This is a genomic window from Streptomyces sp. ISL-100 (assembly GCF_018614615.1).
Lineage (GTDB): Bacteria > Actinomycetota > Actinomycetes > Streptomycetales > Streptomycetaceae > Streptomyces.
The window spans coordinates 1-112,609 of sequence record NZ_JAGGOK010000049.1; the positions used below are offsets into that span (position 1 = coordinate 1).

The following is a 112,609-nucleotide window of genomic DNA, read 5'->3' on the forward strand; positions in this document are numbered from 1 at the left end:
TCTTCACGAGCCTTCTAGGCGACGACGTTCCGTACGTACCGCGAAGGGCCCGATGTGCGCCGGGCCCTTCGCCGTACGGGGAGGTGAGCGGGGCCGAGTCAGCCGCGTGCGGCCGCGAGTTCCTTCGCGGCCTCGCTCAGGTCCTTGGCGGTGTCGATGGCCCGCCAGTACGCCCCGTGCGGCAGCGGGAAGCCCGCCAGGCGGCGCTCTCGCGCCAGTCGGGGGAACGTGGTGCGTTCGTGGTCGCCGAGGTCCGGGAGAAGCCCTGTGAAGGCCGCTGAGAAGACGTACACGCCCGCGTTGATGAGGTAGGGCGACGGCGGTGACTCGATGAAGTCCGTGATGTGGCCGAAGGCGTCCGTCTCGACGGCGCCCCACGGGATCCGGGGGCGGGCGAGGGCGAGAGTCGCGGTGGCGTCGCGCTCGGCGTGGAAGGCGGCCATCTCGCGCAGCGAGAAGTGCGTCCAGATGTCGCCGTTGGTCGCGTACCAGGGGAGCCCGGGGTCGGGGAGATGCGCGGCGGCGTACTTGAGGCCGCCGCCGCGGCCCAGCGGCTCGCTCTCCACCACGGTCGTGACACGCAGCGGGAGGTCGGCGGAGTCCAGCCACTGCTGGAGTACGCCGGCGAGATGGCCGCAGGAGATGACCGCGTCGGTCACGCCCTCGGCGGCCAGCCATTCAAGCTGATGGCCGATGATCGGGGTCCCGGTGCCCGGGATCTCGACCATCGGCTTGGGGCGGTCGTCGGTGTACGGGCGCAGTCGCGAGCCCTGGCCGCCTGCCAGGACCACGGCCTGCGTCGGAGTTGTCATACGGGTCATACGGGGCACGATATGCGGCAGCTCGGTTGCCCGGCCGCTGCTCAGCCCGTCTGCTGTGCCACGCCGGAGGCGAAGGAGGTGTCGCACACGGGGCGCGAGAACGACTGCGCGCGGGTCGGACCGTACTGCTTCACGGCGGCGCGGCCGAGCGAGCGGGCGATCGACATGCAGTGCTGGGCGAGCGAAGGACGGCGCTCGACCTCGCGCTGGAGGTGGGTGAGCGCGACGCCCGGGTCCTTCTCCTGGAGTTCGAGGAGGAGCTTGTCGCGCAGAATGTCCTGCGGAGCGCGGGACTTGGCGCGTACGTTCACCTTCTCGGAAGACGCGGTCAGAACCTGTGACTCGGGGCCGCTGGTGGACCACGGGACGTTGGCGACCGCGAGAGTCCCGGAGAGCACCAGGACGACGGGCAGTACGAGAGCGAGACTTCGGCCGATTCGGCGGGCTGTGTGGGTCACGCGAGTGAGCGTAGCGGGCAGTAAAGATTTGGCGACATTTAGTCACTCTGGTGGGTGATGGTTCGATGTCATTTTTCGAATTGGCGTTGACGAACAGAGTTCGAAATGACCGGTCTGCCGGGGTATTTGTCGACACCCGGGCGCGCGTGAAGGGCGCCGCACCACCTGGGTGCGGCGCCCTTCACGCGACGTACGCGTAGGTCGGCCGAGGTCGGCCGAGGTCAGTCGCTGAGGCGCTCGCCGGTCGACGAGGAGAAGACGTGCGTCTCGCCGGCGCGCGGCACGACGTGCAGCTCGGTGCCCTTGTCCGGTACGGCGCGGCCGTTGACGCGGACGACGAGGTCCTTGTGCTCGCCGCCGACCTGCGCGCTGCCGTACACGTAACCGTCGGCGCCGAGTTCCTCGACGACGTTGACGGTGACGGCGAGGCCGGCCGGGGCGTCGTCGGCGGTCTTGGTGAGCGAGGCCGCGGCGGCGCTGTTCTGCTCGACGATGTCGAAGTGCTCGGGGCGGACGCCGACCGTGACGGTCGTGTCGCCCCTGTCCGCGGCGGCGGAGAGCGCCTCGCGGGAGACCGGGACGACGCTGTTGCCGAACTTCACGCCGCCGTCGGTGATCGGGACCTCGACGAGGTTCATCGCGGGCGAGCCGATGAAGCCGGCGACGAAGAGGTTCGCGGGGCGGTCGTACATGTTGCGCGGCGAGTCGACCTGCTGGAGCAGACCGTCCTTCAGTACGGCGACCCGGTCGCCCATCGTCATGGCCTCGACCTGGTCGTGCGTGACGTACACGGTGGTGATGCCGAGGCGGCGCTGGAGCGAGGCGATCTGCGTACGGGTCGAGACGCGGAGCTTGGCGTCGAGGTTCGACAGCGGTTCGTCCATGAGGAAGACCTGCGGCTCACGCACGATGGCGCGGCCCATCGCGACGCGCTGGCGCTGACCGCCGGAGAGGGCCTTGGGCTTGCGGTCCAGGTACTCCGTGAGGTCGAGGATCTTCGCGGCCTCTTCGACCTTCTTGCGGATCTCGCTCTTGTTCACGCCGGCGATCTTGAGCGCGAAGCCCATGTTGTCGGCGACGGACATGTGCGGGTACAGCGCGTAGTTCTGGAACACCATGGCGATGTCCCGGTCCTTCGGCGGCAGGTGGGTGACGTCACGCTCACCGATGCGGATGGCGCCGCCGTTGACGTCCTCGAGACCCGCGAGCATGCGCAGGGAGGTCGACTTGCCGCAGCCGGAGGGACCGACGAGGACGAGGAACTCGCCGTCCTCGACGTGGAGCTCCAGCTGGTCGACGGCGGGCTTGGTGGACCCAGGGTAGATCCGGGTGGCCTTGTCGAACGAGACAGTTGCCATGGTGATGTTCTCCTTCACCGGCAGGAACGTGCCGGACGATCCGAGTAAGGGAGTGAATTGGTCTGGTCCACGCGAGTGAACCTGCCGTGACGCTACCTGGCGATGCCCGTCCTGTCAGTAGCCGGGAGGCGACGAAAATATTGGCAGGGGTGCCGGGTGATCCGGTTAGACTGCTCTGACGCGCCTCCTTAGCTCAGTCCGGCCAGAGCAACGCACTTGTAATGCGTAGGTCGTCGGTTCGAATCCGACAGGGGGCTCTGTGAAACCCCAGGTCACATAGTCGGTGACCTGGGGTTTTCTGTCGCTCGGGGCATGGCGTGCCAGATGGCGGGGGTGTCATGGGAGGGCCTGCGTGAGCGATGCGTGAGCGGAGCGGCCCCACGGTCTACCCGGTGGGCTTCCGGTCTCCGCCCTTCTTCTTTCCCTTGGCCCGGTCTTTCGGCTTGCCCTTCGCCTTCTTGGCGGCCTTCGCGGCCTTGCGGGCGGCTCGCTCGGCCTCGGTGCGGCGCTGGAGCGGGACCAGCTTGGCGGTGGCCTCGGCCGCGCTCTTGCCGACGTGGGGGAGAACGCTTAATGGTAGATGTCCCGCGTGATCCGGGTGTCGCTGTGGCCGAGGGTGTCGGAGACGATTTTGACGTCGATGCCGGCGGCGAGCATGAGGGTGGCCGCGCCGTGGCGGAGGTCGTGCAGGCGGATCGGCGGAAGTCCGGAGGCGGAGACGAGCCGCTCGAAGAGGTCGGTGACCTTGCCCGGGTGGAGCCACGAGCCGTCCTCCTGGGTGAAGACCAGACCGGTCTCGACCCATGCCGGTCCCCATTTCTCGCGGTCCGCGTCCTGCCGCTGACGGTGCTGCTTGAGTACCCCCACCGTGTCGTCGTCGAGTGCGACGACGCGGAAGCCGCTGTCGGTCTTCGGTTCGGACGTCTCGACGCCCCAGCCGTCCTGTATGAGCTGGGCGGAGACGGTCAGCGAGTGGGTGTCGAGGTTCGTCTCCGACCACGGCTGCCCGCATGCCTCGCCCCGGCGCAGGCCGCGGAAGGCGATCAGGTGCCACATGGCGTACAGCCGGTCCGTGGCCACGGAGTCGAGGAAGGCGCCCGTCTGCTCCGGCGTCCAGACCATGACGGGGGAGGGCTTCTCGCCGGTCTGACGCCACTTGGTGACTCGCTCATCGGTCCAGACGAGGGCCTTCGGCTTGCGTACGGAGTCGATCTCGACGTGGGCGGCCGGGTTGAAGGTGATGATCTGCTGACCGATCGCGTCGTTCAGCGATGCCCGGAGGGTGGCCTTGACGTGCTGACGGGTGGCCGGGCCGGTGACCCGCCGGAAGGCCGGCATCGCGTCGATCGCGTCCTTCAGGGCCTTGCGGCGGGCGCGGTTCTCCGCCCCCTTCCACGGGATGGACGTGAGTTCGTCGACGGCTGCCCGGCGCTGGGCGTTCTGCTCCAGGATCTCGGCGTTGGCGTCCGCGATGGCCGTGAACATCTCGCTGAGGTGGCTGACGAGCAGCCGGTCGAGCCGCCGGCCGCCGATGTGCGGTTTGAGGTGCACGCGGACGTCGGTCTCGTAGCGGTTCAGGCCGGACTTGCGGATCCGCTTTCCGGCCAGCCAACGGTCGAGCCATTCGGCGACGGTCAGGCTTCCGATGAGGTCCTGGCCGGAGTTGAGCCGCCGCCGGGTCTCCTCGACCTCCGGCAGAGGCGCCTTCTCGCTGCTGACTTCCGCGAGCATGGCGGCGATCAGCTCCGTGCCCTCGCGGTCGTCGGCCTCGGCGAGGCCCAGGAGAGCGCGTACGTGGTCGAGGTCGGCCTGGGCTGCCTTGAGGCTGCTGTATCCGCCGCGGGCGAAGGAGCGCCGGCTGCCGTCCTCGCGGGAGGGCAGTTCCTGGCGTATGGAGTACGTGCAGTGGTTCCTGCTGTTGCGCTTGGGGCAGGAGGTGCCGAGTTCCTTGCCGGTCTTCGGGTCGCGGCAGGAGCAGCGGCGGTAGGTGGAGCCCTTCAAATGTCCTACTCCTCGGTGGTGTCGGGGAAGTCCTCCGGCGCGTCGACGTCGGAGAGTTCGGGTGCGAGGTGCGGGGGTGTGCCGCCGTCTTCGCGGATGTCGGCGCGTGCGGTACGCAGTCCGTGCTTGGCGCGCGCGGCTTGTCTGGCGTAGTCCTCCTGGGCGAGCAGGGCCTCCGCACGGGTGGCGGGGTTGTTCGCGGTCCTGGCCTTCCATCGCTCGTACTCCTCGCCTCTGAGGGCGGTGAGCGCGGCGTGGTGGTGGTGGGCGTGCGCCCGGAAGTTGCGCAGCATCACGGACTCGGTGTCCAGGGCGTCGGGGATTTCGCCGGTGAACCACTGCATGGCGTCCCAGGTGGGCCGGGGGGCCTCAAGTGGTTGTTGCTGGACGTGGCCGACATACCCGACCGGGTAGATGAGGCAGACCGGGTGGGTGTCGAGGGCCATGGCCAGGACCATGACGTCGACGAGGGGCAGGGTGGAGCGGCGTCCGGACTCCATGTTCGCGATGACGTTGCGGGGGATCGGGTGGCCGAGGTCCGCACACCGGTCGGCCAGGTCCTGGGCGCTCATGCGCAGTTCCTTCCTCCGTCTCCGTACTTCGCCGGCCACGGTCGCCGTGACCTGGTCCTCCCACAGGGGGACGTCGTCCCCGTCTTCTCCATGGTGAACATTGCGTTGTGTCATGGAGACACATTAACTCGATCATCCTGGATGTACTGGCCTGGAGACGGACGCGATCGCCGTGTTCGCCGAGGGCTCGTCATGGACGGAGCACGGATGCGGAGGAAGCGGGGCCTTGAGCGGGAGCACGGCATGAGCCGGGAGGAGTTGCTCGCCTTGCCGGTGGCCGTTGACCTGGAGACAGGTAATCGAGCGCTGGGACTGGGGCGGAGCAAGGGGTACGAACTGGCCAAGCGGGGCCAGTACCCGTGCAGGGTGCTCCGATTGGGCAACGCCTACCGGGTGGTGACCGCCGACCTGCTCGACCTGTTGGGCCTGGCCGCATGACGAGGCGAACGCGGCGTCGGCCGTTCTGCGCTGAGCTGACACAGAAAAGCTGGACTGTGCCCGGACGTGGACGTACTGTCCGTGGTCCCTCGCGATCACTCGATGCCCGCGAGAAGCGAACGGGCCCCCGGCGGTGCAACGCCGGAGGCCCCAGCAACCCCGAACGGCCCGTGAAGAACCAACCCGGCGGCCAGGGCGTGCAAGCCCACGGCCGTCAGACGAGGAGCTGCCCCGTGGAACACGCGGGAGCCGAACCCTATTCCGAAGCCGCCAAGTCCGCGTGGCCCCCGGTCGCCGTACCCGGACGGCCCGCCCACTTTCAGGACGACGAATCCCAAGAGCGCCCCGGCCGCAGCGCCCAGTGCGCCGTCACGGCACAGGCCGTTGTCTCAGAGCCGACGCCCGATCCGGAGCCGACACCAGGCTCGGCGCTGCTGGAGGAACTGCGCTCCCAGATAGCGAAGTTCGTGATCCTGCCCTCCGCCGAGGCGCTGGACGCGGTGACGCTCTGGGTGGCCGCGACGCACCTGCAACCCGCCTGGCAGCACGCGCCGCGGCTCGCGGTGGTGGGCCCGGCCAAGCGGTGCGGGAAGTCGAGGCTGCTCGACGTGCTGACCGAGACGGTCCACGAGCCGATGATCACCATCAACACCACGCCGGCCGCGGTCTTCCGCTCGATCACGGAGGAACCGCCCACGCTCCTGGTGGACGAGGCGGACACCATCTTCGGTACGCCGAAGATGGCGGAGAAGAACGAGGAGATGCGCGGCCTGCTCAACGCCGGTCACCAGCGCAACCGGTACGTCACACGGGTCGTCGGCAACGACCACACCCCGCACCGGTTCGCGACGTTCGCGATGGCGGCGCTGGCCGGAATCGGCGATCTGCCGGACACGATCATGGACAGGGCCGTGGTGGTCCGCATGCGGCGCCGGGCCGAGGGCGAGTACGTGAAACCGTTCCGCTCACGCCGTGACATCCCCATCCTGCACGAGTTGCGGGACCGGATAGCGCAGTGGGCCAAGCCGCACCTGGAGGTCGCGGCACAGCGGGAGCCGGACATGCCCGTGGAAGACCGGGCCGCCGACACCTGGGAGCCGCTGGTCGTCATCGCGGACCTCGCCGCAGGCCCCTGGCCCCGCCTCGCCCGTACGGCGTGCGGGCGGATGGTCGCCACCGAGGTCGAGGTGGAGGAAGACCACCCCGGCGGAGCGCGGATCCTGGCCGACATCCGCAGGGCCTTCGCCGCTCAGCGCGAACCCGACAGCCTCACCACGGAGGACATCCTCCGCCTGCTCCGCCAGGACCCCGAAGGCCCCTGGGCGGAATGGGGACGCGACGGCCTCACCTCTCGCCACCTGGGAGACCTGCTGCGCGAGTTCGGCGTCAAGCCCGGCAACGTCCGCCTCGCCGATGGAACCCAGCGCAAGGGATACACGCGCAACAAGTTCCTCGACGCGTGGCGGCGCTACTGCCCCACTGTCCACCCTGTAGACCCCGGCGGCGGCGCCCCCGAGGCGGTCTGAGCCCCACACCTCCATATGCCGTCCCTGCCGTCCCTGCCGTGATCCCGCAGGTCAGGCGGCCTGCGCTCAAGACGGCAGACGCCGCCAAGACGGATGAGTGACTCGGTACGGCGTGCTCGTCCCCCAAGGCGACCGGAGCCGTCTTGTGCCGTCCCAGGCGTCCCTGCCGTACCGCCGCAGGTCACAGCCGCACCGGCCGGGACGGCACCCCGAAGTAGAGCCGTCCCGGCCGGCGGCCATGGGCACGAAGCACCCCGCCCGCCCGCCCGCCGGCCGGGACGGCCCGGTGAAACGGCTGCCGTACCGGCCCTGACCTGGGCTTGCAACGGCCAAGACGGCCAAGACGGACCACCAGACCACGAACCACAGGAGCACCCGCTTGTCCCGCCCGGTCCTTCCCTCCCTCTCCTCCCACCGCACGTCCAACCCGCCACCCCACCGCCCGCAGCCCGCCAAGTACGCCCCCGAGCGGTACGCGCTCGGCGCCGCCGGGGCCGTCATCGTGGCCCTGACCGCCGCCGGGTTCTGGCTCTCCTACGCCCACCTCGCCGAGGTCGCCGGACAGCACGGTCTGGGCAGCTCGCCCATCCGGCAGTGGGCGTGGCCCGCGACCTTGGACGCGTTCATCGTCGCCGGCGAACTGCTCATGCTCAGGGCAGGGCTGCGCGCGGTCACCGACGGTTGGGCCGTCGCCCTGACGGCCACCGGATCGGTCGGCTCCATCGCGCTCAACGTGGCCGGAGTCGGTGGCACGGGCCGACCGGGCCCCGTGCCCGTACTCGACTACGTCGTCGCCGCAGTGCCCCCGACCGCCGCCCTGCTGGCCTTCGCCGTACTCATGCGGCAGATCCACCAGCTCGTAGACCGGACCACCACCGCGACCAAAGCAGAGCTCGCCCCGCTGCTCGAAGCGTCCGCCGGTCCTTCCGACCAGTACCCCGCCCCCCTCACCGAACTTCCGGCGGGCACTTCCGCTCAGCGGGCGGAAGAGCAGCCGCAGCCGAGCGGCAAGCCACGCAGTGGCCGACCGGCCGGCGCGACGGTCGATGAACTCGTGGAGATCGGAAGGACCGCCGCGGCCCAGAAAGGGAGGCTGACCCGTGAATGCGTCCAGCGAGCCGTACGGGCCAAGGGACTTACGGTCGGCGGCAAACGGCTCACCGAGGTGATGAACATCCTCCGGGCCGAATCCACCACCACGAACGGCACCGGGCCGAAGGACGACTGACCGCCCGGCCGGTGGGCGCAACCCGCGCGCTCACCGGCTCCCCGGCCCCTCACCGTCCGACTGTGTATCCACACCTGTGGACGGGCCGACGGCCACCCACGCCGCCGACCCGCCCGCACCACTACGGAGATTGAGCTGTGACGTACGACCCGCACCATCCCGAGAGCGACCCGGCCGAACCGCAGCCATCGACGAAGCCGACGAAACCGACCACGCCACTGGAACGTCTGCGCCGGGCGTTCGGACGGGCGGCTCCTGGCGGAGCCAGTAGTACCCCGAGTCCGACTCATGGTCGGTCTTCGGGGATCTCCGCCCCGGGGGTGGCGGAGACGGCCCAGCGCCAGGGGGCGCCGGACCGGGAGGTCGGGGCCGAGGAAGGCCCCGACCCGGACACGCTTCACGCCGCCCAGCAAGCGATCCTCCGCCCGACGCGTACTGACGTCCCCGCCGTCGGCGAACTCCCTGTGCAGAGCGTCCAGCCAACGATCCGCCGGTTCACCGGCGACGCGCGCCTTAAGCGCGTCGGCCCCTTGCGCTTCACCGCCGACGAGCGCACCAGCCTGCACGAGGCCGCAGCCGAGCACGGCTACAAAGGCGAATCCGGTTTCGCCGCCGATGTCGTCCTCGCCTTCATCGACGGCCGCTTCACCGCGAACCTCCCCCTGTCCGAGGACCGCCGCCGCACCCACATGTTCCGAGCGCAGGTCCTGCGCGCCCTCAATCGCACTGGCGTCAACGTCAACCAGATCGCCCGCGCCCTCAACAGCGACTACACCCCGCCCGACATCCGCCAGCGCCTCGACGAACTCCACCGCCTGCTCACCCTGATCGCTGAGGCTCTGCGTCAGCCCACCGACCCGAGGGAGGACTTGCCCGCGTGATCGCCGCCATCAAACCGGCCGGGTCCAACACCCGCGGTCTGCTCGCCTACCTTTACGGTCCCGGCCGGCACGACGAACACTTCGACCCGCACCTCGTCGCCGGCTTCGCCATGCTCGGCATGCCCGACCCCGGCCGTGACGAAAACGCCACCCTGACCGAACTCGGCCACTACCTGGACGAGCCCGTACGCCTACGCAATAACGAGTTCGGCAAGCCTGTCACCGAGTACGTCTGGCACTGCCCCGTCCGCGCAGCACCCGAAGACCGCTACCTCTCCGACACCGAGTGGGGCGAGATCGCCCAGCGCATCGTTCAGGCCGCTGGCATTGCCTCCGCACGCGATGATCTGGCCTGCCGGTGGATCGCCGTACGTCATGCCGACGACCACATCCACATCGTCGCGACCACCGTCCGCGAAGACGGCCGCCGCCCCAAGCTCCACGACAGCGGCATCCGCGTCGGCGACGAATGCCGGACGATCGAAAGGGACTACGGGCTGCGCCGCCTGAGGAAGGGCGACCGCACCGGCACCCGGCGCCCCACCCAGGCCGAGATGCACAAAGCCGATCGCCTCGGCTGGGAGCAGACCAGCCGAGAGTGGCTCCAGGACCGCATCCGCGCCGCCATCCCGCACGCCACCAGCGTCGAGGAACTCCTCGCCTACCTCGAAGCCGGCGACATCCTGGTCAAGCCCCGTCGCGGCCCCTCTGGAGACCTCCTCGGCTACGCCGTAGGCCGCCCCGATGACCTGAACAAGGACGGCGAGCAGATCTACCACCCCGGCGGGAAGATCGCCCCCGACCTGTCGCTGCCCAAGCTGAAGGTCCGCCTGGAGACCAGCGCACCGGAGGAACACCCCACCGCCCGGCGTAACCGATCTACCACCGCCTGGCATCAGGCCACCGACGCCCTCGACACCCTGCACACGGAAACCACCAACACGGACGCCGACGAAGACGCGCGGGCGCAGGCGCAGATCAGCGCCTTGGGCGAACTTATCGAAGCCACCGCCCAGAAAGCCCCCGCCGATATCCGAGCGCAACTGCAGGCGGCCAGCCGGGCATTCGCCCGTGCCCAGCGCTCTCAAATCCGAGCCGAAGACCGCGTCGCCCACGCTCTGCGGTCCGCCGCCCGCGACATCGTCAACACCGCCACTGGCCCTGACGGCAGCGCCCTAGTCGCCTTGACCGCCGCACTCGTCTGGGCCGTTGTCCTCGCCGGACAGTGGCACGATGCCAAGGGCCACGCTCACCAGGCCGACGCCGCCCGCGAAGCCGTCCAGCATCTTCAATCAGCAGCCGACACTGCGCTCGCCGCGACGCTCACCGAGCTGGCAGGGCGCCCCTTCAAGGAGGAGTTCCGTCGAACGCTGGCCAACGACGTGCACGCTGCGGTGCCCGAACACGCCGATCGGATTCTGGCTGACCCTGGCTGGCCTGCACTTGCCACTGTCCTGGCCGACGCTGAAGCTGGCGGCCACAAACCCCACCAGCTCCTCAAGGAAGCCGCCGCCCGCCGTGAGCTCGGCACCGCCCACAGGCCCGCCCGTGTCCTGATCACCCGCATCCAGCACACCAGCCGCAATCCCGCACCCAACCGCCGCGCCGAAGCAGCCCGCCTACGGAGCACCACCGCGTCAGCCTTCGGCGTGCCGTCCCCCGGCACCCAGCCGCGCACGGCAATCGCTCCCAAGAGCCAGCCGAGCCGACCTCGCCGCTGACCGTTGAGGAGAGCCAGATTCGTGGAGACCGGTCAGCAACAGGGGCCCACCCCCAGCCACACTCATCGCCACCCCATCTGGAGCCAGCCAACGCCGCTGATGCGCGTGGGTATCAAAAGCTGGGCCGGTCACCACGCCTGGTGACCGGCCCAGCCGCCGGAGAGCGCCAACGCCCCGAGAGCACTGCGAAGCGGCGTCACAGACTCGCTGCCTCCGACGGCCTCATCCACGACTGAACATGCCGCCCCGCGCGCGATGCCTTCCGACACGGCGTCCGCCAGACTGCTCAGGCGTGGAAGCCGTGCTGACCGGGGCCGGACGAGCCGGTTCATCGTGAAGGAGAAGGGATTGCCAGACCTGCTCCTGCAAGACGCGGATGCACGGGCCGCAGGCGAACATGGCTGCCTGGGCGCCAGCCACACTCACGGGGCCGATCCATAGAACACGGGTCCAACGCTGGCCGCAGTAGAGCCAGCAGAATCCGTCCGTCCACGTATTGCCGTCGTCCGTGTCTGCCGCAGCGGGCAGACCGCCGCGCGCGAACTCGGCGATGCCGGGTATGACCCGAGGTGTCACGGCCAGTTCTATAAACACAGCTCGGTCCTCAAGATCACTCGCTCGGGACAGCTGCCCTGGCCGCAGCCTGCTTGTCGGCGTCGGCGAAGAGGAGGGTGGGTTCGGCCAGGATGTCCCTGCCGGACTCGCTCTTGTAGATCTCATCGACGCTGCCGAAGCGTGCTTCGGAGTAGTCGAGGTCGAGCAGGGCGGCTGCCTGGCGGACCGATGCCTCGTCGGGGCCCTCGATCTCGACGAAGGTGGGGAGGTCCGGCCAGGTGTCGAAGTCGAAGTCGAAGGCGACTTCGCCGAGGCGCCATTCCTCGCGGTAGTTCTCCTGGTACCGGACCTCGCGCATGCCGAGGCTGCGCAGGATCTCGGCCATGGCGTGCAGGTCCGTGACCTCGGTCTCGATCTCGGTGGTGCCGTTGATCGTGGTGGCGTCGGTGACCTGCTTGAGCGTGAGCGTCGATCGGGTGCCCTCGTCCCGAAGCCGCACCCAGGCCCCTCCTTCGAGTGCGTCGTTCTCGAAGATCTTGCGGGTCAGGAGGGTGCGGGGGAACGCTTGGGTGGCGCCCAAGGCGGTCAGCTGGGTCTGGAGGCCGGCGACGTCGATGGCGAGAAACTTGGCCTCGTACTCGTGCTTCACGGGTTCTTCCTTCGTACTAGGAGGGGGTGCGGGCCGCGAGAAGCAGGCCCATCCGGTGGGTGTGGTCCTGGAGCTGGCCGATGTGCGCTCGCTCGGCGAACTCGTTCGTGCGCAGGGTCAGCAGGACATTCCAGTCGCCGATGAAGTGGCGCCTGAGCTTCTCGGGGGACGTGTAGTGATCGATCAGGTGCTGGCGCTGGGTGACAGGCATCATGAACTCCGCCCCGTACAGGCCGCTCTGGCCGACAGAGGACTGCATGCGGGTGACGAAATCAGCGAGCGGGCGATGATGGTTGGCACTGTAATGCCAGGAGCAGCTCGTCCAGATGGCATCGCAGGGCGTGCCCGAAGGCTCCCATTGGAGGTAGTCCTCCTCCACGATCTGCACGCGGTCGTGGAGCGATTCGAGCTTGAGGCGGTCGACGAGGCCCATGGCGTGGGCCCGGTTGTCACCCGGGAGGATGACCTCGCCTCCGTGCAGGGCGAGGGGGTCGTGCTCTACGGCGATCACCTGGTAGCCGGCGGCGGCCAGAGGCAGGACGAACTTTCCGTCGCTCGCCCCCACAACCATGACCGTGGCGTCAGGAGCGGCACGCTCCTTCAGCGCGGCGAGGAACTGGGGGAAGAACGTGAGGGTGTGCTCCCACAGGCTCTGCGTCTGCACGGTAGTGGGCTCCTTGCGTGTCGATGGACAAGATCGTCTGGAGGACCTCGTCGGGGTCCAGATGCGTGGTGTCCACGTGGTGCATCGGGAACTGGGCATAGACGCCGGTAATGCGGTCTGCCACCGCTTCCGCCAGAACGTCCCAGCGGGAGGCCGGCTTGATGCGCTCAGCGAGTCGACGCCCGCGCTCGTCCTTGCCGCACGTCAGTTGGTACGTCACGGGTTGGGGCAGGCTTGGCGGGAGGCTGATGCCGAGGCTGGAGCCGAGTGCCTGGTGGTTGGCCAGGCAGCGGGCGAAGTAGCTCTCCACGACCACTGGGGTGCCCTCGGTCAGGAGGCGCTGGATCTCATCGGTCACGGTGAACAGCGCGGATAGGTAGAAGCACATCCGGGCCTCGGTGTTTCCGCGCCGGTCCACCTCACGGCGCAGAGGCTGGTAGAAGAGCGGCACGGTCGGGACCAGGACGGCCCGGCGGGCCGCTGCCAGCATCGGGGCGATGGTCGACTTTCCGGTGCCGCGGAGCCCTTCGAGGCTCTCGAACAGCGGACTGTCAGACACGGCCGTACACCACGTCCGGCACCGCGAGCGTGAGCTCGTCGGTGGGCGACGGCCGGTGGTCGATGTGGCTGGCGAGCTTGTCGTACCAGAAGGCGTGCGAGTCCTTACCGACAGCCTTGCAGGACATGGTGAGCGCGCCGCGGGGGTCGGCCTCGATCCGCTCGATCTCCACGGGGCGTCCGGCAGGAATGCAGGCAACCGGGGCACCATGCTCGGACAGGTCCTCGTCGACGATCACCTCGATCTCCAGCTCGGCCGCATCCAGCCGGCCTCGAAGCCGGGTGTAGGCCGCAGGGTCGGTGATCAGGAGCTCGGGGTGATCGGCCGCGTTGCCGACCGGTCGGAGGCAGTGCAGTTTCAGCTGCTCCACCCCGTAGCCCTGAAGTGTGCGAGCGAGTGGCAGCACCTCCTCGATGTTGCGTGAGGTGACTGTCATGGTCGCCCCGGCGCGGACACCAAGTCGCTGGGCGATTTCGAGGGCGCTCAACGCACTGCGGTAGCTGCCGAACTTGCGGATGTGGTCATTGGTCGAACCGATGCCCTCCAGCGATACCCGGAGCAAGTCCAGGTCGGGGGCGATCTCGGTCAGCCGGCGCTCGATCCGGTAGCCGTTGGTGCAGATCTCGACCCGCATCCGCAGATCCCGCTTGGCGTACTGGACGACCTGGGTGAGGTCTCTGTAGACGAACGGTTCGCCGCCCAGCAGGGTGACAGCCTCAGTGCCGTACTCGTCGCGCATGAGCGTGAGGAGGTTGATCGCCTCGTCTGCGGTGAAGGCGTCGGCGTGCTGGAGTCGCTTGCCGTGGAAGCAGTGCAGACATTCGAAGTTGCAGCGGTACAGCAGCTGCAGGTACAGCATCCGGATCCTGCGGATCCCGGTGACTTCCCTGATCATGCGGGTCTCCCTCGGGCGTTTGCCTGGTGGGAGACTTGATATTGGCGGGATAGGTACGGACCCCGTCACCGCGTATCGGGACGCTCCGAGGACGTCCTGGGACGTTTTCAGGAAGCCGCGAATGCCTCCAGGATCCCGAGCACACGAGTAGTGTCCATCAGGTCGGGCAGCACCCTCTGAGCACCGGCAGCGGCCAGGTCTTCAGCGCTGTGGACGCCGGAGGCGACCGCGATGATCTCTGAGCCCGTGGCGATCGCGGCCTCAACGTCCCTGGGCGTATCGCCCACGAGTACGACGGGCACGTCGTTGCGCGCGCCTCGGAGTCGCTGGGCACGCTCACGGGCGACAGCGACCAAATCCGGCCGCTGAAGAGCGTCAGCCCCGTAGGCACCAACTTGCAGATCGAGCAGGGAGTCAAGGCCGAACGCCGATACCTTCACCCGAGCGTTGGCCGCAATATTGCCCGTGAGCACCGAGGACACCCAGGCATTGCGTACGGAGGCGTTCTTCAAAATTTCCCGCACGCCGGGCAAGGCCGTGCCGCGTCGGCTGAGCTCGGAAAGGCGTGCTTCCCCTGCGGCGGTGAGAGCCTCCTCGACAGTGGCCCAGTCCGGCTCGGCCACACCGTTTCGGTGGAACATGTCGCGCATGATCAGACGGTCCGTACGGCCTTCCGTCCGCGCCGGCCCCATGGGCCCTCTCCCCGACAGTGCCGTGAAGGCAGCGGCGTAAATCTCCTTGCTGACCCCGGCATTCTCGATAAGCGTGTGGTCGATGTCCCACAGGACGATGAGCTCCATACGCCCAGCGTAAGCACCGTGGCCGTGCCGTCGACCTCCCGCAGAACGTCCCGTAACGTCCTTGCCGCTCCCGGCCCCTTCAGCTTGTATGGCGCCTGTGAACGAGCGACTGCACTCCGTACTCGCCCAGCGCGGCATCCCGCCCGAATCCCTCGCCGAAGTCTGCGAGGTGGACCCCAAAACGGTTAGCCGATGGCTCGGCGGACGTGTTCCCCACGCCCGCCATCGCTTCCGCGTCGCACGGCACTTGCGGGTGGAGGAGCTGTTCCTCTGGCCGGCACCGGTACGCGGTGCCCAGCAGCAAGCCGCCGGGTCAGAGCAGGAGCTCGTCACGACCTATCAGAACCGGGCGAGCGTCCCACGGGACACGTGGCTGTCGCTGCTCGAAGGCGCGCAGGAGGAGATCGGCGTCCTAGTCTTCTCCGGCACCTTCTTCGCCCAGTCGAACCCCCACGTCGCCAAGATGCTTGCCGAGCGAGCATCGGACGGGGTGCGAGTGCGGCTCTGCTTCGGCGACTCGAACGGCCAGGCAGCAGCCATTCGAGGCCGAGAAGAAGGCATCGGCGACACCCTCGGCGCCAAGATCCGCGCCTCCCTCACCTACTACCGGCCTTTACTGTCCGAGGCAGGCTGCGAAGTGAGACTGCACGACACCACGCTCTACACGTCGATGTTCCGCTACGACAACAACCTCTTGGTGAACCCGCACGTCTGGGGCCAGCCGGCCAGCGCCAACCCCCTCCTGCATCTCAGGAGAGCTGGCACCACAGGTTGGTTCGACAACTACGCTCAGAGTTTCGAAGCTGTCTGGGCCACCGCACGGCCCTGGACACCAGACCAGGAGGGGCCCTCGTCACATGGGCAGGACTGAGTACTACAACGACCCCAAGGCCCCCAAGGCGAACACGCTCATTCCCGCCAACAACCTGCTCGTCGTCGACGACAACGGCGCCATACTGCTCCAACGCCGCCGGGACACCGGCCAGTGGGCCCTTCCGGGCGGCGCGCAGGACATCGGCGAGACGGCGGCCCAGTGCGCCGTGCGTGAATGCCTGGAAGAGACCGGCATCATCGCCGAGGTCACCGGATTCCTGGGGGTCTACACCAACCCCAACCACATCGTGGCCTACACCGACGGCGAGATCCGCCAGCAGTACGAGAACACCTACATCGGCAGGCCCGTAGGCGGTGAACCCACCATCAACGACGAAGCCGACGGCGTCCGCTACGTCCAGCCGAACGACCTGGACCAGTACGACATCCATCCCAGCATGCGCCAACAGATCGGCGACTACCTCGCCGGCACGTACCCCTACCTGGGCTGAGAGGCCAGGGCCGACTCCACCCGCTTCACAGCGGCCAGGATCTCCGGCGACGCTCGACGGATGAAGCGTCCCACCAGACTGTCGGCCCCGTACCGGCTGGTGATCTCGGCCAACCGAGCGTCCACCGAAGTGATCGCTCCACTGGGGGTGGTCGTCATGTCGCAGTACACAAGGGCGTCCACTAGGCGCTGGTCGTCGAGGAGCGGAAACTCCGCTTCCAAGGTCTCGCGCAATCCCCGCTCTTCGGCTTCCAGTAGCGCAAACGAGTGGTTGGCCACCAGCCGGACCAGCAGTTCGTCCGCAGCATGGGTGTCACGAAGGAAGCGAGCCCCGTCCAACGGATGAAAGCCAGTGACGGCCAGGCGCGGGGCGTAACCCACGTCGTGCAAAACGGCCGCAGAGAGCAGGAGTTCCGCCTTCCCTCCCATCGTCCCGGCCAGTCTCTCTGCGCACTGCGCGACACCTTGCGAGTGCGCCCAACGACGAGGAAGCGGCTCAGCCAATTCTTCCTCGGCGACTGCGCATGCCCACGTAGCCATCGATTCATTCATAGTCGGTACGTGCCCGGGCGCAGCGTTGCTCAGTCTCAAGCCAACAGGACCGCTTGGGAGCCCGGGCGGATGTCGTCGTGGAGGGCTTCGGCGGCTGCTGCAACTGGGCAGGTCTGGTCCATACAGGGCCTGGCTGTCACTCTTCATTTCCGCCAACTAACAGCCTGCCCCTTCTGGCAGAGTAGCGGGATGCTGCCGCCACAAGGGGCCGCTGACATCACTCTGTCGGCACCCGATGCCTTCGACGTGCCCGTGTTCGTACGACGGAGCTCGCCACTGGATCCAGCGCCGCGTCCTAAGGCTGTGGCCCTGTCCCAGGCGGGCCAAGTCTGGCCGGGGCCAGGGAATATGCCGCCCGACGGCGACTATCTTGTGCCGACTACGTGGCGGGATGTCCTAGATGCCGCCACCACAGTGGGCCGTGACATCGCGCCGTGGATCACTGCCGTGCCTCGGCTTGCTCGCCGCGAGATCGGTGCTCGGCGGTACCCACTCTCGGCGTACTTGATCCGTAGCACGGCTGCAACGCACCACCAGCACGCCGCGGGCAACGCGGTCGTGCCGAGCGTCGTGTATACGCACGGGACTGAGAGCTCGACTCGCTCTGCTTTCGGCTATCACGTCGGAATGACAATGGCGGAGTGGGCCTGCAGGGGGTTGATGGGCCTCGGCCCGACAACCCACGCAGAGAGCGCCATACCTCCGGGTGCGCTGCCGGGCTGGAAGCAGCGGAAGAGCCTGCCGGACCTCTTCGGTACCCACTCCTCAACTTCCGCTTTGTGGCTCGTGGAGGCGAAGGGTGGTCGCACTCTCGGCGTGACCAGCCGCCGGAAGGGGGCGAAGCAGTTGAACGTGGGATCGCTCGTGCCGGGGCCACACCAGAAGGTGCTCTGTGGTACAAGCCTCCAACGCCGGCTATTCATGATGATCGACATCGAGAACGGCCCTTCCACCGCAGATTCCGGCAGCCACTCCGAACAGGACGACGATGCGCTAGAGCACGACGACGACGCGCTCATTGAACTCGCGCGGGCGCGCATGCTGATGTACCTCGCTCTGATATCTCTCCCGCCGGGCAGTCTGAAGCTCACCGCCGTGGATGGAGGCGGGCGGCACCATGATCGTTCGCAGCGCCGAGCAGGTGGCCTTGTCCGCCTCCTGGAGAGTGACCATGCGACATCCGACCTGAGGCGCCATCTCGGACGCGAAGCGACGGGCTCCGACATCACTCGGCGAGATGGTATCGACTTGCTGACCGGAAGGCTGCCAGGCACCGATCTGATGATCGGCATGTCTCGACGCCTTTTCGGCACCTGCCGAGCACTAGCAGCTCTGGATAGAAGCATGGCCAGTGAGATAGAAGAGTCGTGGGCCATGAGCCACCCTGCGTCTGCGGTACGACGGCTACCTGATGCACACACGGACTTTGTTGTGGTGGAGCCCAGTGATGTGAGCGAGCGGCAGTACGAGAGATTCGTGGCCAGGCGAGACGAGCGTATGCGCGTATACCGAGAGCGCAGACGAGACGACTTCCGCCGGGCCGGGCGGCGTGGCTTCGAAGCGGGGAAGGAGAGTTCTTGGGAAGAATTTACCCAGGTTACGCCTCGGCTCACGGTACCGGCGGAGGACGGATTCCTTGAGGCCGCAACGGCAGATACATATCTCGCCGTGGAACAGGAGGCGCTGGACCTGGACATCGGGATGCCCTGACGGAACGCTTCTCCGCGGTAGACGTGCCTTAGTTGAGCTCCTGCGCGGTACCGACTGGTGGCTGGCTGCCGTCTCCCATGGTCAGGATGCCGGTGGCCGTCGCCGTCGCGGAGTTGCGCGCCCCAGCTATGTGTCGTGATGGCCGCGAGGGGAACAGCGCTCGAAGCGGTATCCGCCTGCCGCACCGCCCGCGCTCCGGTGTGACGGCCCACTGTCAGTCCCCCTCATTAGCCTAGTGCCCGAAGCCCCTGGGATAGGAGGGCAGTATGGCCCGGAAACCCAAGATCAATCAGCGCGCGGTTGAGAGGCACATCAAGGAGATCGCCAAAGGCTACGAGCGCGCAGCCAGGCGGAATCCGATCCGCGTGCCTATCCAGACGGGCGCGACTGCCGAAGGAGTGTCCTTGGCTGACCGCGACAGTATCGAGAGCAGCCCGATTTTGGCCCGGCTCCTTATGTGGCTTGACGCCCAGGCGCGGCAGCATCCGTCGCAGTACGTCGACGTCACCCTGTTCGTTGAGGAGTACCAGCTGGAGGACGAGAATCCGACTGTCCTCGCTCTCCAGTTGGAGCGGCGTGGTCTGGTAGACATCGCCCGCAACCTCGCGGGCACCCCCGATGTCCACCTCACTGACGAAGGCCGCCTTGCCGTACACCAGTTGCGGAACCTGCAGAAGGACCGTGCCGCCAGGCTCCGTTACACCATGGACGCTTTCCTGCGATGGCTGTTCGATACTGCTGGCGACCAAGCGCCCGTCGATCCTGCTTTGTTCCTGGTGACACCAGGTTCGTCCTTTGCCGGAGCGGCAGTTTCCCCGACCGATCTGCATCAGGCGCTCGCCTACTTGGCTGAGCACAGCTTTATGGAACGTATCGGCACCGACCCTGCCGCGGTCACCATCACGCCCGAAGGCGTCGACTGCATTCTGGCTGGAGAGAGTGTCCAAGATCGGACCAGGTCCGCACGCTCCAGCACTAAGTACAGCGACACCCTGGCCAGCGTGCGAAACGTCATCAGTGGTCAGCAGCAGAATGCCGCCGATGCCACGCAGGACCGGTTCACCGCCTCCCGTGAGGTGCCGCCCCCTGCTGCGCAGAGAAACCTTGAGCCAGTGCGCAGCCAGGCGACTGGCGATCCCAAGGCGTACCGTCGCGACCCGTATCGCCTGCCCGGCAGCAATCAGGCAGACGTATTCAGGGCCACGCACAAGGCGACCGGCACCACCGTGGCGCTTAAGCAGCTGCACGTGAAGAGTGTCGTGGGTATGAGGGCCGCCCGCATGAAGCGGGAGATCGAAGCAGGGAACGCTCTGGCCGGGCACCTGCATGCCATGCCCATCTTGGATCATGCCGCCAACTACACCTGGTTCGTCATGCCCTGGGCTGACAGCACAGCCGAGGAGCACAGGGAGGCCCTCAGAGATTCCCAGCAGCTGCGGGTTCTCGTCGATGCCCTCGCCTCGGTGCTGGCCAAGGCGCACAGGCTCGGCTGGATCCATCGTGACATCAAACCGCCGAACATCCTCCTGCTGGAGGGCCAATGGGTTGTTGCTGACTGGGGTGCCGTCCGGCGACCACCTGGCCAGACGACCAAGGTCGGTCGCACCGCGACTGGCATCGGCTCTGCAGGTTTCTCCGCACCCGAGTTGTTCACAAACCCGGACCAGCGCCCTCAACCCTCCGGCGACATCTACAGCATCGGCAGGGTGATCGCCTGGGCGTTGACCGGTGACATGCCACTGCCTAACAAACAGCTACTTCCCGCACCCGGCCCCTGGCGCAACATTGTCAGAGCTGCTACCCAGGAGGACCCTTCCCGCCGGCCCCAGGCCATCAGCGACCTGATAGGTCTGATCGAGCGCGAGTTCGCCGAGATTCCCGTTGAGCCCCTGGAGCGAGCCACCAGGCTGCTTGAGCAAGCCAACATGGGAGACACCGATGCTGCTGACGCATTCCTGGCGCTGCTGACCGACCACGCGGACGACTACGAGCTCTATATCGGGTTGCTCACCAAATTCACCGCACGCAAAGCTGGAACAGCACTTGCCCACAACCTTCCCCAAGCACACAGCGTGCTCAACGCCCTGACCGAGCACGTAGATGGGGACGGCACGCGGTGGGTCCAGTTCGCGGAAGCTTCCGTCGTGACGATCTGGCTCCACGACATCGCCGCTCATGCGGCCGCCAAGCGGGAATGGGACCTTCTCGAGGAGGCCATGCAGGCCATGTGCACTTGGGACGGCAGCTGGGACCAATGGAACGCACGAGACAAGATCAGTCCGTGGCTCGGATCTCTCCGGGGAGATGCCGCAGCCACCGCCGCGGCAGTCTTGCGCGGCCATCTCGACTCCGCAGCCCACTTCAGCCACCTCGCTGAAGACCGCACGTGCGACCCCCGCATCCGTCAGGCAGTGCGCCAGGAGGGCGACGGGGAAACGAACAACGCCTGAGCTCAGTGGATCTCTGGTATGGAGGCGAAGCCGGTACCGAGGCTGGCTGGGCGGTTGTGAGTGGGTCCACGCTCCCCGTGCCGGATGATGCCTGTTCGCAGCACCGTGCGACCCGTAAACCGCCTGTCGCTGTCAGCGGCGGCCGGTACCTTTGCAGTGAGTGTTGTGGTCTGCGTCTGAGTCGCGGACCGATCGAGGTGCATGGGAGTGGTCGCGGGTGACGAGTGGGCGCCTGACCCTGTCGTGGGTCGGCAGGGATGAGGCCCTGCGGAACACGGCGGACGGCGGATACGAGTGGGTTTCACGGCAAGACCCGCGGGTTACAGAAGTCCGGCTACTGCAGGAAACCGGCAAGGCTGGCGATGTCGCCGGCACGGCAGCGGACAACCTTCTCATCCACGGCGACAGCTATGACGCCCTGCATGCCCTGGTTCGTAACGTAGAGTACGGAGATCACTACCGCGGCAGGGTGAAGCTCGTCTACATCGATCCGCCGTTCAACACGGGTCAGGCTTTCCAGCACTACGACGACGCGCTCGAGCACTCTGTCTGGCTCACGATGATGCGTGACCGACTTCTGCTTATCCGCGACCTACTGGCCCCTGGCGGATCGGTCTGGGTGCATCTGGACGATGCCGAGATGGCGTACTGCCGCGTTCTCATGGACGAGGTTTTCGGGCGTGGCAACTTCGTCGGGACTGTCGTCTGGCAGAAGATCCACGCTCGCAACAACTCAGCCCAGCACCTGTCCTCGGTGCATGACTACGTTCTCGTCTACGCCCGCTCCAAGAGCGATCTTGTGCTCAACAAGATCGATCGCACCGAGCTGAGCGACCAGGAGTTCTGGAACCCGGACAACGACCCTCGTGGCCCCTGGCGCAGGTCGGACCTCACGGCCTCCCACGCATACGAGGACGGCCGCTATGAGGTGGTCGGTCCACACGGCGAAGTGTTTTCCCCGCGAGGCAACCGTTGGTGGTCGTGCTCAAGGGAGACATTTGACGCACTGCGTGAGGACAACCGGCTTTGGTGGGGGAAAACGGGGCGCACCTTCCCATTCCGAAAGCGATTCCAGTCGGAACTGGGTGGTCTCGTGCCTACCACCTTCTGGACGCACGACGAGGTTGGTGACAACCGCCAGGCGAAGGCCGAGGTGACCAAGCTCTTCGACCGGTCGCGGATCTTCTCGACCCCGAAGCCTGAGGCTCTCTTGAAGCGCGTGCTCCAGATCGCCACTGACCCGGGCGACGTTGTAGTCGACGTGTTCGCCGGTTCGGGCACTACCGCTGCCGTAGCGCACAAGATGGGACGCCGCTGGGTGACTGCCGAGATCCTCGAAGAGACGGCTGAGACCTTCACCCGTCCCCGATTGGAGAAGGTCGTCGCCGGCGACGACCCGGGAGGCGTCACCAAGACCGTTGGATGGGAAGGCGGAGGCGGCTTCAGGAGCCTCAAGGCGGCACCGTCCGCGTACGAGATCGTCGATGGTCGCGTCTTCCTCGCAGATTGGGCCAAGGGCGAAGATTTCGCCGCTGTCGTCGCGGCCCAGCTGGGCTTCATGTACGACTGCACCGACGATGGGCCGTTCTGCGGCACGAAGGGACGTGCTCGGCTGGCCGTTGTCGACGGCGTCGTGGACGAGGTCGTGGCCCGAGGCGTTATTGGGCATTTGGACGAGGGAGAACGAGCAGTGATCGTCGGCAGGGGCGTCACGCCCGAAGCTGAGAGTCTCGTAGCGGAGCTGAGCCGGGGGTCCAAGGTGCTTAAGGCGCCTCGCGACCTGGTGCGTCGCGGGAAGGCTGTGCGGTGACCTGGATCGACTATGACGCCTCGCTCGTGGACGACATCGCGGCGAGGTTGGACCTACGGGCACCCAACGCGTCGGCCGTCCGTGCGGTTGCCGAGGCGATCGCGGACGGGGACGGCCGCGAAGTGGTGTGCGATCTGGCGACGGGCGTCGGCAAGACGTACATCCTTGCCGGCCTGGTGGACTACCTGGCCGCGCAGGGAGTCCGGAACATCCTGGTCGTCACGCCAGGGACGACGATCCAGGACAAGACGGTCGCCAACTTCACTCCTGGGCATGCAAAGTTTGTGAACGGCAGCGATGCCGAGCCGTTGGTGATCACCTCGGAGAACTTCTCCCGAGGGCAGGTGGGCGACGCCCTGCACGACGGCACGGTCACGAAACTGTTCGTCTTCAATGTGCAGCAGTTGATCCGACCCAGCGACAAGACGTCCAGGCGAGTCCGGGCCCGAGACGAGTTCATCGGCACGGGCCTCTACCAGCACCTTCAGCAGGTAGAGGACCTCGTAGTCATCGCAGACGAGCACCACGTCTACAGCTCAAAGGCCAAGTCGTTCAACCAGGCCATCGAGGACCTGGGCGCGCGGGCAGTCGTCGGGCTCACTGCAACACCCGCACCAGGTGTCAAGCCAATCTTCCAGTACTCCCTTGCCGAGGCTATTGCCGACGGCTTTGTGAAGATCCCTGTGATCGTCTACCGCCCGGATGGCCGGAAGGACGAGAGCACGGTCCTTGCCGACGCTTGCCACCTGCTGCGGATAAAGGACGCCGCGTGGACTGCATGGGCAGAAGCGCAAGGCAGGACGCCCGTGCGCCCTGTGCTGTTCGTGGTATGCCGTGACATCCCTGACGCCGAGCGCGTCGCGAACAGGCTGACAGCCGACGACATGTTTCCCGGCGAGGGGCAGGTGCTCACCATCACCTCGCAGTCGAGCGATACCGCACTGCGGGCCCTGGCTGCGGTGGAAGAGGCCGTCTCGCCGGTCCGTGTCGTGGTCTCGGTGAACAAGCTGAAGGAAGGCTGGGACGTCAAGAACATTGGGGTCATCGTCGGCCTGCGTGCTCTCGCGTCGGAGACCCTGACGGAGCAGGTCCTCGGCCGAGGGCTGCGGTTGCCCTACGGGCGGCGGGTTGGTACTCCCATGGTGGACACGGTGGACCTCGTTGCCCACGAGTCCTACCGGCAACTGCTGGCCAACAAGGACGCGCTGCTGCAACAGGTTCTGCCCGCTGACGGCGGTGACCTGGACAAGGACCGTCCGCAGCCAGCCCCTGTTGCGAATCAGCCGAGCAGCGGCGATGAGCAGCAGATCCTGACCTTTACCTCCCGTCCACGTGTCATCGGTGACGACTTGGTGGACGGCTCTCCGTTGCTGCATGTGGAGTCGTTTGACGCTGTCATTGCCCAAGGCAAGCGTGACACGAAAGCCGTCGCAACGCTTCGCGCCAAGGTCCCTGGTGCGCCGACGATCCGCTTCCCCAGGCGTGAGCGGGAGATTCTTCCTGTTCGTTTCTCCTTCAGCTACATCGACAACGCGGCCGCGCGGTCTGAGGGCGCCGCGTACAAGCACGAGTTCAAGGTCCCGTTGGTGCGGCAGGCGGTCGACGCCCAGCGTGGCCTGGACAGCAAGGTGGGCACGTTCGTGACGGCGGCCGAATCGGTTGACGCCACCCAGAAGTTCATCTTGATCTCCGAGCTCCGCAATGATCTCTTTGGGCGGATCTGGAACAGCGGTTACGTGGAGGAGACGCTTGCCGAATCCCGAGCGGCTGAACGCGTTGTCCGTGAGTTCTTGGCGGGAGCCGGCGTAACTGCGGAAGACCAGGAGCACGAGTGGGGTGAACTGCGTGCCGCCCAGGCAGCCGCTGCCCTCGGCAAGTTGGTCAAGACCGCCTACGACACCCGTAAACTCCAGCCCGCTTACGCCTTTCGGCCGGTCGACGTCCCGACTGTGCCCCCGCCGCCCATGCCCTCGAGTGTCGTCAGCAAGTGGGCGGATTTCCGTAAGGACCTTTGGTACGAGGGCTGGGAGCACTCAGTCGAACCGGTCGCCTCCTTCGACGCCGGCAGCACCGAGTACGCCATGGCGCACCTGTTTGACGCGAGTCCCAGCGTCAAGTGGTGGCTGCGCAACTACGACCCGGGCCCCATTTGGATCGAGCGGGACAACGGGAAGAAGTACTATCCGGACTTCATCGTGCTCGACGCCGAGGGAACATACTGGGTCGTAGAGGGCAAGGCCAACGACCGAGCGAATGATCCCGAGGTGCTGGAGAAGCAGCGAGCTGCTGAGGATTGGGCACGCTTCGTCCGGGACTATGGCGAGTTCGGCACGTGGAGGTACATCTTCGCGACCGAGAAGATCATCAAGGATGCCAGGGGGTCGTGGGAGTCATTGATCGCCCTTGCCAAGCCGGAATGATCAACCTTGTTGCGTGAGCGCTGCGTGAGCGGACTGGGTGGCACCGGGGTGGACGAGGCATCACGCTGATCAAGGTCGCAAGCCTCTGATCAGCGGAAACGGGATCCGGTAGCACCTTCCGGCATTATCCGTCATGATCTTGCAGGCCCTTGTAATGCGTAGGTCGTCGGTTCGAATCCGACAGGGGGCCCCAGCAGGGAAAACGCCCCGGACTTCGACAGTCCGGGGCGTTTTTCGTCTGCAAAGGGGTGGTGCTAGTGGCGGCCGGCGATGCGGTTGGCGGCCTTCGCTATGGGGTCCGTGTCGGCCGTGCGGCCGGACGCTTCGCGGCGGTCCGCGGTGCGGTAGGCGGCGTACATGGCCTGGACTCCGAGCCAGCGGAAGGGCTCCGGCTCCCACTTGCGGACCTTGTGGTTGACCCAGGGCAGCGTGGTGAGGTCGGTGGGACCCGACTGGCCGGAGTCCTGCTGGATCAGGTCGCGCAGGGTGCGGGCGGCGAGGTTCGTTGTGGCTACGCCGCTGCCTACGTAGCCGCCGGCCCAGCCGATGCCGGTCGAGCGGTCGAGGGCGACGGTCGAGCACCAGTCGCGGGGGACGCCGAGCACGCCCGACCAGGCGTGGGCGATGGGGATGCCGGCCGTGGTGGGGAAGAAGCGGGTCAGGATCTCGCGCAGGGCCTCGATGGTGGCGGGCTGGGTGCGGCCGTCATTGTCAGTGCGTGAGGCGTAGCGGTACGGGACGCCCCGGCCGCCGAGGGCGATGCGGTCGTCGGCGGTGCGCTGGGCGTACATGTAGGCGTGGGCCATGTCGCCGAGGGTCTCGCGGCCGTCCCAGCCGATCGTTTCCCAGGTGGACTGGGGGATGGGGTCCGTGACGATCATCGAGGAGTTCATCGGGAGCCAGGCGCGGCGCTGCCCCTTGAGGCCGGCCGTGAAGCCCTCGGTGCAGCGCAGGATGTACGGGGCGCGGACCGTGCCGTAAGGGGTTACGGCGTGCTTGGGCTTGATCTCCGTGACCGGTGTCGATTCGTGGATGGTCACGCCGAGGGATTCAACGGCGGCTGCCAGGCCCTTGAGGAGCTTGACCGGGTGCAGGCGGGCGCCGTGCGGGGTCCAGGTCGAGCCGACGGCTCCGGTCACCCGGATGCGCTCGGCCGTCCCGCGGGCGCCGTGGAGGACGCGTTCCTTCTCGCCGAAGGCGATCTCGGCGGCGTGGAAGTGCTTGAGGCGGGCGAGCTGGGCGGGGGTGTACGCCACTTCGAGTACGCCGCCGTGGTGGATGTCGGCGTCGATGTTCTCGGCGGCTGCGGTGTTGATGACCTCGGTGACCGTGTCGTTCATGGCCTGCTGGAGGCGGACGGCGGCGTCGTGGCCGTGGAGCTTGGCGTAGCGGTCGCGGCCCGCGATGCCGTTGTAGAGCCAGCCGCCGTTGCGGCCGGAGGCGCCGTAACCGCAGAACTTGGCTTCCAGGACAGTGATGTTGAGGAACGGAACGGCCTTCTTGAGGTAGTACGCCGTCCAGAGTCCGGTGTAGCCGCCGCCGACGATGCAGACGTCGGCCGTCGCGTCGCCGGGCAGGGGCTCGCGGGGGTCGGGTATGCCTTCGTTCGCGTACCAGTAGGAGATGCCGCCGTTGACGGTGCTCATGATCCTTTTGCCCCTGCGTTCGTTTGTTTCGCTGCTGCTCAGTGGTGGTGGTGGCGCGGACGCTAGCGGGAAGGGGTGGGGTGCGGCAACGGGCGGTCTTAGGATCCGGGGCGTGATCGTGATTCCGGAAGCTCTGGCCATGACGCAGGTGGAGTTCAACGGGGAGGCGGGGCGGGAGTGGATCGCCGCGCTGCCGGGGGAGGCGGCGGCGTATCTGGAGCGGTGGGGGCTGCGGCTCGCCGGGCCTTCGATGCACGGCGTCGCCTCGCTCGTGCTGCCGGTGGAGCGGGCCGACGGGACGCCGGCGGCTCTGAAGCTGCAGCTGCTGGATGAGGAGAGTGCGGGGGAGGCCGCGGCGCTGCGGGCGTGGGACGGGGACTGCGTTGTGCGGCTGCTGGAGCACGACGAGGCGAGTGGCGCCATGCTGCTGGAGCGGCTGGACGCCGGCAGGCATCTGTCGGTGCTGCCGGACACCATGGCCGCGGTGCGGGTGCTCGCCGAGCTGCTGGTGCGGCTGAACGCGGTGGCCGCGCCCGAGGGTGTACGCCGCCTCGGGGACATCGCGGGGGCGATGCTCGACGACGTACCGGAGGCTGTGAAGGCGCTCGCGGATCCGGCGGAACGGCGGCTTCTTGAGCGGTGCGCCGGGGCGGTGCGGGAGGTCGTGGGGGAGCCGGGCGAGCAGCTGCTGCACTGGGACCTGCATTACGACAACGTGCTTGCGCCGCTGGTGGGGTCGGGGCGCAGTGAGCCCTGGGTGGTGATCGACCCGAAGCCGCTGGTGGGGGATCCGGGGTTCGAGCTGCTGCCGGCGCTGGTGAACCGTTTCGACGAGGGGCAGGTGCTGAAGCGCTTCGACCTGATGACGGAGGTGCTGGGGCTGGAGCGGGGGCGGGCGCGGGCTTGGACGCTCGGGCGCGTACTGCAGAACTGTCTTTGGGAGTTGGAGGACGAGGAGGAGGGTGAGGGGGAGTTGATGGGGGAGCAGGTGGCTGTCGCGCGGGCATTGCTTACGCTGCGGGGATGATTCGAAACGCAACACCGGCTGATGTGCCGGTCATTCACGAGATGGTCCGCGAGCTCGCGGAGTACGAGAAGGCGCTGCATGAGGCGCGTGCGAGTGAGGAGCAGCTGCGCGAGGCCCTTTTTGGGGAGCGGCCGGCTGCGTACGCGCATGTCGCGGAGACGGCGGAGGGGGAGGTTGTCGGCTTCGCGCTGTGGTTCTTGAATTTCTCCACCTGGCGTGGGGTGCACGGGATTTACCTGGAGGACTTGTACGTGCGGCCCTCGCAGCGTGGGGGCGGGTACGGGAAGGCGCTGCTGGCGTCGCTGGCGCGGATTTGTGTGGAGCGGGGGTACGAGCGGCTTGAGTGGTCTGTTCTGGACTGGAACGAGCCGTCGATCAACTTTTACCGGGGGTTGGGGGCGGAGCCGCAGGACGAGTGGACGGTTTACCGGTTGACGGATGGGGCGTTGGCGGAGCTGGGGGCGTAGGCCGCGCCGGGGGCGCTGTCCCGGGCCACGGTCCTCAAGCGCCGGAGGGGCTGGAATTCGCCGCTCGGCCCGTCAAGCCGCCGCATCCAGGAGGACCGTCGCCGCCGCGCGGGCTTGGCGGGCCGGGGCCACAGAGCCCGTGATGCCTGCTGTCGCCATAGCGCCGTTGGCCAGGACGGCCAGCTGGGCGGCGAGTTCGGGTGCCCGCTCGGGAGGTACGCCCGCCGCCGCCACGTGCTGGGCGAAGTGGTCCTGGAGTGAGCGCTTGTTGGCGCGGGCTACGTCGGCGACGCCCTGCGAGACGCCGCCCATCTCGCCGAAGGCGTTGATGAACGCGCAGCCCCTGAACGTGCTCTGCCCGAACCAGTCTTCGAGGTAGTCGAAGACCGCGAGGACGCGCTCGCGCGGTGTCTCGCGCGTGGCGGTGGCCCGCTCGATCCCGCTGCGTACATCGGCGTCCCGGCGGCGCAGTACCGCTTCCAGCAGGTCGTCCTTGGACGGGAAGACCTGGTAGAGGCGCTTGAGCGACACGCCGGACGCGGAGCGGATGGCGTCCATGCCGACGGCCTGTACGCCGCGTTCGTTGAAGAGGGTCTCGGCCGCGTCCAGCAGGCGGGCCTCGGCGGTTTCCGCGTCCATTCCTCGATCATCCCTTGCGTGGAGAACCATCGTTCTCGTACTGTACACAGCATCGGGAGAACGATCGTTCTCCTCGCTGTCGCGTCTGCTGCCCGGGAGTAGCTGTGTCTGTGTTCGGTACGCGCCACCACACCATCGACATCGACGGCCTCGAGGTCTTCTACCGTGAGGCGGGCGACCCGTCCCGCCCCACGCTCGTCCTGCTGCACGGCTTTCCGTCCAGCTCGCACATGTACCGGGGCCTGATCGCCGAACTCGCCGACGAATTCCACCTGATCGCCCCCGACCACATCGGCTTCGGACGCTCCGCCGCCCCGGCCGTCGATGAATTCACGTACAGCTTCGAGAAGTTGACCGAGGTCACGCTGGCGCTGCTCGACAAGCTGGGGGTGGATCGCTTCGCGCTGTACATCCACGACTACGGCGCGCCGATCGGGCTGCGCATCGCGAGCCGCCAGCCTGAGCGCGTGACCGCGATCGTCACGCAGAGCGGCAACGCCTACCTGGAGGGCTTCACACCCTTCTGGGACGTGCTGTTCGCCCACGCCAAGGACCGCGACGCGCACGAGCCCGCGGTGCGCGAGCTGCTCACCGCCGAGGCGACCAGGTGGCAGTACGAACACGGGGTGCCGGCGGACCGGCTCGACCGGATCGGTCCCGAGACGTGGACGCTGGACCAGGCCGGGCTCGACCGGCCGGGGAACAAGGAGATCCAGCTCCAGCTCTTCTGGGACTACCAGTTCAACCTCGGCGGCTACCCGGCCTTCCAGGAGTACTTCCGTACGCACCGGCCGCCGACGCTCGTCGCGTGGGGGCGTGGCGACGAGATCTTCGGCCCGGCGGGCGCGGAGGCGTTCGCCAGGGACCTGCCCGACGCGCGGATCCATCTGCTCGACGCCGGGCATTTCGCGCTGGAGACGCACGGCGAGGAAATTGCCGCTCTGGTAAGGGATTTCCTGCGGGGCGTGCGCTGACGCGGGTGGCGGCGGCCCGACCCCTGTGCGGGCCGCCGCCCGCTGGGGGTGCGCTACGGGACGAGGACGACCTTGCCCATCGTGCCGCGCGTCTCCAGGGCGCGGTGGGCCGCCGCCGCCTCCGCGAGAGGGAAGCGCTGAACCGCCGGGACCAGGCGCCCGGCCACCGCCTCCGCCAGGGCCCGGTTCTCCAGGGTGCGTACGGGGTTGTCGCCGCCGGCCTTGCCCAGCATCGCCGGGCCGAGTACGCCCTCGGAGGTGATGCCGCGCTCAGCGAGCTCCTCGTCGGTGAAGGTGAGCGGGGAACCGTCGTGCAGACCGTCCGACGACCAGCCGAAGACGACGTGCTTTCCGCCCTTGCCGAGGAGATCCACGGCGGCGCGGCCGGTGTCCCCGCCGACCGAGTCGAAGACGACGGTGGCTCGGCGGTCACGGTCGTCCAGGTACGCCCGTACCCGCTCCGGCCAGTCCGGCTGCTTGTAGTCGACGGCGAGGTCGGCGCCGTTCTCCTGCACGCGGGCGACCTTGGCGGGGCCGCCGGCCAGGCCGATGACGGTGCCGCCGGCGTTCTTGACGTACTGGACGAGGAGCGTGCCGATGCCGCCGGCTGCCGCCGGGACGATGGCTACGGTGTCGGCCGATACGTCGGTGAACTGGAGGATGCCCATGGTGGTGCGGCCGGTGCCGATCATGGCGACGGCCTGGGCCTCGTCGAGGTTCTCCGGGATCTCCTGGAGACGCTCGGCGTCGGTGACGGCCAGCTCGGCGTATCCGCCGGGGTTCATGCCGAGGTGGACCACTACGCGCTTGCCGAGCCACGACGGATCGGTGCCCTCGCCGAGCGCCTCGACCGTACCGGCGACCTCGCGGCCGGGGATGGTGGGCAGCTCGACGGGGGCGGGGAACGGGCCGGGCATGCCCTCGCGGAGGGCGGTGTCGAGCAGGTGCACGCCGGCCGCCGCGACGGCGATGCGGACCTGGCCGGGGCCGGGGGTGGGGTCAGCGGTTTCCTCGTACGTGAGGTTCTCGGCGGGGCCGTAGGCGTGAAGGCGGACTGCGTGCATGGCGGGCTCCTCGGGCTTGTTGATCTGCGACTGGGCCCAGGCTCTTGCCTCAAGCGCGGTTGAGGTCAAGCCCTTCGCGCCCTTCGCGGCCGGTGATCTTTCTGGCCCGCAGCGCGAGCGTGGCCGCCTCCAGGCCGCTGTTGAAGGCCACTTCCGCCAGCAGTCCCGGCGCCGCCACCTGGTCGCCCGCGAGGTACACGCCGTTGCCCCGGTTGATGGCGGGTCGGTCCCGCCAGGTGGTGCCGGGCCGGTCGAGAGCGCCCGTACGGCCTGCGGCAACGGCCTCGCGCCGCCAGGTGACGCGCTCGCGCCAGCCGGGAAAGCCGAGGTCGAGCAGGCGCTCCGCACGCGCGATGCCGTCCGCCTTGGACTCGCCGGGCCCGATCGGGAACTGGCTCTGGACGAGCTGTTCGCCGGCCGGGGCGAGGGTGGGGTCCTGGGCGGCGAACCGTTCGATCCAGCCGGGCGCCTCCAGGTCGGAGATGACGAACGGGTCGCCCCTGCGCGTCCTGACGGCCAGATCGAACAGCACCGTACGCCCGCTGTCCCAGGTCAGGGTGGCGTCGTCGCCGAGGAGCCTGCGGGCGGCTTCCAGAGACGTCGCGACGATCACCGGGCCGCCGTTCTCGGGCAGGGCGGTGACACGTTCCGTCGTCTCGATCCGTACGCCGAGATTCCAGGCCTTCGCGGCCATCCGGTCGACGACCGAGGCCCAGCCGCCGCGCGGGTAGTGCGCCTCGGGCGGAAGCTTGACGACGCGCCGCAGCCGCTCCTGGACGAAGGGCGCGGAGAGGGAGCCGGGGTCGTGGTGGAAGAGGGCGACCGCCATGTAGGTGGCTGCCGCGCGCGCCCCGGCCTCGCCCACCTCGCCGGTGGCCCAAGTGAGGAAGTCGGCGTTCACGGGGGCCTTCGCGGTGGAGCGCAGGCCCAGCTTCACCAGCGCGAGCGGCGGGGTCCTGCGCAGGGCACCGCCCCGGTGAAAGCGGAAGCGGGCGCCTTCGAGCGGGGGCACGGCCATGACCGGGCCGAGGAGGTCGCGCTGCTTGAGCCAGGCCCAGAGCGGCCCGCCGTTGTAGAGGGCGTGCGGGCCCTCGTTGGTCTTGTACGGGCCCTCGGCGGTGCGGGCGCGTCCGCCGAGGGTGTGGTGGGCCTCGTACAGGGTCACCTTGGCGCCTGATTCGGCCGCTGTGATGGCCGCGGTGAGGCCGGCGACGCCGCCGCCGATGACGGTGATGTGGGGGCGCATCTTGCTGGTCTCCTTGCCGTCGTTGGTCGCTCTCACTGGTGGAGACGGATGGCGGGGGCGTGGATGTGACACAGTGCCGGGGGGATTGTCAGTGGGGTGGTCCAGCATGGGTGGATGGCACGGAACACGAACATCCCGAGTACCCCGGGCTCGAAGAAGTCCCAGGCCGTTCTCCCTGTGCGGCGCCCCGAGGTGCGGCTGCCGCCGCTCGCTCCGTTCGGGCCCGGTGAGCTGGAGTCGGAGGGGGACTACGACGGGCTCGAATTCCGGGACCTCGACCTGGCGGGCCAGGAGGGGCGCGGGGCCCGCTTCATGGACTGCGCTCTGTACGGCGTCGCGCTCGACGAGACCAGGCTGAGCCGGGCGCGCATCATCGACTCGGTGCTGGACGGGGTACGGGGCGTGGGCACGGACCTGGCCGAGGCGTCACTGCGCGACGTGGTGGTGATCGACGCCCGGCTCGGCGGGCTCCAGCTGCACGCGTCGTCCCTGGAGCGGGTGCTGGTGCGGGGAGGGAAGATCGACTACCTGAATCTGCGCAGGGCGCGCCTGAAGGACGTCGTCTTCGAGGGGTGCGTGCTGGTCGAGCCGGACTTCGGCGGGGCGCGCCTGGAACGGGTGGAGTTCCGCGACTGCGTTCTGCGGCGGGCTGACTTCAGCTCGGCTTCGATGGCCGACGTAGATCTGCGTACGGTCGCGGAGCTGGACATCGCGCGGGGCCTGGACCGGTTGGCGGGATCGGTGATCAGCCCGGCGCAACTCCTGGACCTGGCACCGGCGTTCGCGGCGCAGATGGGGGTGCGGGTGGAGCATCCCGGGGCGTAGGGACGAGTAGTACGGCCTAGGAGGGCAGGCGGGGGAAGCGGGCCTGGAGGTCCCAGATCGCCGGGTTGTCGGCGAGGCCGTCGTGCATGTCGGTGAGGTCCGCGATCAGGTCGTGCAGGAAGTCGCGGGCCTCGCGGCGCAGCAGCCGGTGGCTGAAGGTGATCGGCGGCTCCTCGACCGGCATCCAGTCGGCCGCGATGTCGACCCAGCCGAAGCGGCGCTCGAAGAGCATCCGGTCCGTCGACTCGGTGAAGTCCAGCTCGGCGAACTGCGGCTTGGCGGAGCGGCTGCCGCGCGGGTCCTGGTCGAGCTGCTCGACGATGTCGCACAGGGCCCACGCGAAGTCGAGCACGGGAACCCATCCCCAGGCTGTGGACACTTCCCGGTCGGCCTTGGTGTCGGCGAGATAGACGTCCCCGCAGAAGAGGTCGTGCCGCAGGTCGTGGACGCCGGCGCGCCGGTAGTCGGTCTGCGGGGGGTCCGGGAAGCGGCGGGAGAGGGAGTAGCCGATGTCGAGCACGTAGTCGATGGTGTCATGCCCGGTGGCGCTTCCAGTACGACCAGGTGACGGCGGCGAACAGCGGGGGAATGGCGAAGAGCGGGGCGTAACAGAGGCCGGTCACGGCATTCGCGGTGGCGGACATGTAGGTGCGGCTTTCGACGGCGAAGTACAGCACCACCTGGCTGAGGGCGAAGAGGTTGGCGACGATCGCGCAGCCCCAGGCCACGCCGGCGACGGTCCTGGGGCGGGACAGACGCCACCGGTCGGTGACCAGCAGGAGGGGGAGCAGGGCCGCGAGCTCGCCGACGACGACGAGGGTGACGAGGTACGCGACACCGCCGAAGCCGGGCAGGCCGAACTTCTCGCGCAGGATCTCGTCGCTGTATCCGACGTAGACGCCACACGCCATCGCCAGCCGCCACAGCCCGGAGGGAACCGCACACAGAGCGATGGCGTGAGCTGCCCGCCGGGCCCATCGGGGAGCGGGTGCCGGGGAAAGGGCGGATCCGGTGGCCGGGGCGCGGTGCGTGGGTGCTGTCTTCATGATGGACAGACTTCCGCGGTCCAGGCGCCGCCGCTTCGTCCCGGACGGCGGACCGCCTCCGCCGGACGGCGGAGGCGCCTTCGCTCCTGGGAGGAGCCACGTGTGGCGGCGGGCCTCGGTCCGCGCCTCACCTTCACGGCAGCAGGCGCTGTTCCTTTGCCACCGCTACCGCGCCGGACCGTGTGTCCACGCCCAGCTTGGCGTAGATCCGGCCCAGGTGGGTCTTCACCGTCGCCTCGCTGATGAACAGCGCGCGGGCGATCTCGCGGTTGCCCAGGCCGTGTGCCAGCTGGCCGAGGATGTCCGTTTCGCGTTCCGTCAGGGTCGGCCGGGCCGCCCCGCGCATGCGGTCCATGACGCGGCTGGCGACCGGTGGGGAGAGTGTCGTGCGGCCTTGGGCGGCCGAGCGGATCGCGGTGAAGAGTTCCTCCGGGCGTTCGGCCTTGAGCAGGTAGCCCGTCGCGCCCGCCTCGATCGCCCGCGTGATGTCCGCGTCCGTGTCGTACGTGGTGAGGACGAGGACGTGGACGCCGGTCGGGGCGATGCGGCGGGTGGCCTCCACGCCGTCGATGCCCGTCCCCAGCTGGAGGTCCATGAGGACGACATCCGGGTTCAGCTTGGCGGCCAGCGCCACCGCCTCCTCGCCGCTGCCGGCCTCCCCGACGACCTCGATGTCCGGTTCGCTGCCCAGCAGGGCGAGCAGTCCGGCGCGTACGACCACGTGGTCGTCGCAGAGCAGGATGCGTACGGGTTGTGGACTCGGGGTCGGGCTCGGACGCGGGCTCGGACGCGGGCTCGGACGCGGGCTCGGACGCGGGCTTGGGCTCGGACTCATGGCTGGGGCTCCAGGGGGATCGCGGCGGAGAGCACGGTGCCCTCGCCGGGGGCCGACTCGATCGTCAGGGTGCCGCCGAGCTGGCGCGCCCGTGCGCGCATCGCGGGCAGGCCGTGGCCGCGTACGCCGGGAGAGGCGGACGGTACGTCGTCGGGTCCGAAGCCCGTGCCGTCGTCCGCGATGTCCAGGACCACCTGGTCGCCCAGATACGTCAGCGTCAGGGCCGCCGCCTGCGCGTTCGCGTGTTCGCGTACGTTCGCCAGCGCGCCCTGCGCGATCCGCAGCAGCGCGGACTGCACCCGGTCCGGCAGCGCGGCGACCGGCGTCCCGTCCACCCGGAACGCGGCGGACTCCCGGGCGGCGAGCATCCGCAGCGCCTCCTCCAGGCTGCCGCCCTCCGCCAGGTCGGCGGGGGCCAGGTCGTGGACAAAGCGGCGTGCCTCGGCCAGGTTGCGCTCCGCGATGGACTCGGCCGTACGGACATGGCGGCGGGCCGTCGCCGGGTCGGCGTCCCACTGCCGCTCCGCCGCCTGGAGCAGCATCTGCTGGCTGGACAGGCCTTGCGCGAGGGTGTCGTGGATTTCCATGGAGAGGCGCTGGCGTTCGGCCAGCGTGCCCTCGCGGCGCTCGGTCGCGGCCAGTTCGCGGCGCGTACGGATCAGGTCGTCGATCAGCGCCCGCTGGCGGGCCGCCTGTCGCTGCATGTGTACGAAGAACGCGGTCGCGACGGCCGCCACAGCGGGCGGCGCCAGCACCAGGTTCGGGTCGAAGCCACCGCGCGACAACTGGAGCTGGGCGGTGACGACGAACACGGTGAGCAGCCCGACCAGGACCAGTGCGGCGCGGGACGGGAGCGTACGCAGCCCGGTGTAGAAAAGCGGCACCGCACACCACGCGAAGCTCGGCGCCAGCACCACGAGCACCATCCAGACAGCGACGACCCTGCCCAGCCAGAACAGCCGACGGGGCGTGGGGCGGGCGGCGCCGGGGGCGGCGGGGCCCAGGACGGGGCCGAGTACGTACAGCAGGGCCAGCGTGATGCTCAGCGCGATGATCCACGGCGTACGGGCCTCGCCGGGGTGCCGCAGCAGGAACCGGGCGAGCGAGGCGCCGAGCAGCAGGAAGAACGCCACGTGCATGACGGGGGCGAGCCAGCGGGCGTCGGGGTCGGGCTGCTGGTCCTGGTCTTGGCGTTCGTGTTGGCCCTGGTCCTGGCTCTGGCCCTGGCCATGGTCCTGGTCCTTGTCCTGCCGCACCGCTCGCTCCTCGCGCTGACCTGCGCCTACGTCCCCATGGTGACCCGGTGGGACCAGACCCGCATCAACCGATCGGCTGACGGAGAGGTCGGCCGTCCCGCACGCCGTATGCAGCCGGTACGCCGACCGTACGGGCCCGGAAGCGGCCGGAGGATCGACAGCAGAGCCGAGTGGGGCGGAAGAAGGTCCCACCGCGGTCCCACTCACACCTTCCCCAGGAGCCCCGCCATGAAGAAGCTTTCGCTGCGCACCCGTGTCCTGACCGGCGCCGTCGCCGCTGCCGCCCTCAGCGCCGGCACCTTCGGTGCGATGTCCGCCAACGCCACCGAGCCCGCCGCCGCGCCGGCCGTCGCCGTCCAGGCCGACACCGCCAACAAGAACCTCCAGCAGTCCACCCACCTGACGATCGCCGCCGCCACCGAGGCCGCGCAGGCCACCCTGGACGCCGCCGAGAACGAGAACCAGCGCATCACCGTCGCCGTCGTCGACCGCAACGGCAACACCATCGTCACGCTGCGCGGCGACGGCGCCGGCCCGCAGTCGTACGAGTCCGCCGAGCGCAAGGCATTCACCGCCGTCTCGTGGAACGCGCCCACCTCCGAGCTGGCCAAGCGCCTCGCCCAGGCTCCGAACCTGAAGGACATCCCCGGCACGCTCTTCCTCGCGGGCGGTGCCCCGGTCCAGGTCAAGGGCGCGCCGATCGCGGGCATCGGTGTGGCGGGCGCGCCGAGCGGCGACCTGGACGAGAAGTTCGCGCAGGCGGGCGTCGCGGCGCTGGGCAAGTAGGCGCGTACGTACGTAAGTAAGTGCGTACGCCAGTAAGCACGAGTACGTACGTGAACGACTGAGGAGGGCCTCCACATGAACCTGAATCCTGCCGAGCGCCGGCTCCTCGACGCCGCCGCCCGCAGAGACGCGGCCGGTGTCCGGGATGCCATCGATGAGGGCGCCCGCGTCGAGAGCCGTGACGAGGAGCTGCGTACCCCGCTGCTGCTCGCCTCGCTCGGCAGTCATGTGGAGGCGGCCACGCTGCTGGTCGCGGCCGGGGCGAACCCGGACGCCCAGGACCGGCGCGAGGACAGCGCCTGGCTGGTCACGGGCGTGAGCGGCAGCGTGCCGATGATGCGGGCCCTGCTGCCCGCCGGACCCGACCTGAAGCTGCGCAACCGCTTCGGCGGGATCTCCCTGATCCCGGCGTGTGAGCGCGGCCATGTCGACTACGTACGGGCGGTGCTGCGCGAGACGGCCATGGTGGCCGATGTCGACCACGTCAACCGGCTCGGCTGGACCGCACTGCTGGAGGCCGTGATCCTCGGCGACGGCGGCCGTACCCACCAGGAGATCGTCGAACTCCTCCTCACGGCGGGCGCGACTGCGGACCTCCCCGACGCCGACGGGGTAACCCCGCTGGCCCACGCGGAGCGCCGGGGCTTCGACGCCATGGCGGCCCTGCTGCGGGCGGCCACAGGGCCTGGGCGTGACCGGGTGGGGCGGCACATTTCGCGCATAGGATCATCTGTGTGGATCAATGGACTCGCGTACGCCGAACAGCTCCCGCCGTCGCCGGAACTGTCGCCGTCGCCGCTGCCACCCTGCTTGCGTCGCTCACGTCCTGCATAAGTCTCGGCGGGCTCGGCGGCGTCAGCGGTACGCCGGGCGCGTCGGGCGTACGCGACCCGTACTTCCCCAGACTCGGCAACGGCGGCTACGACGTCCAGCACTACACCCTGACCCTGGACTACGCCCCGGAACGTGACCGCGGTGACCGTGGTGACCGTGGCGACCACGTCGGTCCCGCGGACCACGTCGGTCCCGCAGGCCGCCTCACCGGCACCGCCGAGATCACCGCCCGCGCCACCCAGGACCTGAGCGCCTTCAATCTCGACCTCCACGGCCTGGACGTTGCGTCCGCGACCGTGGAGGGTGCCGAGGCCGCCGTAAGCCGCGCGGGCAACGAGCTGACGCTGCGCCCCGACACCGACCTGACCGAGGGCGAGACCTTCACCACCGTGGTCCGTTACTCCGGCAACCCCGCCACCATCACCGACGCCGACGACTCGCAGGAGGGCTGGCTGACCACTGTGGACGGCGCGGTCGCGCTCGGTCAGCCGACCGGGTCGATGGCGTGGTTCCCCGGGAACCACCACCCCAGCGACAAGGCGTCGTACGACATCACGGTCACCGTCCCCAACGGCCTGAAGGCCATCTCCAACGGCGAGTTGAAGAGCGAGCGACGGGCCAAGGGCGGCCGTACAGCCTTCGCCTGGCACAGCGGTGAGCCGATGGCCAGTTATCTCGCCACCGTCGCCATCGGGGCGTACGAGACGAAGACCTCACGCACACCGTCGGGCGTGCCCGTCTACACAGCCGTCGATCCGACGGTCACCAAGGGCAGCGCCAAGGTCCTGGCCACCGTCCCGGACGTCATGGAGTGGGGCGTCAAGAACTTCGGCCCGTACCCCTTCTCCTCCACGGGCGCGATCGTCGAGCGCGGCAACGACTCCGAGTACGCCCTGGAGACGCAGACCAAGCCGGTCTTCCCGGGCGCACCCGACCAGGGACTGCTCGTCCACGAGCTCGCGCACCAGTGGTTCGGCAACTCCGTTACGCCCAAGTCCTGGCGAGACATGTGGCTGAGCGAGGGCTTCGCGACGTACGCGGAATGGCTGTGGGCCGAGGACTTCGAGAACATTCCGGTGGGCGCCAGCTTCCGCCGCGCCTTCGGTGAGAAGGCCAACTGGGAGTTCCCGCCGGCCAAGCCGCCCACCGCGGCCGACATCTCGGACGCCCCCGTCTACGGGCGCGGCGCCATGGTGATTCACAAGATCCGTGAAGCGGTGGGCGACGATGCCTTCTACGACATCGTGCGGGACTGGACCGCCGCCCACCGCCACGGCAATGCGTCGACGGACGACTTCACGGCGTACGTCGAGAAGAGGTCCGGCAAGGACCTGAAAGGCCTCTGGGACACCTGGCTCTACGGCCAGGACAAGCCGACCGTCCGCTAGCTGACGTTTAGTTGACGTTGATGGCGGTCCAGGTGGCGGCTACTGCCTGGTACTCCGCGCTGCTCGCTCCGTACAGGTCGCCGGCCGCCTTGAGGGTCGCGACGCGCGCGCCCGCGTAGTCGGTGGACGAAGTCATGTAGGTGGAGAGGGCCTTGTACCAGATCTTGTACGCCTTGACCCGGCCGATGCCGGTGAGTGTGGAGCCGTTGGCGGTCGGGGAGTCGTACGCGACGCCGTTGATCGTCTTCGCGCCGCTGCCTTCGGAGAGGAGGTAGAAGAAGTGGTTGGCGGGGCCGGAGGAGTAGTGGACGTCGAGGCGGCCGACGTTGCGTGACCAGTAGTCGGCGGAGTTGCCGTCCCGGCTGGGCTTGTCCATGTAGCGCAGCGGCGTGCCGTTGCCACGGATGTCGATTTCCTCGCCGATGAGGTAGTCGCCGGTGTCGCTGCTGTTGGCGGCGTAGAACTCGACGGAGGTGCCGAGGATGTCGCTGGTGGCCTCGTTGAGGCCGCCGGACTCGCGGCTGTAGCGCAGGCCGGCGGTGGCGGAGGTGAGGCCGTGGGTCATCTCGTGGCCGGCGACGTCGATGGAGGTGAGCGGCTTCTGGTTGGCTGCTCCGTCGCCGTACGTCATGCAGAAGCACTGGTCGGACCAGAAGGCGTTGACGTACGCGTTGCCGTAGTGGACGCGGGAGTACGCCGCGACGCCGTCGCCGCGGATGCCGTTGCGCTGGAGTTCGGTCTTGTAGAAGTCCCAAGTGAGGGCGGCGCCGTAGTGGGCGTCGACGCCGGCGGTCTGGCGGTTGGTGGGCGTGCCGTCGCCCCAGGTGTCGTCGGCGTCGGTGAGGAGGGTGCCGGTGCCGGTGGTGCCCTGGTTGAGGTCGTACGTTTTGTGGCCGCCGCGGGTGCTGTCGGTGAGTGTGAAGCCGGAGCCGCCGGGGGACGTGCCGAGCGGGACCGTGCCGCTGTACTGGCCGGTGCCGGAGCCGGTCTCGATAGCCTCGAAGTCGTACAGCTTCTTGCCGGTGGCGGCGTCGGTGATGACGTGGAGTTCGCTGGGAGTGCCGTCGTGCTGGAGGCCGGTGACGACGGTCTCGTAGGCGAGGACGGGCTTGGCCGCGTTCGAACCTCCCTCACCCTTCCCGGCCCAAATGACCTTCCGGGGGGCCTTGGCCTTCGTGTCCTTCTCGCCGGAGGCGGCGAGGGCGGCCTTCTTGGCGGAGGCGGTGGATATCGAGGCGCCCGTCGAGGGCACGGCTATCCGGGCTTTGTTCGCCTTGTCGACGCCCTTGTGGGCGCCGCCCTTCGCGGTGTGGACGACGAGGTCGCCGCCGAGGACGGGCAGCCCTTCGTACGTCCGCTCGTAGCGGGTGTGGACGGTGCCGTCGCGGTCCTTGACGACGTCACGGACGACGAGCTTTTCCTTGGAGCCGAGCCCGAGCTTGTCTGCCGTGGCGTCGGCGTCGGCCTGCGCGTCCTTGATGGCGACGGCCCGCTGCGGGGCGCTGAGCGGCAGGGCGGTGGCGGCCGCGGCGCGGTCCGCCGTACGGTCCCCGGCCTCCGGGGCGGCGGTGGCGGTGGCGGAGCCGGCCTGGACGCCGACGACGACCATGGCCGCCGACGCGGCGAGCGCGGCGGCGCGGAGCGCGGTCTTGCGGGGGGTGGAGCGCGGGGTGGCGCGGGGAGCGGGGGACTGCAGTCTCACTCGGACTCCTTCGTCAACATCCGGCCGTGGGGGGCGGCGCGGAGAGAGAGTGTCATCGAGTGATCCGTCATTGACAGGGGCTCGACAAAGTTTGACCGGTTCTTGTCCGAAAGGTGCGTACCTCTGTCCGTTAACCGGGCGTCGGCGGCCTGTTGTGCGGGGGTTGGGGCGGGGTTGGGCGGCTTGGCCGGGGGCGGGCGGTAACCAGTGCTCGCTTCTGGGTGTCGGGCCGTCCCGAGCGCTCCAGGGCCGGTGGGCCGTGACGGCGCGTCAAGGGCGCTCCTACGTCGCGTCGCCTGCGGCGATGTCGCTGCGCTCCACCCTTGACCCGCCGATGGCCAGGCCGGACGAGTGACGAGGCTCGTAGGCGCGGCCGACTCGACACTCACGGCCCGCACGTGCCGGATTCAATGCAACGTCTCAGCCGAAGGCGGCGATGTGGCGCTGTGCCCAGTCGGCGAAGGTGCGGGGCGGGCGGCCGAGGACCTTCTCGACGTCGGGGCTGATCCGCTGCTCGGCGGGGTTGGGCGCCCCGAGGATGGACAGGGTCGTCTCGACCACGGGCGCGGGCATGAACTCCAGCAGCTGCGCGCGCGCCTCCTCGCGGGTCTGCTCGATGAACCGGATCGGCTCGCCGAGCGCCGCGCCGATCGCCTCGGCTCGTTGCCGAGGTGTGCTGAGGGCCGGGCCGGTCAACTCGTAGACCTGTCCGGCGTGACCGTCCTCGCGCAGGGCGGCAGCGGCGACCTCGGCAATGTCGGCAGGGTCGATGGTCGGCAGTCCGACGTCCGCGAACGGAGCGGCGGCGGTCCGTCGTGTACGTACCGACTCGGCCCAGGCGTACGCGTTGGAGTCGAAGCCGCCAGGTCGCAGGATTGTCCACTCCATGCCTGACTGCCGCACGGCGTCCTCGAATGACCGGCCCGTGCCCCCGTGGGAGGCCGACTGCGGTCGCGTCGCGACTCCTTGAGAGGACAGCAACACGATCCGTCGGACTCCGCCGGCTTTCGCGGCATCGAGGATTTCCTGGGGGCTCAGCAGGTGCGCACCTGCTCCGGAGTCGTGCAGGAACAACGCGTCAGCGCCGTCAAAAAGGGGCCGAAGGCTCTCGGGGACGGCCAGGTCCGCCCGCTGGTGCACGACGCCTTCGGGCGCGTCCAGGCCCGAGATGCCTCGGGACACCGCCGTGACCTGCGCACCGGTTGCCGAGAGTGCCTGCACGAGCGGTCGGCCAACATTGCCGGTCGATCCCGTCACTACGATCATGAACAACTCCCCTGTTACGTCACCGTGTTGCTCGCGCCCGAGCGGGCGGGAACGTGAGGGACGCTAACACCGTCGGTATAGTAGGTACCTAGAAGAAAGTGACTATGCCGAGGGGGAACGCATGGCAGACACGGCAACCGGTATGCCACTCGTACCGACCGACCCTGAACTCGCCTGTCCGATCGGCCCAGTCGTGGACATCGTGTTCAGCCGGTGGACTACACCGATCCTGTGGACGCTCAACATGCACGGTCGGCAGCGGTTCGTTGAGCTGGAACGGCGGATCACCAGGATCACGCCGAAGGTCTTGACCCAGCGGCTACGGCAACTCGAACGCGACGGCATGGTCGTGCGCACTTACCACCCAGAGGTCCCGCCTCGGGTCGAGTACGAGATCAGCGAGCTCGGCCGCAGCCTTGCCCCGCTGTTCGCTCATCTCACCGAATGGGCCACTACGAACCTCGACAAGGTCGAGCGGGCACGGCACGAATACGACACCGATTCGCCCCAGTAGCGCGCCGGCTGCTCCCGGGTGGTCTGGTTTCGGTTCGCGTGAGCCCCGAGGTGCCCTGTGCCGAACGCCGCTTGGGTGGCGTGCTGGGCTCGTGCCTCGGTGTTCGGCGCGCCACCACCCATCCACATCAGCAACGCGCTTGAAGCTCGGCCGATCACCGGCCGGGGTGGACGCCGAACCCGCCCGAGTCCCCCATTCAACTGACGCGCCCACCCGCGCAGGCATGAGTCCGCAGGGGTGACCGGACATGTGAACTGGCCGTCGTCGTGGGTGCTCGCCAAGACGTCGGGCGGCTGTCGCGGAACTCCGCGAAGAATCCAGCCTCTTCGGGCGTACCGAGTCGGCGGTTCAGCCCGGCGCCGGGCACTTCCCCCGCCAGGACGAGCCCGCGTGGTTCTCGCGGACTCGTCTCGGACCTTTCTCAGCTGACGGCGTCGAGCAGCAGTTTCGCCGCCACCATCGCCCCGTCGGTGCGGACCGTGCCGGCCACGGCCTTCGCCCGGGCGCCGGTTTCGGGGTCCAGGACCGTCTTGAGCGCGGCCGACAGGGACTCGACGGTCGGAACCGGACCGTCGTGGGCTACGCCGATGCCCAGCTCGGCCACCCGGCCGGCCCAGTACGGCTGGTCCGCCAACTGGGGCACCACCACCTGGGGAGCGCCGGCCCGAGCGGCCGTCGTCGTCGTACCCGCGCCACCGTGGTGCACGACGGCAGCCACCCGTCCGAACAACTGCTGGTGGTTGACCTCGCCGACGGCGAAGCAGTCGTCCCGGTCGTCGATGAGGCCCAGATCCGCCCAGCCGCGCCCGACGAGTACCGGGCGGCCGTTCGCGCGAACCGCCTCGATGGCCACCCGGGCCGCATCCTCACCTGCGCGCACGGCCATGCTGCCGAAGCCCACGTACACGGGCGGCGCGCCGGCATCCAGGAAGGCCACCAGCTCCGCCGGGAGCGGCCGCTCATCGGGCAGCACCCACGCGCCGGTCTGTACTACGTCGAGGTCCGGCGTCTCCAGCCACGGGTCCAGCACCGGGTCCGTCGCCAGCCACGGCCGGTCGCCGAAGGCGTAGTCGCGGACGTTGTCCACCGGGGGCAGGCCGATCGACGCCCGGCTGGTGTTGAGCGCCTCACCGAACAGCGCATTGATGCTCTGGGCGTCCAGGTCCCACAGTGCCCGGTTGTCGGTCACCTCCGGCGGGAACGGCCGCCCCGGGTACGCCAGCGGCGGGCGCTGCGGCGAGGGCAGGGTCAGCTGCTGGAAGATCGCGGATACGTAGCCGATGCCCAGCTTCTCGGCCACCGACCGCGCCCCGGCGATGGCCGGCATCGCGCCCGTCGCCACCAGCACGTCGCACCCCTCGGCCGCTGCGGGTATCACATGGAACTGACCGGCAATCAGTTCGGCTGCGCGCTGCGGCAGATTGGCCTTCGACGGCGGTGGCGCCGCAGTCGTCAGCGCGCGTGCCGACTGCCCGACGCCCACCATGGACACGCCTACCCCGGCCAGCCGCTCCGCGAAGTCCTCGTCCGGCGGCGCGCACACCCGCACCTCCGCGCCGAGTTCCCGCAACCGCACCGCGAGCCCCACCAGCGGTTCGACGTCCCCACGCGACCCATACGTCGACAACAGCACACGCACTTCGTTGATCTCCTATCGTTTCCGTAGTTTCTTGGCCAGGCCGACCATCCTGAGATACGGCCCCGGTTTTGCCTCACCCCGGTGCGCTGCGCGTTGCGCCCGGCAGGGAGTGAGTGGTTTCCCTTCCCCCCTAGACCGGGTGCGCCCCACCCACGCACCCGTCGGACGGCAATGGCACAGCAGCCACTCCCCGACCCTTCCCCGTGGGCCCCCATCGCAGATGCGCTCAACGCCCCGGGGTCGTCAGCGCCCCGGCAACGCGGCAGGGCCCCGGCCGTAGCCAGGGCCCTGCTGGGGTGCAAGCTGAGGCCGGTGAACGGCAACAGCGACAGACAGTCAGGCAGTTAGACGTTGACGCCGAAGTCCGACGCGATGCCCGTCAGGCCGGACGCGTAGCCCTGGCCGACCGCGCGGAACTTCCACTCCGCGCCGTTGCGGTAGAGCTCGCCGAAGACCATCGCGGTCTCGGTGGCGGCGTCCTCGCTCAGGTCGTAGCGGGCGATCTCGGCGCCACCGGCCTGGTTGACGATGCGGATGTACGCGTTGCGCACCTGGCCGAAGTTCTGGCTGCGGGTCACCGCGTCGTAGATCGAGACCGGGAAGACGATCTTGTCGACGTCGGCCGGCAGGCCCGCCAGGTTGACGTTGATCGCCTCGTCGTCGCCCGCGCCTTCGCCACTGCGGTTGTCGCCGGTGTGGACGATGGTCTGGTCCGGCGTCGCCTTGTTGTTGAAGAAGACGAAGTGACCGTCGGAGTAAACCTTGCCGGTCGGGTTGACCGCGATCGCGGACGCGTCGAGGTCGAAGTCGGTACCGGTGGTCGTACGGACGTCCCAGCCGAGGCCCACCGTGACGGCGGTCAGGCCCGGGGCCTCCTTGGTGAGCGAGACGTTGCCGCCCTTGGACAGACTTACAGCCATCGGGATGTCCTCTTCCTTGAAGTCGTGCGGGCCGGTCGGACCCGTGGAGTCCGAAGCTACCGTCACCCGCTCTAACGCCGACAGGCCGCCGCAAGGTTCCAGGTCTCCACGGAAAAGCTCCACAGAACGTCTCCACGGAAAAGTGGGTGACGCGGTGGCCGCGAACACGGGATCATTGGACGCATGTCCGGGCCTCATGTCATTCGCGGTGCTGTCTCCCTGCCGGAGGCAGAGCTCATGTGGCGTTTCTCCAGGTCCTCCGGACCCGGCGGCCAGCACGTCAACACCACAGACTCCCAGGTGGAACTCCGCTTCGACCTGGCGAAGACCGAAGCGCTGCCTCCCGTCTGGAAGGAGCGCGCGCTGGAGCGGCTCGCTTCCCGGCTCGTGGGCGGCGTCGTCTCCGTACGGTCGTCCGAGCACCGTTCCCAGTGGCGCAACCGCGAGACCGCTCTCGTCCGGATGGCGGCCCTGCTCGCCGAAGCGACAGCCCCGCCGCCCAAGCCGCGCCGCGCCAAGAAGATTCCACGGGGCATCAACGAGCGTCGCCTGCGGAACAAGAAGGCGCGCAGTGAGACCAAGCGGGGCCGCTCGGGCGGCTGGGACTAACCCAAGTGCCGGTATCGGCTCTTGAAGTACGCCAGCGGGCCGTCGTCCCCGCTCGCCACGTCCACCGCCAGCACCCGGCCGATCACCAGCGTGTGGTCCCCCGCCACCACCCGCTGCTCCGTCCTGCACTCCACCACCGCTAGCGCTCCGCCGACCAGCGGGGCCCCGGACGCGGCGCCGCGCGTGTGGGGGATGTCCTCGAACAGCAGGCGGTCGCTCAGCCGGCCCTTCATCGCGAACCGTCCCGCGATGTGCCGCTGGCTCTCCGACAGGAGTGACACCGCCCACAGCGGCTGCTCCGCCAGCAGATCGTCCATGCGTGAGCCGTTCCGTACGCTCACCATCACCAGCGGCGGGTCCAGCGACACCGACATGAAGGCCGTCGCCGTCATGCCGACGTCCTCACCGCGCGCCCCACTGTCCGGATCGTGTGCGGTCACGAGGGTCACGCCCGCCGTGAATCGGGACATCGCGGCGCGGAACTCTTCGTTGCTCACCCCCTCAGGATGGGGGATCGACGGAGCAGGGGGCTGGGGTTGGCGAGTCGTCTGGAACACACACGGAACGCTATGCCCGGGGCTCCCGCCGTCACCATCGGGCATTGGGACCAGTACGCTCCCCTCCCGGTCCTAGGACCCCTGGTGCCGGGAGTATTTGCGTTCAGGAAACCTATGGAGCGCTCCCTCGGTCCCCATAGGGCCATTCATCACCTGACGTGACTTGAGTCACAGAGCCCAGTATTTGCTGACCCTGTGTACCGAGTGGGCAGCTCGCTGTGATTCAGTGGCCGTGATACTGCAACAAAGTGCGGCGATGAGAATCCTGGAGTTGCTGTCGAGGTCTCGGGGAGAGCGAACAATGGAGGCCGAGTCCGAGCCGTACGTCCGCCTGGCGACGCTGCGGCAGCTGCACCAGGTGGTCGCCGACCTCAATCGGGCCACCAGCCTGGCTGACACCTTGCAGGCCGTCGCCGACGGAATAGTCGCCGGCCTCGGGTACGAGCTGGCCTGCGTAAACCTCGTCCAGCCCGACGGCGACCTGGTCATCGCCGCCTTCGCGGGCAACCCCGCAGCCGAAGCCCTGATCACCGGCCGCGTCGGCTCCCGCGCCTCCTGGGAACGCCGCCTCTCCATGGGCGAGGCATGGGGTGACCTGCACTTCATTCCGCACACCGAGGGCTGGGTCCTCCTGGAGGACGACGTACCCCAGTGGCACACCGAGGGCCCCGAGCCCCGCTTCGCCGACGAGTGGCACCCGCAGGACCGCCTCTACGCCCCCATGTACGCGTCAGGCGGCGGCCAGGAGCTCCTCGGCGTCATTTCCGTCGACCGCCCCCGCAATGGACGCCACCCCGGCGCCTGGGGCCAGGAGGCGCTTCAGATGTACGCGTCCCAGGCGGCCATTGCGATCAGCAACGCCCGGCTTCGCGCAAACATGCAGCGCGCCCTCGTCCGCCTGGAGCGCGAGCAGCAGGCCCTGCGCGCCAGTGAGGAATCCTTCCGCCAGGCCTTCGAGTACGCCCCCAGCGGCATGGCCATCGCCGAAATGGGCGGCGACCAGCACGGCCGGCTGCTGCGGACGAACGACGCGCTGTGCCGCCTGCTGGGCCGACCCGCTTCCGCGATGCGCCGCTATTCATTCGCCGATCTCGTCCACCCCGAGGACATCGGCACGCTTCTCCGGACCTCCGCCGAGGGCGGGCGCGCCGAGCTACGCCTGGGGCGGCGCGACGGGACGTACGTCTGGGTGTCGCTCCGTAACTCCGTCGTCGCCGACACCACCGACGGCCCGCGCTTCCTCCTCACCCACGTCGAGGACATCGAGGAGCGCAAGCGCCACGAGCTGCACCTCGCCCACCGCGCCTCGCACGACGCGCTCACCGGCCTGCCCAACAGTGCCGAGCTGCGCTCGCGCCTCTCCGCCCGGCTGTGCCGCCGCCCGCACTCCGCGCGCGCCACGGCGATCGAGGCCCTGGACGCGGCGTACGGCGAGCCGGCGGCGCCCGGGAGCGCCGTGCCCGAGCACGACTTCGACTACAACCCGCACACGGACGCGGGCTCCTACGACCACCACGTCCACATGTTCGCGCCCACCTCGGACGCCGACGGAGGGGCAGGCGGCGGCGCCGTCGACGACGGCACGAAGGGTCTCGCCGTCCTCTTCTGTGACCTGGACGGCTTCAAGTCGATCAACGACCGGTTCGGGCACCACACCGGCGACGCCGTCCTGATCGAGGTCGCCCGCCGCCTGACGACGTGCGTACGCGACGGCGATACGGTCGCCCGGCTCGGGGGTGACGAATTCGTCGTTCTCGCCGACGGTCTCGGCAGCGCGGACGCCGCCGACCTGGCCGTACGCTTGCGAAACGCCATCATTCCGCCGATTCGGGTGGACGGCAGGGCGGTCCGCGTCGGAGCCAGCTTCGGCATCGGCTGGGCGAGCTGCGGGATGTCGGCGGAAGAGGTGTTGCAGTCCGCTGACCAGCGGATGTACGTGGAGAAACGCTCCCGTGCCAAGGTTCACAGGCGCGCGGGCTGACGGATGCCCTAATACCGCACTGTGTTCTTCGCCAAACCTTCAGGTTGCCCATTCGGGGTAGGCTCGCCCGGTCGGCGACGGCTGGCGAACATGGTGAGGAGTGACCAGGGATGACTGCCGCGAACAACGGCACGAGCACGCCTGAGGACGACGATCCGTTCGGCTACCTCTACGAGGACGGACGGGCGGCGGGCGCAGTCTCGCCCCGCTCGGGAGGCTACGGCTACCCGGGTCCGGCCGCGCAGCCCGGGGTGCCCAGAACCTCGTACCACCAGGTGGGAACGGTCGGCCAGCGGCAGTACGGGCAGCAGCAGAGCCAGCAGCAGTACGGCCAGCAGGTGCCCCCGCAGCAGGCGTACGGCCAGCAGGCCCAGCAGGGCCAGCAGAACTACAGCCAGCCCAACGCCCACTACGCGGCCCCCGAGACGCAGCCCGGCGGCGCACCCACCCGCCAGGTCCCGTACGCGGGCGGCGGCGGTGATGGCGGCCGCAGTGGCGGACCCAACACCAAGGGTCTGCTGATCGGCGCGGTGGCGGTGGTCGCGGTCGTCGTCATAGGAATCGGCATCGCCCTGCTGACCAGCAACAACAAGGACAACAAGAACGCGCAGGCCGGTGACACGGGCGGCGGCGGTTCGTCGGCGGGCCAGAACGTCAAGCCGAGCGACGACCCGACCAAGAAGCCGGCGAAGCCCGAGGTCAAGCTGCCCAAGAAGGACGCGGCGCTGCTCCAGCTCTCCGGTTTCTCCACGGACACGACGATCCCCGGCGCCAGGTCGTCGAGCGGCGCGTACGTGCCGCTGAATACGCCGGGCGCCTCGGCGACCTGGACGGTGAAGGTGCCGAAGGCCGGCGCGTACACGCTGTCGATCGACTACGGCGTGCCGGGCAAGGACGCCAAGACCTCGCTGACCGTCAACGGGAAGCCGCACGGCGGCGGCCTCAACATGAAGAACTTCGCTTACGCCGAGGAAGGCGACTGGGAGAAGGGCTGGACGAACACGTACGCCTTCGTCAACCTCACCAAGGGCGAGAACACCTTCGTGATCTCCTGCGGCGAAGGCGACCAGTGCGAGGCCAACCTCGACCGGCTGGAGCTCAAGGCCGGCCACATCAAGTGATCGAGTGATCGCGAGATCGAGATCGCGTGATCCCCGCGCTCTAAAGGCGCATCAGCCCCAGGAAGTGCTCCACCGTCCCGGTCATCGCCTCGCGAGCCGGGGCGATGTACTTCCTGGGGTCGACGGTCGTCGGGTTGGTGGCCAGGTACTCCCGTACCGCGCCCGTGAAGGCCGTGTTCAGGGCCGTGCCCACGTTGATCTTGACCATGCCCGCCGCCACCGCCCGCCGGATCTCCTCGTCCGGTACGCCCGACGAGCCGTGCAGGACCAGCGGCACCGGTACGGCCTCGCGCAGGGTGGTGATCAGGTCGTGGTCCAGGGCCGCCGTGCGGTCCGTCATCGCGTGGGACGAGCCGACGGCCACGGCCAGGGCGTCGACGCCCGTGTCGGCCACGTAGGCCTTCGCCTCCGCCGGGTCCGTGCGTACGCCCGGCGCGTGCGCGTCCAGCGGCGGCTCGCCCTCCTTGCCGCCGACCTTGCCCAGCTCCGCCTCGATCCAGATGCCGCGCTCGTGCCCCCAGCGGACCGCGTCCGCCGTGGCCTTCACGTTGTCGCCGTACGTCAGCTTCGACGCGTCGAACATCGCCGAGCTGAAGCCCGCCGGGTACGCCGCGCGCAGCAGCTCGACCGACTCGACGTGGTCTAGGTGGAGGGAGAGGGGCGCGGAGGAGGCGCGGGCGACGGCCGTCACCGCCGCGGCGATGGCCGTGAGGTCGCCGCCGTGGAACTTCACGGCGTTCTCGGAGATCTGGAGGATGGCGGGCGCGCCCGCCCGCTCCGCGCCGGCCGCGATCGCCTCCGCGTGCTCCAGCGTGATGACGTTGAAGGCGGCGACGGCGTGGCCCGAGTCCCGGGCGGCGGTGACGAGTTCGCCGGTGCTGACGAGTGGCATGCGATCCCCTGGTGCTGGTGGGTGGGCGTGCGGTGTGGCGGCGTGCGGTTACGCCGCCGTGGCGGGTGCGGTGACTTCGACCTGCCGGAGCAGGTCTTCGTACGTCGTTACGTCGAACTCGCCCGCCGCCGGGGCCAGTACCGTCGCCGCCGACAGCGCCACCGCCCGCGCCAGCCGCTCCGGCCAGGGCAGTCCCTCCACCAGCCCCGAGAGCAGCCCGGCCACCGCCGAGTCGCCCGCGCCGGTCGGGTTGCCCTTCACGCGGGCGGGCGGGACCGCTTGCCACAGGCCCTCGGGGGTGGCGGCGAGCATGCCGTCCGCGCCGAGGGAGGCGACCACGGTGTGCGCGCCCCGGCGGCGAGCGTCGTGAGTGGCGCGCAGGGGGTCGCGGGAGCCGGTGAGCTGCGCGAGTTCGTCGGCGTTGGGCTTGACGAGGTCGGGGCGGGCGGCGATGCCCCGGCGCAGCGGTTCGCCGCTGGTGTCGAGGAGTACGGGGACGCCGGCGGTGCGGGCGCGGCGTATCAGATCGGCGTACGCGCCGACATGGATGCCGGGGGGCAGGCTGCCGCAGAGGGCCACTGCCCGGGCGCCGCGCAGGAGTTCGGCGTACGAGGAGAGGAACGCGGCCCACTCCTCGGGGGTGATGGCCGGTCCCGGTTCGTTCAGCTGGGTGGTGTCGCCGGTGGTGGAGTCGACGACGGCGATGGTGCGGCGGGTGCTGCCGCTGACGGGGACGAGCGCGTCGACGGGGGCCAGCGGCGCGAGCAGGTCGCGCAGTACGGCGCCGCAGGGGCCGCCCGCGAAGCCCGTCACCACCGTGTCGTGGCCCAGGGCGGTCAGCACGCGGGCGACGTTGATGCCCTTGCCGCCAGGACGTTCCGCGACATCGGTCACCCGGTGGGAGGCGTGCGGGGTGAGGGCCGGCACGCGGTAGGTGATGTCGAGTGCGGTGTTCAGCGTGACCGTCAGGATCACCTGCGGAACCCCCGTAGAGACCGTAGAAAGCGCTTACTGTCGAACCCTTTCGGGGCGATCATGCCAAAGAAACGGCGGTTGGCCCAGAGTTCCGGGCCAACCGCCGCGTGCTGCTTTTGCATGGGCTGATGGTGAAATCAGCCCACTTGGGGTTACTTACGGCTCAATCACCCAGGCGCCCTTGCGCATCACACCCTTGAGCGTGAAGTCCGCGTCGAGTACCACCAGGTCCGCGTCCTTGCCCGGCTCCAGCGAACCGACCCTGTCGTCGACGCCGAGCAGGCGGGCGGGGTTGGCGGAAACCGACCGTACGACGTCCTCGACCGGCAGCCGGTCGAGAGTCACCGCGCGCTTGAAGGCGGTGTCGAGGGTGAGCGTGGAGCCCGCGATCGAGCCGCCCTCGGCGAGCCGCGCGACGCCGTCCCTGACCTCGACCTCCAGCGGGCCGAGCAGGTACGTGCCGTCGCCGAAGCCCGCCGCGTCCATCGCGTCCGTGATGAACGCGACCCGGGCGGAGCCCGCCCGGTGGTACGCCAGTTCCAGCGCGGCCGGGTGCAGGTGCGTGCCGTCGTTGATCAGCTCGACCGTGACCCGTTCGTCTTCGAGCAGTGCGGCGATCGGGCCGGGTGTGCGGTGACCGAGCGCCGGCATCGCGTTGTAGAGGTGTGTGGCGACCGTCGCGCCCGCGTCGATGGCCTCGACGGTCTGCTCGTACGTCGCGTCCGTGTGGCCGATCGCGGCGATCACGCCGTGTTCTGCGAGCAGCCGCACCGAGTCGATGCCACCGGGCAGTTCGGTCGCCAGCGTGACCATCTTCGCCGTGCCGTGCGCGGCGTCGATCAGCTTGCGGACCTCGGCCGGTTCGGGGTCGCGCAGCAGGTCCACGCTGTGCGCGCCCTTGCGGCACGGGGAGATGAACGGGCCCTCGAAGTGGATGCCGGCCAGGTCGCCCTGCTGGACCAGTTCGGAGAGCAGCGCGGCCTGCCGGGTGAGTGCGTCCATCTCGCCGGTCACGGTCGACGCGGCGATGGTCGTGGTGCCGTGCTCGCGGTGTGTCTGTACGCCCTTGAGTACGTCCTCGGCGGTGCCGGAGGTGAAGGACGCGCCGCCGCCGCCGTGCACGTGCATGTCGACGAAGCCGGGCACGATCCAGTGGCCGGAGAGGTCCAGGGCCGGGGTGTCCGCCGGGGCGGCGCCGGCGATGCGGGTGCCCTCGATGATGACCCGGCCGTTCTCGACGGTCCCGGTGGGCAGCACCACCCGGGCGCCGGAAAGAACCTTGCTTGCAGCGCGTCCGGCCATCAGGCGGATACCTCCGTGGCTTCCTGGGATCCGTGGGATTCCGTGGCGAGAAGATCCCAGGCGAGGAGGCCCGCGCCCAGGCATCCGGCGGTGTCCCCGAGGGCCGCCGGAACGATCGAGGGCAGCTTCTGGAACGTGACGCGTTCCGCGACGGCCGCCCGCAGTGGTGTGAACAAGGTTTCCCCCGCCTCGGCCAGTCCGCCACCGATGATCAGCGTGCGCGGGTCCAGGAGGGTGAGCGCGGTGACGAGCCCGTCGGCGAGCGCGCCGATGGCTTCCAGCCACACTTCCCGGGCCCTGGGGTCGCCCGACTCGACGGCCTTCGCACAGTCGGCGGCGTCGGCGTCCGGGTCGCCGGAGGCGGCGGCCCAGGCGGCGGACACGGCGGAGGCGGAGGCGAAGCGCTCCAGGCAGCCGCGCTGGCCGCAGCCGCACAGGGTGCCGCCGGGGCGTACGACGATGTGGCCGATCTCGCCGGCGTAGCCATGGGCTCCGGACTCGATGACGCCGTTGATGCCGATGGCGCCGGCGATCCCGGTGCCGAGCGGTACGAACAGGAACCGGTCCGCGCCCCTGCCCGCCCCGATCCGCCCTTCGGCGAGGCCGCCGGTGCGTACGTCGTGGCCGAGCGCGACCGGCACGCCGTGCAGCTTCTCGCTGAGGAGTTCGCGCATCGGTACGTCGCGCCAGCCCAGGTTGGCGGCGTACACCGCGATCCCGTTGTCGGCGTCGACGATGCCGGGCACGGCGACGCCCGCGGCGGAGGCGGTTTCGCCGTACCGCTCCTCGCCGTACGCGCGCAGCTCGGCGGCGAAGCCGGTGATCGTCTCGACGACGGCGTCCGGTCCCCGCTCCCTGCCGGTGGCCCGGCGGGCCTCGTGCAGCAGTACGCCGTCCGCGCCGACCAGCGCGGCCTTCATCCCGGTGCCGCCCACATCGAGGGCGATGACGTGTTTCACAAGGACAGTCTCGCGCGTAGACCCAGGAAAGGTCTAGTCCACTTCATCTGAGTTCTGCTGCCTGTTGTGCGGCCGTTGTGCGCCCGTTGAGCGCGCGGGTGTTGTACAAGTGAGACCGCACTGGTGTAGACCTCACTGCGCGGACTGGGAGAAAATCGCAGCTCACGCGCATGTCGGACAACGAATAATCAACGAATCAGTAGGTGGGAAAGAGCTGTGCACCGGCGCTTCTTGGGTTTGACCGCGACAGTGGTGGCACTGGGCATGACAGTGGCCCTGGCGGGATGCGGAAGCTCGGAAGGCGGTGACGTCACGCTCAAGCTCGTCGCGGCGGATTACGACCCCGAAGGCGGCGACAGCACCAAGCAGTACTGGGACGGCGTCGCCACCGCGTTCGAGGCCGAGAACAAGGGCATCAAGGTCGACGTCTCCATCTACGACTGGAAGGACGTCGACCGCAAGGTCGCCGAGATGGTCGAGGCCGGCAACGCGCCCGACATCGCGCAGATCGGCGCGTACGCCGACTACGCGGCCGAGGACGCGCTCTACTCCGTGGACGAGATGCTCTCCATCCCCGTACAGGCCAACCTGCTCGCCCCGCTCGCCGAGGCGGGCGAGGTCAGCCGGGTGTCGTACGGCATCCCGTTCGTCGCCAGCACCCGTCTGCTCTTCTACAACAAGACGCTCTTCGCTCAGGCCGGCGTCGAGCCCCCCAAGACGTGGGAAGAGATCGAGAGCACGGCCAAGGCGCTCAAGCAGCGCGGCGTGACGTACCCCTTCGCGCTGCCGCTGGGCAACGAGGAGGCGCAGGCCGAGACCATGATGTGGATGCTCAGCAACGGCGGCGGGTACACCGACCAGGTCGGTACGTACACGATCGACTCCGCGCAGAACATCGAGACCTTCACCTGGTTGAAGGACACCCTCGTAGGCGGGCAGCTGACCGGTCCTGTCGCGCCGGGCAAGCTCGACAGGAAGCCGGCCTTCACGGCGTTCGCGAACGGTGAGGTCGGCATGCTCAACGGCCACCCCTCCCTCCTCCAGCAGGCCGCGAAGAAGGGCGTCAAGGTCGGCATGGTGCCGCTGCCGGGGCCCGACGGCAAGGCGAGGTCGAGCATGGGCGTCGCCGACTGGATGATGGGCTTCAAGCAGCACGGCCACGGCAAGCAGATCGGCAAGTCCCTCGACTTCGCGTACAGCGACGAGAACGTCCTGGAGTTCGCCGACCAGTACGACCTGCTGCCCGTCACCGTCTCCGCGTCCGAGACGATGGCCGCGGACCCGGCGCACAAGGAGCTGTGGCCGTTCCTGGAGGAACTGCCCCAGTCGACGCTCTACCCGGTCGGCAAGACGTCGTGGGCGAAGGTCAGCGAGAGCATCAAGAAGCAGATCGGCTCGGTGGTCGGGCCCAACGGGGACCCGACGGGGACGCTTGGGGCGATTGGGCGGGACGCGGCGGCGACGGAGAACGCGGAGTAGGGATGAGTGAGGCGTTTTGACGCCGTCCTAGACTGCTCATATGCCTTACGACGCAGAGCTCGGCGGTCCCGAGCCCGCTGAGCCTGCCGAGTCCGCCGAGTCCGCCGAGCCCGCTGAGCTCTCCGAGCGGGACCGGGCCGTCCTCGCCGTCGAGCGGCGGTCGTGGTCCGGGACCGGGGCCAAGGAGCGGGCGATGCGGGAGCAGCTCGGTATCTCGCCGACCCGGTACTACCAGCTCCTCAACGCCCTGCTCGACGACGAGCGCGCCCTCGCCCACGACCCCGTTACGGTCAACCGCCTCCGCCGGGTGCGGGACGCTCGCCGCGAACGCCGCTGAGCCGGTGCCGAGCCGGGCGTGCGCCGGTAGGGTCAGGGGGCATGGGCAGCCAACCGCAAGAGCACCCGCACCCCCTGCCGACCGACTTCACGCCCTCGACCCCTGCCGGCCGCGACGGTCTCGCCGCGCTGCTGGCGGCGCCGGAGCGGGCGCTGATCGCCCTTGACTTCGACGGCACGCTCGCCGACATCGTCCCCGACCCGGAGCAGTCCCGGGCCCACCCGGGAGCGGTGGACGCGATCTCCGCACTCGCTCCGAAGGTCGGCTCGGTGGCCGTGATCACTGGTCGCCCGGCCGGCGTCGCCGTCCGTTACGGCGGCTTCGCCGGGGTACCCGGTCTCGAACGCCTCGTCGTGCTGGGCCATTACGGCGCCGAGCGCTGGGACGCCGTCACCGGCACGGTCCGGGCCCCTGCCCCACACCCCGGCGTACAGGCCGCGCGCGCCGAACTCCCCGGCTTCCTTGAGGGCATTGGGGCCTGGCGCGGCTCGTGGATCGAGGAGAAGGGCCAGGCCGTCGCCGTCCACACGCGCCGCGCGGAGGACCCCGTGAGGGCGTTCGAGTCCCTGCGCGTCCCTCTCGCGGAACTCGCTGCCCGCCACGGGCTGATCGTCGAACCCGGCCGTCTGGTGCTGGAGTTGCGGCCGCCGGGCACGGACAAGGGTGTGGCGCTGGCGGAGTACGTGCGGGAGGTTGGGGCGGGGTGCGTGCTGTACGCCGGGGACGACCTGGGCGACGTCGCGGCGTACTCGACGGTGGAGAAGCTTCGTACGGAGGGGGTTCCTGGGCTGCTGGTGTGCAGTGGCAGCGAAGTGCCTGCCCTTGCCGACCGGGCGGACCTGGTGGTGGACGGCCCGTCGGGAGTGGTCGGGCTGCTGACCGCCTTGTCCTCAATCGCCGGACGGGCTTGATCGCGGCTGGGCTTGGCACTTGGCGTGCGGGTGCGGTTGCGGTTGCGGTTGCGGTGCCGAAACTGGGGGCAAGCCCCCAGGCCCCCGGGGCGCCCTTCGGGTGTGTCCTCAAACGCCGGACGGGCTGAGTTTTGCGGCCAGGGCCGCAAAACCAGCCCCTGCCGGGCACTGTCCAGCCCCTCCGGCGATTGAGGAGCGGGGTCCGGGGCAGCGCCCCTCACGCGGCGGAGCCGCAAAGTGTCGCAGCGGGAAGGGGCGGGTAGGGGAAAAGCGCCGCAGGCACCGCACCGCACCCGCACCCGCACCGCACCGCCGCACCCGGGGGCGCCACCCCGCCTAATCCGCCGTCAGCGCCGACAGCTGGGCCAAAAACCACGTCGCCGGCGGCAGCGCCGTCGCCGCCGCAGTCAGTCGCTTCGTGCGCTCCGCCCGTTCGCCCGGGTCCATCGTCAGCGCCACCCGCAGCGCCTCCGCCGTCGCCATGACGTCGTACGGGTTCACCACGATCGCGTCGCCGCCGAGCTCCTCGTACGCCCCCGCCTCCCGCGAGAGCACCAGCGCGCACCCCTCGTCGGAGACGACCGGCACCTCCTTCGCGACGAGGTTCATGCCGTCCCTGATCGGGTTGACCAGTGCCACGTCAGCCATCCGGTACGCCGCCAGCGACCGCGCGAAGTCGTCGTCCAGTTCCATCAGCACCGGCTGCCAGTCGTCCGTCCCGTACTCCGCGTTGATCTCGTCGGCCAGCCGCCGCACAGCCGCCGTGTAGTCGCGGTACACCGCCAGGTCCTGCCGCGACGGATACGCGAACGCGACATGAACCACCAGCCCCTGCCACTCCGGCCGGTCCGCCAGCAACTGCCGGTACGCGAGCAGCCCGCGGACGATGTTCTTGGAGAGTTCCGTACGGTCTACGCGGACGATCGTCCTGCGCCCCGGCCCGACCCGCTCCCGCAGCCGCACCAGCCACTCGTTCACGTCCTCCTGATGCGCCCGCTCCCGCAGGAAGTCCGCGTCGGCGCCGAGGCCGTGCACGCCGACCGCCGTGCCCTCCAGGGCGTCGGCGCCCAGCACATCCACCGCGCACGCCACAAAGGCGTCCGCCCAGCGCCGGGTCAGGAACGCCACCCTGTCCGCCCCCAGCAGACCGCGCACCAGTTGCCGCGCGATGTCGTCCGGCAGCAGGCGGAAGTAGTCCACGGGGGCCCACGGGGTGTGCGTGAAGTGGCCGATCCGCAGGTCCGGGCGCAGCTCGCGCAGCATGCCCGGCACCAGGCACAGGTGGTAGTCCTGCACCAGCACCGCCGCGCCCGGCGCCGCCTCGGCCGCCAGCGCGTCGGCGAAGGCGCGGTTGTACGTTTCGTACGCCGCCCACTGGCGCCGGAACTCCGCGTCGAAAGCGGGCTCCAGCGGCGTCTGGTACAGCATGTGGTGGACGAACCACAGCACGGAATTCGCGATGCCGTTGTACGCGTCCGCGTGCACACCGGCGTCGATGTCGAGCATCCGTACGCCCGCCGTGCTCGTCCCGCGCCGTACCGCCTCCCGGTCGCCGTCCCCCAGCGCCGAGCACACCCAGAGGGAATCGGCATCCTGGCCGATCGCCGACAGGCCCGAGACCAGACCGCCGCCGCCGCGCTTGGCGGCGAGCGAGCCGTCCTCACGGAGCGTGTACGAAACCGGGCCGCGGTTGGAAGCGACGAGAACTTGTGCAGCGCGCTCGGAGACCATGTGCCGAAACCTAGCCCGTACTGGAAGCCCTCAAACGTGCGTACGGCCGGACCATGATGTGCTGATGAGTCGCTCCGTCGCTAAGCCGCTCGCCGCGCCGCGTACTCGTCGATCTCGCGCATCGGCGGCCGCTCCTGGGTGTCGACCGTATGCGTACGCGGGACGAACCCCAGTCCGTTCTCTCCCCGCTCGAACTGCGTCAGCACCGGCCGCACCAGCGGGCCGCGCGAAAGCCGCAGGTGAGCGGTCCGGTAGATGGTCGCGGCCATCCGGCCGAGCGCCTGCCCGTCCTGGTGGCGGTGTCTGCGTACGCCGACGTCGACCTGGGCCAGCGCGTCGAGGCCCACCATGTGGAGCGAGTCGACGAGCAGGCCCAGTTCCACTCCGTAACCGACGGGGAAGGGCAGCTGTTCGAGCAGCGAGCGGCGTACGGCGTACTCACCGCCCAGCGGCTGGACGAAGCCGGCCAGCTGTGGCCAGTGCAGATTGAGCAGCGGGCGCGCCACCAGCTCCGTGACTCGGCCGCCCTGACTCGGGGTCTTGCCGGAGGCGAGCAAGTCGGACTCGGTGCCGAGGGGGCGGTCGTACATCGCCTTGACGAAATGGACGTCGGGCTCGGTCAGCAGCGGTCCGACGATGCCGGAGACGAACGAGGCGGAGAACTCCTTCAGGTCCGCGTCGATGAAGCACACGATGTCGCCGCTCGTCACCAAGAGTGACCGCCACAGCACCTCCCCCTTGCCGGGGACGGCCGGTATGCGAGGCAGTATCGCGTCACGGTGGACCACCCGCGCCCCCGCCGCCGTCGCCACCTGGGCGGTGCGGTCCTTCGAGCCGGAGTCGATGACGACCAGCTCGTCGACGAGGGGCACGGTCAGCATCAGCTCGCGGCGTATCGCCGCGACGATGTCGCCGACCGTCTCCTCCTCGTCGAGGGCGGGCAGCACGACACTGACGGTGAGGCCGCGCCCGGCCTTGGCCGCGACCAGCCGGTCCAGCGGCCGGTCAGCCGTGGACCAGGACCGCTGGTCCAGCCAGCGCTCCACCTCTTCCAGCACGTGCCTCTCCCTCGTCAGGTGAGCCGTCGTCCGGCTCGTCGTTGATCCATCTCGCGTTGCGGACGACAGTCTCATCCGTCCGGGGGTTCGGTTACAGTCTTGAACAACGCGGAGGCCCCTCGCATCTCGGGGGTACCGCGGAACAAACGCGCCGGGTCCAGACCCGGCGCCATAGCGCTCATCCAGAGGGACAGAGGGAACGGCCCGTTGAAGTCCCGGCAACCATTCCGCCGACCGCGAGGTAACGGTGGGGACGGTGCCAATTCCGTCTCACGGCGAAATGCGCCGTGGGGAAGATGAGGAGAAAGGGCCTCGCCACCATGGCTGTGCAGTCTGTTGAAGCTGATGCAAGCACCACGAATCCCCTCCCCGTAGACCTGGGACCCGCCACCGCGCTTTCCTGCCGCGAGTGCGGAGAACGATTCGAACTCGGCCCGATCTTCGCCTGTTCCTCCTGTTTCGGTCCCCTCGAGGTCGCGTACGACCTCCCGCTCGGGGACGCCGAAGCGCTGCGCAAGGAGATCGAGGCCGGACCGGACAATATCTGGCGGTACGCGCCGCTGCTGCCCGTGCCCGCCGACGTGGCGTCCAAGCCGAGCCTGAACCCGGGCTTCACCAAGCTCGTCAAGGCCGACAACCTGGCCCGCGAGCTGGGTGTCACCGGCAACCTGTACGTCAAGGACGACTCCGGCAACCCGACGCACTCCTTCAAGGACCGCGTCGTGGCCATCGCCGTCGAGGCGGCCCGCGCGTTCGGTTTCACCACGCTCTCCTGCTCCTCCACCGGCAACCTGGCCGGCGCCGTCGGCGCCGCCGCCGCGCGGGCCGGTTTCCGCTCCTGCGTGTTCATCCCGCACGACCTGGAGCAGGGCAAGGTCGTCATGGCTTCGGTGTACGGCGGCGAGCTCGTCGGCATCGAGGGCAACTACGACGACGTGAACCGCTTCTGCTCCGAGCTCATCGGCGACCCGCTGGGCGAGGGCTGGGGCTTCGTCAACGTCAACCTGCGCCCGTACTACGGCGAGGGGTCGAAGACCCTGGCGTACGAGATCTGCGAGCAGCTGGGCTGGGAGATCCCGGACCAGCTCGTCATCCCGATCGCCTCGGGCTCGCAGCTCACAAAGATCGACAAGGGGCTCAAGGAGCTCATCGCGCTCGGCCTCGTCGAGGACAAGCCCTACAAGATCTTCGGTGCTCAGGCTGAGGGCTGCTCGCCGGTGTCGACGGCCTTCAAGGCCGGGCACGACGTCGTACGGCCGCAGAAGCCGAACACGATCGCCAAGTCGCTCGCGATCGGCAACCCGGCCGACGGCCCGTACGTCCTGGACATCGCCCGCCGCACGGGCGGCGCGGTCGAGGACGTCAACGACGAGCAGGTGGTGGAATCCATCAAGCTGCTGGCCGAGACGGAGGGCATCTTCGCGGAGACCGCGGGCGGCGTGACCGTCGGCGTAACGAAGAAGCTCATCGAGGCCGGGCTGCTGGACCCGACCCTGACGACCGTCGTGCTCAACACGGGCGACGGCCTGAAGACCCTTGAGGCGGTGGCCCCGACCACGGGTCAGTCCGCCGTCATCCGCCCCAACCTGGACTCTTTCCGAGAGGCTGGCCTCGCATGAGTGTCAATGTCCGCATCCCCACCATTCTTCGTACGTACACGGGCGGCAAGGCCGAGGTCCCGGCCGAGGGTGCGACCCTCGCCGACGTGATCGCCGACCTGGAGAAGAACCACGCGGGCATCGCGGCCCGTGTCCTGGACGACCAGGGCAAGCTGCGCCGCTTCGTGAACGTGTACGTGAACGACAACGACGTGCGCTTCGAGGGCGGCCTGGAGACGGCTACTCCGGACGGCGCGGGTGTCTCCATCATTCCGGCCGTCGCCGGCGGCTGACCGGACTCCAGTTCCACTCGCTGTTACGCCGATTGCCCTCTCCGCCATAGAAGCGGAGGGGGCAATTCTGCATGGTTGAGCGCGGTACAGTTGGGGAAGCCCCCTCCGCTGCCTGTGCCCGGCGCATATGAGAATGCGTCCCCGCACGACAAGAAGCAGCCAAAGTGCCGGACCTAATTGCCGCTTATGTGCGCCTTGTCCGGCCCGACTTGCCCTGGAAGCCAGGGAATTCTTCGCATTCGCGTGTTCCGCCATGCCCAGATTTCTCGTCCGATTGACCTGTTGCAGAGGGCAGTTGGGCGGATACATTCAGCCGCGGTCGACGCGTTCCGGCGCACGCCCTCTCCTGTCGGAGGGCGGAGGAGTCTGACCCAGGACCCGCGAAGTGCGGTCCTGTGCAAGGGCCAGAAATAGGGGAGTTAAGCCATGGCTCAGGGCACCGTCAAGTGGTTCAACGCGGAGAAGGGGTACGGCTTCATCGCGGTCGACGGTGGTGCGGATGTTTTCGTCCACTACAGCGCGATCCAGATGGACGGGTACCGCACCCTTGAAGAAGGTCAGCGAGTCGAATTCGAGATCTCGCAGGGCCAGAAGGGTCCGCAGGCGGACATGGTCAAGCTCGCCGTCTGATCTCGGCGCGATCGGCCACCGACGCACTCACGCATGAAGGGCCTGTACCCGGGTACAGGCCCTTCATGCGTGTGCTCTTCCCCGGGGGACGCTTGCACTCGAAGGGGTCGAGTGCTAATCATTGGCGTTAGCACTCTCCCAGTGAGAGTGACAGAAGGACTGGGTCGGCGAGGCCCGCAGGCCGGGTGGGGCAAGGAACCACCCGGCGTCGCAGGCCGTCCGTCGCGGGCGCCACACAGTCCTCCGCTATCCACCCCAGTCCGGGAGGACCACTTCACATGGCTAAGATCATCGCGTTCGACGAGGAGGCACGGCGCGGTCTCGAGCGCGGGATGAACCAGCTCGCCGACGCCGTCAAGGTCACCCTCGGCCCGAAGGGCCGTAACGTCGTCCTCGAGAAGAAGTGGGGCGCCCCCACGATCACCAACGATGGTGTTTCCATCGCCAAGGAGATCGAGCTCGAGGACCCGTACGAGAAGATCGGCGCCGAGCTGGTCAAGGAAGTCGCGAAGAAGACCGACGACGTAGCCGGTGATGGCACGACGACCGCGACTGTCCTCGCCCAGGCCCTGGTCCGCGAGGGCCTGCGCAACGTCGCCGCCGGCGCCAACCCCATGGCCCTCAAGCGTGGCATCGAGAAGGCCGTCGAGGCCGTCTCCGCCGCTCTGCTGGAGCAGGCCAAGGACGTGGAGACCAAGGAGCAGATCGCTTCTACGGCCTCGATCTCCGCCGCTGACACCCAGATCGGCGAGCTCATCGCCGAGGCGATGGACAAGGTCGGCAAGGAAGGCGTCATCACCGTCGAGGAGTCGCAGACCTTCGGGCTCGAGCTTGAGCTCACCGAGGGCATGCGCTTCGACAAGGGCTACATCTCGGCGTACTTCGCCACCGACATGGAGCGCATGGAGTCGTCGCTCGACGACCCGTACGTCCTGATCGTCAACTCCAAGATCTCCAACGTGAAGGACCTCCTTCCGCTGCTGGAGAAGGTCATGCAGTCGGGCAAGCCGCTGCTGATCATCGCGGAGGACGTCGAGGGCGAGGCGCTGTCCACGCTCGTCGTCAACAAGATCCGTGGCACCTTCAAGTCCGTCGCCGTCAAGGCTCCGGGCTTCGGTGACCGCCGCAAGGCCATGCTCGGCGACATCGCCATCCTCACCGGTGGCACCGTCATCTCCGAGGAGGTCGGCCTCAAGCTCGAGAACGCCGGTCTCGACCTGCTCGGCCGCGCCCGCAAGGTCGTCATCACCAAGGACGAGACCACGATCGTCGACGGCGCCGGTGAGAGCGACCAGGTTCAGGGTCGCGTCAACCAGATCCGTGCCGAGATCGAGAACTCCGACTCGGACTACGACCGCGAGAAGCTCCAGGAGCGCCTGGCGAAGCTCGCGGGCGGCGTGGCCGTCATCAAGGCCGGTGCCGCCACGGAGGTTGAGCTCAAGGAGCGCAAGCACCGCATCGAGGACGCCGTTCGCAACGCGAAGGCGGCCGTCGAAGAGGGCATCGTCGCCGGTGGTGGCGTGGCGCTGCTGCAGGCCACGGCCGTCTTCGAGAAGCTCGAGCTCTCGGGCGACGAGGCGACCGGCGCCAACGCCGTGCGTCTGGCGCTGGAGGCCCCGCTCAAGCAGATCGCCGTCAACGGTGGTCTCGAGGGTGGCGTCATCGTCGAGAAGGTGCGCAACCTGCCGATCGGTCACGGCCTGAACGCCGCGACCGGCGAGTACGTCGACATGATCGCCGAAGGCATCATCGACCCGGCGAAGGTCACGCGCTCTGCCCTGCAGAACGCCGCGTCCATCGCCGCGCTGTTCCTCACCACGGAGGCGGTCATCGCCGACAAGCCCGAGAAGGCCGGTGCCCCCGCGGGCGGCGGCATGCCGGGCGGTGACATGGACTTCTGATCCGCCAAGGATCAGTAGCTCCATCGCTGCACAGCTTCACAGCTGACGCGACCGAGGGCGGCACTCCCATTGCGGGGGTGCCGCCCTCGGGCGTTTTCAGCGGCGTGCCACTACTTAGTGTGTTCAAACCACCGCACAGAGTGATTGTGGGTGACCGTTTCTGCATGGTGCCATCGTGACCATGCCAAACCCCATGAGGATCGCCCTCGCGGCTGCCGTCACGGCTGTCCTGGCGATCGTAGGCCCGTTGTCCGCCTCCGCTCAGTCCGCTCCCGCGGACGGTTCCGCTCTCGCTCCGCTCCGTCTCTCGGACCAGGCCGTTCCCGGCCAGTACCTCGTCGCCATGAAGCCCACGTCGGACGTCGCCATGGCCGCGCGCCAGGTCGGCGTAACCCCCCTGTTCAGCTTCGAGAAGGTGATGCACGGCTTCGCGGCCAAGCTCACGGACGCCCAACTGGCCGAGGTACGGGCCGACCCGGACGTGGCGGCCGTGGAGCAGGACGCCGAGGTCACCGCGTCCGGCCCCGCCGCGTCCTGGGGCCTGGACCGCATCGACCAGCCCTTCCTGCCGCTCGACGGCCAGTTCACCACCGAGGCGACCGGCGCCGGAGGCAACGCGTACATCCTCGACACCGGCATCGACTACGACCACAGCGAGTTCGAGGGGCGCGCCCGGTTCGGCTTCGACGGCTTCCCGTTCGAAGGGCGTTTCGGGAGGGACTGCCAGGGCCACGGCACCCACGTAGCGGGCACGGTCGGCGGGGCGACGTACGGCGTGGCACGCCAGGCCGACCTCATCAGCGTCCGAGTCCTCGACTGTGAGGGCAAGGGCAGCAACGCCACGATCATCGCCGGACTGGAATGGACGGCGACGCACGCCGCGCTGGACCCCGCCAGGCCGGCCGTGCTCAACGGATCGCTCGGCGGCTCGCGGTCCTTCATGCTCAACAGGGCCGCCACCGCCCTCTCGGACAGCGGCGTCCTGCCGGTCATCGCGGCGGGCAACGACGCGAAGGACGCCTGCGGCGTCTCCCCGGCGTCTGCGGAACGCGTGGTCACGGTCGCCGCGTCCGACAACTCCGACGCGCAGGCGTTCTTCTCCAACCACGGCCCATGCGTGGAGCTGTACGCACCGGGCACCGCCATCATCTCGGCCAAGCTCGGTGGCGGCGCGGTCGCTCTGAACGGCACGTCCATGGCTTCCCCGCATGTCGCCGGGACCGCCTTGCTCTACAACACGACGAACCCGGCGGCCACCCCGGGGAACATCGCGAGCTGGCTCGACGCCACCTCCACGAAGGACGTACTGTCCGGCGTCACCCCGGGCACGCCGAACAAGCTCCTGTTCACGAACGGCATCTGACCGCCCACGGCGGCGCTCTGCCCTCCACCCCGGCTCGGGGAGTGGAGGGCAGGCGTCGTTCTCGGCTTCAGTGGGCGAAGTCCTTGAGCTTTCCGGTGTCCAGCGCGATGCCGACGGGGTCGGGGAGCGGGACGGTGTCACCGTACGCGTAAGACGGGTGTTGGTCGTACATGCCGTTCTTCGGACGGCTGAATACGGTCAGTGTGTTGTTGCCGCGGTGGATCAGAAGGTAGACGGGGATGCCGTCGGTGGCGTAGCCGTCGCATTTCTCGATCCGTTCGCGACGGTCGGTGTCGTAGTCGTGGGAGGTGACTTCTACGATCATGAGAACGCCCTTGGGGGCGGCCCACTCGCCCTGCCCGGCGAAGTGCCCGATCGGCGCGAGGACCCCGTCAGGGCGGGCGCGTCCCCTGCGGTAGGTCTCGATCACCAGCCCCTGCTCAGGGTGGAGGTCCAGTTCGGGGCGCTGCTGCATGCACTGCCGCAGAAGCCACATGAAGATTGCTCCGTGGTCGCCATCCGGCACCGGCTTGACCCTTAGCTTTCCGTTGATGAGTTCGAGCGTCACTGTCTCGGGCGCCCTGCGGGCAAGCTCCTCGAAGTCTTCGATGTCGATACGGCCGTGCTTGACCACCAGCCGTCCCCCGATGAATTCGAGCCTTACGTTCCTGGGTGCCTTGCGGGCGAGCTCGTCGAAGTCCTCGATGGACATCTCCGGGCGATCAGCGGTGCTGGGGGTCATGGCGTCGCCTCCTCCCCTACATCGTGCCCCGCTTCTGGCGTGGGTGGGCTGAACAGTCATGCGCAGGTTCCTTCAGGGCGGCGTGTCGCAGCCGCCGCTCGGATCTTGGCCGCGTGGGCGCGGACGTCGGCCTCGGGGAGGCCGTCGCGGGGCGGGAGCGGCGGCTCGTCGCGGCAGACGCGGCACAGGCCGCCGGACAGCGCCTCGGGGCGAGCGGGCGCCCGGCATTCGGTGCACTCCAGGATGCGGAGGGTGGGGGCGGGGCCTGGGACGCCCGGGTCGGGGTGCGGTGCGCGTTCGGGTGGGAGCTTTGCCAGCCGGGTGCGGGCGATGGCGGCGGGGTGGTGGACCTCGGCGGGCAGGCCGGAGGTCAGCGCGTGCCGCAGCTCGTCGTCGGTGGCGCCACGGGTCAGCCACTCGGTGGCGACGGATTCGAGGGTGACGCAGTCGTCCGCCGAGAGGGACATCTGGGGCTTGGCACGGCCGAGGGAGGCGAGGACTTCGTACGCGCGTGAACGCTGCTGGGGCTGCGGGCGGCTCGGCCGCTGCGTGGGGGTGGTCTTGGTCTTGGTCTTGCTGCCGCTCTGGCTCTGGCCCTGGAAGGCTGCCCGCCAGGCGTCGTCCCTGGCGGTGCGGGAGAAGAACGTGCGGGGCACCCAGCGCCGGCTGCCGGTCGCCTCGTCGGTGACCGTCTCCCGGCCGAGGCGGAGGTGACCGGCTTCCCCTGTGACTGTCAACAACGCTCGTGATTAATACAACTTAGACGCGGTTGTCTAGCAGCAGCGCCCACGGGGCCCGAGTCCAGGCGCTGGTAGGAGGGCGGAGACGTGGGCGGCCAGGGCGAGGAACGCCTTGATGGTGAGGCCGGTCCAGTGGGGGAGGGATCGGGGCTTCAGGCAGATGACGCTGATCTTGAGCACGAACGGATGCAACGACGCATAAAGGTCAATTACTTCCCGCACAGGCATAACTGACCTGCTATCCGCGTTTCGGGTGGGCTTCCCGCCAGGCGTCCAGCCGGTCAACCGGCCACAGGGGGGTGCGCCCGACATAGACGGGGGCGGGGAAGTCAGCGCGGCTGCTGTTGAGGTTGTAAACGTGCTGGACGGTGACCTTGAGTCGCTGTGCTGCCTGCTTTGCGTCTTCGTATCCAGGAATCTTAATGGCCATGGACCCCATTCTAGCGCGCTTGTCATAGCTGAACTACTCATATATGGTGTTGTAGGTCAACTAATTCGTGACGGGGGGTGATGACGATGAAGGCTGCCCAGACGCGCAGGTTCCGGGGGAAGAGCAAGGCCCCGAAGTGGACCAAGCCCGACGACGGGATGGTGTCGGTGATGGTGCTTCCGCTCGTCGTCACCGACCTCGCCGACCTGACCCGTGTGGAGAAGCTGTTCAACGCGATGGGCACGATGAAGCAGGCCGTGCAGCGGGACGCCCGCGCCAAGGTCGATGCCTACTGGGCCGCGTACCACGAGCGGAACGAGCAGGGCGCGAAGGCCGTGCGGCAGCGCCTCGGCCTGTCCCGCGAAGCGTTGGAGCGCTGCGCATACAGGCACCTGGAAGACTCCGGGCACCTGGGGCACCACGCCTCCAAGGCCCTGGCGATGCACATGGCCGACGAGGTGTGGAACGGCGTCCAGCGGCACCTGTTCGCCGACAACTCAGGCCGCCGACACGGGCGTCCGAAGGTGGGCCGCTGGCACGACTTCACCCGAGTCCCCGGCCGCGCCCGCTCCCACACGACCGCGAACAAGTGGGAGACCTTCCGCCTCACCGGCACCCTCCACGGCCACGTCATGGCCTACACCGACGGTGGCCGGCATGAGTTGATGCAGCCGCAGCGAATGCCGAAGCCGGCCGCGCCGGACGGCAAGGTGCCCACCGGCAAGACCACCGCAGCGGGCAAGCCCGCGATGCGGAAGGCCACCTGGTGGGACCACACCGGGCCGCTGGCTGTGGTGTTCGCCGGAGGCCCCGATTCCAGCCGGGGTGACCTGGTGCTGCCCGTGCGCATCCCGCAGCAACCGGGACAGTGGGCGCGGGTCGAGCACTTCCTGTCGAATCCCGGTCGCTGGCACAAGGTGGACCTCGTGCGCCGCCGCAAGGCGTCCGCGCCGGGCGGCTGGGTGTCCGAGGCGCACCTGATGATCCTCGGCCCCGGATACACCTCCCCGGCCGTCCAGCAGATGCGCGAGCAGGCCGCCCAGCTCGACCGGATCGGCGGGGTGGACGGGAACGTCTCCAACCTCTCTGTCGTCTCCTTCCTCGCCAGCCTCGACCCGCAGGACGGCCCCCCGGCCTCCTCGGAGATCGTGCTGACCGATGAGGAGAAGGCGCGGCTGGAGACGGCCGCGAAGAAGCGGCGCGGCCGTGCGCGGGCGCTTGAGCGCTCCCGCCGGGCAACGAACACCGCGCAGTACGGGCTGTCGAAGAAACAGCAGCGTCGGGCAGAACGCCGGGCATCCAAGGGCCTGCCGGAGAAGAGCATCACGGTGCTGGGCGGTGCCCGCGATACCCGCTCGGACGGAGTTCCGAAACAGGCGTTCCGGCGTGACCGGCTGTCGGCCAACTACCGGGAGATGCGCGCCCGCCAGGCCGAACACGCCGCCAGCATGGCCGAACACCGCAGCCACCGAGCCCGCATCGTGGCCCGGGAGATCATCGCCGCCCACGGCCCCGTGCTCGTGGTGGAGGACTGCGACATCCGCACCTGGTACCGGCTGTGGGGCAAGCGCCTCTCGCAGACCACACCCGGCTTGCTCATCAAGGCCCTGGAGATCGAATGCCAGGCCGCCGGTGGGCGGCTCGTCTGGGCCTCCACCTGGTCCACTGCGCTGTCTCAGCACTGTTTGTGCGGCGAGCGCGTCTCGAAGTCGCTGCGGGACAGAGAGCACAAGTGCATCGCGTGCGGGCTCGCCGGAAAGCGCGACCTCGTGAGCGCCGCCCTGGCGGCGTTCGTCCGCTTTGCTGACGTGGACGACCCCAAGACCGCATACCTGGACACCGTGATGTCCAGGCACGCACAGATCGTTTTCGCAAAAGCGCTGGAAGAAGCGCTGAGTGAGTCAACCACACCGTGCCAGAACACCCCTCGGGGTGCTGGTCGCGTGGCAGTCCCCCGACAGCGGGTGACCTCTGCTCACCGAACCGCCGGAACGCGGAACCGAGCAACCCCAGATGAGACACGCCCTCGGCGTGACCACGCTGGAGCGCCCGGCCCCCGCACCGCGTGCAGTCCACAGCTCACCCTTTGGTGAATTGCGGATCAAGTCTTAGACCGTCACGACGTACTGTGTGTGGCAAGCCGATCACGGAAAGTTATTCGCGTTGAGGTAAGCGGGAGTTGGACGGGTGGTTGGGTAGTTCTCACCCGCCCAATCCATTGAAAAGAGCTCGGATTCCGGGGCTTGAGCCCCGGGCCGGATCAGGGCCCTGTGAGCTGCCCGTTCTTCACGCCGAGAAGGAACGCGGACCAGCTCTCGGCCCGGAGCTCAAGCCTCGGACCGTTGGGGTTCTTGGAGTCCCGGACGGGGACGATGCCGGGGTGGCCGTCGGCGACTTCGAGGCAGTCGCCCCCGCTGCCGTCGCTGTAGCTGGACTTGTGCCAGGTCGCCGAGCTCAGGTCGTATTCAGGGCTGGTCTTCATGCGCGTAATCCTCCGCCACTGATTCGATCAGGGCCAGGGATTCCTTGGGTGACAGCGCTATGGCCCCTACCAGATCGTAGGCCAGTTGGTGGCGGGCGACTGTGGCCGGGTCGTCCTCCAACTGCCCTGCACCCGGCCCTTGTAGGTAGGCGAGCGGGGGTGCGTCCTCGAAGGCCATCAGCTTGATGGCGCCACCCATCGCTGCATGGCCGCCGGCTGCGAACGGCAGCACCTGCACGATGACCCGGTGGCGACGGGCCATCGCCGCCACGTGGCGCAGCGCCTCCGCCATCCCCGCACGCTCGCCTACCTTCCGGCGCAGTACCGCCTCGTCCAGAACCACCCACAACAACGGCTTTGTTGGATCGTCGAGGAGGTGAGCGCGCTCCAGCCGCGCCGCCACCAGTCCGTCGATCACCTCCTCCGTCGCCGTCGGCTGGTACGCGCGGAAGATCGCCCTCGCGTACGGCTCCGTCTGCAACAGGCCCGGGATCAGCAGCGGCGCGTACTCCTTGATCGCCGTCGCGATCGCTTCCGCCTCGGCCGCCTCCGCGAAGTGGTCCGGGTACTTCGACTTGGTGGACGCCTTGCAGTTCCGCTCGAAGAAGCCGCCCGTCCCCAGGATCTCGTCTATCTTCACGGCGTACTCCGGCATCATTCGGCGCGTACCCGCCTCAAGTTGGCCGATGAACGAGCCGCTGACGAACAGTGGTTGGCCGAGTTCGTCCTGGGTGAGTCCGGATTTCTCGCGTGCGTGGCGCAGTTCCGCGCCGAGCAGGGCGCGTGGGGAGGAGGACGGGTCGAGGCCCTTGGGTCCGGGCATGGCAACTCCCTGTCCGACAGGTGGCGTTGTTGGACTGCGGACACTGTCAGGCTAGGCCCAATTCGGCCACGCTGTGTGAGGAAAGCGAACACTCAGTGTGCGGAGGTGCCTGGTCATGGTGGTGCGATCGTCGGAGCGGCTGCGGGCTGCGGAAGAGGTGGTGGCCCAGTTGCGGGAGGGGCTCGGGGTGGTGGCGGTGAAGCTGCCGTCGCTGCGGGTGGACGTGGTGTCGCTGGAGAGCAAGGCGGCGACGTACCCGCTGGTGGATCTCGGGCGCTGCAACCTCGACACGGCGATGCGGCTCGCGGCAGTACTCCAGGGGCTCAAGCCTTGACGGGGGAGTACGCGGTCGATGTGCGGGACGGGCGGGTGGGCCGGGTCATGGGGCGGGTCGGCACGTACGTACAGCTGCGGCCGCCCGGCGGGGGCAAGGAGTGGGACTGCCCGCCGGAGGACGTGCGGTCGGTCGAGCTGGGGGAGGTGCTGAGAGCGCGCGTACGGGAGGTCAACGTGGAAGGCCGGCTGCCGTGAGGCGCGGCCGTGCCGCTTACAGGCATGTCCGTGCCTTAGAGGTAGCACGGATAGGCGGCGGGCGGGGCCGGCTGGCAGACGGGACAGGCCTGTGCCTGCGCTGCCGTCATGGATGACCGAACCGCTGTGGAACCAATTCGTCGCCCTGCTGCCGCGGCGCCCCGAGTTTGATCCGGGCCACCCGCTGGGAGGCCACCGGCGGCGGATCGGCGATCGGATCCTCTTCGACAAGCTGCTGCAGGTTCTTCGGTTTGCCCGCTGCTACGAACGCCGCGCCCGTGTCATCGAAGCCTTCTTCGACCTCGCCGACACGATCATCACCAAGCCAGACGGCGTAACTACGGCGAGTCTCAGGCCGTCGCCCGGCTTACGTTCGTTAGGAGGCCGAGGGAGGCACTGATGACCGATCATCCGAACACCGCCGTTTTCCACCGCACCATGACCGCGTTTTCGGCGGGCGACATGGACGCGTTGGCCGAGGTCTTCCATCCCAACGTGGTTTGGCACGTCGGGGGCAGGAATCGCCTGGCGGGCGACTACCGAGGGCGTGACGACACGTTCGCCCTGTTCGGCCGGGAGTTCCAGCTAACGGGCGGCACCTACCGCCCGGAGCTCCACGACGTCCTCGCCAACGACGACCACACGGTCGCCCTGCTCCACGTCACGGCGTCACGCGAGGGCAGGAGGCTCGACCTGGACTACGCCCTCGTCCTCCACATCGACGACGGCCGGATCACCGAGGGCTGGGTGGTGACGACCGACCCGGCGGCGTACGACGAGTTCTGGTCGTAGCGGTTCGGTCAGCCATGACGGCAGCGCTGCAAAGGTCTCCCCCGCTGGTCACAGAGTGTCGCAATTTCCTGATCACCGAACCTGTGCCTGTCCCGTCTGCCAGCCGGTCCCGGGACCAGCACGCCGGTCAGCCGCGTCCATATCGTCCGGCCCGGACTCCGTCTGGTGCGCGATACACGAATCACTTCTCCTGTTTCAACGGTGGCCTCCTGGTGACACGTAGAGTGTCCAGTTTTTCGACCGGCAGGACGTGAGTGTTGTGAAGGAAAAGAAGGCCAAGGCGAAGGCCGAGCAGGCCAAGGGCAAGGCGAAGGCAGCCACCGGCCGGTCTGTCGGCAACGAATCCTTGGAAGCCGAAGGGCGAGGCGAACAGGTCAAGGGCGACGCTCGCCAGGCGAAGGAAAAGATGAAGGACGTGTTCAAGCACGGAACGCGCTAGTTGATTCGGGCCCGGCAGCCGTCTCCCACCGTCTCCCCTGCCGGGCCCGACAGCTTGTGGTCACGGTTGGTCAGCGCCTCGTCGGCGCCGGATCGCCGCCTACGCGGCGTTGCGCAGTCGGGTGGCGGCTGCTTCGGCCTCCCGTACGACGCGGTCGGTGTCGACGTCGACGAGCCGGCCGTCGAGTTTCAGCGGCCGGCCGTCGACGAACACCGCCTGGACGTTCTCGGGCTGTCCGTTGAAGACGATCTGGCTGAGCCAGTCGAACCGTGGTGCGAAGTTGAGCGCGGCCGGGTTCATCACGACGACATCGGCCCGCTTGCCGGGGGTCAGCGAGCCCACCCGGTCGGCGACACCGATGGCCTCGGCGCCGCCCAGCGTGGCCATGCGCAGGACGTCGTGCACCTGGGGGAAGACTCCGGCGTCCTTCGAGCGGGCCCGTTGCAGGCCGATGGCCGTCTTCATCAGGGCATGGAAGTCCGACGTGTCGTTGGTGCCGCCGTCCAGCCCGAGCCCGACCTTGATGCCTCTCCGTCTGAAGTCGGGCAACCGCATGATGCCGGAGGCCAGCCGCATATTGCTCAGCGGACAATGGGCCGCACGCACGTCGTGGGCGGCGGAGCGTTCCGCTGGTCACGCGCTACGACCCGCACGAGCGAGTGTGGTCGGAGCCCATGCCGTTCCTCCTGCAGCGGCACCTCGGCACTGCGTGCGGCGTCATGTCCGGTGCGACCGTGTTGAACATGCTGGGGCGTAGCTGCACGGAGCTCGCAGCGACCAACTCCGCCTTCATGGGCCTGAAGTTCACGCCGCACGATTTTCGTCGGCTGTTCGCTACCGAGATCGTCAACGGAGGTCTGCCGATTCATATCGGCGCTGCCTTGCTGGGGCACCTCGATCTACGGACGACTCAGGGCTACGTGGCCGTGTTCGCGGAGGACATCGTCGGTCACTACCAGGCCTTCCTGAACCATCGGCGCTCTCTGCGCCCGGAATCGGAGTATGGAGAGGTCACCCCCGAAGAGTGGGCCGAGTTCGAGGAGCACTTCGATAAGCGCAAAGTCGAGCTGGGCAACTGCGCGCGCCCCTACGGCACTCCCTGCCAGCACGAGCACGCCTGTGTTCGCTGCCCGATGCTCCAGATCAGCCCCAAGATGCTGCCGCGGCTCGCAGAACTGGAGAAGGACTTGCTGCTGCGTCGCAAACGTGCGGAGGAGGAGCAGTGGCTCGGCGAAATCGATGGCATCGAGCTGACACTGACGTTCTTGCGCACCAAGCAGGACGAGGCCGCAAGGCTGGCACAGCGGCCGGTGGTTGATCTCGGGGTACCCCGTCCCCGTTCCGGTCGTGACTGAAATGGTTGGCCGTGCTTCTGGACCAGTACGGCCAATGCTTCAGTGCCCCCGGTTTGATCATGTGCTCCTCTCAGCGCCGCCGGCTGGGCACGAGGTCAGGCGGTGTCAGTTGCTGGTCCGGGACCGCGTAGTGGTCGGCGGGGCGGTAAGCGCGCTCTTGCGATCGGTCGGGGAAGCGGGCGCAGGGACTGCGACCAAGGCCGGTGACCTCTTTGAAATCTGCATCCCAGCCGATCGACAGCTGGTAGCCGTCTTTGTCGGCGATCACGCTGAAGTTCTGCTTGTTGATGGATTCGCTCCAGTCGACTTCCCAGCCATTTGCCGTGAGATGGTGCTTCAGACGGCCGAAGGCGACCCGCACCCCGGAGCCGTCTTTCCTGACGGCGGTCCAGCTGTGATGGATGTTGTAGACACCGTCGAGAGGCTCGTCCTCCATCGCTTCCAGGCCATCGGGGTAACACTCACCCGTCGAAGCGGAGTTGCTGGAATGGTGTTTAGCGGGGTCCTCCGGCCCGGACTGCGGCTTCAGCACGGGCCCGAGATCCAGTACACGGTAGGCGTCCTGGTTGTGGGCCGCGATACGCCGCAACATTTCCGGCGGCGGCTCGCTGTCGTACCGCTCCGGCCAGCCGTACATCACGTACCAGGCGCCGCCGAACAGCGCCACCACTGGTGTGACCAAAAGGACAATGATCCGGTGCCGTCTGCGGCTGGGCGCGGAGGTGGAATCGGGTGCAGTCATGGACGTCACCGTAGGCAGCCCCTCGCCGATACGAATCCGTGCGGATACTCACATCGGCCCTGCGTCCCTGGGTAGCCATACTTGAGCGGTCAGGGGACGCCCGCCCGTGTTCGCAATGGGTTCAGAAACTTGCGCACGAAGACCAGCTCTCCGGCCGGGGCGCCGAAACCGTCACGTCCCGGCCCTGGCCGACCACCTGGTCCGAAGAACCACCGCCCGGCCACCCGCCATGACGTGGGCCCGCGCCAAAACGGTAGGACAAGCTCAGTGGCCGGGGTGATTCACGACGATGTGACAGTCAGAGGGCGGTGCCACCACCGTGGCGCCGCCCTCTGATGTGTCCTGCACTGTTGGCCCTTGGAGACCACCGGTCATCGTGTGAGAGCTGATTCCTCCGACGCCCGTCCCGTCTCGACGGGTGCCGAGACGAGCGGCTTCTGCTCCGTCTCCTCGTCGTCATCCACCTCATTGAGTGAAGTGCAGAGAAGCTTGCTGAAGCCGAAGAAGTACGTGGCCAGGAAGCCTGCGACGTAACCGGTGATCAGGCCGGCGGCGTAGACCGCGATCATCGTGGCCAGGCCTTTGTTGCCGTCCAGGAGGGGGAACAGGGCCCAGCCGGACGGGCCGATCGCTGTTGAGCCCACCGAGCCGCCGAACTGGTTGAGCAGGCCCACCACGCCGCCGCCGAAGGCGCCGCCGACGCACGCCGTGATGAACGGGCGGCCGAGGGGGAGCGAGACGCCGTAGATCAGGGGCTCACCCACGCCCAGGAGGCCCGCTGGGAGCGCCGACCTGATGGTGCGTCGGATGGAGGGGTTGCGGGGGAGGCGGAGGTAGACGGCGGCGGCCGCGCCGACCTGGCCCGCGCCTGCCATGGCGAGGATCGGGAGCAGGACTGTGAAGCCCTGCTGCTCGATGAGGGTGGCGTGGATCGGGATCAGGGCCTGGTGCAGGCCCAGCATGACCAGGGGGAGGAACAGGCCGCCGAGGACGAAGCCCGCTGCCGCGCCGCCGGTGGACAGGAGCCAGCCGGCGAAGTCCCCGATGGCGGTGGAGATTTCGCCGGCCACGAACATCAGGCCGAAGACGGTGACGAGGCCGGAGATCAGGACGGTGAGGGTGGGGGTGAGGAGGACGTCCAGGGACTGCGGGATCCACCGGCGGCACCACTTCTCGACGTACACCGCCAGAACCGCCGCGCCGAGCGCGCCCAGCACACCGCCCTGGCCGGGCGAGAGCGGCCGGCCGAAAACGTTGATGTTGGCGACGCCGGGGAAGACGATGATCGCGGCTACGGCGCCGCCCAGGATCGGCGTACCGCCGAACTCCTTCGCCGTGTTCAGGCCTACGAAGACCGCGATCAGGGCCATGAAGCCGGTGGCGATCGCGGCCAGGGCGGGGGTGACGGCGGGGAGCAGGCCGAGGTTGACCATCAGGCCGTTGAAGCCGGCGATGATGCCGCAGCCGATCAGGGCGGGGATCAGCGGGACGAAGATGTTCGCGATTTTGCGCAGGAAGAGCTTGAAGGGGGTGGCGTTCTTGGCCTTTTGCTGGGCCTTGATCGCTGCGCCGTGGGCGGCCAGTTCGTCGGCGGTCAGGGGGGAGGGGGTCGCTGTGCGTTCTTGCTCTGTGCGTTCCGCCTCGACCAGGGCCTCGAACTCCGGGGTGACCCGGGCGACCGTCCCGGGACCGAGCACGATCTGGTACGTCGCGTCCTCGACCACGCCCATCACGGCGGGGAGGGCCTTGAGCTGCTTGTCCTGGACGAGGGTGCGGTCGCGCAGGCCGAGTCTGAGGCGGGTCATGCAGTGGGCGATCGAGGTGATGTTCCCCGCGCCCCCGACGAGCGGAAGGATCGCGGCGGCGACGGCGCGGTTCTTGTTCTCTGTCATGGAGTCAGTTCAGGCGGTACGGGCGGCGGCCGCCTGTAGCGCCACGCGCAAGTGGCCCTGCGCTTCGTTGAGCAGGGCGGCGGCGGTGGGGCCGTCGACGGATCCGAGGAGCACCAGGATGGCGTTCTTCACCTCTCCGTCGGTGGCGGCGAGCGCGGCCTCGATCTCCGCGTCCTGCGCGCCCGTGGCCAGCGCGACGATGCGGCGGGAGCGCGCCTGCAGCTTTTCGTTGGAGGCGCGGACGTCGACCATCAGGTTTCCGTACGTCTTGCCGAGCCGGATCATCGTGATGGTCGAGATCATGTTGAGGACGAGCTTCTGGGCCGTGCCGGCCTTGAGGCGGGTGGAGCCGGTGAGGAGTTCGGGGCCTACGACGACCTCCAGGGCGTGCTCGGCGGCCGCCCCCAGCGCGCTGCCCGTGTTGCAGGAGAGGCCGATGGTCAGGGCTCCGAGGCCGCGGGCGTGGTCTACGGCGCCGATCGCGTACGGGGTGCGGCCGGAGGCGGAGATTCCGACGACGGTGTCGTCGGGGGTGAGGGCGAGGCCGTCCAGGTCCGCCGCAGCGAGGTCCTTGGAGTCCTCCGCGCCTTCGACGGCCTTGACCATCGCGGTCGGGCCGCCCGCGATCAGGCCGATGACCTCGGTGGGGTCGGTGTTGAAGGTGGGCGGGCACTCGCTGGCGTCCAGTACGCCGAGCCGGCCTGCCGTGCCGGCGCCCGCGTAGATCAGGCGGCCGCCGCGGGCCATCCGTTCGGCGGTGGCGTCGATGGCGGCGGCGATCTGGGGGAGGCGGGCGGCGACGGCCTCGGGGACGGAGCGGTCCTCGCCGTTCATGATGCGGGCGATCTCGGCCGTCGGGAGCTGGTCGATGTCGGCGAGCTCGGGGCGGAAGGCCTCGGTGGTGAGGGTGGCGAGCTGGGCGCGCAGTTCGCCGTAGGTGTTGCCGGCCGTATTGCCGGCCGTATTGCCTGCGGTGGTGCCTGCGGGGGTGCCTGCCGCGTTGCCCGCACTGCTGCCGGCCGCGTTCGCGCTGGTGGAGGTCATGAAGGTGCGGCTCTTTCTCGTCGTACGGCTGCGTCTTGTTGTCTGGGCTAACGGCTGCTGCTGCGGGGCGCGTGGCGGTGCGCGAGGGCCTCGTAGGAGGCGGCGAGGGCGGGGGCGGCCGTCTCGTACGTACGCTGGGCCACGCCTATGAACAGGCAGTCGACGACGAGGAGTTGGCTCGTACGGCTGGACATGGCGGCCGGGCGCAGTTCGCTCTCGCGGGCGGTCGACGTGGTCAGGATGTGGTCGGCGTACTGCGACACGGGCCCGTCCGGGCGGCCCGTGATCGCGACGGTGGTGGCTCCCCGGTCGAAGGCGACGCGGAGAGGTTCTATGGCGTCGCCGGTCGATCCCGAGTGCGTGATGGCGATCGCCACGTCGCCGGAGCGCAGCTGCACGGCGTTGGTGACGGCGAGGTGCGGGTCGGTGTGCGCGTGCGCGATCAGGCCGATGCGGAGCAGCTTCTGGGCCAGGTCCATGCCGACGAGGGAGGAGGCGCCGACGCCGTAGATGTCGATGCGGCGGGCGGCGGCGAGGGCGGTGACGGCGGCGCCGAGCTGGACGGTGTCCAGGCCGGCGGCGGTGTCGGCGAGGGTCTGCTGTTCGTCGTACGCCAGCTTGGTGACGACGTCCGCGATCGGGTCGTCGACGGCGATGTCGGCGGTCACGGCGGGTGCCCGGCCGGACTGCTGCTGGGCGGCCAGGCCGGCGAGCGCGAGACGCAGGTCGCGGTAGCCGGGATAGCCGAGGAGGCGGGCGGTACGGACGACGGTGGCCTCGCTGGTGCCGGTGAGTTCCGCGAGGCCGGTGACCGTGAGAGCGGCGCAGCCGGCGGGGTCGGCGGCTACGGCCTCCGCGACGCGCTGCATGGAGCGGGTCATGGATGGCGCGAGGGTTCGTACCTTGGCTGCCAGGGCGGCGGGCGCGGGTGGGGTGGGGGTGGGGGTGCTCGTGGTGGTGCCGGTGAAAATTTCCTTCACTTCATTGGTCACTCCTGAAAGATATTTTCGCCGGCGGTTGGCCGTCAACCCCCGTGGTTGGCGGCCAAGGCGCTTGTTCGGGGCGCGCGACAATGGCTGTATGGAGCCCATCCCCTCACCCCTGGAACAGGCCTTGCACGCCGCCCGCGCCCTGGTCATGGCCGACCTGGCGGCCCGCGACGTGGCTCAGGCGGACGTCGTGTCGCTGGTCGAGGACGCGGTCGTACACCGTCGGTGGTGGGTGGAACAGTGGCCTCCGGGCGCGGAGTTCGTCACTGGCCTGATCGCCCAGGACGTACAGGACGCGCTGCTTGAGCGGTACGGCCGCTGGCCGCTCTGTCCCGTGTGCACGGATGTGGAACCGCACGCGCTGGAGGTCGAACCGGAGCTGGGGCCGGACCCGCACTGGGTGTGCTCGAAGGCGGCCGTGATCGTGGCGCCGGTCGGATCTCTGCGGTGACGGTGTATATCGACCCGCCGACGTGGCCGGGGCACGGCCGGATGTGGTCGCACCTGGTGAGCGACGTTTCGTTCGAGGAACTACACGCTTTCGCGGCGGAGATCGGGTGTCCGGCGCGGGCGTTCGAGCGGGACCACTATGACGTTCCGGACGTGCGGTACGCGGATGCCGTCCGGGCGGGCGCGGTGGAGGTGGGCTCGAAGGAGCTGGTACGGAGGATCACGGCGGCGGGGTTGCGCAGGCCCAAGGGGCGGCCGGCGTAGGGCCCCGCCCCGGTGGTCAGTGCCGCCTCAGGCGACGAATCCAGAAGTGTCCAGCTCGGTGCTGAAGGGCTCGGGCAGGGAAACGGTCTCACCGAAAGGCTTGCGCAGGCCGGTCCGGTACATGCCCGTTGCGCGGGTCGGAGAAGAGAGTGACCGCCGGTCCGCCCTCGTCGAAACGGTCGATCAGCAGGTACAGCGGCACATCCCCGTGGGCGTACGCCTTCTGCTTCGCCGACCGGTCGTGCGAGGCGTTGTTCTTCGACGTGATCTCCACCGTAAGCGCTGCCTCGGAGGCGGCCAGCGGGGCTTTCTCCTTCTTCTTCGCGCGTTCCACGATCAGCTTTTTCGGAACGACGACGAGGCCCGGGATGTAGAGCCGCTCCTGGCGGTAGATGAACAGGCCGAGGGTCTGGAAGACGCCCCAGTCGTCGGCCAAGGTACTGCGCAGCGCCCAGTGCACCTGGTCTGCGATGAGATTGTGTCCGTCGTCCGGCGGCGGCACCAAAGTGATCAGTCCCTCGTCGATCTCGGCGCGCCACCCCTCCGGCACGTCCAACTCCTGCCACGTCTCCAGCAGGTAGTCCCACGACGGCATGTCATCCTCCGACAGCTCGGGCTCGACCAGTGCGGCAGTCATCGTGAGGTCCCCTCTCTGTGGCCCTGACAGGCGAACGTAGTGTGCGGGGACCACAGTGCGTGGCCGCTTCCCCGAGCGTCCCACGATCGGGTGAGCGATGCACCAGTCTCACGGCCGTTCGGTGCGTGCCTTCTCCGGCGCGTGCGCCGATGCGCCCATCACCACGCGTGAGCCGGTGCCGCCGCCCCCGCGCTGGAGCCGCAGCGAGACCCCCACCGCCACCAGCGCCAGTAGCGTCATCGCCGCGCCCGCCCACGCCGTCGACGCGAAGCCGAAGCCCGCGTCGATCACCGTGCCGCCGAGCCACGGCCCACCTGTGTTGCCCAGGTTGAACGCGGCCGTCGTGGTGGCCCCCGCAAGCGTCGGCGCCGCGCCCGCGACGTTGAACATCCGGGCGTTGAGCGCCGGCGCCGTATAGAAGCCCGACACCCCCAGAAGAAACGCCAGAGCACCCGCCACCACCGCGCTCGAAGCGAAGACGGCCAGCGCCACCAGGAACACCGTCGACGCCGCGATACCGCTGATCAGTACGCCGAAGAGATGCGCGTCCGCGACCCGCCCGCCCACCGTCGTGCCGGCCAGCGCGCCGATCCCGAACAGCGCCAGCACGGTCGGCACCCACCCCGAGTCGAGCCCCGCCACATCCGTCAGCAGCGGCGCGAGGTAGCTGAACGCGCAGAAGATGCCGCCCGCCGCCAGCGCCGTGATCGCGATCGCCAGCCAGACCTGGCCGTCACGGTAGATCGACAGTTCCCGCTTGAGCCGTGGCTTCTCCGCCGGCAGCGGGATGCGCGGGATCAGCGTCACGATGCCGACCAGCGCGAGCGCCGACGCCGCGCCCACCGCCCAGAACGCCGACCGCCAGCCGAGGTGCTCGCCCAGGAACGCCCCCGCGGGAACGCCCAGCACGTTCGCGATGCTCAGCCCGCCGATCATGACCGCCATCGCCCGCGCCCGTGAGTTCACCGGCACCATTGCGATGGCGACCGCCGCGCCCACCGCCCAGAACCCGGCGCACGCGAAAGCGCTCACGACGCGCGAGGCGAAGAGCAGCTCGTACGACGGTGCCAGTGCGCCGGCGACCTGCCCGAGGCCGAAGACCGTGATCAGGGTGATCAGGGTCGTACGGCGCGGCAGGCGGAGAGTGGCGACGGCCAGCAAGGGGGCGCCGATCACCATGCCGATGGCGAAGGCCGAGATCAGCAGCCCCGCCTGCGGGATCGAGACGTCCATGTCGGCGGCGATCGGCGGCAGCAGCCCGGAGAGCATGAATTCGCTGGTACCGAGGGCGAAAACCGCCATGCCGAGTATGTACACGGCAAGGGGCATGCGGGTGCGATGATCGTCAGAGTCGGGCATGACAGGTCAAAACACTGCTGGACGGCCTCGCATTCCCCCCGGTGTCGGACGTATCAGATGGTGAGCAGGTCCAGCTCCGTCGTGAGGTTCTGGCGCGCCCGCGCCTCCCACTCCGCCCGCCCGTGCGGCGTACGGAACAGCGTCGGCAGCTCCAGGAGCTGCCGCAGCACCGCCGCGCGGCCCTCGCGGAACGCGTCGTCGGGCACGAAGCCGTACTCCTCGCGGACCGCTGCCGTGTAGGCGGCGTACGACGCAGGGGGCGCCGCCAGGATCGCCAGGTCCGCGTCGCAAAGGGCCTCGCCGTTGGTGTCGCCCGGGGCGGGGTCGTGGGTGGCGGTGAGGCGGACCAGGCGGGCGACCTCGGACGTACGGGCGTCGTCGAGGCCGAGTTCCGCCAGCGCGCGCTCGGCGAGGGCGGCGCTGCGCTCCTCGTTCTCGGTGCGGTCGGGGCGGTAGACGGCGTCGTGGAACCAGGCGGCGAGGCGGACGGCGGCCGGGTCGTCGGCGTGGGCGGCCAGGGAGTCGAGGTCGAGGTGGCCGAGGACCGCGAGCAGGTGGTCGGTGGTGTGGTAGCGCCGCTGCGGTTCGGCCCAGCGGGCGAGGAGATTCTCGGCGTACGGGCGAGGGTCGGCGCAGAGCGCGCCTTCGACGGGGACGGTGTCCAGCCAGCGGCGGATCAGCTCGTCGTGCGCGGGATGCGGCGGGGCGGCGGCCGTGGCGTTCATGCCCCTCATTCTGCCGTCGGCACGAGGGGCAAGGAGAGCGCCCCTGTACGAAGGTCTGCCGCGGGGGCGGGGGCGCGGTCCTTCGTGCAGGGGCGGGGGGCGGGGGGTGCTCCGTGGTGCTCCTCAGTTGGTGGCGGCCTTGAAGCCGCGCAGGCGCAGGGAGTTGCCGACGACGAAGACGGAGGAGAAGGCCATGGCGGCTCCGGCGATCATGGGGTTGAGGAGGCCGGACGCGGCCAGGGGAAGGGCGGCGACGTTGTAGGCGAAGGCCCAGAAGAGGTTGGACTTGATGGTGCCCAGCGTCTTGCGGGAGAGGCGGATGGCGTCGGCCGCGGCGAGGAGGTCGCCGCGTACGAGGGTGAGGTCGCCCGCTTCGATGGCGGCGTCCGTACCCGTGCCCATGGCCAGGCCGAGGTCGGCCTGGGCGAGTGCGGCGGCGTCGTTGACACCGTCGCCGACCATGGCCACGCTGCGTCCCTCGGCCTGGAGCTTCTTGACGACGTCGACCTTGTCCTCGGGCATGACTTCCGCGATGACCTCGTCGATACCTACTTCGCGGGCGACCGACTCGGCGACGGCCTGGTTGTCGCCGGTGAGGAGGATCGGGGTCAGGCCCAGCGCCCGCAGCCGGCGGATGGCTTCGGCGCTGGAGTCCTTGACCGCGTCGGCGACCTCCAGGACCGCGCGGGCCTCACCGTCCCAGGCCACAGCGATTGCTGTACGCCCGGCTGCTTCGGCTTCCTGCTTGGCCCGCTCCAGTTCTACGGGCAGGCTCATCGCCCACTCGGTGAGCAGCTTGCTGCGGCCGACCAGGACGGCGTGGCCTTCGACGATGCCCTGGACGCCGAGGCCGGGTACGTTCGCGAAGTCCTCGGGGGTGGGCAGCGGTCCTCCGGCCTTGGCGGTGGCACCGGCGGTGACGGCTTGGGCGATGGGGTGCTCGGAGGCGTGTTCCAGGGCTCCGGCCAGGCGCAGTACCTCGGTTTCGGTGGTGCCGGGAGTGGTGTGGACAGCGAGCAGGGTCATCTTGCCGGTGGTGACGGTGCCGGTCTTGTCCAGGACGATGGTGTCGGCCTTGCGGGTGGTTTCGAGGACTTCGGGGCCCTTGATGAGGATGCCGAGCTGGGCGCCGCGGCCGGTGCCGACCATGAGGGCGGTCGGGGTGGCCAGGCCGAGGGCGCAGGGGCAGGCGATGATCAGGACGGCGACGGCGGCGGTGAACGCGGCGGTCAGGCCGGCTCCGTTGCCGAGCCAGAAGCCGAGCGTGCCGAGCGCGAGGGCGATGACGACGGGCACGAAGACGGCGGAGATCTTGTCGGCCAGGCGCTGGGCGGCGGCCTTGCCGTTCTGGGCGTCTTCGACCAGCTTGGCCATGCGGGCGAGCTGGGTGTCGGCGCCGATGCGGGTGGCCCGGACGACCAGGCGGCCGCCGGCGTTGAGCGTGGCGCCGGTGACGCTGTCGCCGGGGGCGACCTCGACGGGTACGGACTCGCCGGTGAGCATGGCGGCGTCTACGGCGGAGGTGCCTTCGACGACGGTGCCGTCGGTGGCTATCTTCTCGCCCGGGCGGACCAGGAAGCGGTCCCCGACGGCCAGGTCGGCGGTCGGGACGGTCTCCTCGCGCCCGTTGTCGCGCAGTACGGTCACGCTCTTGGCGCCCAGTTCCAGCAGGGCCTTCAGGGCGGCGCCGGCCTTGCGCTTGGAGCGGGCCTCGAAGTAGCGGCCCGCGAGGATGAAGGCGGTGACGCCGGCGGCCGCCTCCAGGTAGATGTTTCCGGCGCCGTCGCTGCGCGAGATCGTCAGCTCGAAGGCGTGCGTCATGCCGGGCGTACCGGCCGTACCGAAGAACAGCGCCCACAGCGACCACAGGAACGCCGCCGAGGTGCCGACCGAGATCAGCGTGTCCATCGTCGCCGCGCCGTGCCGGGCGTTGGTCCACGCGGCGCGGTGGAAGGGCCAGGCGGCGTACGTGACGACCGGGGCGGTCAGCGTCAGCGACAGCCACTGCCAGAACTCGATCTGGAGGGCGGGGACCATCGCCATCGCTATGACCGGCACCGCGAGGACGGTCGCGGTGATCAGCCGCCGGCGCAGCGGGCGCAGCCCGTCGTCCGCCGCTGGAGCCTCCTCGTCGCCGGGCTCGGGGACCGCCCGTACCGGGGCCGGCTCCTTCGCCGTGTAGCCGGTGGCCTCCACCGTCGCGATCAGATCATGTACGGAGATGTCCTCGCCCCGGTAGGTGACCTTCGCCTTCTCCGTGGCGTAGTTGACGGTCGCCTCGACGCCGTCCATCCGGTTCAGCTTCTTCTCGATGCGTGCCGCGCACGAGGCGCAGGTCATGCCGCCGATGGCGAGTTCGACTTCGGCTCCGGCTGCGGCCGTCGTGGTGGACACATCTGCTCCTTGGGCTGGGCCGATGGGTATACCCCAGGGGGGTATCTGTTGGATTTATGTATACCCCCCCTCCCCCATCTTGTGCAAGCGGTGGACGCGTTGACCCGTTGACGTGTTGATGCGCGGGTGGGGCTCGGGCTCTAGGGTGGATATTGGACTAGACCTGTAGTCGCAGACTTGTAGTCGCCGTTTTTCCGAGGAATGGGGTCCCATGAACAACCGTGCAGTCCTGGAGGTGATCGCCCTCGACGCCGAGGACGCGGTCGCCGCCCAGTCCGGAGGTGCGGACCGGCTTGAGCTGGTCACCGACATGGCGGCGGACGGCCTGACCCCGTCCCGCGAAACCTTCGGACGGATCCGCGCGGCGGTGGACATCCCGCTGCGCGTGATGCTGCGGCTGGCGGACGGATTCCTCGCGGGGGACATCGACGCGTTGGTGCTGGCGGCGCGGGGGATGCTGGCGGAGGGGGCGGACGAGTTCGTGCTGGGCTTCCTCGATGAGTACGGGAATCCCGATCTCGTCGCGATCGAGCGGGTCGTGGCGGAGATCGAGGGGTGCCCGTGGACGTTCCACCGGGCGATCGACCGGGCGGCGGACCGCGATGAGTTGCGCAAGCGGCTCGCGGAGCTGCCCGGGCTGGACACGTACCTGACCGCTGGTGCGGCGGAGGGCGTTGACGCGGGGATGCCGGTGCTGCTTGCGGAGGCGGCGGCGGGGCGGCGAGGTACGCCGGGCTATCAGCCGCAGCTCCTGGTGGGCGGTGGCTTGCGCCTCGATCACCTTCCGGCTCTGCGGGCCGCGGGGATCGATGCGTTTCACATCGGGGGTGCGGCTCGGCCGGGTGGGTGGGCGGAGCCGGTGTCGGCGGACGCGGTGCGGGAGTGGCGGGCGGTGCTGGACGGGTAGGCGGTGCGGGTGCGGGTGCGGGCCGGGGCGGTGCGTTGCCGCTGCGCGGGGCTTTCCCCGACCCGCCCCTTCCCGCTGTGACACTTTGCGGCTCCGCCGCGTGAGGGGCTCCGCCCCAGACCCCGCTCCTCAAACGCCGGAGGGGCTGGATGGTGCGGCCGAATCAGCCCCTCCGGGGGCTGGGCGCTTCGCGCCTAGCCCAACGCCGGCGGCAGCGGCGCTGCGTGTACGACGGTCAGGCCCGACACCGCTCGCGTCAGCGCCACGTACAGACGACGCAACCCGGTCCGCTCATCCGGCTCGCCCGACACCACCGCCGCCGGCTCGTCCAGCACCACGTAGTCGTACTCCAGACCCTTCGCCAGCGACGCCGGCACCAGGGTCAGCCGGGACTCCGCCGTCGTCTCCTCTCCGGGGGAGAGATACGCGTGGCCCGCCGCCGTGAGTGCCGCAGCCAGTTCCGGGACGCGCGCGTCCGCCGCGATCAGGCCCGTCGAGCCCTCGTGACGCAGCGCCTCGGCGCACGCCGACACCACCGCCTCCGTCAAGGCGGTGGCCGCGTCCACCCGGCGTACCGCCAGTGCCCCCGCGCTCTCCCGTACGGATGAGACCGGCGCCAGCCCCGGCGAGATCGACGGCAACAACCGCGACGCGTACGCGATCACGTCGCGCGGCACGCGGAAACCCGCCGTCAGTTCCTCGACCGCCGCCTCCGGCTTGCCCAGGTGCCGCAGCGCCTCCGCCCAGCTCGCCGTCGCCCACGGCGTCGTCCCCTGCGCCAGGTCGCCCAGTACCGTCGCCGAGCCCGTCGTGCAGCGGCGCCCCACCGCCCGGTACTGCATCGGCGACAGGTCCTGCGCCTCGTCGAGTACGACGTGGCCGAGCGAGTGCGTACGGGCGATCAGATCCGCCGCCTCGTCCAGCAGCACCACATCCGCCGCCGACCACTTCGCGGACTTCACCGACCGCGCCGGCTTCGCCCACAGGATCCGCTTCTGCTCCTCCTCCGACAGCAGCCCCTCCGCGTGCTCCGCCAGGAAATCCGCGTCCGACAGCAGCCGCAGCACCAGCTTCGCCGGGTCCACCGCCGGCCAGACCGCCTTGACGGCCGCCTTCACCGCCGGGTTACGGGCCACCGCGTCCTGCACCCGGTCGTCGGGCGCCTCGCCCGCCTCCTCCATGCGCACCAGCACCGCGTGCGCGATGCGCTGCGGGAGCGCGTCGTGGGCGGCCCCGTAGCGGATGTCGCGGGCCAGCAACTCGCCGACGATCTCTTCGACTTCGTACGCCGGGATCCGCCAGCGGCGCGAGCCGCGCACCACCACGACGGGCTCGGCCGGGACGGTGACGTGCGAGCGCAGTGCGCGCCGCAGGACCTCCGCCATTCTCGCGTCGCCCTTGATCACGGCGGTGTCGGCCTCGTCCGTGCCGCGCACCGTACCGTGCACCGCGACCAGGTCGTCGACCGTCGCCTGCTTGACCTCCAGCTCGCCCAGCGCGGGCAGGACCTGCTCGATGTAGTGGAGGAAGGACTTGTTCGGGCCGATGACCAGCGTGCCGGTCCTGGCCAGCCGGTCGCGGTGTGCGTAGAGGAGGTACGCGACGCGGTGCAGGCCCACCGCCGTCTTTCCGGTTCCCGGGCCGCCCTGCACGCAGACGCTGCCGGACAGGCCCGACCGTACGATCTCGTCCTGCTCGGGCTGGATCGTCGCCACGATGTCCCGCATCGGGCCCACGCGCGGGCGCTCGATCTCCGCCTGGAGCAGCTTGCTGGTGTGCGGTGAGATTTCCGTCGGGTCGGAGAGGTGTTCGTCCTCGTACGCCGTGAGCTCGCCGCCCGTGTAGCCGAAGCGGCGCCGCAGGCCGACGTCCAGCGGGTCCTTCTTGGACGCGCGGTAGAAGGGCTGGGAGACGGGCGCGCGCCAGTCGATGACCATCGGGTCGCCGTCGGTGTCGTGGACGTGCCGCCGGCCGATGTAGAAGCGCTCACCCTCCGCGCCCTCGGCGCGGTCCGCGCCGACCACATGGAGGTAGTCGAGGCGTCCGAAGAAGAGCGGGGTGTGGGAGAGGTCGGCCAGCGACTTGATGCGTTCCTCGATCTGGGCCCCGAGGACGGCGGCGTTGACCCAGTTCGCGGTCACATCGCGGATGTCGAGGGCCTGTGCGTCCTCACGCATGGCGCGCAGCGCGGAGCGCGAGGCAGCGAGGTGGGCGCGCTCGCGGCCCAAGGGGTCGGGGTCAAGGGAATGGCTGGGGTCGGGCGCGGGCACGGTGTTGCCTCCGGAGGGGATCACGGCGTGGACCGGCCGGTTTCCGTCCGGGCGGCGGCGCTCCACGGAGGGAGGCGGGAAGACGGGGGAGTGTAGTCGGGGGATCGGATTCGGGCGAATGGTTTTTTGGAAACCCGTAGGTGGACTGAGGGTTGGGGTCACTCCCCGGGAGGAGGCGGGCGGCGGGGAGTTCAGCCCGCAGGCCGTTGTGCATGAAATGCCCGAAATTCATCATGGGCATATGACTTCAGCCACCTTCATGTCAGGTCCGTCAGCCCGCCGTAACCGCCCCGCAGGTGGTGCCACCGCGATAGGCGCCGCCCACCCCAGCCACCGGATCGGCGAAGCTCTGCGGGCCGTCAAGGTCTTCGTCGGCGCCGCGTTCAGGGTCGCCGTGCTCGGTGAGTACGCGCAGGAGGCGGGCGTATCACGCCACCGCCACTGAGCGTTCACGCGTGGCTCGGCAGGTCCACCCGCTGATCCACTAGGGTCGCGGCCGTGGATACCCGGAGTGTGACCCCTCGTACGCCGGCCGTTCCGGCCCCCCGGACGCAGGCCGAGACCGCGCCCGCCAAAACTCTTCGCATCGGAGCGCGCCGCGTCGGGATCGTGCCGATCGTGCCCGCCGGCATTCTGCTCGCCGTGTCGATGGCCGCGCTCGCCGGGCTCTGCGTACTCCTGAAGATCCAGATGGTCGACACCCTCGTCTACCGGGCGGAAGGCGAGGCCGTCGCGAACGGCACCGACCTGTACGGATTCACCGTCACCCAGTGGAAACTGCCCGCCACCTACCCGCCGTTCGCCGCGATCCTCTTCGTACCGACGACCTGGCTGCCCGTCGCCGCACTCAAGATCGCCTTCGGCCTCGGCAACGCCGCGCTCCTCGCGCTGCTCGTGCATCTCTCCTGCCGGTTCGCCCGGCTCCCGGCCAAGCCCGCGCTCATCCTGGCGGCCACCGCCGTCGGGCTGTGGCTGGAGCCGGTCTTCCAGACGATCCTTTTCGGACAGATCAACCTCGCCCTCGTCTGCCTCGTCCTGTGGGACCTGTCCCGCAAGGACGACGCCATCGGCAAGGGCTTCGCGCTCGGAATCGCGGCGGGCGTCAAGCTCACGCCCGCGATCTTCATCGTCTATCTGCTGATTACCGGCCGCGTGCGGGCCGGGCTCACCGCTCTCGCGTCACTGACCGGCACGGTGCTGCTCGGCGCGCTCGTGCTGCCGCACGCGAGCGTCGACTTCTGGACCCGCCGGCTCTTCGAGACCGGGCGGGTCGGCCGGGTGTGGATCGTCGACAACCAGTCGCTGCAGGGCATGTTCGCCCGCGTCCTGCACACCCCCGAGCCCGGCGCGGTGTGGATGGTGGCGGCGGTGCTTGCCGCGGTGGGCGGACTGTGGGCGGCGCGACGGGCTGCGGTAGGGGCGGGGGCGTGGGCCGGGCGCGAAACGTGGGGCGTACTGGCCACCGCCGGGACGGCGCTGCTGGTGTCGCCGATCAGCTGGTCCCACCACTGGGTGTGGTGCGTGCCGCTGATCGCGGTACTCGTCGCGGAGCGGCGGGTACGGATGGCTTGGGCGGTGGGGCTGCTCTTCATGGCGCGAAGCCTGTGGATCGTGCCGCACGACGGCCCCCAGGACCTGCACATCCCCTGGTGGCAGCAGCCCTTCGCCTCCCCCTACCCCCTGCTCACCCTCGCCCTGCTGGTGTACGCGGCCCGGCGGCCGAGCCCGGCTCCTGCGGCACTGGCGGCGGCAGTTCCGGCGTCGCGCACAGAGCGGGAGACAGCCCCGCGGACCCGACCCTCCGGGACCGGTACCAGCGACGACTGATCCCTTCCGAGGAGGGAGGAGCCTTCAGCTGCCGGCCAGCAGGATGTCCGTGTGCAGGGGCGGCAGGGGGTTATGCCGTGCCGTCCTCTGCCATCAGTTCGTCCGCGTCCACGATCCGGTACGCGTAACCCTGTTCGGCCAGGAACCGCTGGCGGTGGGCCGCGAAGTCCTGGTCGATCGTGTCGCGCGCGACCACCGAGTAGAAGTGCGCCTGGTGGCCGTCCGCCTTCGGGCGGAGCACCCGGCCGAGGCGCTGCGCCTCCTCCTGGCGGGAGCCGAACGTACCGGACACCTGGATGGCTACCGTCGCCTCGGGCAGGTCGATCGAGAAGTTCGCGACCTTTGAGACGACGAGGACGCTGATCTCGCCCTGGCGGAACGCCTCGAAGAGCTTCTCGCGCTGCGTGTTCGACGTCTCGCCCTTGATGACCGGGGCGTCCAGGTGCTCGCCCAGCTCGTCGAGCTGGTCGATGTACTGGCCGATGACGAGGATCTGCTGGCCCGCGAACTTCCGTACCAGCGCCTCCGTCACCCTCCGCTTGGTCGCGGTCGTCGCGCAGAAGCGGTACTTCTCCTCCGTCTCGGCCGTCGCGTAGGCCAGCCGCTCGGTCTCGGTGAGGTTGACCCGTACCTCGACACAGTCGGCGGGCGCGATGTAGCCCTGCGCCTCGATCTCCTTCCACGGCGCGTCGAAACGCTTCGGACCGATGAGGGAGAAGACGTCCGACTCGCGGCCGTCCTCGCGCACGAGCGTCGCCGTCAGGCCGAGGCGACGCCGCGCCTGGAGGTCGGCCGTGAACTTGAAGACGGGCGCGGGTAGCAGGTGCACCTCGTCGTACACGATCAGGCCCCAGTCCCGGGAGTCGAAGAGCTCCAGGTGCGGGTAGATGCCCTTCCGCTTCGTCGTCAGGACCTGGTACGTCGCGATGGTGACCGGGCGGATCTCCTTGCGCGTACCGCTGTACTCGCCGATCTCGTCCTCGGTCAGCGACGTGCGCTTCACCAGCTCGTGCTTCCACTGACGGGCCGAGACGGTGTTCGTGACGAGGATGAGGGTGGTGGCTTTGGCTTGGGCCATCGCGCCCGCGCCGACGAGTGTCTTTCCCGCGCCGCAGGGGAGGACCACGACGCCGGAGCCGCCGTGCCAGAAGCCCTCGACGGCCTGCTTCTGGTACGGGCGCAGCGCCCAGCCGTCCTCCGCGAGGTCGATCGCGTGGGCCTCACCGTCGACGTAACCCGCGAGGTCCTCGGCCGGCCAGCCCAGCTTGAGCAGCGTCTGCTTGATCTGGCCGCGCTCGGAGGGGTGGACGGCGACCGTGTCCGCGTCGAGCCGGGCGCCGACCAGCGGCTGGACCTTCTTCGAGCGCAGGATCTCCTCCAGCACCGGGCGGTCCGTGGAGGTGAGGACGAGACCGTGCACGGGGTGCTTGGAGAGGGTCAGGCGGCCGTAGCGGGCCATCGTCTCGGCGACGTCGACGAGGAGCGCGTGCGGGACCGGGTAGCGGGAGAACTCGACGAGCGCGTCGACGACCTGCTCGGCGTCATGTCCGGCGGCCCGCGCGTTCCACAGGCCGAGCGGCGTCACCCGGTACGTGTGGATGTGCTCGGGGGCCCGCTCCAGCTCGGCGAAGGGCGCTATGGCGCGACGGCAGGCGTCGGCGCGCTCGTGGTCGACTTCGAGGAGGAGCGTCTTGTCGCTCTGGACGATGAGGGGTCCGTTCACGCGTGTTTCGGCCCTTTCTGCGGCAGCTCGGCCCGTACGGCCAAACGTCCAGTGTGCCGCATCGCCTGCGGTACGGGTCGGGAGTCGGGGTAGGTGGGTGTCCATGACAGCTGAAGCGGATGAAACGGATGCCGTGGAACATCGCCGATCCTGGGGGCGGGCGGTGCTGCGGGCGCTCGCGGTCGCCCTGGCCTTTGTCGGGCTCGTACTTTTCTCGGCCGTACTGGCGCGGCTGACGCTCGCGCCCTCGCACGCCTCGGAGGCCCTGGTCACGACCAATCTGCGGCCGGGCGCATCGCTGCGGCAGTACGCCGAGGACTACACCTTCCTCGCCGCGTGCAAGCAGATCGGCGGCAATCTGCTGCTGGGCATGCCGTTCGGGCTGCTGCTGCCGGTGCTCGTGCCGCGCTCACTGCGGATGCTGCGTGTGGTGGCGCTCACGGTGGTGGTGATGGTGCTGGTGGAGCTGGCGCAGGGGGCGATTGTCGAGGGGCGGGCATTCGACGTCGACGACGTGATCCTCAACACGACGGGTGCGCTCATCGGCTACTTCCTCCTCGGCCGGCGGATCGGGCGGGGGGTGCACGCCAGGCGGGGGCCCCATAGGGAGGGGGATATGGCGCCTTCCGGCAAGTGATGGACTGGCGCCGGCGGCGCGGTCAGCTCTTCAAGGTCGGTGCGGTGCTTCTTTGGCGGGGTCGAACGGCACGTCGGGGCCGGTCAGCCCGTTGAGGCGGTCCTTGACGAACCGGCTGCGCCACTTCGCGGCGGTCTCGTAGGAGATGCCGAGGCGGTCGGCCACGGTGTGCGGGGACACGGGGAGGTCGTCGTCGCCGGGGCGCGTGGAGGCCAGCACGATCTGCGCGCGCAGGGCGATGTCTTTGGCGGTTCTGGTGTCCTGGTGGGCGGCCTGGCGCCGTCGGACCCAGCTTTCGAGCGTCCTGCGCTCTTCGTCGGTGACATTGAGCGGTTCGAGCTGCGGTTCGGGACGCTTCATGCGCCCCACGGTACGGGGGTTTTCTGCGGGCAGGCCCCCGGACCCCGACCGCCCTCCGGGCGGTGTCCTCAATCGCCGGACGGGCTTGATTTTGCCGCGGCTTGATCATGCGACGCGCGGCCCGGGCGGTCACGTGCGTGCGGCCACACCCACCGTCCGGATCCGGCGTGCCCGGCAAATCCAGCCCGTCCGGCGTTTGAGGACCGGGGTCCGGGGCGGAGCCCCGTATGCGGCGGGCCGCCGAGTGGCTAAGGGCTGTCCGCCAGTTCTGCCACCCCGGTGATGCGGTGCAGTGGGTACGTGCGGACCTCGTCCGCCGTGTGGTCGTACGCCGTGACGAAGCCGCCCTCCACCCGCACCGGCGCGATCACGCGCTGGCTCGCCGCCCCGTCCGCGTTGACGTAGCCGATCCAGACGGCCGAGCCGGTGAGGGCCGCGGCCTGGACCGTGGCCAGGGTCTCGGCGGACGTGGTGCGCGGCAGCTCGCCCGGCGTGGTGCCCGGAGCAGCCGCCGCCGGGGCCTCCTTGCGTACCGCCGTGGACGCCATGTCGCCGGCCCGGATCGCCCGCAGCGCGGCCCCCAGCAGCGTGTCGTCCGGCGTCGGCGGGCCCTCCGGCACCGGGGCGGGCGCGGTGCGCGGGGGTGTGCGGTAGGCGTGGGCCCTGGTGATCAGTACGTCGCCGGCCGCCGACTCCGCCGCCGGCGCGAAGCCCATCCCCCGCAGGCCTTCGAGCAGCGTCGCGGGGTCGCTCTGCGCGGCCAGCACCGTGGGGGCGAGGCGTCGCAGCCCCAGCGGCTGCGACCGCTTGTCGGCGAGGATCTCGCCGAGCATCGCGTCGTCGTCGCACCGTACGTACGCGGAAGCGGCGCCGACCCTGAGGTGCCCGTGCTTCCTCGCCACGTCGTCGATGAGGTAGCTGAGCGGCTGCGGCACGGGCGTACGGCTGTGCTCGGCCAGGAAGGCGTGCAGGTCGGACGCCGCCCGCCCCGCGTCCAGCGCGCGCCGCACCGACGCCGGCGTGAAGCGGTACACGGTTGCCCCGCCCTTCGACTCCACATCCGCGAGTACGTCGAGCGTGTCGGCCAGCGGCCGTCGCAGCGGCCCCGGCGCGACGGCCGTGAGGTCGGCCTGCAGGAGTACGTGGTCGAGGGGCTCCGGGATGAGGGGAGCGAGAAGCGCGGCGGCCTCCGACCCGGCGTCGGCCGAAGGCTCCGGCAGCGCCCGGCCGTGGGAGGACAGCGCCCCGCGCCCCGTCATGCCCAGGAGTTCCGCCTCGGTGAGGGTCCACAGGGCGATACGGGACCGCAGGTCGCCCAGGGGTGTGGCGGCGCCCCCGCTCTCGCCGGACGCCCCCGACCCCCGCAGCGGCCGCTCCCATCGCAGCCGCGCCAGCAGTTGCTCCGGCGACGGCGCGGCGCCTTCCGGGAGTTCGGCCAGGAGGGCGAGGACCCTGCGGCGTACCTCCGGGGCCGCCGAGCGGTCCAGGTCCGGGCCGAGCGCCGCCAGGACGCGGCCCTTCGCGTCCTGGCCGCCGACCAGGCCGGCCGTGCGGGTGGCGCGCAGCCAGGCGGTGGCGAGGCGGGTCCACTGGTCCTGCGGCGGGAGGTCGAGCCATTCGTCGTACGCGGGCGTGGCGGCGTACCGCTCCGAAGCCTCGCCGTCGGAGGCCAGCAGCCCTGCCGCGTAGGCGAGTTCGACCCAGAAGGCAGCCGTGTGCTCGGGGACGTCGAGCGCGGCGGCCGTCCGCTTCAGATCGCGCACGCTCAGACCGCCGGAGCGCAGGACGGCCGGGCCGCCCTCGTTCCAGTCCTTGAGCAGCTCCTCGATGGTCGCCAGCGCCGTGTACGCCTGGCCGGCCGCCGTACCGTCCACAACCTGTGGACGGTATTCGTGCGCCGGTACGACGGCGGGCGGCACCGGCTCCACCGCCCGGTGCGCGCGTCCGCCGCGCAGATGCAACGCCGCCTCGCGCGGCAGCACGACCGTACGCAGACTCGTCGGCAGGAGAAGCCCGCGGTCGCGCAGCCACCGCACGGGCGGCGCCGGGTCCGGGGTCACCTCGCCGTACGGCGGACCCCACACCAGCCGCTCCAGCACCATCAGGGCCTCGGGCGGCGCGGTGTCGAGCAGTTCGGACATGCGGGTGCGGTCGTTGAAGAGCGCGGCGAGGGCCGTCACCGCCGACACCGGGTCGTGGGTCGGCGGCAGCCCGGCCGCAGCGAGGGTTTCCTGCCAGCGACCCGGCGACATCCCGGCGGTCGCCTCCGCGACGGTCGGGCCGAGGCCGGTGGGGGACGGGTGCGCGGGGGAGGGGGCGAGCAACTCGCGGGCGGTACGCACCAGGCGCAGCCGGTCGTCGGCGCCCCACAGCAGGGCCTGGTCCCGCAGGGTGGCGACGGCCGTCGGCAGCGCCGCCTCGATCGCCGGGTCGCCGTCGTCGCCGGTCATCAGCGCGCGCAGCGCCTCGTACGGAGCCGGATCGGGTGCCACCGCCAGCGCTTCGGCGGTCTGGAGCGTGAACCGGTCGAGCCGTTCCAGTGCGCGCACGACCGAAGCGCGCGTCGCCGCGCGGGTCGCGAGCTGCGACAAGTCGTTCGGCACGGGCGAGAGCAAGTCGGGCCGGGCACGCAGCAGCGCGGCCAGGGACGCGTCGCCGCGGGTGCGCAGGGCTTCCGCGAGCGTGCGTGGTGGCGTTGCGCCTGATCCTTCGGACACGTGCGCCTCCTGGTTGCGCTCGCCGGTCCCCATCCGCCCCACGGTAGCCGGTGTGGCGCTACCGTCGGTGCAGGCAGTTGGAGGTTGGAGGGTGAGGGGAAGGGGACGGGACCGGCCGTGGGGATCGAGAGCGATCAGCTCGTCTACGACTATCTGAGCCGGGTCGGCGACCTGGCTCAGCAGCACAAGCTGCCCTCGGCGACGCGGATGCGGCTGGTGGCCGGGCTGCGCGACGAGATCGACCGGCAGCGCTCCAAATTCGGTACGCCCGACTCCCCCGCTGCGGTACGCCGCATCCTGGGCCGGATCGGATCGCCGGCCGAGCTGGTGGCGGGGGTGGCTTCGGGCGGGGCGTTGCCCGAGCGGCCCGGGCCCGCGGCGGAGAAGGTCGTACTGCCGGGGCAGCGCGACACGTCGAAGGGGCGCGGCGGGCGCGGCCTGCGGATCCCGCGGCCCCGTGACCGTGACAGCGACCACCTGGAGCAGTCTGTCGGCCCTTCTCCGCCGCACCTCGCCGGATCGCACGAACTCGGGCCGCAGGGCAGCGAACCCGACTGGTGGCGCGTCGAACCCGGTCCGTTCGGGCTGGGCGTCTCCGTGCCGGGATTCACCGGTGGCGTGGAGATTCCCGAAATACTCAAGCCACCGCCGTCTGCGGCGGAGGAGGACGGCGAAGAGGCCGACGCCGGAGAAGAAGATGATCTGGTCGTCGAGGCGGAAGTACCCCCGCGACGCCGCCTGCTGCGCCTGCGACGTCGTACCGCCGCGCAGCCGGAAGCGGTACGCCCGCCGGCCAATCTTCTGCTCCTGCTCGCCGCCGCGCTGCTGGTCGTGGGCGCCGTCATCGGCAACTTGATTGCGCTGGGCGGCGGTTGGCTCCTCGCGTACGCATCGCAGCGCATCAGCCGCGCCCAGGCGAAGTGGGCGGTGCTCGGGCTGCCCGGCCTCGTTGCCGTGGGTGGCTTGGTGTGGCTGTGGGGCCGGACCGAGGGCCGGTGGGGCGAGCCGATCGCGCAGGGCGCGATGGGTGAGGCGATCTCGGGCGTGTGGCCCGTGGTCCTGCGGACGGCGGCCGTCGCCTCCGCGCTCTACCTGGTGTGGCGGGCGCGGAGGCGGTAGGAGCTTCTTACTTCGTGGTGAGGTGGCTCTGCATCTCGTCGAGGATTTTGCCGGCGGCTGTGTAGCCGATGCCCTGGATCCACAGCTCGTCCTCGACGCCGAAGACCTTGTCCGCCTTCGCGGCGGGCATGTTCTTCCACAGTCCGCTGTTCAGCGTCTGCGTCTGCTTGGCCTTCTTCGGGTCGCCGTACGTCGAGTGGAAGACGACGTCGGCGTCGTCGCCCGCGAGGTTGATCTTCTCGGGGCTCACGTCGTACGAGAAGCCGTCCTTCGCCTTGTCGGTGATGGCCGGGCGGCCCAGACCGACGTCGGCCAGGACGGTCGCGATGTAGTTCTGCTTGCCGTAGATGCGGATGTCCGCGCCTTCGATGAAGCGCACCACGTTCACGTTGGTCTTCGCGGCCTTGTCCTTGCCGCCGATCGCGTCGGTGACCTTCGCGGCGTGCTCGGTGTAGTCGGCGACTACCTGCTTTGCTTCGGCCTTTTTGCCGAGCGCGTCGGCGTGGACCTGGAAGTTCTCCCTCCAGGGGTAGCCGGTGTTCTCCGTCATCACGGTCGGCGCCAGCGCCTTGAGCTCGTCGTACAGGGCGCCGTGCCGCACCTTGCTCGTGAGGATCAGGTCGGGCTTGAGGGCGGCGACGGCCTCCAGGTTGGGGGTCATCATCTCGCCCACGTCCTTGATGCCCGCGACCTTGTCCTTGGGCAGGTAGCCCAGGAAGCCGGGCTCGGCGGTGGTGTGCGTCGCGCCGACCGGCTTCACGCCGAGCGTGATCGCTGAGTCGAGTTCGGCGGTGTCGAGGACTACTACGCGCTGGGGGTTGTTTTTGACCTTCACTTCGCCCACGGCGGTCTTCACCGTGTGGGTCTTGTCGCCGGCGGCCGCGTCGGAGGACGACGGCTTGCCCGCGTCGGAGGAGCCGCAGGCGGAGAGCGCGAGGGCGGCGGTCACGGCGAGGGAGGCGGCGGCGAGGCGGCGGCGGCTGCTGCTGGACGGTTCGGTCATGAGGTGGGTGCCTTTCGGGGTGGCCGGGGGGTGACGGGCGGAGCTGTGGCTTCGGGGTCGGTCCCGCGCTGCGGCGTCTCCTCGGGTGCCGAACCATCGGGCACCGCGTCTTCTTCGGGGTGGTCGCGTTCGACACCCTGCGGGGAGCGCCCCAGCACGTCCCCTCCTGCCACCTCGGTCCGCGAAACGGGGCTCCACGGTGCGCCGGGGATGACGAGGGGGGAGCCGGTCACCGGGTCCGGGATCACGACCGAGGTGAGGCCGAAGACCTCGCGTACCAGGCCGGCGGTGACGATGTCGGTGGGGTGGCCCTCGGCGACGATGCGGCCCTCCTTCATCGCGACCAGGTGGTCGGCGTACCTGGCCGCCTGGTTGAGGTCGTGGAGGACGGCGACGACCGTGCGGTTTCGGTCGTGGTTGAGCTGGCGTACCAGGTCGAGTACCTCGACTTGGTGGGAGATGTCCAGGTACGTCGTCGGCTCGTCCAGGAGGAGGAGGTCCGTTTCCTGGGCCAGTGCCATCGCGATCCATACGCGCTGGCGTTGTCCGCCGGAGAGCGCGTCCACGGGGCGGTCGGCGAGTGCGGTGACGTCCGTGCGCGCCATGGCGTCCGTCACTGCGCGTTCGTCTTCGTCGGACCACTGCTGCCACCAGTGCTGGTGGGGTTGGCGGCCGCGCGCGACCAGGTCGGCGACGGTGATGGCCTCGGGTGCGACGGGGGTCTGGGGGAGCAGGCCGATGGCTTGTGCGATCTTCTTGGTCGGAGTCTTCGCGAGCTCGGCGCCGTCGAGGAGCACCGCGCCGCTCTTCGGTTTCAGCAGTCGGCCGAGCGCGCGGAGGGTGGTGGATTTGCCGCACGCGTTCGGGCCGACGATTACGGTCACTTGGCCGTCGGGTACGGCCAGGTCGAGCTCGTGCACGACCGTACGGTCTTCGTAGGCGAGCGTCAGCTCGCGAGCGGTGAGCCTGCTCACGCCTTGCCTCCAGTGCGGCCTTTGATGATCAGCCAGATCAGGTACGGGGCGCCGACGGCTGCTGTCAGCACGCCCACCGGCAGTTCGGTGGGCGAGAGGAGCCGCCGGGCCAGCAGGTCCGCCAGTACGACGATCAGTGCGCCCATGAGCGCCGAGCACAGGAGCGGGATCTGCGCGGTGCGGGTCATGCGGCGGGCGATTTGCGGTGCGAGCAGGGCTACGAAGTCGACGGGGCCGGCGGTTCCGGTGGCCACGGAGGCGAGCACTACGCCGGTGAGGACCAGGCCGAGGCGTACCCGCCCCAGCCGTACGCCGAGCGCCGTCGCGGTGTCGTCGTCCATCGATACCGTGCGCTGGGCGCGGGCGGCCCAGAGGATGGCGGGCAGCAGTGCGAGGAGTGCCCAGGCCAAGGGGGCCGCTTCGTCCCAGCCGCGGCCGTTCAGGGAGCCGGTCATCCAGATCTGCGCCTGCTGGGCGACGAGGTAGTCGCCCTTGGTCAGGAAGAGGTGCGTGATGGAGCGCAGTGCGATCGCGAAGCCGATGCCGATCAGCACGAAACGGGTGGCGTGCAGGCCGCCGCGCCATGCGAAGGCGTAGACGAGGGCTGCGGCGAGGATGCCGCCGAGGACGGAGAGGTACGGGAGTACGGCGTACGACGTGATCCCGAACGTCATCGCGCCTACTGTGAGCGCGCTCGCGCCCTGGCTGATGCCGATGATGTCGGGGCTGGCGAGGGGATTGCGCGCGACGGTCTGGATCAGAGCCCCGGCCACGCCGAACGCGGCGCCGACCAGCAGGCCGACGGTCATGCGGGGCAGGCGCAGTGTGCCGACTACCAGTTCGTTCGCCGACGGCTGTCCGAAGAGCACCTTCAGCACCTCGGCGGGTGGGACGTAGCTCTCGCCGCTGCAGAGGTACGCGACGCAGGCGGCGGCCAGCGCGAGTGCGAGTCCCCCGGCTACGACGGCGGCCCGCCGGTGCAGCAGGAACCGCCCCTGCCCGACGCGGACGAGTGCGTACCCGGCGGGCCGCACGCCGACAACGGCGTTGCTCGTCACGCCGGCACCGCCTTTCGTCGTACGAGGGCGACCAGGAACGGCACGCCGATCAGCGCTGTCATCACGCCCGCCGGGACTTCGCTCGGCGGGAAGACGACGCGCCCGACGACGTCGGACACCAGGAGCATCACGGGGCCGATCAGCGCCGCCATCGGCAGCACCCACCGGTGGTCGCTGCCCACGACCGCCCGCGCGATGTGCGGGACCGCGAGCCCCACGAAGGCGATCGGGCCGGCCGCCGCGACGCCCGCGCCGGTCAGGATCGTCGCGCCGATGCCGCCGACGATCCGTACGGCTCCGACGTTCTGCCCGAGGCCCTTGGCGACGTCCTCGCCGAGCGCGAGTGCGTCCAGCCCGCGCGCCACGGCGAGTACGAGAACGACTCCCAGCAGGAGGAACGGCCAGATCTGGCCGACGACCTGCGCGTCACGCCCGGCCACGGACCCGACCTGCCAGAAGCGGAACTCGTCGAGCGCGGCTGCTCGGGTGGTCAGGACCGCCATCGTGACGGAGGCGAGAAGCGCGTTGATCGCGGCTCCGCCCAGCGCGAGTTTCACCGGCGTCGCGCCGCCGCGGCCGCTCGCCGCGATGGCGTACACCGCGACCGAGGCGAGCGCCGCGCCCACGAAGGCGAACCACACGTATCCCGAGAGCGAATGGATACCGGCGAAGGCGATCGCCAGGACCACGCCGACCGACGCCCCTTGGCTGATTCCGAGGATCCCGGGATCGGCGATCGGGTTACGGGTGATGCCCTGGAGGGCCGTCCCGGCGAGTGCGAGCGCGACGCCGACCATCAGGCCGATGAGCGTGCGCGGCACCCGCATGGTGCGTACGACTTCGGCCGCGTCGCTGTGGTTGTTGTGCAGCAGTACGTCGAAGACCTCGGACGGCGCGATGGAACGCGCCCCGACGGCGAGGCTGAGGAGGACGGACAGCAGGAGGGCGGCGACGGCGACGGCCGTCCAGCCGATGCGGCGGGTCACCAGCGCGCGTCTGGAGTGGCTGGTGGCGGCTCGCATCTGACCCATTCCGCGTCCGGAGGTTGGTAAGGCTTGGCTAAGTGTACGGGTGGGCTTCCATGCTCCCGCAGGCACAATGGCCTTCATGCCTACGCTCCCGCTGACGGTCGGCTTCGACCTCGACATGACGCTCATCGACTCCCGGCCCGGCATCAAGGCCGCCTACGAGGCGCTCGCCGCCGAGACCGGTGCGTACATCGACGCCGACCTGGCGATAACCCGGCTCGGGCCGCCGCTGGAACAGGAACTGGCGCACTGGTTCCCGGAGGGGCGTATCCAGGAAATGGGCGACCGCTACCGCGAGATCTATCCGACGTACGCGATCACGCCAACTCCCGCGCTGCCCGGCGCCCGCGAGGCGGTGGCCGCGGTACGGGCTGCGGGCGGCCGCGCCATCGTCGTCACGGCCAAGCACGAGCCGAACGCCAAGCTCCACCTCGCGCACCTCGGCATCGAGCCGGACGCGGTCATCGGCTGGCTGTGGGCGGAGGCCAAGGCGGAAGCGCTGCGCGAGTACGGCGCCTCGGTGTACGTCGGCGATCACGTGGGCGACGTGCGTGGCGCGCGGGCGGCGGAGGCCTTGTCCGTCGCCGTGCCGACGGGGCCGTGCAATGGGGCTGAGCTGCGGAAAGCCGGTGCGGACGTGGTCCTGGCGGACCTCACGGCCTTCCCCGCCTGGCTGGGTGCCTACTGCGCGGAACGTGCCTGACGGCGCTGCGCGGCGATCGACCTGAGCACTCCGGCGGCGGCGATCACGAAGCCGGCGCCCATGAGCATGCAGACGGCGTACGCGATCGGGGGGAAGGGCTCCGTGCCGAGGAAGAGCGGGGCCACAGTGACCAGTGTGGCCAGTGCGCCGACGAAGAAGACGATCGCGCCGGTACGTACCAGCCGGTCACCGGCGCCGGCCTCGGCCGATTGGGTTTCAGTCATCACCCGCTCAGGGTAGTTCCCTGCCCGGAGGAACCGCCCGGCGACGTCTTGTCACCAGCCCCTGGACCATTAGCCTTGGTGGTGGCGGGTCCTACGACCCGCTGTAGTGCTATCCAGAGCCGTTTTCACCGACAAGTACGAGGACGAGGACAGACGTGCCTACCGGCAAGGTCAAGTGGTTCAACAGTGAGAAGGGCTTCGGCTTTCTCTCCCGCGACGACGGCGGCGACGTCTTCGTTCACTCGTCGGTGCTCCCTGCCGGAGTCGACGCCCTGAAGCCCGGCCAACGTGTCGAATTCGGCGTTGTGGCGGGTCAGCGCGGCGACCAGGCGCTTTCGGTGACCGTCCTCGACCCGACCCCGTCCGTCGCTGCCGCGCAGCGCCGCAAGCCCGACGAACTTGCGTCGATCGTCCAGGACCTGACGACACTTCTGGAAAACATCACCCCGGCACTGGAACGCGGCCGCTATCCCGACAAGGCGGCAGGCGCGAAGATCGCCGGCCTGTTGCGAGCGGTGGCCGACCAGCTGGACGTGTAGCCCCGCTTTTTCGTCCTCGATCGCCGGACGGGCAGCAAATCCAGCCCGTCCGGCGTTTTGGGACCGGGGTCAGGGGCGGAGCCCCAGCCGCTACCCGAACGCCAGCGCGTCGTGCGGCAGGGGCGGGACCAGCCCCTCCGCCGCCGCACGCGTCAGCAGCCCCCGTACAGCCGCGTATCCATCGGCACCCAGATCCGCCGTGAAGTCGTTCACGTACAGCCCGATGTGCTGATCAGCCACCGCCGGATCCATCTCCTGCGCGTGCTCCAGCACATACGGCCGCGACACCAGCGGATCGTCCCAGGCCATCCGCACCGACTCCCGCGCCGCCTCCGCCAGCCCCCGCAGCCGCTCCGCGCCCAGCGAGCGCTTGGCGATGATCGCGCCCAGCGGGATCGGGAGGCCTGTCGTGTCCTCCCAGTGGCGGCCCATGTCGGCCAGCGAATGCAGCCCGTAGTCCGGGTAGGTGAAGCGCGCCTCGTGGATGACGAGCCCCGCGTCGACCTTGCCGTCGCGCACCGCCGGCATGATCTCGTGGAACGGCATGACGACGACCTCGCCGACCCCGCCCGGCACGACATCCGCCGCCCACAGCCGGAACAGCAGATACGCCGTCGAGCGCTCGCTCGGCACGGCGACCCGCTTCCCGGTGAGGTCGACCCCGGCCTCCCGCGTCAGGACCAGCGGCCCGCAGCCCCGCCCGAGCGCCCCGCCGCACGGCAGCAGCGCGTACTCCTCCAGGACCCACGGCAGCACGGCGTACGACACCTTCAGTACGTCGAACTCCCCGCGCTCGGCCATCCCGTTGGTGATGTCGATGTCCGCGAAGGTCACATCGAGCGCGGGCGCCCCCGGCACGCGGCCGTGCGCCCAGGCGTCGAAGACGAAGGTGTCGTTGGGGCAGGGCGAGTAGGCGATCTTCAGCGGCGCGTCAGTGGTCATCGTCTTCATCCCAACCTTCGAGTACGGGCACGATCTTCCCGAACGCCCCGGTGAGCGCCGCCAGCGCCTCCCCGATGCGCCAGGCGGCCCGGTCGCGGGGCCCCACGGCGTTCGACACCGCACGGATCTCCAGCACCGGCACACCGTGCTGGGCGGCGGCCTCGGCGACCCCGAAGCCCTCCATCGCCTCGACGGCGGCGTACGCGTGCCGGGCGCGCAGCTCGGTGGTGCGGGCGGCGGAGCCGGTCACGGTGGAGACGGTCAGCACGGTGCCGGTGACCGCTCCGGTCGCGTCGGCCACGGCCCGTACGAGAGCGGCGGGCGGCAGGTGTTCCACGGCGCCGAAGCCGAGAGCGGTGACCGGGAGATAGCCGTCGGGGGTCTCCGCGCCCAGATCGGCGGCGACGATTGCGTCGGCGACCACGAGCGAGCCGAGCGGCGCCACGGGGTCGAACCCCCCGCCGATACCCGCCGAGATCACCAGCCCGTACGGGCGAGTCGCGGCCGCCAGCGCCAGCGCGGTGGCCGTCCCGGCGGCAGCGGCGGCGGGGCCGACCCCGGCGGCGACGACATCGACGTCCCGCACATCGGGCCCGAACGCGCGCGTGACCGCGTCCCGCTCTGCGGGAACCGCGGTCACGACCAGTACACGCATCGTCAGGAGGTCTTCTCCAGCTTGAAGTGCCAGATGCCGGTGAGCTTCTTGCCCTTCGTCTCGACGACGCTGACCTGCGCCTCGTCGGGGCTCGGCGCGCCCGGCTGCTGCTGTTGCTGCTGGGCGAAGAAGGCGCTGCCCGGGATGGTCCGGTACGTCTTCTTGAACGGCTCCTGCTCGGCCTGCTGGCCGTTGATGAAGAGCGTCCAGCCCCTGTCGGCGATCTCGGGGTCGACGCCGAAGCGGACCTTGTCGTCCATGGAGACCTCGACGGTCTTCTCGGCCTTCTTGTTCAGGCAGCCCTGGAGCAGGGATTCCTTGATCGGATCGCCGTCGTTGTAGCACGAGGCCTCGGTGTTCACCGAGTTCGTGCCGACCGTCACGGTCGCGAGCGGCGTCGGCTTGTCGCAGGCGGACAGGACGAGGAGTCCGGCCGACACGGCACCGATCACGGTGGCGGTGCGGCGGGCCTTACCAGAGAGGAGCGCAACGGTCATGGGGCGAAGGCTATCGCCCGCCCGGCCTCACGCGACGCGGGGGTGCGGCGTGCCGCGCCGGGCCGCACTCAGGAGGCCCCGTACGGACAGGGCCGCACCCGTCGCGAGGAGGCCGGCCGCGACCGCCATGCCGAGGGAGCCGTTCAGCGGCAGGGCGATGCCGATGGCGCCGCCCACCACCCAGGCCATCTGGAGCAGCGTCTCCGACCGTGCGAACGCCGACGTACGTACCTCTTCGGGCACGTCCCGCTGGATCAGGGCATCCAGGGACAGCTTGGCCAGTGCCTGGCACAGGCCCGCCGTCGCGCCCAGCACCGCCACCATGAGCCCGCCGAAGAACAGGGCCGCGCAGGCGGCCACGCCCAGCGTGAGCAGCAGCACCGTCGCGATGATCACCTCGGGGCCGCGGGCCTTGAGCCAGGCGCCGATGGCCGTACCGCAGGCGTTGCCCACGCCGGCCGAGACGCCGACGATCGCGAGCGAGACGGCCGCGCTCTGTCCGGAGAGCGGATGCTCGCGGATCAGGAACGCCAGGAAGAAGATCAGGAAGCCGGAGAGCATGCGGTGCGCCGCGTTGGCCTGGAGGCCGTGCAATACGGAGGGGCCGACGGTCCGCAGGCCGGGGCGGCGCGGCGCTTCCCCGTGTCCGTGCAGGAGCGCGTGTTCCAGCAGCATGGCCTTCCGCTCGCCCTTCGCGGAGTCCACCTTGTGCGGCATCGTGAAGGCCAGGACCGTACCGGCGATGAACAGCGCGCACGCCCCGTACAGGGGCCACGCCGGACCGATCTGCTGCAGGCCCACGCCGATCGGCGCGGCCGCGCCCGTCGCGAGCAACCCGGCAAGGGTCACCCGCGAGTTCGCTTTCACGAGCGAGAAGCGGGGCGGGAGGAGGCGCGGGACAACGGCGCTCCGTACTACGCCGTACGCCTTCGAAGACACCAATACGCCCAGTGCCGCCGGATAGAGCTCCAGACCGCCCGTCGCCACCACGCCCGACATCGCGAGCGCGAGCAGCGCGCGGGCCAGCATCGCGCCGGCCATCGCTGCGCGGCGGCCGTGCGGGATCCGGTCCAGGAGCGGGCCGATCACGGGTGCGAGGAGGGTGAAGGGCGCCATGGTGACGGCGAGGTAGAGGGCGACGCGGCCCCGCGCCTCGTCCGTGGGGACGGAGAAGAAGACGGTGGAGGCGAGGGCGACCGTGACCATGACGTCGCCCGCGCCGTTGACGGCGTGCAGCTCGATCAGCTTGCCGAGGCCCGACTCGCCCGCGCCGTGCGCGTGCGTGGCACGGCGGATTCCCTTCGCCGTACCGGTGAAGGGCAGGTGGAGGGCGCGGCCGATCGCCCGGCCCTTCCTGCTCAGTGGACCGGATCCGTCGGACGACTTTGCGGCAGCCACTCCGCCATAGTGCCCCAAGCCTCCCCGGGTCGAACGGGAAACGTGGCGGACGGCGCAGGTGAACCACCACTCCGGGCATTCCGGACTCTCTCCGGCTCTCTCGCGGGCCTTCCCGTCTTAAAGACGGGCGTGCAGGTGGGCCGGGGGCGGCGGAGGGGGTAGCGTGCGTAGCGCGCCACCGGCGGTTGTCCTCGGCCGCGCGCCTCTCCGTCATCCCGCAGAATGGGTGGTGGAAAGTGCGCCCGAGACCGAGACGAGTCGGGCGAGGCGCGGACGTCGACGCGGCCCTTCGGTCCGCTCCGCCCGCAGCTCGCACCTCGTATCTCGTACCTCGTACGGGCATCCGTTGGCGCACCCGTGAGACGGCGTAGGAGAGAAGCGAGACCTGTGAGTGCTGCGACGACGCGAAGCCGAACCCCTGACCGCCTGTGCGCCGAGGCGGTAGACCTTGCCCGCGGGGCGGCCGAGGAGGCCGCCTTCCCCGGGGTGGTCGGCGAGCATGTCTCCCTCTTCGCGGAGGGTGACCGGGTAGTCACCCACCTCTTCGAATGCAAGGAACCCGGCTACCGGGGCTGGCGCTGGGCGGTGACGGTCACCCGCGCGTCGCGGGCCAAGCTGGTCACCCTCAACGAGACGGTGCTGCTGCCCGGGCCGGAGTCGCTGCTGGCGCCCGAGTGGGTGCCGTGGAGTGAGCGACTGCGCCCGGGGGACATGGGTCCTGGCGACCTGCTCCCCACCGAGGCGGAGGACCTGCGCCTGGAGCCCGGCTACACCGGCGAGGACGCGCCGCCGCCGGACTCGGCTGTCTCGGAGGAGATGGCGGAGCTCGTCGAGGCGGAGGACGCCGAGGTCATGAACGGGCCGCCGGCGAGATTGCCGCTGGTTCCTTCGCGGGGTTCGATCGCGGCGGTGGCCGAAGAGCTGGGGATGCGGCGGGCGCGTGTCCTGTCGCGGTACGGGCTGCACATCGCGGCGGACCGCTGGGACGAGGCGTACGGCGCGAAGACCCCCATGGCGCAGGCCGCGCCCGCCACATGTGTCTCGTGTGCCTTCCTCGTGCCCCTGGCGGGGTCGCTGCGGCAGGCGTTCGGTGTCTGCGCGAACGAGTTCTCGCCGGCGGACGGGCGGGTCGTTTCGCTCGCCTACGGCTGTGGCGGGCATTCGGAGGCGGCGGTCATGCCGAAGCCCCTGCGGCCTCCGCCGCCGGTGCTGGACTCGATGGCCACGGACGCGTTTCCGCTCCGCCCGGACCCGGAGGGCGGCTCGGTCCCGGCCACCCCGGACCCGACGGAAGACCTGGGCCACTCCTAGGCCCCCGGGCACCATCCAGCCCCTCCGGCGATTGAGTAGCTGGGTCTGGGGCGGAGCCCCTCACGCGGCGGAGGCGCAGAGTGTCACAGCGGGACGGGGCGGGTGGGGAAAAGCCCAGCGCAGCGACCCGAACGGCAGGTGGCCGTCGCGCACGCATCGGCGCGGGATACTTGCGCCCCGTAGACGCGGGTAGGCGTTAGCCGAGCCGTACCTCAGGACGAGCGGAGACAAGCGTGAGCGTCAGGGCCACCGACGAGGCCGACCCCTTCGGGACCGCGCGGCTGCGGCGCGGCGTGCTCGACGCGTGGAGCGCGAGCCCCGCCCGCTTCCGCGAGGACGCCAACGCCGAGGAGGACCTCGCCCTCGGCGGCTACCGCGACCGCCTCGTCGTCGAGCTCGCCCAGAACGCCGCCGACGCCGCCGCCCGCGCCGGCGTGACCGGCCGGCTCCGCCTCACCCTGCACGCGGCGTCCGGGGACGCCCCCGCGATCCTCGCCGCCGCCAACACCGGCGCCCCCCTCGACGCCGCCGGCGTCGAATCGCTCAGCACGCTGCGCGCATCCGCCAAGCGGGAAGAAAAAGTCGGCGCCGTCGGCCGCTTCGGTGTCGGTTTCGCCGCCGTTCTCGCCGTCAGCGACGAGCCCGCCGTCCTCGGCCGCCACGGCGGAGTCCGCTGGTCCCTGGCCGAGGCCAGGGAACTGGCCGTGGACGCCGCCCAGACCGCCCCCGGCCTCGGCGAAGAGCTGCGCCGCCGCGACGGCCACGTGCCCCTGCTGCGGCTCCCGCTCCCGGCGGAAGGCTCCGCCCCCGCCGGCTACGACACCGTCGTGGTCCTGCCCCTGCGCGACGGCGGCGCCGTAGACCTCGCCCAGCACCTCCTCGACGCCATCGACGACGCGCTGCTGCTCACGCTCCCCGGTCTCGCCGAGATCGTCGTCGAGACCCCGGACGGCGCCACCCGTACGCTCACGCGGGCCGAGCAGGACGCGTACGTACACATCGACGACACAGTGGGCACCACCACCCGCACCACCCGCTGGCGCACCGTCACCCGCTCCGGTGTCCTGCAGCCCGCTCTCCTCGCGGACCGGCCCGTCGAGGAGCGCCTGCGCCCCCACTGGGCCGTCACCTGGGCCGTCCCGGTGGACGACGAGGGCGCGCCGCAGCGGCCCACCACCGCGCCCGTCGTGCACGCCCCGACGCCGACCGACGAACCGCTCGGTGTACCCGCCCTCCTCATCGCGTCGCTGCCGCTCGACACCACCCGCCGCCACCCCGCGCCCGGCCCGCTCACCGACTTCCTCGTGCAGCGCGCCGCCGACGCGTACGCAGAACTGCTCGGCGACTGGGAGCCGGTGTCCACCGGGACGGTGGACCTCGTGCCCGGGCCGCTCGGCAAGGGCGAGCTGGACGGCGCCCTGCGCGCCGCCGTCATCGAGCGGCTGCCCCGCGTCGCCTTCCTCGCGCCGGCCGCGCCGTCCGAGGAGCTCACCGCGCTGCGCCCGTTCGAGGCGGAGGTCGTCGAGGGCGCGGGCGCCGACACCGTCCGCGTCATGGCGGAGGTGCTGCCGACCCTGCTGCCCGCCGGTCTTGAACGCCGCGCCGAGCTGCGCACCCTCGGCGTCGGCCGGCTCCCGCTCGGCGACGCCATCGAGCGCCTCGCGGGCGTCGAGCGCGAGCCGTCCTGGTGGCGGCGGCTGTACGAGTCCCTGGCGGGCGTCGACCCCGACCGCCTGTCCGGGCTGCCGGTTCCGCTGGCAAGCGGCCGTACGGTCATCGGTCCCCGCCAGGTGCTCCTGCCCCTGTCCAGTGACGCGGACGCCGCCGCCCCCGAGCAGCTCGCCCGCCTCGGCCTCAAGGTCGCCCACCCCGACGCCACCCACCCCCTCCTCGAAAAGCTCGGCGCGCTCCCCGCCACCCCCCGCGCCGTCCTGACCACCCCTCAGGTCCGGGCCGCCGTCGCCGCCTCCATGGACGAGGGCGGCCAGATCTGGGACGAGGACGCCCCCGACGCCGAGGAGCTGGCGGAAACCGTCCTGGCCCTCGTACGGGACGCCGACCTGTCGCCCGGCGACGAGCCCTGGCTCGGCGCCCTCGCCCTCCCCGACGAGGACGGCGAGCTCTCGCCCGCCGGTGAACTCGTCCTGCCCGGCAGCCCGTTCGCCCAGATCATGCGCGAGGGCGAACTGGCCCTGTGCGAGGCCGAGCTGGCCGACCGCTGGGGCGAGCAGCCGCTCACCGCCTGCGGTGTGCTGGCCACGTTCGCGCTCGTACGCACAACGGACATTGTTCTTGACCCGGATGAATTCGAGCCGCGCGACGGCGATTACGCCGAGCCCGACGACGCCGGGCTGCTCGACGCCGTGGACGTGTGGTGCGAGGACATCCTCGACCAGCTGCCGGAGACCTCCGTGCCGCCGGTGGCCACCGAGATCGTCGCCGTACGGGACCTGGACCTGGTCGACGACGACAAGTGGCCGCAGGCCCTCGCGCTGCTCGCGCAGCCGCCGCTGCGGGACGCGCTGACCCAGCCCGTGCGCGTACTGCTGCCGGACGGCACGACGCAGTCCGTACGCCCGTACACCGCGTGGTGGCTGCGCGACCACCCCGTGCTCGACGGCCGCCGTCCGGCAGGTCTGCGTTCGGCGGGCGGCGACCCGCTCCTCGAAGGGCTCTACACCTCTGCGAACGCGACCGGATTCGACGACGAGCAGGTGCTGAGGGCGCTCGGCGTACGGACGTCCGTCGCGGCGCTGCTGGGCGAGCCCGGCGGCGCCGCCGAGCTCCTCGGCCGCCTCGCGGACCCGGACCGTACGGTCACCGCACCCCAACTCCACGCGCTCTACGGCGCGCTGGCCGACCTCGACCCAGAGCAGGTCACCCTCCCCGACGAGCTGCGCGCGGTCGTGGACGGCGAGGTGCGGGTGGTCGACGCGGCGGACGCGGTGGTCGCGGACGCCCCCGACCTGTTGCCGCTCACCTCGGGGCTGCCGCTGCTGCCGGTGGCCCCGTCCAGGGCCGCCGACCTGGCGGAGCTGCTCCAGGTACGCCGCCTCAGCGAGTCGGCGGAGGCCGAGGTGACGTCCGAGGGTGTGGAGCACGAGGTTCCGGAAGCGGTACGGGACCTGCTCGGTGCCGGCACCCCGGCGACGTATATCGAACATGAAGAGCTTCTCGCGGGCGGCGTCGAGCTGGACTGGCGCCGCACGCCCGACGGAGTCGTCCACGCGGCGACCCTGGAGGGTGTGGCAGCGGGTCTTGCCTGGTCGGCGGGCCAGTGGCCGCGCCGATTCGAGGTGGCGGCACTGATCGAAGACCCGTCGCGGACGGAAGAATTGGCGCGGGACCGCTGGTTCGACTGATTTTATTGTTTACGAACTCTCCGCAGGCTCCCTACACTTCGTTCGACACTCCAGATCCCGCCGGGGGGAAAACACGGCGGGGTCGCATTCATGTGGGGACGTACATACATGCGCATTCGTGCCACTGTGGCCGCCGTTTCGGGCGCCCTGGCTCTGTCCGCCTTCGCTGTCCCGGTCGCTCAGGCCGAGGACTCCCCGAAGCCGGGCAGCCTGTCGGCCTTCGGCGGACAGGCTCCTGCCGACGAGATCGTCGGCGACACCACGATCTCCAACGTCGTCATCAACGGCGGCAAGGACATCGTTCTCGGCACCACGGCAGCGAAGACCATCACGGTCTCGCTGACGGCGACCGACCCGTCCGGCATTGAGGACGCGTACATCGACCTCTGGCACGGCGCGTCGGTCGACGACTCTGACGGCTGGCTCGTCCCGAACGAGGACGTCGCCACCTGCACGGCGTCCAGCGCCACGACGTCGACGTGCAAGCTCACGATCACGGTCGACCCGCAGCTCGACCTGTACAAGAACTCCCTCGCGGGCACTTGGAAGGTCACGGCCGCCGCCCTGGGCAAGGACGGCGACATGATGTGGAAGGACGCGTACAAGACGCACCGCGTCCAGCGCTTCTCGAAGCTCACGGCCAACGCCTCCCCGGAGCCGGTCGTGAAGGGCAAGACCATCACGATCACGGGCAAGCTCTCCCGCGCCAACTGGGAGACGTCCACCTACGCGGGCTACTCCGCCCAGCCGGTGAAGCTCCAGTTCCGTAAGGCCGGCACCACCACGTACACCACCGTCAAGACGGTGAACACGAACAGCACCGGCAACCTGTCGACGACCGTCACAGCGGCGTCCGACGGTTACTGGCGCTACTCGTTCGCGGGTACGTCCACCACCCCCGCGGTCTCCGCGGCCGGTGACTACCTCGACGTGCGCTAAGCACTGATCACGCAGCACTGATCACGCAGCACTGATCATGCAGCACTGAAACAAGCGGCGGCCGCCCCGGAGCCAGCTCGGCTCAAGGCGGCCGCCGTCTCGTGCTCGATCGAGCATTCCAAGATTCCGCCGGGGGGAAAACACGGCGGGGTCGCATAAAAAATGGGGACTTTCATGCGCATTCGTACCACTGTGGCTGCCGTTTCCGGCGCCCTGGCTCTCTCCGCCTTCGCTGTCCCGGCCGCCCAGGCCGACTACGAGCCGAAGCCGGCCTCCGACCGGGCAGCGGCCTTCGCCTCTCAGGCACCGGCCGACGAGATCGACGGCGACACCCGCATCACGAAGGTGGTCGTCAACGGCGGCAAGGCTCTCTCGCTCGGCACCACTGCGACGAAGACCATCACCGCCGAGGTCACCGCGACCGACGCGGCCGGGATCCTCGAGATCCACTCGTTCCTGTGGAACGGCCCCGGCGACAAGCCCGAGGAAGACGCCATCGGCTTCTTCGGTCCGACCAGCCCGACCGGCACCTGCACCGAGGTCAACGCGACGACCTCGACGTGCAAGTACAGCATCGAGATCGACCCGGCGGCCATGGAGAACAAGATCGCCGGCACCTGGAAGCTGTGGGTCTCGGCCATCGGCAACGACGGTGACTCGCACACCAACGGCGTCGCCGGTACGACGAAGATCCTGCGCGCCTCGACGCTGACGGCCAACGCCTCCCCGGAGCCGGTCGTGAAGGGCAAGACCATCACGATCACGGGCAAGCTGGCCCGCGCCAACTGGGACACCGACGTCTACGCCGGCTACTCCGCCCAGCCGGCGAAGCTCCAGTTCCGCAAGGCGGGCACCACCACGTACAGCACCGTCAAGACGGTGAACACGAACAGCACCGGCAACCTGAAGACCACCGTCACCGCCGCCTCGGACGGCTACTGGCGCTGGACCTTCGCGGGTTCGTCGACGACCGCCCCGGTCACGGCCGCCGGCGACTACCTCGACGTGCGCTAAGCACCACCCGAGCGCACCCAGGCAGTAACCCGCGCTAAGCGGGAAAGCGGCGGCCGACCCAGCGCCACACCAGCTCCAGGGCGGCCGCCGCCACCGCCGCGATGCCCACCGCCAGCCACGGCATCGTCGTACCGACCAGCCGCAACGCGAAGAACTCCTGCAGCCACGGCACCACGAGTACGACGACGAAGCCGAGGCTCATCGCGGCCACCAGGCCGACGCGCCACCAGGTGTACGGGCGGGCGATGATCGCCAGCACCCAGATCGACACCAGGAAGAGCGTCAGCGTCGCGGTGCTCGTCTCGGCGGGCAGGGCGTCCGGGCCCCGGTAGTGGGTGCGGGCGATCAGGTACGTACAGAAGGTCGCGCTCGCGGCGATGATGCCGCCGGGGATCGAGTACCGCATCACCCTGCGTACGAAGTTCGGCTGGGCCCGCTCCTTGTTGGGCGCCAGCGCCAGGAAGAACGCCGGGACGCCGATCGTCAGCGTCGACAGCAGGGTCAAGTGCCGTGGCAGGAACGGGTACTCGACCTGCGAGCAGACCACCAGGATCGCCAGCAGCACCGAGTAGACCGTCTTCGTCAGGAAGAGGGTCGCGACCCGCGTGATGTTGCCGATGACCCGGCGCCCCTCGGCCACCACCGACGGCAGCGTCGCGAAGCTGTTGTTGAGCAGCACGATCTGCGCGACCGCCCGCGTCGCCTCCGACCCCGAGCCCATCGCGACCCCGATGTCGGCGTCCTTGAGCGCGAGTACGTCGTTGACGCCGTCGCCCGTCATCGCGACCGTGTGGCCCTTCGACTGCATCGCCCCGACCATGTCGCGCTTCTGCCGCGGGGTGACCCGGCCGAAGACCGCGTTCTCGTCCAGTGCCTGCGCCATCTCCGCGCGCTCGGCGGGCAGCGTACGGGCGTCGATGGTGTTCGCGGCGCCCGGCATGTCGAGCTTGGCCGCCACCGCGCCGACGGACACCGCGTTGTCGCCGGAGATGACCTTCGTGGCGACGTTCTGCTCGGCGAAGTACTGGAGGGTGTCGGCGGCCTCGGGGCGCAGCCGCTGGTCCAGGACGACCAGGGCGGTCGCGTGCGAGCCGTCCGTGACCTGCGGGTCGTCGAGTCCGCCCCGGTCCGGGGTGACGCGGGTGAGCAGCAGGACGCGCAGACCCTGCTTGTTGAGCAGGTCGATCTCGTCGAGGTACGGGTCGCCCTCGGGCAGCAGCACATCGGGCGCGCCGAGCAGCCACGAGCTGCTGCTGCCGTCGCCCTCGGTGAAGCTCGCCCCGCTGTACTTGCGGGCGGAGGAGAAGGGCAGCGCCTGCGTACAGCGCCAGGAGTCGGTGTGTGGGTAGGCGTTCTTGATCGCCTGGAGGCTGGCGTTCGGCCGCGGGTCGGACTCGCCGAGGGCGCCG

Annotated in this window: 105 protein-coding genes, 1 tRNA gene, 4 pseudogenes and 1 riboswitch (1 of these 111 cut by a window edge); of the genes and pseudogenes, 52 read left to right on the forward strand and 58 right to left on the reverse strand. The window is 69.7% G+C overall.

Annotation, left to right across the window (positions count from 1 at the left end):
- Positions 1–98: 98 nt before the first annotated feature.
- The 3 genes from J7E89_RS21275 to J7E89_RS21285 form a co-directional block, all read right to left on the reverse strand.
- On the reverse strand, positions 99–821 hold the full coding sequence (locus J7E89_RS21275; RefSeq protein WP_251060873.1) for a nucleotidyltransferase family protein: 723 nt from the start codon (positions 819–821) through the stop codon (positions 99–101).
- A gap of 41 nt (positions 822–862) precedes the next feature.
- Complete coding sequence (locus tag J7E89_RS21280; RefSeq protein ID WP_069928181.1) at positions 863–1,279, reverse strand: hypothetical protein; 417 nt, start codon at positions 1,277–1,279, stop codon at positions 863–865.
- A 221-nt stretch (positions 1,280–1,500) separates the two neighbouring features.
- Complete coding sequence (locus J7E89_RS21285) at positions 1,501–2,637, reverse strand: ABC transporter ATP-binding protein (RefSeq protein ID WP_214975870.1); 1,137 nt, start codon at positions 2,635–2,637, stop codon at positions 1,501–1,503.
- Between the two features lie 182 nt (positions 2,638–2,819).
- Here J7E89_RS21285 and J7E89_RS21290 point away from each other — a divergent pair.
- Positions 2,820–2,894: transfer RNA gene (locus J7E89_RS21290), tRNA-Thr, on the forward strand.
- A gap of 128 nt (positions 2,895–3,022) precedes the next feature.
- Here J7E89_RS21290 and J7E89_RS21295 read toward each other — a convergent pair.
- Both J7E89_RS21295 and J7E89_RS21300 read right to left on the reverse strand, forming a co-directional pair.
- A pseudogene (locus tag J7E89_RS21295) lies at positions 3,023–4,638 on the reverse strand (tyrosine-type recombinase/integrase).
- A 5-nt stretch (positions 4,639–4,643) separates the two neighbouring features.
- Positions 4,644–5,324, reverse strand: a complete 681-nt coding sequence (locus J7E89_RS21300; RefSeq protein WP_214975873.1) for a helix-turn-helix transcriptional regulator — start codon at positions 5,322–5,324, stop codon at positions 4,644–4,646.
- A gap of 93 nt (positions 5,325–5,417) precedes the next feature.
- Between J7E89_RS21300 and J7E89_RS21305 the strand changes: the two genes are divergently transcribed.
- The 5 genes from J7E89_RS21305 to J7E89_RS21325 all read left to right on the forward strand — a co-directional run bounded on the left by J7E89_RS21305 (position 5,418) and on the right by J7E89_RS21325 (position 11,004).
- Positions 5,418–5,648: a hypothetical protein gene (locus J7E89_RS21305; RefSeq protein ID WP_251060874.1), complete on the forward strand. Its 231-nt coding sequence runs from the start codon at positions 5,418–5,420 to the stop codon at positions 5,646–5,648.
- 233 nt (positions 5,649–5,881) lie between these two features.
- The gene (locus J7E89_RS21310; protein WP_214975874.1) at positions 5,882–7,174 is read left to right on the forward strand and encodes a DUF3631 domain-containing protein; all 1,293 of its coding nucleotides are present in this window, start codon (positions 5,882–5,884) and stop codon (positions 7,172–7,174) included.
- Positions 7,175–7,553: 379 nt separating this feature from the next.
- Positions 7,554–8,402 (forward strand): DUF2637 domain-containing protein, encoded by an 849-nt coding sequence (locus J7E89_RS21315; protein ID WP_214975876.1) that lies wholly within the window; start codon positions 7,554–7,556, stop codon positions 8,400–8,402.
- Between the two features lie 320 nt (positions 8,403–8,722).
- On the forward strand, positions 8,723–9,283 hold the full coding sequence (locus J7E89_RS21320) for a MobC family plasmid mobilization relaxosome protein (protein ID WP_214975878.1): 561 nt from the start codon (positions 8,723–8,725) through the stop codon (positions 9,281–9,283).
- Complete coding sequence (locus J7E89_RS21325) at positions 9,280–11,004, forward strand: relaxase/mobilization nuclease domain-containing protein (RefSeq protein ID WP_214975879.1); 1,725 nt, start codon at positions 9,280–9,282, stop codon at positions 11,002–11,004. The genes J7E89_RS21320 and J7E89_RS21325 overlap by 4 nt, the downstream gene beginning before the upstream one ends.
- Positions 11,005–11,614: 610 nt before the next feature.
- On the opposite strand, the gene J7E89_RS21330 is transcribed toward J7E89_RS21325, so the two are convergent.
- From J7E89_RS21330 to J7E89_RS21350, 5 genes are all read right to left on the reverse strand, one after another.
- Positions 11,615–12,208 (reverse strand): class IV adenylate cyclase, encoded by a 594-nt coding sequence (locus tag J7E89_RS21330; protein WP_214975880.1) that lies wholly within the window; start codon positions 12,206–12,208, stop codon positions 11,615–11,617.
- 16 nt (positions 12,209–12,224) lie between these two features.
- A complete protein-coding gene (locus tag J7E89_RS21335) occupies positions 12,225–12,872 on the reverse strand; it encodes an SAM-dependent methyltransferase (RefSeq protein ID WP_214975881.1) in 648 nt (215 codons plus the stop codon).
- On the reverse strand, positions 12,790–13,431 hold the full coding sequence (locus J7E89_RS21340; RefSeq protein ID WP_214975882.1) for a hypothetical protein: 642 nt from the start codon (positions 13,429–13,431) through the stop codon (positions 12,790–12,792). Before J7E89_RS21340 ends, J7E89_RS21335 begins: the two co-directional genes overlap by 83 nt.
- Entirely contained in the window at positions 13,424–14,326 is a 903-nt protein-coding gene (locus J7E89_RS21345; RefSeq protein WP_214975883.1) for a radical SAM protein, read from the reverse strand. Before J7E89_RS21345 ends, J7E89_RS21340 begins: the two co-directional genes overlap by 8 nt.
- Positions 14,327–14,433: 107 nt before the next feature.
- The gene (locus J7E89_RS21350) at positions 14,434–15,126 is read right to left on the reverse strand and encodes an HAD family hydrolase (protein ID WP_214975884.1); all 693 of its coding nucleotides are present in this window, start codon (positions 15,124–15,126) and stop codon (positions 14,434–14,436) included.
- A 97-nt stretch (positions 15,127–15,223) separates the two neighbouring features.
- Between J7E89_RS21350 and J7E89_RS21355 the strand changes: the two genes are divergently transcribed.
- Together J7E89_RS21355 and J7E89_RS21360 are read left to right on the forward strand one after the other, a co-directional pair.
- Positions 15,224–15,997, forward strand: coding sequence for an XRE family transcriptional regulator (locus J7E89_RS21355; RefSeq protein ID WP_214975886.1), 774 nt, complete (start codon positions 15,224–15,226; stop codon positions 15,995–15,997).
- Positions 15,984–16,451 (forward strand): NUDIX hydrolase, encoded by a 468-nt coding sequence (locus J7E89_RS21360; protein ID WP_214975888.1) that lies wholly within the window; start codon positions 15,984–15,986, stop codon positions 16,449–16,451. Before J7E89_RS21355 ends, J7E89_RS21360 begins: the two co-directional genes overlap by 14 nt.
- On the opposite strand, the gene J7E89_RS21365 is transcribed toward J7E89_RS21360, so the two are convergent.
- Positions 16,439–17,002 (reverse strand): HD domain-containing protein, encoded by a 564-nt coding sequence (locus J7E89_RS21365; protein ID WP_214975890.1) that lies wholly within the window; start codon positions 17,000–17,002, stop codon positions 16,439–16,441. The genes J7E89_RS21360 and J7E89_RS21365 overlap by 13 nt on opposite strands.
- Positions 17,003–17,629: 627 nt before the next feature.
- On the opposite strand from J7E89_RS21365, the gene J7E89_RS21370 reads away from it, so the two are divergent.
- From J7E89_RS21370 to J7E89_RS21385, 4 genes are all read left to right on the forward strand, one after another.
- Entirely contained in the window at positions 17,630–18,712 is a 1,083-nt protein-coding gene (locus J7E89_RS21370; protein WP_214975892.1) for a hypothetical protein, read from the forward strand.
- Positions 18,713–18,978: 266 nt separating this feature from the next.
- On the forward strand, positions 18,979–21,162 hold the full coding sequence (locus tag J7E89_RS21375; RefSeq protein ID WP_214975894.1) for a phosphotransferase: 2,184 nt from the start codon (positions 18,979–18,981) through the stop codon (positions 21,160–21,162).
- 217 nt (positions 21,163–21,379) lie between these two features.
- The gene (locus J7E89_RS21380; protein WP_214975896.1) at positions 21,380–22,972 is read left to right on the forward strand and encodes a site-specific DNA-methyltransferase; all 1,593 of its coding nucleotides are present in this window, start codon (positions 21,380–21,382) and stop codon (positions 22,970–22,972) included.
- Complete coding sequence (locus J7E89_RS21385; protein ID WP_214975898.1) at positions 22,969–25,392, forward strand: DEAD/DEAH box helicase family protein; 2,424 nt, start codon at positions 22,969–22,971, stop codon at positions 25,390–25,392. The genes J7E89_RS21380 and J7E89_RS21385 overlap by 4 nt, the downstream gene beginning before the upstream one ends.
- Before the next feature lie 254 nt (positions 25,393–25,646).
- On the opposite strand, the gene J7E89_RS21390 is transcribed toward J7E89_RS21385, so the two are convergent.
- Positions 25,647–27,038 carry an FAD-binding oxidoreductase gene (locus J7E89_RS21390; RefSeq protein WP_214975900.1) on the reverse strand — a complete coding sequence of 464 codons (1,392 nt, stop codon included), beginning with the start codon at positions 27,036–27,038 and terminating at the stop codon, positions 25,647–25,649.
- Positions 27,039–27,177: 139 nt separating this feature from the next.
- Here J7E89_RS21390 and J7E89_RS21395 point away from each other — a divergent pair, with 139 nt between their 5' ends.
- Entirely contained in the window at positions 27,178–28,065 is an 888-nt protein-coding gene (locus tag J7E89_RS21395) for an aminoglycoside phosphotransferase family protein (protein ID WP_251060898.1), read from the forward strand.
- Positions 28,062–28,532 carry a GNAT family N-acetyltransferase gene (locus tag J7E89_RS21400; protein WP_214975904.1) on the forward strand — a complete coding sequence of 157 codons (471 nt, stop codon included), beginning with the start codon at positions 28,062–28,064 and terminating at the stop codon, positions 28,530–28,532. The genes J7E89_RS21395 and J7E89_RS21400 overlap by 4 nt, the downstream gene beginning before the upstream one ends.
- Before the next feature lie 72 nt (positions 28,533–28,604).
- Here the strand turns inward: J7E89_RS21400 and J7E89_RS21405 are convergent, their stop codons facing one another.
- A complete protein-coding gene (locus J7E89_RS21405) occupies positions 28,605–29,171 on the reverse strand; it encodes a TetR/AcrR family transcriptional regulator (RefSeq protein WP_214975906.1) in 567 nt (188 codons plus the stop codon).
- A 104-nt stretch (positions 29,172–29,275) separates the two neighbouring features.
- On the opposite strand from J7E89_RS21405, the gene J7E89_RS21410 reads away from it, so the two are divergent.
- Positions 29,276–30,145, forward strand: a complete 870-nt coding sequence (locus J7E89_RS21410) for an alpha/beta fold hydrolase (protein WP_214975908.1) — start codon at positions 29,276–29,278, stop codon at positions 30,143–30,145.
- A 53-nt stretch (positions 30,146–30,198) separates the two neighbouring features.
- Here the strand turns inward: J7E89_RS21410 and J7E89_RS21415 are convergent, their stop codons facing one another.
- Positions 30,199–31,209, reverse strand: coding sequence for a zinc-binding dehydrogenase (locus J7E89_RS21415; protein ID WP_214975910.1), 1,011 nt, complete (start codon positions 31,207–31,209; stop codon positions 30,199–30,201).
- 49 nt (positions 31,210–31,258) lie between these two features.
- A complete protein-coding gene (locus J7E89_RS21420) occupies positions 31,259–32,455 on the reverse strand; it encodes an FAD-dependent oxidoreductase (RefSeq protein ID WP_214976097.1) in 1,197 nt (398 codons plus the stop codon).
- Positions 32,456–32,569: 114 nt separating this feature from the next.
- Here J7E89_RS21420 and J7E89_RS21425 point away from each other — a divergent pair, with 114 nt between their 5' ends.
- Complete coding sequence (locus J7E89_RS21425) at positions 32,570–33,280, forward strand: pentapeptide repeat-containing protein (RefSeq protein WP_214975912.1); 711 nt, start codon at positions 32,570–32,572, stop codon at positions 33,278–33,280.
- A gap of 16 nt (positions 33,281–33,296) precedes the next feature.
- Here J7E89_RS21425 and J7E89_RS21430 read toward each other — a convergent pair whose 3' ends face one another.
- The 4 genes from J7E89_RS21430 to J7E89_RS21445 all read right to left on the reverse strand — a co-directional run bounded on the left by J7E89_RS21430 (position 33,297) and on the right by J7E89_RS21445 (position 36,300).
- On the reverse strand, positions 33,297–33,800 hold the full coding sequence (locus J7E89_RS21430; protein ID WP_214975914.1) for a hypothetical protein: 504 nt from the start codon (positions 33,798–33,800) through the stop codon (positions 33,297–33,299).
- A gap of 13 nt (positions 33,801–33,813) precedes the next feature.
- Positions 33,814–34,326, reverse strand: a complete 513-nt coding sequence (locus J7E89_RS21435) for a hypothetical protein (protein ID WP_214975916.1) — start codon at positions 34,324–34,326, stop codon at positions 33,814–33,816.
- 133 nt (positions 34,327–34,459) lie between these two features.
- The gene (locus J7E89_RS21440) at positions 34,460–35,161 is read right to left on the reverse strand and encodes a response regulator transcription factor (protein ID WP_251060878.1); all 702 of its coding nucleotides are present in this window, start codon (positions 35,159–35,161) and stop codon (positions 34,460–34,462) included.
- Complete coding sequence (locus J7E89_RS21445; protein WP_214976099.1) at positions 35,158–36,300, reverse strand: sensor histidine kinase; 1,143 nt, start codon at positions 36,298–36,300, stop codon at positions 35,158–35,160. The genes J7E89_RS21440 and J7E89_RS21445 overlap by 4 nt, the downstream gene beginning before the upstream one ends.
- Positions 36,301–36,645: 345 nt before the next feature.
- Between J7E89_RS21445 and J7E89_RS21450 the strand changes: the two genes are divergently transcribed.
- From J7E89_RS21450 to J7E89_RS21460, 3 genes and pseudogenes are all read left to right on the forward strand, one after another.
- Positions 36,646–37,203, forward strand: a complete 558-nt coding sequence (locus tag J7E89_RS21450; protein ID WP_214975918.1) for a heme-binding protein — start codon at positions 36,646–36,648, stop codon at positions 37,201–37,203.
- Between the two features lie 75 nt (positions 37,204–37,278).
- Positions 37,279–37,881: pseudogene (locus J7E89_RS21455) on the forward strand (ankyrin repeat domain-containing protein); the annotation flags it as partial.
- Between the two features lie 56 nt (positions 37,882–37,937).
- A complete protein-coding gene (locus J7E89_RS21460) occupies positions 37,938–39,425 on the forward strand; it encodes a M1 family metallopeptidase (protein ID WP_374196848.1) in 1,488 nt (495 codons plus the stop codon).
- 7 nt (positions 39,426–39,432) lie between these two features.
- Here the strand turns inward: J7E89_RS21460 and J7E89_RS21465 are convergent, their stop codons facing one another.
- The gene (locus J7E89_RS21465) at positions 39,433–41,034 is read right to left on the reverse strand and encodes a M4 family metallopeptidase (protein ID WP_214976101.1); all 1,602 of its coding nucleotides are present in this window, start codon (positions 41,032–41,034) and stop codon (positions 39,433–39,435) included.
- A gap of 513 nt (positions 41,035–41,547) precedes the next feature.
- Positions 41,548–42,393, reverse strand: a complete 846-nt coding sequence (locus tag J7E89_RS21470) for an NAD(P)H-binding protein (RefSeq protein ID WP_214975922.1) — start codon at positions 42,391–42,393, stop codon at positions 41,548–41,550.
- Between the two features lie 121 nt (positions 42,394–42,514).
- On the opposite strand from J7E89_RS21470, the gene J7E89_RS21475 reads away from it, so the two are divergent.
- On the forward strand, positions 42,515–42,907 hold the full coding sequence (locus tag J7E89_RS21475; protein ID WP_214975924.1) for a helix-turn-helix domain-containing protein: 393 nt from the start codon (positions 42,515–42,517) through the stop codon (positions 42,905–42,907).
- Between the two features lie 421 nt (positions 42,908–43,328).
- Here J7E89_RS21475 and J7E89_RS21480 read toward each other — a convergent pair whose 3' ends face one another.
- A complete protein-coding gene (locus tag J7E89_RS21480; RefSeq protein WP_308315555.1) occupies positions 43,329–44,546 on the reverse strand; it encodes a glycosyltransferase in 1,218 nt (405 codons plus the stop codon).
- Between the two features lie 344 nt (positions 44,547–44,890).
- Positions 44,891–45,466, reverse strand: coding sequence for a TerD family protein (locus J7E89_RS21485; RefSeq protein ID WP_214976103.1), 576 nt, complete (start codon positions 45,464–45,466; stop codon positions 44,891–44,893).
- Positions 45,467–45,640: 174 nt separating this feature from the next.
- Here J7E89_RS21485 and arfB point away from each other — a divergent pair, with 174 nt between their 5' ends.
- Positions 45,641–46,075, forward strand: a complete 435-nt coding sequence (arfB, locus tag J7E89_RS21490) for an alternative ribosome rescue aminoacyl-tRNA hydrolase ArfB (RefSeq protein WP_214976104.1) — start codon at positions 45,641–45,643, stop codon at positions 46,073–46,075.
- Here arfB and J7E89_RS21495 read toward each other — a convergent pair.
- Entirely contained in the window at positions 46,072–46,572 is a 501-nt protein-coding gene (locus tag J7E89_RS21495; protein ID WP_374196849.1) for a flavin reductase family protein, read from the reverse strand. The genes arfB and J7E89_RS21495 overlap by 4 nt on opposite strands.
- A 361-nt stretch (positions 46,573–46,933) precedes the next feature.
- Here J7E89_RS21495 and cdgB point away from each other — a divergent pair, with 361 nt between their 5' ends.
- The gene (gene cdgB, locus J7E89_RS21500; RefSeq protein WP_214975928.1) at positions 46,934–48,613 is read left to right on the forward strand and encodes a diguanylate cyclase CdgB; all 1,680 of its coding nucleotides are present in this window, start codon (positions 46,934–46,936) and stop codon (positions 48,611–48,613) included.
- A gap of 110 nt (positions 48,614–48,723) precedes the next feature.
- A complete protein-coding gene (locus J7E89_RS21505; protein WP_214975930.1) occupies positions 48,724–49,734 on the forward strand; it encodes a carbohydrate-binding protein in 1,011 nt (336 codons plus the stop codon).
- Positions 49,735–49,774: 40 nt separating this feature from the next.
- Here J7E89_RS21505 and J7E89_RS21510 read toward each other — a convergent pair whose 3' ends face one another.
- The 4 genes from J7E89_RS21510 to J7E89_RS21525 form a co-directional block, all read right to left on the reverse strand.
- Positions 49,775–50,626, reverse strand: a complete 852-nt coding sequence (locus tag J7E89_RS21510) for a class II fructose-bisphosphate aldolase (RefSeq protein ID WP_214975932.1) — start codon at positions 50,624–50,626, stop codon at positions 49,775–49,777.
- A gap of 48 nt (positions 50,627–50,674) precedes the next feature.
- Positions 50,675–51,601, reverse strand: coding sequence for a 1-phosphofructokinase family hexose kinase (locus J7E89_RS21515; RefSeq protein ID WP_214975934.1), 927 nt, complete (start codon positions 51,599–51,601; stop codon positions 50,675–50,677).
- A gap of 156 nt (positions 51,602–51,757) precedes the next feature.
- Positions 51,758–52,903, reverse strand: coding sequence for an N-acetylglucosamine-6-phosphate deacetylase (nagA, locus tag J7E89_RS21520; RefSeq protein ID WP_214975936.1), 1,146 nt, complete (start codon positions 52,901–52,903; stop codon positions 51,758–51,760).
- On the reverse strand, positions 52,903–53,862 hold the full coding sequence (locus J7E89_RS21525; protein ID WP_214975938.1) for an ROK family protein: 960 nt from the start codon (positions 53,860–53,862) through the stop codon (positions 52,903–52,905). The genes nagA and J7E89_RS21525 overlap by 1 nt, the downstream gene beginning before the upstream one ends.
- Before the next feature lie 264 nt (positions 53,863–54,126).
- Between J7E89_RS21525 and J7E89_RS21530 the strand changes: the two genes are divergently transcribed.
- Genes J7E89_RS21530 through otsB form a run of 3 tightly spaced genes read left to right on the forward strand, consistent with a single transcriptional unit; the run spans position 54,127 to position 56,589 of the window.
- Entirely contained in the window at positions 54,127–55,341 is a 1,215-nt protein-coding gene (locus J7E89_RS21530; protein ID WP_214975940.1) for an ABC transporter substrate-binding protein, read from the forward strand.
- 40 nt (positions 55,342–55,381) lie between these two features.
- Positions 55,382–55,678: a DUF3263 domain-containing protein gene (locus tag J7E89_RS21535; protein WP_214975942.1), complete on the forward strand. Its 297-nt coding sequence runs from the start codon at positions 55,382–55,384 to the stop codon at positions 55,676–55,678.
- 41 nt (positions 55,679–55,719) lie between these two features.
- Positions 55,720–56,589: a trehalose-phosphatase gene (otsB, locus tag J7E89_RS21540; protein WP_214975944.1), complete on the forward strand. Its 870-nt coding sequence runs from the start codon at positions 55,720–55,722 to the stop codon at positions 56,587–56,589.
- A gap of 336 nt (positions 56,590–56,925) precedes the next feature.
- Here otsB and J7E89_RS21545 read toward each other — a convergent pair whose 3' ends face one another.
- On the reverse strand, positions 56,926–58,320 hold the full coding sequence (locus J7E89_RS21545) for a trehalose-6-phosphate synthase (RefSeq protein WP_214975947.1): 1,395 nt from the start codon (positions 58,318–58,320) through the stop codon (positions 56,926–56,928).
- 80 nt (positions 58,321–58,400) lie between these two features.
- Positions 58,401–59,378 carry a glucosyl-3-phosphoglycerate synthase gene (locus J7E89_RS21550; protein ID WP_214975949.1) on the reverse strand — a complete coding sequence of 326 codons (978 nt, stop codon included), beginning with the start codon at positions 59,376–59,378 and terminating at the stop codon, positions 58,401–58,403.
- 175 nt (positions 59,379–59,553) lie between these two features.
- Positions 59,554–59,681: riboswitch (SAM riboswitch) on the forward strand.
- Positions 59,682–59,698: 17 nt separating this feature from the next.
- Here J7E89_RS21550 and thrC point away from each other — a divergent pair.
- From thrC to J7E89_RS21575, 5 genes are all read left to right on the forward strand, one after another.
- Positions 59,699–60,997 carry a threonine synthase gene (gene thrC, locus J7E89_RS21555; RefSeq protein WP_214975951.1) on the forward strand — a complete coding sequence of 433 codons (1,299 nt, stop codon included), beginning with the start codon at positions 59,699–59,701 and terminating at the stop codon, positions 60,995–60,997.
- Positions 60,994–61,269 carry a MoaD/ThiS family protein gene (locus tag J7E89_RS21560; RefSeq protein WP_214975953.1) on the forward strand — a complete coding sequence of 92 codons (276 nt, stop codon included), beginning with the start codon at positions 60,994–60,996 and terminating at the stop codon, positions 61,267–61,269. The genes thrC and J7E89_RS21560 overlap by 4 nt, the downstream gene beginning before the upstream one ends.
- A gap of 426 nt (positions 61,270–61,695) precedes the next feature.
- Entirely contained in the window at positions 61,696–61,899 is a 204-nt protein-coding gene (locus J7E89_RS21565; RefSeq protein ID WP_005315736.1) for a cold-shock protein, read from the forward strand.
- Positions 61,900–62,177: 278 nt separating this feature from the next.
- Positions 62,178–63,800, forward strand: a complete 1,623-nt coding sequence (gene groL / locus J7E89_RS21570) for a chaperonin GroEL (RefSeq protein WP_214975955.1) — start codon at positions 62,178–62,180, stop codon at positions 63,798–63,800.
- Positions 63,801–63,981: 181 nt separating this feature from the next.
- Complete coding sequence (locus J7E89_RS21575; RefSeq protein ID WP_251060904.1) at positions 63,982–65,163, forward strand: S8 family peptidase; 1,182 nt, start codon at positions 63,982–63,984, stop codon at positions 65,161–65,163.
- Positions 65,164–65,230: 67 nt separating this feature from the next.
- On the opposite strand, the gene J7E89_RS21580 is transcribed toward J7E89_RS21575, so the two are convergent.
- From J7E89_RS21580 to J7E89_RS21590, 3 genes are all read right to left on the reverse strand, one after another.
- Entirely contained in the window at positions 65,231–65,905 is a 675-nt protein-coding gene (locus tag J7E89_RS21580) for a Uma2 family endonuclease (RefSeq protein ID WP_251060880.1), read from the reverse strand.
- Between the two features lie 56 nt (positions 65,906–65,961).
- Positions 65,962–66,642 (reverse strand): hypothetical protein, encoded by a 681-nt coding sequence (locus J7E89_RS21585; RefSeq protein WP_214975957.1) that lies wholly within the window; start codon positions 66,640–66,642, stop codon positions 65,962–65,964.
- A gap of 241 nt (positions 66,643–66,883) precedes the next feature.
- Complete coding sequence (locus tag J7E89_RS21590) at positions 66,884–67,075, reverse strand: AlpA family transcriptional regulator (protein WP_214975959.1); 192 nt, start codon at positions 67,073–67,075, stop codon at positions 66,884–66,886.
- Between the two features lie 86 nt (positions 67,076–67,161).
- Here J7E89_RS21590 and J7E89_RS21595 point away from each other — a divergent pair, with 86 nt between their 5' ends.
- Complete coding sequence (locus J7E89_RS21595; RefSeq protein WP_214975961.1) at positions 67,162–69,168, forward strand: transposase; 2,007 nt, start codon at positions 67,162–67,164, stop codon at positions 69,166–69,168.
- A gap of 167 nt (positions 69,169–69,335) precedes the next feature.
- On the opposite strand, the gene J7E89_RS21600 is transcribed toward J7E89_RS21595, so the two are convergent.
- Both J7E89_RS21600 and J7E89_RS21605 read right to left on the reverse strand, forming a co-directional pair.
- Positions 69,336–69,557: a DUF397 domain-containing protein gene (locus tag J7E89_RS21600; RefSeq protein ID WP_214975963.1), complete on the reverse strand. Its 222-nt coding sequence runs from the start codon at positions 69,555–69,557 to the stop codon at positions 69,336–69,338.
- A complete protein-coding gene (locus J7E89_RS21605; protein WP_214975965.1) occupies positions 69,541–70,380 on the reverse strand; it encodes a helix-turn-helix transcriptional regulator in 840 nt (279 codons plus the stop codon). The genes J7E89_RS21600 and J7E89_RS21605 overlap by 17 nt, the downstream gene beginning before the upstream one ends.
- Before the next feature lie 115 nt (positions 70,381–70,495).
- Here J7E89_RS21605 and J7E89_RS21610 point away from each other — a divergent pair, with 115 nt between their 5' ends.
- From J7E89_RS21610 to J7E89_RS21630, 5 genes and pseudogenes are all read left to right on the forward strand, one after another.
- Positions 70,496–70,714 (forward strand): hypothetical protein, encoded by a 219-nt coding sequence (locus J7E89_RS21610; protein ID WP_214975967.1) that lies wholly within the window; start codon positions 70,496–70,498, stop codon positions 70,712–70,714.
- On the forward strand, positions 70,711–70,911 hold the full coding sequence (locus tag J7E89_RS21615) for a hypothetical protein (RefSeq protein ID WP_214975969.1): 201 nt from the start codon (positions 70,711–70,713) through the stop codon (positions 70,909–70,911). The genes J7E89_RS21610 and J7E89_RS21615 overlap by 4 nt, the downstream gene beginning before the upstream one ends.
- 91 nt (positions 70,912–71,002) lie before the next feature.
- Positions 71,003–71,188 (forward strand): annotated as a pseudogene (locus tag J7E89_RS21620) (IS5/IS1182 family transposase); the annotation flags it as partial.
- A 122-nt stretch (positions 71,189–71,310) separates the two neighbouring features.
- Positions 71,311–71,703: a nuclear transport factor 2 family protein gene (locus tag J7E89_RS21625; RefSeq protein ID WP_214975971.1), complete on the forward strand. Its 393-nt coding sequence runs from the start codon at positions 71,311–71,313 to the stop codon at positions 71,701–71,703.
- Between the two features lie 259 nt (positions 71,704–71,962).
- The gene (locus tag J7E89_RS21630) at positions 71,963–72,142 is read left to right on the forward strand and encodes a CsbD family protein (protein ID WP_374196853.1); all 180 of its coding nucleotides are present in this window, start codon (positions 71,963–71,965) and stop codon (positions 72,140–72,142) included.
- Positions 72,143–72,241: 99 nt separating this feature from the next.
- Here J7E89_RS21630 and J7E89_RS21635 read toward each other — a convergent pair whose 3' ends face one another.
- Positions 72,242–72,718: an amidohydrolase family protein gene (locus J7E89_RS21635; RefSeq protein WP_251060881.1), complete on the reverse strand. Its 477-nt coding sequence runs from the start codon at positions 72,716–72,718 to the stop codon at positions 72,242–72,244.
- Positions 72,719–72,816: 98 nt separating this feature from the next.
- Here J7E89_RS21635 and J7E89_RS21640 point away from each other — a divergent pair, with 98 nt between their 5' ends.
- Positions 72,817–73,497 carry a site-specific integrase gene (locus J7E89_RS21640; protein WP_214975975.1) on the forward strand — a complete coding sequence of 227 codons (681 nt, stop codon included), beginning with the start codon at positions 72,817–72,819 and terminating at the stop codon, positions 73,495–73,497.
- Between the two features lie 70 nt (positions 73,498–73,567).
- Here the strand turns inward: J7E89_RS21640 and J7E89_RS21645 are convergent, their stop codons facing one another.
- The gene (locus J7E89_RS21645; RefSeq protein ID WP_214975977.1) at positions 73,568–74,239 is read right to left on the reverse strand and encodes a hypothetical protein; all 672 of its coding nucleotides are present in this window, start codon (positions 74,237–74,239) and stop codon (positions 73,568–73,570) included.
- Between the two features lie 96 nt (positions 74,240–74,335).
- Here J7E89_RS21645 and J7E89_RS41855 point away from each other — a divergent pair.
- Positions 74,336–74,575: pseudogene (locus J7E89_RS41855) on the forward strand (hypothetical protein); the annotation flags it as partial.
- 35 nt (positions 74,576–74,610) lie between these two features.
- Here the strand turns inward: J7E89_RS41855 and J7E89_RS21650 are convergent.
- Genes J7E89_RS21650 through J7E89_RS21660 form a run of 3 tightly spaced genes read right to left on the reverse strand, consistent with a single transcriptional unit; the run spans position 74,611 to position 78,167 of the window.
- Entirely contained in the window at positions 74,611–76,131 is a 1,521-nt protein-coding gene (locus J7E89_RS21650; RefSeq protein ID WP_214975979.1) for a PTS transporter subunit EIIC, read from the reverse strand.
- Positions 76,132–76,140: 9 nt separating this feature from the next.
- Complete coding sequence (gene murQ, locus J7E89_RS21655; RefSeq protein ID WP_251060882.1) at positions 76,141–77,175, reverse strand: N-acetylmuramic acid 6-phosphate etherase; 1,035 nt, start codon at positions 77,173–77,175, stop codon at positions 76,141–76,143.
- 47 nt (positions 77,176–77,222) lie between these two features.
- Positions 77,223–78,167 carry a MurR/RpiR family transcriptional regulator gene (locus tag J7E89_RS21660; RefSeq protein WP_214975980.1) on the reverse strand — a complete coding sequence of 315 codons (945 nt, stop codon included), beginning with the start codon at positions 78,165–78,167 and terminating at the stop codon, positions 77,223–77,225.
- A gap of 88 nt (positions 78,168–78,255) precedes the next feature.
- Between J7E89_RS21660 and J7E89_RS21665 the strand changes: the two genes are divergently transcribed.
- Entirely contained in the window at positions 78,256–78,615 is a 360-nt protein-coding gene (locus J7E89_RS21665) for a hypothetical protein (RefSeq protein WP_214975989.1), read from the forward strand.
- Positions 78,612–78,878 (forward strand): DUF4031 domain-containing protein, encoded by a 267-nt coding sequence (locus J7E89_RS21670; protein WP_214975992.1) that lies wholly within the window; start codon positions 78,612–78,614, stop codon positions 78,876–78,878. The genes J7E89_RS21665 and J7E89_RS21670 overlap by 4 nt, the downstream gene beginning before the upstream one ends.
- A gap of 88 nt (positions 78,879–78,966) precedes the next feature.
- On the opposite strand, the gene J7E89_RS21675 is transcribed toward J7E89_RS21670, so the two are convergent.
- The 4 genes from J7E89_RS21675 to J7E89_RS21690 form a co-directional block, all read right to left on the reverse strand.
- On the reverse strand, positions 78,967–79,515 hold the full coding sequence (locus J7E89_RS21675; protein ID WP_308315557.1) for a Uma2 family endonuclease: 549 nt from the start codon (positions 79,513–79,515) through the stop codon (positions 78,967–78,969).
- Between the two features lie 108 nt (positions 79,516–79,623).
- A complete protein-coding gene (locus J7E89_RS21680) occupies positions 79,624–80,844 on the reverse strand; it encodes a Cmx/CmrA family chloramphenicol efflux MFS transporter (protein ID WP_214975995.1) in 1,221 nt (406 codons plus the stop codon).
- 83 nt (positions 80,845–80,927) lie between these two features.
- On the reverse strand, positions 80,928–81,599 hold the full coding sequence (locus J7E89_RS21685) for a hypothetical protein (RefSeq protein WP_214975997.1): 672 nt from the start codon (positions 81,597–81,599) through the stop codon (positions 80,928–80,930).
- A 123-nt stretch (positions 81,600–81,722) separates the two neighbouring features.
- Entirely contained in the window at positions 81,723–83,993 is a 2,271-nt protein-coding gene (locus J7E89_RS21690) for a heavy metal translocating P-type ATPase (protein ID WP_308315558.1), read from the reverse strand.
- Positions 83,994–84,204: 211 nt separating this feature from the next.
- Between J7E89_RS21690 and J7E89_RS21695 the strand changes: the two genes are divergently transcribed.
- Positions 84,205–84,900, forward strand: a complete 696-nt coding sequence (locus tag J7E89_RS21695) for a copper homeostasis protein CutC (protein ID WP_214975999.1) — start codon at positions 84,205–84,207, stop codon at positions 84,898–84,900.
- A gap of 194 nt (positions 84,901–85,094) precedes the next feature.
- Here J7E89_RS21695 and J7E89_RS21700 read toward each other — a convergent pair whose 3' ends face one another.
- A complete protein-coding gene (locus tag J7E89_RS21700) occupies positions 85,095–87,170 on the reverse strand; it encodes an ATP-binding domain-containing protein (protein ID WP_308315561.1) in 2,076 nt (691 codons plus the stop codon).
- Positions 87,171–87,411: 241 nt separating this feature from the next.
- Here J7E89_RS21700 and J7E89_RS21705 point away from each other — a divergent pair, with 241 nt between their 5' ends.
- Both J7E89_RS21705 and J7E89_RS21710 read left to right on the forward strand, forming a co-directional pair.
- Positions 87,412–87,615 (forward strand): hypothetical protein, encoded by a 204-nt coding sequence (locus tag J7E89_RS21705; RefSeq protein ID WP_214976001.1) that lies wholly within the window; start codon positions 87,412–87,414, stop codon positions 87,613–87,615.
- A 203-nt stretch (positions 87,616–87,818) separates the two neighbouring features.
- Positions 87,819–88,997 carry a glycosyltransferase 87 family protein gene (locus J7E89_RS21710; RefSeq protein ID WP_214976110.1) on the forward strand — a complete coding sequence of 393 codons (1,179 nt, stop codon included), beginning with the start codon at positions 87,819–87,821 and terminating at the stop codon, positions 88,995–88,997.
- A gap of 70 nt (positions 88,998–89,067) precedes the next feature.
- Here J7E89_RS21710 and J7E89_RS21715 read toward each other — a convergent pair whose 3' ends face one another.
- On the reverse strand, positions 89,068–90,720 hold the full coding sequence (locus J7E89_RS21715) for a DNA repair helicase XPB (RefSeq protein WP_214976002.1): 1,653 nt from the start codon (positions 90,718–90,720) through the stop codon (positions 89,068–89,070).
- A gap of 103 nt (positions 90,721–90,823) precedes the next feature.
- Here J7E89_RS21715 and J7E89_RS21720 point away from each other — a divergent pair, with 103 nt between their 5' ends.
- The gene (locus J7E89_RS21720) at positions 90,824–91,357 is read left to right on the forward strand and encodes a VanZ family protein (protein ID WP_214976004.1); all 534 of its coding nucleotides are present in this window, start codon (positions 90,824–90,826) and stop codon (positions 91,355–91,357) included.
- A 30-nt stretch (positions 91,358–91,387) separates the two neighbouring features.
- Here the strand turns inward: J7E89_RS21720 and J7E89_RS21725 are convergent, their stop codons facing one another.
- Together J7E89_RS21725 and J7E89_RS21730 are read right to left on the reverse strand one after the other, a co-directional pair.
- A complete protein-coding gene (locus J7E89_RS21725) occupies positions 91,388–91,717 on the reverse strand; it encodes a helix-turn-helix domain-containing protein (RefSeq protein ID WP_214976006.1) in 330 nt (109 codons plus the stop codon).
- 248 nt (positions 91,718–91,965) lie between these two features.
- Positions 91,966–94,467: a helicase C-terminal domain-containing protein gene (locus J7E89_RS21730; protein WP_214976008.1), complete on the reverse strand. Its 2,502-nt coding sequence runs from the start codon at positions 94,465–94,467 to the stop codon at positions 91,966–91,968.
- Positions 94,468–94,551: 84 nt separating this feature from the next.
- Here J7E89_RS21730 and J7E89_RS21735 point away from each other — a divergent pair, with 84 nt between their 5' ends.
- Positions 94,552–95,553 (forward strand): hypothetical protein, encoded by a 1,002-nt coding sequence (locus J7E89_RS21735; protein ID WP_214976010.1) that lies wholly within the window; start codon positions 94,552–94,554, stop codon positions 95,551–95,553.
- A gap of 7 nt (positions 95,554–95,560) precedes the next feature.
- Here J7E89_RS21735 and J7E89_RS21740 read toward each other — a convergent pair whose 3' ends face one another.
- Genes J7E89_RS21740 through J7E89_RS21755 form a run of 4 tightly spaced genes read right to left on the reverse strand, consistent with a single transcriptional unit; the run spans position 95,561 to position 99,610 of the window.
- On the reverse strand, positions 95,561–96,556 hold the full coding sequence (locus J7E89_RS21740) for an ABC transporter substrate-binding protein (protein ID WP_214976012.1): 996 nt from the start codon (positions 96,554–96,556) through the stop codon (positions 95,561–95,563).
- Complete coding sequence (locus J7E89_RS21745) at positions 96,553–97,530, reverse strand: ABC transporter ATP-binding protein (RefSeq protein ID WP_308315559.1); 978 nt, start codon at positions 97,528–97,530, stop codon at positions 96,553–96,555. The genes J7E89_RS21740 and J7E89_RS21745 overlap by 4 nt, the downstream gene beginning before the upstream one ends.
- On the reverse strand, positions 97,527–98,588 hold the full coding sequence (locus tag J7E89_RS21750) for an iron chelate uptake ABC transporter family permease subunit (RefSeq protein WP_214976014.1): 1,062 nt from the start codon (positions 98,586–98,588) through the stop codon (positions 97,527–97,529). The genes J7E89_RS21745 and J7E89_RS21750 overlap by 4 nt, the downstream gene beginning before the upstream one ends.
- Positions 98,585–99,610: an iron ABC transporter permease gene (locus J7E89_RS21755; RefSeq protein WP_214976111.1), complete on the reverse strand. Its 1,026-nt coding sequence runs from the start codon at positions 99,608–99,610 to the stop codon at positions 98,585–98,587. Before J7E89_RS21755 ends, J7E89_RS21750 begins: the two co-directional genes overlap by 4 nt.
- A 76-nt stretch (positions 99,611–99,686) precedes the next feature.
- Between J7E89_RS21755 and J7E89_RS21760 the strand changes: the two genes are divergently transcribed.
- The gene (locus tag J7E89_RS21760) at positions 99,687–100,319 is read left to right on the forward strand and encodes an HAD family hydrolase (RefSeq protein ID WP_214976016.1); all 633 of its coding nucleotides are present in this window, start codon (positions 99,687–99,689) and stop codon (positions 100,317–100,319) included.
- Here J7E89_RS21760 and J7E89_RS21765 read toward each other — a convergent pair.
- Positions 100,298–100,543, reverse strand: coding sequence for a hypothetical protein (locus tag J7E89_RS21765; protein WP_214976018.1), 246 nt, complete (start codon positions 100,541–100,543; stop codon positions 100,298–100,300). The two genes, J7E89_RS21760 and J7E89_RS21765, sit on opposite strands and share 22 nt — an antisense overlap.
- Before the next feature lie 155 nt (positions 100,544–100,698).
- On the opposite strand from J7E89_RS21765, the gene J7E89_RS41860 reads away from it, so the two are divergent.
- Entirely contained in the window at positions 100,699–101,082 is a 384-nt protein-coding gene (locus tag J7E89_RS41860) for a cold-shock protein (protein WP_214976020.1), read from the forward strand.
- 90 nt (positions 101,083–101,172) lie between these two features.
- Here J7E89_RS41860 and J7E89_RS21775 read toward each other — a convergent pair whose 3' ends face one another.
- Genes J7E89_RS21775 through J7E89_RS21790 form a run of 4 tightly spaced genes read right to left on the reverse strand, consistent with a single transcriptional unit; the run spans position 101,173 to position 104,574 of the window.
- Entirely contained in the window at positions 101,173–102,024 is an 852-nt protein-coding gene (locus tag J7E89_RS21775; protein ID WP_214976022.1) for a 1,4-dihydroxy-6-naphthoate synthase, read from the reverse strand.
- The gene (locus J7E89_RS21780) at positions 102,014–102,679 is read right to left on the reverse strand and encodes a futalosine hydrolase (RefSeq protein WP_214976024.1); all 666 of its coding nucleotides are present in this window, start codon (positions 102,677–102,679) and stop codon (positions 102,014–102,016) included. The genes J7E89_RS21775 and J7E89_RS21780 overlap by 11 nt, the downstream gene beginning before the upstream one ends.
- Before the next feature lie 2 nt (positions 102,680–102,681).
- Entirely contained in the window at positions 102,682–103,176 is a 495-nt protein-coding gene (locus J7E89_RS21785) for a DUF2771 domain-containing protein (RefSeq protein WP_214976026.1), read from the reverse strand.
- 27 nt (positions 103,177–103,203) lie between these two features.
- Positions 103,204–104,574, reverse strand: coding sequence for an MFS transporter (locus J7E89_RS21790; protein ID WP_214976028.1), 1,371 nt, complete (start codon positions 104,572–104,574; stop codon positions 103,204–103,206).
- A 387-nt stretch (positions 104,575–104,961) separates the two neighbouring features.
- Between J7E89_RS21790 and J7E89_RS21795 the strand changes: the two genes are divergently transcribed.
- From J7E89_RS21795 to J7E89_RS21810, 4 genes are all read left to right on the forward strand, one after another.
- The gene (locus tag J7E89_RS21795; protein ID WP_214976029.1) at positions 104,962–105,885 is read left to right on the forward strand and encodes a DUF3027 domain-containing protein; all 924 of its coding nucleotides are present in this window, start codon (positions 104,962–104,964) and stop codon (positions 105,883–105,885) included.
- A 233-nt stretch (positions 105,886–106,118) separates the two neighbouring features.
- The gene (locus tag J7E89_RS21800; RefSeq protein ID WP_214976031.1) at positions 106,119–109,247 is read left to right on the forward strand and encodes a sacsin N-terminal ATP-binding-like domain-containing protein; all 3,129 of its coding nucleotides are present in this window, start codon (positions 106,119–106,121) and stop codon (positions 109,245–109,247) included.
- Between the two features lie 108 nt (positions 109,248–109,355).
- Positions 109,356–110,186 (forward strand): DUF5707 domain-containing protein, encoded by an 831-nt coding sequence (locus J7E89_RS21805; protein ID WP_214976033.1) that lies wholly within the window; start codon positions 109,356–109,358, stop codon positions 110,184–110,186.
- 174 nt (positions 110,187–110,360) lie between these two features.
- Positions 110,361–111,200, forward strand: coding sequence for a calcium-binding protein (locus tag J7E89_RS21810; RefSeq protein WP_214976035.1), 840 nt, complete (start codon positions 110,361–110,363; stop codon positions 111,198–111,200).
- Positions 111,201–111,234: 34 nt separating this feature from the next.
- Here J7E89_RS21810 and J7E89_RS21815 read toward each other — a convergent pair whose 3' ends face one another.
- Positions 111,235–112,609, reverse strand: partial view of an HAD-IC family P-type ATPase gene (locus J7E89_RS21815; protein WP_214976036.1) — the 3' portion only. Its footprint extends 1,040 nt past the window's final position; 1,375 of the gene's 2,415 nt are visible here — the last part of the coding sequence; its start codon lies beyond the right edge, outside the window; it ends in the stop codon at positions 111,235–111,237.

Bases quoted from the DNA above. Each gene is read 5' to 3' on its own strand.
- J7E89_RS21275 (WP_251060873.1), bottom strand. From the start codon at position 821: ATGACCCGTATGACAACTCCGACGCAGGCCGTGGTCCTGGCAGGCGGC.
- J7E89_RS21285 (WP_214975870.1), bottom strand. From the start codon at position 2,637: ATGGCAACTGTCTCGTTCGACAAGGCCACCCGGATCTACCCTGGGTCC.
- J7E89_RS21300 (WP_214975873.1), bottom strand. From the start codon at position 5,324: ATGACACAACGCAATGTTCACCATGGAGAAGACGGGGACGACGTCCCC.
- J7E89_RS21305 (WP_251060874.1), top strand. From the start codon at position 5,418: ATGCGGAGGAAGCGGGGCCTTGAGCGGGAGCACGGCATGAGCCGGGAG.
- J7E89_RS21345 (WP_214975883.1), bottom strand. From the start codon at position 14,326: ATGATCAGGGAAGTCACCGGGATCCGCAGGATCCGGATGCTGTACCTG.
- J7E89_RS21350 (WP_214975884.1), bottom strand. From the start codon at position 15,126: ATGGAGCTCATCGTCCTGTGGGACATCGACCACACGCTTATCGAGAAT.
- J7E89_RS21360 (WP_214975888.1), top strand. From the start codon at position 15,984: ATGGGCAGGACTGAGTACTACAACGACCCCAAGGCCCCCAAGGCGAAC.
- J7E89_RS21365 (WP_214975890.1), bottom strand. From the start codon at position 17,002: ATGAATGAATCGATGGCTACGTGGGCATGCGCAGTCGCCGAGGAAGAA.
- J7E89_RS21370 (WP_214975892.1), top strand. From the start codon at position 17,630: ATGACAATGGCGGAGTGGGCCTGCAGGGGGTTGATGGGCCTCGGCCCG.
- J7E89_RS21375 (WP_214975894.1), top strand. From the start codon at position 18,979: ATGGCCCGGAAACCCAAGATCAATCAGCGCGCGGTTGAGAGGCACATC.
- J7E89_RS21390 (WP_214975900.1), bottom strand. From the start codon at position 27,038: ATGAGCACCGTCAACGGCGGCATCTCCTACTGGTACGCGAACGAAGGC.
- J7E89_RS21395 (WP_251060898.1), top strand. From the start codon at position 27,178: ATGACGCAGGTGGAGTTCAACGGGGAGGCGGGGCGGGAGTGGATCGCC.
- J7E89_RS21400 (WP_214975904.1), top strand. From the start codon at position 28,062: ATGATTCGAAACGCAACACCGGCTGATGTGCCGGTCATTCACGAGATG.
- J7E89_RS21405 (WP_214975906.1), bottom strand. From the start codon at position 29,171: ATGGACGCGGAAACCGCCGAGGCCCGCCTGCTGGACGCGGCCGAGACC.
- J7E89_RS21415 (WP_214975910.1), bottom strand. From the start codon at position 31,209: ATGCACGCAGTCCGCCTTCACGCCTACGGCCCCGCCGAGAACCTCACG.
- J7E89_RS21420 (WP_214976097.1), bottom strand. From the start codon at position 32,455: ATGCGCCCCCACATCACCGTCATCGGCGGCGGCGTCGCCGGCCTCACC.
- J7E89_RS21425 (WP_214975912.1), top strand. From the start codon at position 32,570: ATGGCACGGAACACGAACATCCCGAGTACCCCGGGCTCGAAGAAGTCC.
- J7E89_RS21435 (WP_214975916.1), bottom strand. From the start codon at position 34,326: ATGAAGACAGCACCCACGCACCGCGCCCCGGCCACCGGATCCGCCCTT.
- J7E89_RS21440 (WP_251060878.1), bottom strand. From the start codon at position 35,161: ATGAGTCCGAGCCCAAGCCCGCGTCCGAGCCCGCGTCCGAGCCCGCGT.
- J7E89_RS21445 (WP_214976099.1), bottom strand. From the start codon at position 36,300: ATGCACGTGGCGTTCTTCCTGCTGCTCGGCGCCTCGCTCGCCCGGTTC.
- J7E89_RS21450 (WP_214975918.1), top strand. From the start codon at position 36,646: ATGAAGAAGCTTTCGCTGCGCACCCGTGTCCTGACCGGCGCCGTCGCC.
- J7E89_RS21465 (WP_214976101.1), bottom strand. From the start codon at position 41,034: ATGGTCGTCGTCGGCGTCCAGGCCGGCTCCGCCACCGCCACCGCCGCC.
- J7E89_RS21470 (WP_214975922.1), bottom strand. From the start codon at position 42,393: ATGATCGTAGTGACGGGATCGACCGGCAATGTTGGCCGACCGCTCGTG.
- J7E89_RS21475 (WP_214975924.1), top strand. From the start codon at position 42,515: ATGGCAGACACGGCAACCGGTATGCCACTCGTACCGACCGACCCTGAA.
- J7E89_RS21485 (WP_214976103.1), bottom strand. From the start codon at position 45,466: ATGGCTGTAAGTCTGTCCAAGGGCGGCAACGTCTCGCTCACCAAGGAG.
- cdgB (WP_214975928.1), top strand. From the start codon at position 46,934: ATGGAGGCCGAGTCCGAGCCGTACGTCCGCCTGGCGACGCTGCGGCAG.
- J7E89_RS21505 (WP_214975930.1), top strand. From the start codon at position 48,724: ATGACTGCCGCGAACAACGGCACGAGCACGCCTGAGGACGACGATCCG.
- J7E89_RS21510 (WP_214975932.1), bottom strand. From the start codon at position 50,626: ATGCCACTCGTCAGCACCGGCGAACTCGTCACCGCCGCCCGGGACTCG.
- nagA (WP_214975936.1), bottom strand. From the start codon at position 52,903: ATGGCCGGACGCGCTGCAAGCAAGGTTCTTTCCGGCGCCCGGGTGGTG.
- J7E89_RS21530 (WP_214975940.1), top strand. From the start codon at position 54,127: ATGACAGTGGCCCTGGCGGGATGCGGAAGCTCGGAAGGCGGTGACGTC.
- J7E89_RS21535 (WP_214975942.1), top strand. From the start codon at position 55,382: ATGCCTTACGACGCAGAGCTCGGCGGTCCCGAGCCCGCTGAGCCTGCC.
- otsB (WP_214975944.1), top strand. From the start codon at position 55,720: ATGGGCAGCCAACCGCAAGAGCACCCGCACCCCCTGCCGACCGACTTC.
- J7E89_RS21545 (WP_214975947.1), bottom strand. From the start codon at position 58,320: ATGGTCTCCGAGCGCGCTGCACAAGTTCTCGTCGCTTCCAACCGCGGC.
- thrC (WP_214975951.1), top strand. From the start codon at position 59,699: ATGGCTGTGCAGTCTGTTGAAGCTGATGCAAGCACCACGAATCCCCTC.
- J7E89_RS21560 (WP_214975953.1), top strand. From the start codon at position 60,994: ATGAGTGTCAATGTCCGCATCCCCACCATTCTTCGTACGTACACGGGC.
- J7E89_RS21565 (WP_005315736.1), top strand. From the start codon at position 61,696: ATGGCTCAGGGCACCGTCAAGTGGTTCAACGCGGAGAAGGGGTACGGC.
- groL (WP_214975955.1), top strand. From the start codon at position 62,178: ATGGCTAAGATCATCGCGTTCGACGAGGAGGCACGGCGCGGTCTCGAG.
- J7E89_RS21575 (WP_251060904.1), top strand. From the start codon at position 63,982: ATGCCAAACCCCATGAGGATCGCCCTCGCGGCTGCCGTCACGGCTGTC.
- J7E89_RS21580 (WP_251060880.1), bottom strand. From the start codon at position 65,905: ATGACCCCCAGCACCGCTGATCGCCCGGAGATGTCCATCGAGGACTTC.
- J7E89_RS21590 (WP_214975959.1), bottom strand. From the start codon at position 67,075: ATGGCCATTAAGATTCCTGGATACGAAGACGCAAAGCAGGCAGCACAG.
- J7E89_RS21595 (WP_214975961.1), top strand. From the start codon at position 67,162: ATGAAGGCTGCCCAGACGCGCAGGTTCCGGGGGAAGAGCAAGGCCCCG.
- J7E89_RS21600 (WP_214975963.1), bottom strand. From the start codon at position 69,557: ATGAAGACCAGCCCTGAATACGACCTGAGCTCGGCGACCTGGCACAAG.
- J7E89_RS21605 (WP_214975965.1), bottom strand. From the start codon at position 70,380: ATGCCCGGACCCAAGGGCCTCGACCCGTCCTCCTCCCCACGCGCCCTG.
- J7E89_RS21610 (WP_214975967.1), top strand. From the start codon at position 70,496: ATGGTGGTGCGATCGTCGGAGCGGCTGCGGGCTGCGGAAGAGGTGGTG.
- J7E89_RS21625 (WP_214975971.1), top strand. From the start codon at position 71,311: ATGACCGATCATCCGAACACCGCCGTTTTCCACCGCACCATGACCGCG.
- J7E89_RS21635 (WP_251060881.1), bottom strand. From the start codon at position 72,718: ATGCGGCTGGCCTCCGGCATCATGCGGTTGCCCGACTTCAGACGGAGA.
- J7E89_RS21640 (WP_214975975.1), top strand. From the start codon at position 72,817: ATGCCGTTCCTCCTGCAGCGGCACCTCGGCACTGCGTGCGGCGTCATG.
- J7E89_RS21645 (WP_214975977.1), bottom strand. From the start codon at position 74,239: ATGACTGCACCCGATTCCACCTCCGCGCCCAGCCGCAGACGGCACCGG.
- J7E89_RS21650 (WP_214975979.1), bottom strand. From the start codon at position 76,131: ATGACAGAGAACAAGAACCGCGCCGTCGCCGCCGCGATCCTTCCGCTC.
- murQ (WP_251060882.1), bottom strand. From the start codon at position 77,175: ATGACCTCCACCAGCGCGAACGCGGCCGGCAGCAGTGCGGGCAACGCG.
- J7E89_RS21665 (WP_214975989.1), top strand. From the start codon at position 78,256: ATGGAGCCCATCCCCTCACCCCTGGAACAGGCCTTGCACGCCGCCCGC.
- J7E89_RS21675 (WP_308315557.1), bottom strand. From the start codon at position 79,515: ATGACTGCCGCACTGGTCGAGCCCGAGCTGTCGGAGGATGACATGCCG.
- J7E89_RS21680 (WP_214975995.1), bottom strand. From the start codon at position 80,844: ATGCCCCTTGCCGTGTACATACTCGGCATGGCGGTTTTCGCCCTCGGT.
- J7E89_RS21685 (WP_214975997.1), bottom strand. From the start codon at position 81,599: ATGAACGCCACGGCCGCCGCCCCGCCGCATCCCGCGCACGACGAGCTG.
- J7E89_RS21695 (WP_214975999.1), top strand. From the start codon at position 84,205: ATGAACAACCGTGCAGTCCTGGAGGTGATCGCCCTCGACGCCGAGGAC.
- J7E89_RS21705 (WP_214976001.1), top strand. From the start codon at position 87,412: ATGACTTCAGCCACCTTCATGTCAGGTCCGTCAGCCCGCCGTAACCGC.
- J7E89_RS21710 (WP_214976110.1), top strand. From the start codon at position 87,819: ATGGCCGCGCTCGCCGGGCTCTGCGTACTCCTGAAGATCCAGATGGTC.
- J7E89_RS21720 (WP_214976004.1), top strand. From the start codon at position 90,824: ATGACAGCTGAAGCGGATGAAACGGATGCCGTGGAACATCGCCGATCC.
- J7E89_RS21725 (WP_214976006.1), bottom strand. From the start codon at position 91,717: ATGAAGCGTCCCGAACCGCAGCTCGAACCGCTCAATGTCACCGACGAA.
- J7E89_RS21730 (WP_214976008.1), bottom strand. From the start codon at position 94,467: ATGGGGACCGGCGAGCGCAACCAGGAGGCGCACGTGTCCGAAGGATCA.
- J7E89_RS21740 (WP_214976012.1), bottom strand. From the start codon at position 96,556: ATGACCGAACCGTCCAGCAGCAGCCGCCGCCGCCTCGCCGCCGCCTCC.
- J7E89_RS21755 (WP_214976111.1), bottom strand. From the start codon at position 99,610: ATGCGAGCCGCCACCAGCCACTCCAGACGCGCGCTGGTGACCCGCCGC.
- J7E89_RS21760 (WP_214976016.1), top strand. From the start codon at position 99,687: ATGGCCTTCATGCCTACGCTCCCGCTGACGGTCGGCTTCGACCTCGAC.
- J7E89_RS21765 (WP_214976018.1), bottom strand. From the start codon at position 100,543: ATGACTGAAACCCAATCGGCCGAGGCCGGCGCCGGTGACCGGCTGGTA.
- J7E89_RS21775 (WP_214976022.1), bottom strand. From the start codon at position 102,024: ATGACCACTGACGCGCCGCTGAAGATCGCCTACTCGCCCTGCCCCAAC.
- J7E89_RS21780 (WP_214976024.1), bottom strand. From the start codon at position 102,679: ATGCGTGTACTGGTCGTGACCGCGGTTCCCGCAGAGCGGGACGCGGTC.
- J7E89_RS21785 (WP_214976026.1), bottom strand. From the start codon at position 103,176: ATGACCGTTGCGCTCCTCTCTGGTAAGGCCCGCCGCACCGCCACCGTG.
- J7E89_RS21805 (WP_214976033.1), top strand. From the start codon at position 109,356: ATGCGCATTCGTGCCACTGTGGCCGCCGTTTCGGGCGCCCTGGCTCTG.
- J7E89_RS21810 (WP_214976035.1), top strand. From the start codon at position 110,361: ATGCGCATTCGTACCACTGTGGCTGCCGTTTCCGGCGCCCTGGCTCTC.